Raw genomic sequence first — 114,786 nt, 5'->3', positions numbered from 1 at the left:
AGGTACGTCCGGCCCTCGGCTACCTCGGTGCGCAGGAACTCGCCCATCTTCTTGATCTGATCGGCGACCGGCTCCAGGGCTTGCGCCCATCCGGCTTCCACGAGCTCTTGCAACGGACGTGCGACCATGCGAGCACCCTAGCGAGAGACCAAGATCGCCCTACGGACAGCCCCGAGATCGACTTCAAACCGATCAATGTGTCGCACGTCACACTCGATCGAAGTAACATAGCGGGCGATATGGCGCACACCCGTATCCGACTGCCACACGAAAGCACCATTTCCGCTAGTCACCCGCCGAATTCGGCTGTCAAATCGACGACACTCCGACACAACGCGCGGACCGTTCGTTCGGTGACCTTTTGCATATAGGAAATAACATCGGAATAACGCAATCCACGTCTTTTGGTGGCCTCCTCAAGGCCGCTCAGCTAGGTTCACCGGAGTTCTGAAGACCGCAAGGGTGGATGGCATGACCCGGAGGTGGGCCGCAAACTCATGACTTCGCAGGAATCAGCCGAAACATCAGCCGAGCAGCGCTCCCTGCTCCGTCGCGCAGTTGGCGCAGCGGCAATCGGCAACTGCACGGAGTGGTACGACTTCGGCGTATATGCATATGTGGCCGCATACGTGGGCCACCAGTTCTTCCCCGGCCCGCTCGAGACCATCTCGGCCTTCGGCGTCTTCGCCATCTCCTTCCTGTTCCGGCCGCTGGGCAGCCTGTTCTTCGGCCCGCTGGGCGACCGGATCGGCCGGCAGAAGGTGCTGGCGGTGACGATCCTGCTGATGTCCGGATCGACGTTCGTCATCGGCCTGCTGCCCACCTACGAGACCATCGGCATCTTCGCGCCGATGCTCCTGCTGCTGTGCCGGTTGCTGCAAGGCTTCTCGACCGGCGGCGAATACGGCGGCGCGGCGACCTACATCGCCGAGTTCGCGCCCGACCGGCGCCGCGGCTTCTGGGGGAGCTGGCTGGAATTCGGCACGCTCGTCGGATTCGGATTCGGCGCGCTGGTGCCCACGATCCTGATCTTGAATCTGGACACCGCCTCGATGGAAAGCTGGGGCTGGCGCATTCCGTTCCTGATCGCCGGTCCGCTCGGCGGCGTCGGTCTCTACCTGCGGAGCAAGCTGGAAGACACGCCGGCGTTCAAGAAGCTCGAAGCGACGCACCAGGTGGCCAAGTCGCCGCTGAAGGACCTGATCAAGGAATGGTGGCGGCAGCTGCTGATCCTGATGGGCATCGTGGTGCTGATCAACATCGCCAACTACACGATCCTGACCTACATGGAGACGTACCTCAAGAACACGCTCCACGTGGAGGACGGCCAGGAGTACCAGGTCCTGGTCCCGCTGTTGCTGACGGTGCTGTTCATGATGGTGATCATCACGCCGGTGGGCGCGCTGTCGGACCGGGTCGGCCGCAAACCGCTGTTCCTGTCCGCGGCGATCTGCTTCATCGTGCTGCCGATCCCGGCGTTCATGCTGATCTCCCAGGGCACCGTGCTGACCACGATCCTGGGGCTGGGCCTGCTGGCGATCGGGCACGTGCAGCTGATCGGGCCGCTGGCGGCGACGCTGCCGGCGATGTTCCCGACGAAGGTCCGCTACGCGGCCTTCTGCATCGGGTACAACATCTCCACGGCGGTCTTCGGCGGGACCGCGCCGCTGGTCAACGACGCCGTCGTGACCTCGACCGGCAACACCTTGTTCCCGGCGTTCTACCTGATGGCCGCGGCCCTGGTGGCGCTGGTGCCGATCCTGCTGATGAAGGAGACGGCGAAGAAGCCGCTGATGCAGGACGCGCCTGCCCCGGCGGGCTCCTCGGCGGGCTAGTCGCCCCGAACGCGGAGAACCCCGATGTGCCGGTGGCGCATCGGGGTTCTCCGCGTTTCGGGAAGTCCTCGGCGGTCCTGCGTCAACGCCAGTGCTCCCAGCCCGCCGGGCCCTCGTACTCGCCGCCGTCCACCGTGACACCCGCGCCCTCGGCGACGACGCCGATCGCGCGCCAGCCCTCCGGCAGCGGACGCCCCGGCGGGAACGTCGCGGCCAGCGCCTGGTCCTCGCCGCCGGTGAGCACCCAGTGCCGGGCGTCCGCGCCCAGCGCCGAGGCGACCTCGATCAGCCGCTGCGGCACCTCGACCTGCTCGGTGCGGACGTCGATGGCCACCTGCGACGCCTCGGCGATGTGCCCGAGATCGGCCAGCAGCCCGTCCGAGGTGTCCACCATGGACGTCGCGCCCGCGACGGCCGCCTGCGGCCCCGCCGCGTACGGCGGCTCCGGCACGCGGTGCGCGCCGACGACCGCGACCGGCGAGCGGAAACCCCGCCCCAGGACGGCCAACCCGGCCGCCGACCAGCCCAGTCGGCCGGCCACCGCGACCACGTCCCCCGGCCGCGCGCCCGACCGCGTCACCGGCTCCCGGCCCTGCAGGTCGCCCAGCGCTGTGATCGAGATCGTCAGTGAGGTCGCCGACACCATGTCGCCGCCGACGATGCCGATGCCGACCCGCTGTGCTTCTTCCCACATGCCCGCGGACAGCTCGTCGGCCACGTTCGTCGGCAGGTCCGGGGAGCACGCCAGGCCCACGAGCAGGCCGGTCGGCACCGCGCCCATCGCGGCGATGTCCGAGAGGTTCACCGCGACGGCCTTGCGCCCCACCTGCTCCGGTGTCGACCAGTCGAAACGGAAGTGCACCCCTTCGACGAGCACGTCGGTGGCGGCCACCACCCGGCCGTCCGGGGCTGCCAGGACCGCGGCGTCGTCACCCGGCCCGATCAACGTGCCTGGTGACTGAGGCCGCCCGGCCGTAACCCGATCGATGAGACCGAACTCACCCAACTGGGAAACGGTCTGTGCGTCCTGCGATGAATCAGGACCCAACTGGGACCTTCCTTCCTTGAGCATCCGCTCGGTCCGATGGGGTAACTTTCTGCCAGTTTCCTACCCCGAGCACATCGGCCACACGAAGGGGCACGCCGTGGTTCAGGCATACATCCTCATCCAGACCGAAGTCGGCAAGGCCGCCGCGGTCGCCGGCGAGATCAAGGACTTCGCCGGCATCATCAGCGCCGAAGACGTCACCGGCCCGTACGACGTGATCGTGCGCGCCGAGGCAGAGAACGTCGACCAGCTCGGCAAGATGGTCGTGGCGAAGATCCAGAACGTCGACGGCATCACCCGCACCCTGACCTGCCCCGTGGTGCACCTGTGACGATCCGTCGCTGAAAGCGCGGGTGGGCAGCCCGCACCAGAGTGGAGCACGGCCGGGCCGGTGACCGCACCCGGCGGCGGCCGTGCTGTAGTGGACGACGTGGTTCACCAATCAGCGACCGGATTGCCCCGGCCGGTGTTGATCGTGGCGATCACGCTCGGCGCACTCCTCGCCCTGGCGGTCGCCGGCGTCGGCGCATACGGCTGGTACGGCGAACACCAGGCACAGCAGGCCCAAGCGGAAGCAGAGGCGGCCCGGCGGACCGGGCCACTTCCGCTCGCGCCCGTCCCGGCGCCGAAGGCGTCGTCGCCGGAGTGCGCGGCGGTGCTCCAAGCCCTGCCGCGCGAGCTCGCCGTGGGCGACGCGCTCGTGCCGCGCCGCGCGCTGGCGGAGCCGGCGCCGGCGGGAACCGTCGCGTGGGGAGATGCGAAGCACGACCCGCTGACGGTGCGGTGCGGCATCGACGCCCCGCAGGAGCTGACGCCGACGGCGCAGCTGCTGGACGTCTCCGGCGTCAGCTGGCTGGAGATCAACCAGGGCGGCGACACCTCGTGGCTGGCGGTCGACCGCCCCGTGTACGTCGCGCTCACCGCTCCCGAGGGCACCGGAACCGGCCCCATCCAGGACCTCTCCGAGATCCTCCGCAACACCCTCCCCAAGCAGCCGGTCTTCCCCTGACGCACCAAAAGGCCCGTGCACGTTTTGTGCTGCTCTAGCGACACAAAACGCGCACGGGCCTTGAGCTGTGGAAACCGCCGGCTCAGCGGAGGCCGGTGCCCCGGGAGATCGCCGTTTCGACGAGGGTGGTCAGCAGCGTCCGGTAGTCGACGCCCGTGTCCGCCCACATCCGCGGGTACAGCGAGATCGCCGTGAAGCCCGGCATCGTGTTGACCTCGTTGACGATCAGCTCGCCGTTCTCGGCGAGGAAGAAGTCGACCCGCGCCAGGCCCTGGCAGTCCAGCGCGCGGAAGGCCCGCACCGCCGCGGCGCGCAGCTCCTCGATCGCGTCGTCGCCGATCTTGGCCGGGATGTCGAACTCGGTGACATCGTCGAGGTACTTGGACTCGTAGTCGTACCAGTCGGATTCGCCGGTGACCCGCAGCTCGGCGGGCAGCGACGCCTCGATCCGGCCGTCCGGGAACTCCAGCACGCCGCATTCGATCTCGCGGCCCACCACCGCCGACTCGATGATCACCTTCGGGTCGGTGCGCCGCGCCTCCGCGATCGCGGCGTCCAGGTCCGCCCAGTCGGTGACCTTGGTGATGCCCAGCGACGATCCGGCCCGCGTGGGCTTGACGAACACCGGCAGCCCGAGCCGTTCGCGCTGCCGCTCGTCCAGCGTGGCCTGATCGCGGCGCAGCACCTCGAAGCGCCCCACGCCCAGGCCCTCCGCGGCGAGCAGCTTCTTGGTGTACTCCTTGTCCATCGACACGGCGCTGGAGAGCACGCCCGCCCCGACGTAGGGCACGTCGGCCATCTCCAGCAGGCCCTGGATGGTGCCGTCCTCGCCGAACGCGCCGTGCAGCACCGGGAACACCACGTCGACCGACGACAGCACCTCGCCGCCGCGGCCCGGCTCCAGCAGCACCAGCTCGCGGCGGGTGGGGTCACCGGGCAGCGCGAGCGCGGTGTTCTGCACGACCTCGGGTGCCTGCCGGTCCCGGATCTCCAGCTGCTTCGGGTCGTCGGTGCCGAGCACCCAGGCGCCCTCGCGGGTGATGCCGACCGGCAGGATCTCGAAGCGGTCCGGGTCCAGGTGCGAGAGCACGCTACCGGCGGACACGCAGGAAATGCCGTGCTCGGTGCTGCGCCCGCCGAAGACGACGGCCACCCGGGTCTTGCGCTGTGTCATGCGCCGGACCATACCTGCCGTGCCGAAGGCCCGTTTCACAAAGGTTGACCGGGTGCACAGCGGAACCGATCGCTTCCCCGCCGCGAGCGAGCTATTTCACGCGTTCCCGCACAACCGAGCCAGAATCGGCAGCGCGCGTTCCAGTTCGTCGCGCGAACACGCGGCGTAGCCGAGCGCCAACCCGAACCACTGCTGCGGACCGCAGTGGTGCCGCCGCAGCCCGTCGAGCACCAGTCCGCGCTCCGCGGCCATCGCGACCACGCGCTGCTCGGTCTCCGCGTCCGGCAGCGGAAGCACCACGTGCGCCCCGGCTCGGTCGCCGAACACCTCGACGCCTTCTGCCGCGAGCTTCTCCACCACGAACGCCCGGCGCTGCGAGAGTTCCCGCCGCAGGCGTCGCAGGTGCCGTCCGAGGTCGCCGTGGCGGGCAAGCTCCACCAGCACGCGCTGTCCCGCCGGAGCCGGGCTGGTCCCCGTGCGATCGCGGTGCTGCAGCACGCAAGCCGCGACGTCGTCGGGCGCCAGCATCCAGCCCACGCCCAGGGTCGGGGTGAGGATCTTGCTCGTCGTGCCGAGGTGCACGACGACGTCCGGGGCCATCGACGCGAGCACCGGCAGCGGCGCCACGTCGTAGCGGAGCTCGCCGTCGTAGTCGTCCTCGATGATCAGCCAGCCCTCGGCGCGCGCCCGCTCCACCAGCGCGATCCGGCGCTCCGCCGGCAACCGGCCGCCGATCGGGTACTGGTGCGCGGGCGAGCAGTAGACCGCTTGCACGCCGCGCGGAATGGCATCGACCACGATGCCCGCGTGATCGACCGGCGCCGCCACGACCCGCACGCCCACCGACCGCAGCGCGCCCACCGCCCGCTGATACCCGGGCTCCTCCACGGCGACCGCCGCGCCGCGGCGGAGCACCGAGCCGGCCAGCTCGACGACAGCCGACGTGGTGCCACCGGTGGCCAGCACGTTGTCCACCGTCAGCCCGCCGACGACCAGGCCGCGGTGGCGCAGCAGGTGTTCGGTGATGGCCTCGCGGTATTCGATCGACCCGCCGCGATGCGGCTTCGAGTCGGGCGGGGTGTCCGCCGCCGCGCGCCAGGCCCGCCGCCACGCCGCCCGGTCGACTCCGCCCGCCCACGGCACGCCGGGCGTCAGCACCACCATCGGCTCGTCCGCCTGCCGCGCGCCGCGGTCCGCGCCGGTGGTCGCTCCGGCCCGCGATCCGGGCGGGCTGGTCGTGACGTAGGTGCCCGAGCCGTGCCGCCCGGCGATCCAGCCCTCGGCGTGCAGCTGCTCGTAGGCCGCGGCGGTCACCGTGCGGCTCACTTCGAGGTGCCGCGCGAGCGCGCGCGTGGACGGCAGGCGGTCGCCGCCGCGGAGCTGGCCGAGGGTGGCGGCGTGCCGCAGCGCGTCGGCGAGCTGAACGGCGAGCGGACGGGGATCGTCGCGGCGCAGGTCGATGGCCAGCTCCAGCAGCGGGGAGCTGGCAGCGGGCACGGCATGTGGCATTTCGAAATTCTCCCTGATTGGCACTTCGATAATGCCACTTGCTGAAAGATCCTGTTCCTCGTGACCCGACAGCTCTCCACCACAGAACGGACCACCATCCGCCGCGGCAGCGACCGGGCCCGCACCGAGCGCAGCGACCTGCACGCCGCCCTGGACACCGGCCTGATCTGCCACCTCGGCCTGCTGGTCGACGGCGCTCCCCGGGTGCTGCCCACAGGCTACGGACGCAGCGGCGACACGCTCTACGTGCACGGCTCGACCGGCGCGCGCAGCCTGCGGGAGGCCGCCGAGGGAGTCGAGGTCTGCGTCACGGTGACCCACCTCGACGGGATCGTCTACGCGCGCTCGCTGTTCCACCACTCCGTGAACTTCCGCTCCGCAATGATCCACGGGCGCGCCCGGAACGTCGTCGACGACGACGAGAAGCTGCAGGCGCTGCGGGTGATCACCGAACAGCTCGCGCCCGGTTCGTGGGACCACGCGCGGCAGCCGAACAAGCGGGAGCTGGCCGCGACGGCGGTCCTCGCCGTCGACCTCGCCGAAGCCGCGGTGAAGGTCCGCAGCGGCGGCCCCAACGACGACGCCGAGGACGTCGAGGCGGGCGAGGCGTGGGCCGGGGTGCTGCCGCTGCGCATGCACTGGGGCGCACCGGAATCCGCGCCGGACCTGCCTGCTGGATTCGAGGTGCCGCGGCACGTCGGCGAGCGGCAGTACCAGCGATGAGCGTCGTGGAACTGGACGACATCGCGCCCGCCTACCCGGTGCTCCGCGAGCTGCGGCCGGATCTGGCTTCGCCGGAGGAGTTCCGGGCGCAGGCGGAGCAGCAGCGGGCGGCGGGTTACCGGCTGATCGCGTCGCTCGACGGCGCCGGCGAGGTCGCCGCCGTCGCGGGGTTCCGCGCCGGGCGGTCGTTCGCGTGGGGCCACTACCTGTACGTCGACGACCTCGTCACCCTGCCGGCAGCCCGGAAGCGGGGGCACGCGAAGGCACTGCTCGACTGGATCGACGCGGAGGCCCGCAGGCTCGGAATCCGGGAAATCCACCTGGATTCGGGCACGCAACGCCACGACGCGCACCGCCGCTACCTCGGGACCGGATTCGCGATCCCGTCCTTCCACTTCTCGAAACCCACGCCCGGAGCCTGAGCCCGCGCGGCCGGGTCGATTGTGGACACGGCGCGAAAGTCGTTGCGGCGCGGGGCGCCCGGTCCCCCGGATGCCCCGCGCGCGTCACCGCGCCTGGCGGAGGCCGGCGACCGGGTCGTGGGTGTAGAGGGTCATCCGGGCCCGGGCCGGGCGGTAGACGTGGACGCTCACCGCCGGGTCCGGCCCGTCGTTGTGCACCTGGTGCACGTAGTTCGGGCCGAAGACGCGGGACTGGCCCGCGGTCAGCGGGTGCAGCACCTCGGTGCCCCGGGGTTGGACGACGCGCTCGGTCAGGTTGCCGGCGATCACGGTGAAGGCGCCGGTGGCGCCGCCGTGGTCGTGCAGTTCGGTGTGCTGGCCGGGCAACCAGCTCAGCAGCCACGCCTCGTAGCTCTCGGTGCGCGCGAGCAGGCCCGACCAGCGCTGGTCCGGGTCGTAGCGCAGCAGGTGCGTCCACGAGCCGCGGTCGGCGGCGAGTTCCCGGGCGATGCGGACCGGGTGCGCGATGGAGAGATCGGCAGGTGCGGCAAGGGTATTCGGCGGAACGGCGAACACGGCGGATGTCCTTCGGGATCGTGATGAGCCCCGGGCCGTCGGCGCGCGTGCGTGCGCGCCCGGAAACGCCCGGGAATTACGGGAGAACGATCAACACGAAGAACACAGACAGAGCGCGCTGGCGACGCGGCGCAGGTCGATGTGACCCCGTCGATCAGTCATAGCACGCAGCAACACGGGAAGAACTGAACCAGCCGGAGGGGACCCGCGTCAACTCGAAGCCGCAAGATCTCACACCACGGTGGCGGATCCCGCCCGCCGTTGATCACTTCTGGAGTTCTAGAGGCCGTTATTCGGGAGTCCGGTAGGGCGTGTTGTGGCCTTTGAAGCGGCGCAACCGCTTAGCCCACCTAAGCAACTCGCACCGCCGCGGGTTCTCAGGCTTCTTCTCACGAGGACAGCCCCGACTGGTATTCATCATGCCGGGGATCCCACAGCGAGAAGACGCCTGAGGTTCCGCCACCGGCACCGCCACGCAAGGTGTGACTGGAAAACGCTCTACAGGGCTTGGAGGACGTCGGCGACCAGGTCGGCCGGGTCTTCGCAGCCAGCCGAGAACCGGACGAAGCCCTCCGGCACCGGGTCGCCCCACTGGGCGCGGCGGTCGACCGTGCTGTGCAGGCCGCCGAAGCTCGTCGCCGCCACCACCAGCTCACTGCGCCGGACGAACTCCTCGACCGCCCGCGCATCGGCCAGCTCGAACCGGAACACCCCGCCCCAGCGGCGCATCTGCCGCCGGGCGAGCTCGTGCGACGGGTCGCCGGGCAATCCCGGCCAGCGCAGCCCGGAAACCGCCGGGTGCTCGCGCAGCGCCTCGACGAGCGCCGCCGCGTTCTCGGCCTGCCGCGCCAGGCGCAGGTCCAGCGTGCCCATGCTGCGGTGCGCCAGCCAGGTCTCGAAGGGGCCGGGGATCGAGCCGGAGAGGGTCCGCGCCCGCACCAGCCGCTGCGCCAGTTCCTCGTCGCGGACCGACACGTGCCCCATCAGGATGTCGCTGTGCCCGGACAGGGCCTTGGTGTCGCTGGCCACCACGATGTCCGCGCCCAGCTCCAGCGGCCGCTGCCCGAGCGGCGTCGCCGTCGTGTTGTCCACCGCCAGCAGCGCGCCCACCGCGTGCGCGCGCTCCGCGAGCTCGGCGATGTCGCACACGTCCAGCCCCGGGTTCGACGGGGTTTCCAGCAGCACCAGGCGAACCCCGGCGAAGACGTCGTCGTGCCAGGGACCGGGCGTGTCGATCTCCCGGACGTCCAGCTCCAGTTCGGCGAGCTCGTCGCGGACGAACTGGCGCGTCGCGTAGTACCCGTCGCTGGGCAGGATCAGCGCATCGCCGGGGCGGAGCACCGCGCGCAGCAGCGTGCTGATCGCCGCCATGCCCGACGGCAGCAGAACGCACTGCCCGCCGTCCAGGTCGCCGATGGCCGACTCCAGCGCCCGCCAGGTGGGATTGCCCGCCCGGCCGTAGAAATCGGCGGCCTGGACGTCCTCGCCCAGGTGGAACGGCGCGGCGAAGACCGGGCCCGGCAGCAGCGGCGTCCCGCCGGCCGGCTCCGGGTGCCCGCCGCGCACGCAGCGCGTGCCGTCGCCGAGATCCGATGTGCTCACAAGTTCTCCCATCGCGAGTTCGGTGCCCCCTCGCGGTGTCGGTTCCCGGCGGAAACCGCGGACTCCTTCGAGCGGCTTCCCGCCATCGTGAGCGGTGCTGGCCGCTCCGGCGACCACAGCCCCTCACGACCCCGGGAAGCCGCCCGGGTCATTCCGGTTTGCGCTCGCGGCCGAGCAGCTCGGCGGCCGCGGGTGCGGGCGCGAGGCCCTCGTGGCACACCCGGTGCACCACGTCCGTGATCGGCATCTCGACGCCGTGCCGCGCCGCCAGCTGGCGGATCGACGAGCACGACTTCACGCCCTCGGAAACCTGCCCGTGCGCGGCCTCCTGCGCCTGCGCCAGGGTTTCGCCGCGCCCCAGCCGCTCGCCGAAGGTCCGGTTGCGCGACAGCGGCGACATGGCGGTGGCGACCAGGTCGCCCAGCCCGGCCAGGCCCGCGAACGTCATCGGGTCGGCGCCCAGCGCGGCGCCCAGCCGGGTCGTCTCGGCCAGGCCGCGGGTGATCAGCGAGGACATCGTGTTGTGCCCGAAGCCCAGCCCAGCGGCCATCCCGCAGGCCAGCGCGATCACGTTCTTGCACGCCCCGGCGATCTCGATGCCGACGAGATCCGTGTTGGTGTAGGGCCGGAAGTACGGCGTCGAGCAGGCGTGCTGCAGCGCGACGGCCCGGTCGTGGTCCGGGCAGGCCACCACGGTCGCGGTCGGCTGCTCGGCGGCGATCTCCTTGGCCAGGTTGGGCCCGGAGACGACCGCGACGTGCTCCATCGGCACGTCCGCGACCTCGCCGATCACCTCGCTCATCCGCTTCAGCGTGCTCAGCTCGACGCCCTTGGCCAGGCTCACCAGCGTCGCCTCCGGCGGCAGCAGCGGCTGCCAGCCGGCGAGGTTCTCGCGCAACGTCTGGCTGGGCACCGCGAGCACCACCGCGCCGGCGCCGTGCACCGCCTCGGCGGCGTCATCGGTGGCGCGCAACGTCGACGGCAGCCGGATGTCCGGCAGGTACGCGGCGTTGCAGCGGGTTTCGTTGATCGCCGCGGCGACCTCCGCGCGCCGCGCCCACAGGACGACGTCGTTGCCCGCGTCGGCGAGGACCTTCGCGAACGTGGTGCCCCAGGAACCCGCGCCGAGGACGGTGATCCGCTCAGGCCGCGCCATCGTCGCCCCGGGTCTTGCGGGCGCTGCTGTAGAACTCGGCGGGCGGCTGCTCGCCGCGGATCTCGCCGAGCAGTTCCCGCACCCGGGTCATCGCCAGCTGCGTGACCTCGCGCAGCGCCTGCGTGTCGTGCTCCATGCCGCGGTAGGCGGACAGGTCCAGCGGCTCGCCGAAGGCGATCTCCACGGTCTTGCGCGGGAACGGCCGGAACCGCTTCTTGTAGTGGTCGTAGATGTCGCGGGTGCCCCACCGGGCAGCCGGGATCACCGGGATGTCGTGCGCCAGCGCCAACCGCGCCACCCCGACCTTCGGCGTCATCGGCCAGCCGTCCGGGTCCTTGGTGATGGTGCCGTCGGGGTAGATCACGATCGTCTTGCCGCGCTCCAGCGCGTTGTGCGCGTCCTGCAGGCTCTTCTGCGCGTCGGCGGTGCCGCGGTAGACGGGGATCTGGTCGACACCCACCAGGACGCTCTTGAGCACCGGCACGTTCCAGAGCGTGTTCTTCGCGAGGAACCGCGGCACCCGGCCCGCCCTGTGCACGGTGACGGCGTCGAAGATCGGGTCCAGGTGCGAGACGTGGTTGAACACCAGCAGCGCCGGGCCCTCGGCGGGGATGCGCTCCAGCCCGGTCACCTTGGTGCGGGCCAGCGCGGCGGTCAACGGGTAGAAGACACCGCGGGCGAGGCCGAGCCAGAACTTGCCCATGCCCTGCGCCTTTTCGCTGGTCTGCCTCCGCTGGCGCCGGAGGCTCTTCGGTTCCGCCACGGCATCTCCTTCAACTGGTCGCAAGCGCCCCGACAAGTTACCTGCCGGGCCGGGCCGCCGGACATCCCGCACGGCGGAACCCGAATGCCGCCGGAGCAGTGCCGGTCCGGGGCCGCGCGACGGCAAGATGGCAGACGTGACCGCAGGTTTGTACCTCATAGTGCCGATCAAGCCGCTGCACCTGGCGAAGTCGCGGCTGCTCGGCGCCGCCGGGCGGGGCGCGGCGCACGCCGACCTGGTCACGGCCGTGGCCTTGGACACAGTGACGGCCGCGCGCCGGGCGGCCGGCGTCGCCGGAGTCGTCGTGGTGACCTCCGACCCGACGCTCACCGAGACATTCGCCGCCGAGGGCGTCGAGGTGCTCCCGGACACCCCGGCGGCCGGGCTGAACGCCGCGTTGCGGCACGGCGACGCCCAGTTGCGGCGGCGCGGGATCGCGACGCGGATCGGCGCGCTGCAGGCGGATCTGCCCGCCCTGCGGCCCGCCGAGCTCGCGGCCGCGATCGCCGCCGCCGGTGACGACCGCTCGTTCTGCCCGGACCGGCACGGCACCGGCACCACGCTGCTGCTGGCGGAGCGCGGCGGACCGCTCGCGCCCCTGTTCGGGCCCGGCTCGGCGGACGCGCACGCCGATTCCGGGGCGAAAACGCTCCTGGGTCAGTGGGACTCGCTGCGCTGCGACGTGGACACCGAGGCCGACCTGGCCGCCGCGGCGGCGCTCGGCCTCGGCCCGCACACCGCTCGCCGGGTGTCGTGACCACACCCTCCGAGCGGCCGCGTACGACACGGCGTTAAGGGGCTCGTACGTGAATGTTCATCCACAACCGTGAACATCACACGCACACGTCAGAAGTCGAAGAGAACCGCCCGGATGAGCGACAATGGTCGGGTGAGCACCGACAGCAGCGACCGGATCCCGAAGCAGCCAGCCAAGCGCACCTCCAGCGGCCGGACACGTCGCACGCCTCGCGCGGCCGGCCGCACCGGAAACCCGGTCGCTGCCCAGGCGCCGGCGACCGCCGACACCACCGGCAACGCTCCCGACGGTGCCCGGGTGCCCTCCGCCCCGCCCGCGGTGACCCGCGCGGCCGCGACCACCGACCTGCCCGAAGACCGGTACCTCAACCGCGAACTGTCGTGGCTCGACTTCAACGCGCGGGTGCTGGCGATCGCCGAGGACCAGTCGCAGCCGGTGCTGGAGCGCGCCAAGTTCCTCGCGATCTTCGCGTCCAACCTGGACGAGTTCTACATGGTCCGGGTCGCCGGGCTGAAGCGCCGCGAGGAGACCGGCCTCTCGGTGCGCAGCGCCGATGGGCTCACCCCGCACGAGCAGCTGGTGCGGATCTCCGCCCGCAACCAGGACCTGATGGAGAAGCTGAGCCGGGTCTTCACCGACGAGCTGCTGCCGGAACTGGCGGCGCACGGCGTCCGGATCCTGCGCTGGGCCGAGCTGGAAACCGCCGACCAGGACAGGCTGGCCCGCTACTTCGAGGACCACATCTTCCCGGTGCTCACCCCGTTGGCGGTCGACCCGGCGCACCCGTTCCCCTACATCTCGGGGCTGTCGCTGAACCTCGCGGTCACCGTCGCCGACCCGGACGCCGGGCTGCGCCGCTTCGCGCGGGTCAAGGTGCCGGACAACGTGCCGCGGCTGATCCGCGTCGAAACCGACCGGGAGAACGAGCACGCCACCTTCCTGCCGCTGGAGGAACTCATCGCGGCGCACCTCGGGAAGCTGTTCCCCGGGATGCGGGTCGCCGAGCACCACATCTTCCGCGTCACCCGCAACGCCGACCTGGAGGTCGAGGAGGACCGCGACGAGGACCTCCTGCAGGCCATGGAGCGGGAACTCGCACGCCGTCGCTTCGGGCCGCCGGTGCGGCTGGAAGTGACCGAGACGATGAGCGAGAACATGCTCGAACTCCTGCTGCGCGAGCTGGAGGTCGACCAGCACGACGTGGTGGAGGTCAAGGGACTCCTGGACCTGTCCTGCCTGTTCCAGCTGGACCGGCTGCACCGCCCGGACCTCAAGGCCTCGCCGTTCGTGCCCGCGACGCACCCGGCGTTCGCCGAGGGGCAGACGCCGAAGAGCATCTTCTCCACGCTGCGCGAGGGCGACGTGCTGGTGCACCACCCCTACGACTCGTTCTCCACGTCGGTGCAGCGGTTCATAGAGCAGGCCGCGGCGGATCCGCACGTGCTGGCCATCAAGCAGACCCTGTACCGGACCTCCGGCGACTCCCCCATCGTCAACGCGCTCATCGACGCCGCCGAGGCGGGCAAGCAGGTGGTGGCGCTGGTGGAGCTGAAGGCGCGGTTCGACGAGCAGGCCAACATCCAGTGGGCGCGAACCCTGGAGCGTGCCGGGGTGCACGTCGTCTACGGCCTGGTGGGGTTGAAGACGCACTGCAAGACGGCGCTCGTGGTGCGCCAGGAGGGTTCCACGATCCGCCGCTACTGCCACCTGGGCACCGGCAACTACAACCCGAAGACCGCGCGGATCTACGAGGATCTGGGCCTGCTGACCGCCTCGCCGGAGATCGGCGCGGACCTCACCGACCTGTTCAACGTGCTCACCGGCTACGCCCGGCACGGCCAGTACCGCCGGATCCTGGTGTCGCCGCAGGGCATCCGCAACGGCATCGTGGAGCGCGTCGAGGACGAGATCGAGCGGGCCCGCCAGGGTTTGCCGTGCGGCATCAGGATGAAGGTGAACTCGCTGGTCGACGAGCAGATCATCGACACCCTCTACCGGGCTTCGCTGGCCGGCGTGCCGGTGCGCGTCGTGGTGCGCGGGATCTGCTCGCTGAAGGCCGGCGTGGAGGGCCTCAGCGAGAACATCGAGGTGCGCTCGATCCTGGGCCGCTTCCTGGAGCATTCCCGGGTGTTCCACTTCGTCGGCATCGACGAGCACTGGCTCGGCAGCGCTGACATGATGCACCGGAACCTGGACCGGCGGATCGAGACCCAGGTGCGGGTGACCGACGTGAAGCTCACCCACCAGCTCGACGCGATGCTGGATTCGGCGCTGCACCCGGACACCCGCTGCTGGGTGCTCAATGCGAAGGGCGACTGGGAAGCGTCGCCGCGCAGCGGGGAGCAAGTCCGCGATCACCAGGTGGAAATGCTGCGCATGCACGGTGCGAAGGTGTCCTGAGGAAGATGAGCACGACCGAGAACCAGCCGGTGCCCGGCGGAATCGACGAAGCAACGTCAGCACCGGTCCGGGCGGCCGGTGCCGTGCTCTGGCGCGCGGGCGCCACCGGCACCGAGGTGGCGCTGGTGCACCGGCCCCGTTATGACGACTGGTCGCTGCCGAAGGGCAAGCTCGACCCGGGCGAGCTGCCCGCGCACGCGGCGGTCCGCGAGGTGGCCGAGGAGACCGGGTTTTCCTGCGTGCTGTCGCGATTCCTGACCCGGGTGGACTACTCGGTGCCGGTGGCCGGCGGCGGTCGGGCCCCGAAGGTCGTCGACTACTTCACCGCCCGGGCCGGCGAAGGGGCGTTCGCGCCGAACGACGAAGTGGACGAGCTGCGCTGGCTACCCACTGGCCGCGCGCGTGACCTGCTGAGCTATCCGCACGACGCCGGGGTGCTCGACGCATTCGAGAAGTCGCCCGCCCAATCCGCGACCGTGTTGCTGGTGCGGCACGCGAAAGCAGGCAAAAGGTCCGAATGGGCCGGAGACGACGACCTGCGCCCGCTCACCGAAGCCGGACAGCGGCAGCGCGACGCATTGCATTCGCTGTTGTCGTTGTTCGGCCCCGCCCGCATCTATTCCGCACCGCGACTGCGCTGCGAACAAACGGTGGCGCCGATCGCGGCGGACCTCGGAATCGGGATTGCGACCGAGCCGCTCTTTTCCGAAGAGGGCTATCTCGGCGATCCGGACGCGGCCGCCGACGCGCTCCGCGGGGTGGCCGACGGCCCCGGCACGGCGGTGGTGTGCAGCCAGGGCGGCGTGATCCCGGACCTGGTGGCGCGGCTGGCCGATTCCACCGACCTGCGGCTCGGCGAGGTGGCCAGCCGGAAGGGCAGCGTCTGGACGCTCACGTTCGCCCGGGACCGGTCTTCCGGGAACGGCAGCGCCCCGGCGCTGCGGCTGGCCGCGGCGGACTACCTCGCGGACCCGCTGGCCTGAGAACCGGTCTTACTCCTCTTGCGTGGCAGTGCCAGTGGCGGCACCCCTACGGGAGTTGCGGTCGCCGCCTGGACTCCGGGATCCCCGACTTATGCATGCCCAGTGCACAGCGCTGGGGCCTGGCCTCGCCCAGCAGCCCAGAGGGCGGGCGCAGCCTGAGAACCCGCGGCAGCGCAAGCTGCGAGGTGGGCCAAGCGGCTGCGCCGCTTCAAGAACAAAACCGAGCTGTGCAGGAGGACGGATGCGTCGGCGAACTCGGTGCCGGCGAATGATCCGCCGACGCCCCGGCTCCAACTGACGACCGCGACCGCACCAGCACCGAACCGGCTTGTCCGGCGGTGTGCTGCGCGGGCGCTGTCCGGCGCTGATCGCGCCGTGTGGACGTTGCGCGCCGTCCACGGGTGAATCTGAGCGACCGCCGGCGCCCCGGCGGTCACGGCCTTCTCAAGCGGTTTTCCGGGCATCACCTGACGTCGGGGCGATGACCGGACGACCGGGGAACGCCGTGAGCGGGCGGCTGGTGACCCCTTGCCGGGTCATCTCGCCGCCCGCTCGGTCCACTGTTGCTCGCTGCAGTAGCGAGCAGTCACTTCTTCGTGGACTTGCGCGTGGTCGTCGCCTTCTTGGTCGCCGGACGGGTCGTCTTGGCCGTCGACTTCGTGGCGGCGGCCTTCGCCGTCGTCGCCCGCTTCGCGGCGGGCTTGGCCGGGGTCGCCTTGGCGGCGGCCTTCGCCGGGGCGGCCTTGGCCGTGGTCGCCTTGGTGGCGGTCGCCTTGGTGGCGGCGGCCCGCTTCGGAGCGGCCTTGGTGGCGGTCGCCTTTGCCGTGGTGGCACGGGTCGTGGTCTTCGTCGCGGCGGCACGCGTGGTGGTGGCCTTGGCGCGAGTACCGGCCGGGGCCTTGGCGACGCCGGCGGTCTTCGTGGTGGCACCACGGGTGGTGGCCGCCTTGGCCGCGGAGACGCGCGGCAGTTTCCGCTGTCCGCCCACGACTTCCTTGAACTGGGTGCCGGCGCGGAAGGCGGGGACGTTGGTCTTCTTGACCTTCACGCTCTCACCGGTGCGCGGGTTGCGAGCAGTGCGTGCGGCGCGGGCCCGCTTCTCGAAAACCCCGAAGCCGGTGATGTTGACCTTTTCGCCCTTGTTGACGTTGCGAACGATGATGTCCACAACGCTTTCCACAGCCTGGCTGGCGGTCTTCTTGTCTCCGAGGCGTTCTGCCAGAGCCTCGATGAGTTGGGCCTTGTTCACTTCAGTCCCTCCCAGGACACAACAACGGCCCCGTTGGGCCGACTCAATGTCAACGGTAAAGCCCCGGACAAGCAAATGCCATTCGCCACGCCTCATTTTTTCGTTGGGGCGTGGGCATTCGCGTCCGGGCAACGGGGTCCGCAGAGCTCCTGGAGCAACTGTTCAGTTGTCCCCCGGCGGGCGAGTTTTTCCTTTCACTACAGGAAAAACTCGCCCCCGAAAGGCATCTCTATCAGCCCTGGCGAGCGGGCAGGGTCACCGGTTTGAAGCTCGGCCGGGCCTGCTCAAAAGTGTCGATCGTCTCGGCGTGCCGAAGGGTCAGACCGATGTCGTCGAGCCCTTCCAGCAGCCGCCAGCGCGTGTAGTCGTCGATGCCGAAGGGCACCGTGAGGTCCTTCGCATGCACCGTCCGCTGCTCCAGATCCACCGTCACGGCGGTACCGGGCTCGTTCTCCAGCAGCTTCCACAGCAGCTCCACATCGGACTGCTCGCACTGGGCGGCCAGCAGCCCCTGCTTGCCCGAATTGCCGCGGAAGATGTCCGCGAAACGGCTGGAGATGACCACCCGGAAGCCGTAGTCCTTCAACGCCCACACGGCGTGCTCGCGCGATGACCCGGTGCCGAAGTCGGGCCCGGCGACCAGCACGCTGCCGGCGCGGAAGGGCTCCTGGTTGAGGATGAAGTCCTCGTCCCCGCGCCAGGCGGCGAACAGGGCGTCCTCGAACCCGGTCCGGGAAACCCGCTTGAGGTAGACGGCCGGGATGATCTGGTCGGTGTCCACGTTGGACCGGCGCAGCGGGACGCCGACCCCGGTGTGCGTCTTGAACGGTTCCATCGTCACTGCTCCTGGTGGGATGTGGTTCAGCTCAGGTCTTCGGGGGAGGACAGGGTTCCGCGCACGGCCGTGGCCGCCGCGACCAGCGGGGAGACCAGGTGCGTGCGGCCGCCCTTGCCTTGCCTGCCCTCGAAGTTGCGGTTGGAGGTCGACGCGCTGCGCTCGCCCGGCGTCAGCTGGTCCGGGTTCATGCCCAGGCACATCGAACAACCGGCCGAACGCCATTCCGCCCCGGCCGCGGTGAAAACCTCGTGCAGCCCCTCGGACTCCGCCTGCTTCCGGACCTTCATCGAGCCCGGGACGACGAGCATCCGCACGTCCGCGGCGACCTTGCGGCCCTTGAGAACCTCGGCGGCGGCGCGCAGGTCCTCGATCCGGCCGTTGGTGCACGAACCGAGGAAGACGGTGTCCACGGACACCTCGCGCAGCGGCGTCCCGGGCGTCAAGCCCATGTACGCCAAGGCCTTCTCGGCGGCGAACCGCTCGCCCTCGTCGGCGATCTCCGCCGGGTCCGGCACCCGCTCGCCCAACGGCAGGCCCTGGCCCGGGTTGGTGCCCCAGGTGACGAACGGGGTCAGTTCGTCGGCGTCCAGCGTGACTTCTGCGTCGAATGTGGCGTCGTCGTCGGTGCGCAGTGTCTGCCAGTACTCGACGGCGGCGTCCCAGTCCGCGCCCTCGGGGGCGTGCGGCCGCCCCTTCAGGTAGGCGAAAGTCGTTTCGTCGGGCGCGATCATGCCGGCCCGCGCGCCCGCCTCGATCGACATGTTGCAGACCGTCATGCGGGCTTCCATGGACAGCTTGCGGATCGCCTCGCCGCGGTACTCCAGGACGTAGCCCTGGCCGCCGCCGGTGCCGATCTTCGCGATGACGGCGAGAATCACGTCCTTGCTGGTGACTCCCGGCCGCAGCGTGCCCTCGATGTTGATGGCCATGGTCTTGAACGGCTTCAGCGGCAGGGTCTGGGTGGCCAGCACGTGCTCGACCTCGGAAGTGCCGATGCCGAACGCCAAAGCGCCGAACGCGCCGTGCGTCGAGGTGTGGCTGTCGCCGCAGACCACGGTCGTGCCAGGCTGTGTCAGCCCGAGCTGCGGCCCGACGACGTGCACGATGCCCTGCTCGGCGTCGCCCATCGGGTGCAGCCGGATGCCGAATTCCTCGCAGTTCTTCCGCAAGGTGTCGACCTGGGTGCGCGACACCGGGTCGGCGATCGGGAGGTCGATGCCGGTGGTGGGCACGTTGTGGTCCTCGGTGGCCAGCGTCAGGTCGGGCCGCCGGACGGGCCGCCCGGCCAGCCGGAGCCCTTCGAATGCCTGCGGACTGGTGACCTCGTGCACCAGGTGGAGATCGATGTAGAGCAGGTCTGGCTCGTGCCCTTCACCACGGCGCACGATGTGCGCTTCCCAAACCTTTTCCGCGAGCGTTTTTCCCATCGCTGCTCCCAGTCGAGCCTGCCGAGACCCGGATCGGGCCTCTCCCACAGAGTGGACTTCCCAGATATCGGGAAGCTAGTATCGGTACGTGGGACAGCATAGCGGCATCGGAGTACTGGACAAGGCAGTGGCCGTCCTCCAGGCGGTAGCGGCCGAACCTTGCGGCCTGGCCGAACTGTGCAGCCGCACGGGGCTGCCAAGGGCAACGGCGCACCGCCTGGCGGTGGGTCTGGAGGTCCACCGCCTCCTGCGGAGGGGCTCGGACGGTCGCTGGCGCCCGGGAGCGGCGCTGGCGGAACTAGCGGGCGGAGCGGTGGATCCGCTCCTGGAGGCGGCGGCGACGGTCCTACCGAAGCTCAGAGACGTCACGGGCGAAAGCGTCCAGCTCTACCGGCGGGACGGAATGCAACGCCTGTGCATAGCGGCGGCGGAACCGCCGAGCGGCCTGCGGGACACGGTCCCGGTGGGAACGGCGCTGTCGATGACGGCGGGATCTGGGGCGAAGGTCCTGGCGGCCTGGTCCGACCCGGCGACCCAACGCGCGGTCCTGGCGGAAGCGGTCTACGGGGAGCGAACGCTGATGGAGGTCAGGCGGAGGGGCTGGGCCCAGAGCGTCGCGGAACGGGAGTCGGGAGTGGCGAGCGTCTCCGCGCCGGTCCGGGACACCCAGGGCAACGTCGTGGCGGCCATATCGGTTTCGGGCCCGATCGACCGAATGGGAAGGCGCCCGGGAGCCCGCTGGGCGGCGGACCTGCTGGCTGCGGCGGACGCCCTCCAGAACCGCCTGTGAACGCCGAGCGATGCGGGCTGTCGGCCCGCATCGCCAAAACCCATGCGCCCCACCAGCCGGGCGGCGCGACATCCACCGGCCTAGCGGAGAATCCCGGCAAAGGCGTCCCCGCCTCGGCGAACGCGAAGGTGCCCGCGCAGCACGGTTCCCATCCGCTGTCGGCCCCGAGCAGAACCAACAACGCCCAGCAACAACCGCTGAAAGCCACCGAAGGCCACTGAAGCCACACCCAACTACGCCCCGATGAAATAGAAAGAGGCCGACGAACCGACCCAAGCCAGCCAACCCCGAAGGCCCAAGCGAAGCGCAGGGCCAGCCACCTCCGAAGGCCCGGATAAGGGCAATCCGGCTCCTAAGGCCCAGCTGAGGCTGAGCCATCTGGCTGGTCGGCAACCCAGGCCGGGTACGCCAGAAAAGCGATGGAGCCCACAAAAAAGCAACCCCCGCACCGTGGGGGGCATGGGGGGCTCGGCCCCCCAATCGAAAAACGGAAAGGGCCCCATCTGCGCCTTCCGCAGACAGGGCCCTCCCACCCTTGTAGTCCCGACGGGATTTGAACCCGCGCTACCGCCTTGAGAGGGCGGCGTCCTAGGCCGCTAGACGACGGGACCGCGTAACGAGAAGAACTTTACAGCACCCCGGAATCGCGTCGAACACCCACCCCCCACGCGCGCGTTCCGGCGCCCCGGAGGCGTCGCTTCCGGGGCGTTGACGAGCTACTTCTGCGATTCGGCGATCAGCCGGAGCGCGAGTTCCTTGAGCTCCGGGCTCGCGGTGGCGGCGTTGCCGGAATCGAACGGCGGGTGCGGGTCGTACTCGACGGCGAGCTGGACGCCGCGGGCGATCTCGTCGCCGGCGAGGCGGGCGGCGAGGAAGAGCGCCATGTCGATGCCCGCCGAAACGCCCGCGGCGGTGATGACCTTGCCGACCTGGACGTACCGCTCCGGCACGTACTTCACGCCGAACGTGCTCTCCAGGTAGCCCGCCGAGGCCCAGTAAGTGGTCGCGCGGTCGCGGAGCAGACCGGCCGCGCCGAGGATCAGCGAGCCGGTGCAGACCGACGTGGTCCACGTGGTGCGCCGGTCCACGCGGCGGATCCAGTCGATCAGAACCGGGTTCTCCATCACGGCGACCGTGCCGCGCTCACCGGCGCCCGGGACGAGCAGCACGTCCAGCCGGTCCACCTCGGCGATCGACCGCTCGGCCACGACCGAGACCTGGCGCGTGTCGGTGCGCACCGGGCCGCGGCGCTCGGCGAGCATCGTCACGGTCGCGCCCGGCAGCCGGGACAGCAGCTCGGCGGGGCCGGTGGGGTCCAGCAGGCTGAAGCCGTCGTACAGCAGGATTCCGATCCGCGGGCCGCTGCCTTCCGCAACGGCGGCGCCGGCCGTAATGCCGAACGCGGCGACGGCAGCCATGCCGGCGAGAACTGTCCGGCGGGTCGTTGGTTGACTCCTCATGCCAGAGGAGTCTTGGCGTTTTCCGGTTCGAGCGGACGCGGCATGTCCGCCATCTTGCGAATCTTGTCCCCGGAGACCCCGTAGTGGTCGAGGAAAGCTTGGCGCAGCGTCGTCGCCGACCGGAACCCGCACCGGCGCGCGACAGCGGCCAGCGACAGCTCGCTGGCGCGCACCAGGTGCGCTGCGGCCTCGGTCCGCGCAACCCGCACCGCACGAGCAGGGGTGGTGCCCAGGTGCGTGGCGAACAGCCGGTTGAGGTGCCTGGTGGTGACCCTGGCGCGCGCGGCGAGCGCGGGCGGACTCAGGTCGCCGGCGAGGTTGGCGGTGATGTGCGCAAGCAGGTCCCGCACCAACCGGTTGCTGGGCGGCGGAGCGGCCAGGAAGGTGCTGATCTGCGCCTGATCGGCCGGACGGTGCAGGTAGGTCACGAGTTCGCGAGCAACCTCACGAGCCAAGGTGGGGCCGTGGTCGTCCTCGATCAGAGCAAGCGTGAGGTCCAAGGCACTGGTGACCCCGGCGGACGTGTAAACGTTGCCGTCCCGGATGTACAGCGGAGCGGGATCCACGGTCACGGAAGGAAACTCGGCGGCGAGGGACGCCCCGTACCCCCAGTGCGTGGTGACCCGCCGATCGTCGAGCAACCCGGCGGCGGCGAGGACGAAGGTACCGGTGCAAACGGAAGCGATCCGCCGGCTCCGCTGCGCCAACCGCCGAACCTGCCCCAACAGCTGCTGATCGGTAGCGGCGGCCCGAGTCCCGGCCCCGCCAACGACGAGCAAGGTGTCGATCGCCCCGGTCAAGGAGGCCAAGCGCCGAGCGCCCCCAACAACGATCCCGGAAGAACTACGTGCCCCGGCCCCGGAAACGGTGGCCAACTCGACGACGTAAGGAGGAGAGGCCCCATGAGAGTTGGCAACCTCCAAAGCCCCGCAAGGACAAGCCACATCAAGGATCTGAGCCCCGTCATAAGCAACAACGACAAACCGACGCCCAAGCCCCCCACCAAGCCCCACAAGAAAAAGCTACCCCAACAAAAAGGAACCCAACCCAAAACCCCAAAGCCCCGAACCCCAAAGCAACGGAAGCGCCCCAACCCCAAGAAGAACACCAAAGAGCAACAACCCCAACAAAAGAAGCCCAACAAACCCAAAGCCCAAGAAGCCAAGAAGCCAAGAAGCCAAGAAGCCAACCCAAGCCGAAGCCCAAGCGAAGCACAGGGCGAACCCAAGTCGGCCAAGCGAAGCGCAGGGCGAACCCAAGTCGGCCAAGCGAAGCGCAGGCCCAACGCCGAAGGGCCTGGATAAGGGCAATCCGGCTCCATCGGCCCAGATGAGGATGGCTGGTCGGCAACCCAGGCCGGGTACGCCCGAAAAGGCGATGGAGCCCACAAAAAGCAACCCCCGCACCGTGGGGGGTATGGGGGGCTCGGCCCCCCAATGAAAAAGCGGAAAGGGCCCCGTCTACGCAAAGCGTAGACAGAGCCCTCCCACCCTTGTAGTCCCGACGGGATTTGAACCCGCGCTACCGCCTTGAGAGGGCGGCGTCCTAGGCCGCTAGACGACGGGACCGCGTTGTTGAGTGATCACGATGTGACCAGCTCGCTGGGGTACCAGGACTCGAACCTAGACTAACTGAACCAGAATCAGTCGTGCTGCCAATTACACCATACCCCATGGTGTCGGACGGCCGACTCGGTTTTCCGACCTCCTCTGAGAGAAGTTCGGGCTCCGGGCCGCTGCCCTCCGTGTTGATAAGAATATTAGACCATCCCTTCCGACGCCCGGAAATCACCCCCCTCTTTCCAGGATCGTCGCAGGTGGAGACGGTCGCAGCGGCCCGGAGCGGGGTCAGCGGCCGACCAGCTCGGCGGTCCGGCGCGGCGGTTGCGCGGGGGCCGGGACGGCGGGCAGGTCGGCGACGAGGAATTCGGGCAGCTGGTGGAGGCCCGTGATGGTCGGCACGTTCGCGGCCGGGCCCTGGTTCCCGCCGCGGTTGAGCCAGATGCCGTGCAGGCCGGCGCGGGCGGCGCCGAGGGCGTCGATGTCGAGCTTGTCACCGACGTGGGCGACTTCTTCGGGGCGCAGGCCGAGCGCGTCGCAGGCGGCGTGGAAGATGCGCGGGTCCGGTTTGGCGACGCCGGCCTCGGCGGAGATGATCAGTTCGTCGAAGGCGTCGGCGAGGCCGACGGCGGCGATCTTCTTGCGCTGGTACGCGCTGGGCGCGTTGGTGATCACGGCGAGCCGGAGGCCGCTGGCGCGGAGCCAGTCGAGGCACGGCCAGGCGTCGTCGTAGAGGGCCCAGGCGCGCTGCATGGCGGCCATCCGCAGCGTTTCGCGGCGCGCCGCTTCGGCGGTGTCGAGCTTCTCACCGAAGGCCGCGAAGAACGCTTGGGTGCGTTCGACGCACATCACGTCGAAGTCGACCTCGTTGGTGACGTACCGCGCGTAGTGCTGGTCCGTGGTGCGCTGCCACACCGGCCAGGCGCGGTCGCTGCCGACGAGTTCCCGCAGGCTGTGCCGCGCCGCTCGCCCGCTGTCGAGCAGGGTGTCGTCGAAGTCGAGGCAGACCGCTTTGATCTGTCCGAGTTCGTGGGTGGTCGGTGTTTCAGGCGCGGATGTCACCCCGAGAGGCTAGGCGCTCACCCGCTGCGTCCGACTCGGCCAACACGGTGATCCTGTCGGCCTGTTTCCGTTGAGTCCGGTTGGCGGCGGCGGTCGTGAGTGCGAGGTGTGTTCTCGCACTCACGACCGGCCCGTCAGAGCCCGGTAGGGCGGGTTGTCGTCCTTGAAGCGGCGCAGCCGCTCAGCCTGGAAACCCGCTTCTCAGCCGAGGACCTTGCGCAGCCGTTCGAGGGAGATGTCGCGGCCGAGGAGTTCCATCGACTCGTACAGCGGCGGCGACACCGTGCGGCCGGTGATCGCCACGCGGACCGGCGCGAAGGCCTTGCGGGGCTTGATGCCGAGGCCGTCGACGACGGAGTCCTTCAGCGCCTGCTCGATGGCCGCCGTGGTCCACTCGGGCAGCGCGTCGAGGGCGTTGATGGCGGCTTCCAGGACCGGCTTGGCGTCTTCACCGAGGGCCTTCTCCGCGGAGGCGGGTTCAGGCGCGAAGTCGTCGCCGGCGAACAGGAAGGCCATCATGCCGACGGCGTCGGAGAGCACGATCAGCCGCTCCTGCACCAGCGGCGCGGCGGCGCGCACGATGGCGAGCTGCTGCTCCGTCGGCTCGGCCGGGAGCACACCGCCCTGGACGAGGTAGGGCACCACGCGGTCGACGAAGTCGTCGGGCGCGAGGGCGCGCAGGTGCGCGGAGTTGATCGCGTCGGCCTTCTTCTGGTCGAAGCGCGCCGGGTTGGCGCTGACGCGACCGATCTCGAAGGCGTCCACCATCTCGTCGAGGCTGAACACGTCGCGGTCGTCGGAGATGGACCAGCCGAGCAGCGCGAGGTAGTTCAGCAGGCCTTCCGGCAGGAAACCCCGGTCGCGATGGTGGAACAGGTTGGACTGCGGGTCGCGCTTGGAGAGCTTCTTGTTGCCTTCGCCCATGACGAACGGCAGGTGGCCGAACTCGGGGGTGAAGTCGGTGACCCCGATGCGCTGCAGCGCCTCGTAGAGCGCGATCTGGCGGGGCGTGGAGGACAGCAGGTCTTCGCCGCGCAGCACGTGCGTGATGTGCATCAGCGCGTCGTCGACCGGGTTGGTGAGGGTGTAGAGCGGGTCGCCGTTGCCGCGCACCAGCACGGGGTCCGGGACACTGCCCGCGGGGAAGGTGATCTCGCCGCGCACCAGGTCGGTGAAGGCGATGTCGCGATCGGGCATCCGCAGGCGCAGCACGGGCTTGCGCCCTTCGGCGCGGTAGCCGGCGATCTGCTCGTCGGTGAGGTCGCGGTCGAAGTTGTCGTAGCCCAGCTTGGGGTCGCGGCCCTTGGCCTTGTGGCGGGCTTCGATCTCTTCCGGGCTGGAGTAGGACTCGTAGAGCTCGCCGGCGGCCAGCAGTCGCTGGGCGACGTCGGCGTAGATGTCGCGCCGCTCGCTCTGCCGGTAGGGGCCGCAGGGGCCGCCGACCTCGGGGCCTTCGTCCCAGTCGAGGCCCAACCAGCGCAGCGCGTCGAGGATCGCCTGGTAGGACTCCTCGGAGTCCCGGTTGGCGTCGGTGTCCTCGATGCGGAACACCAGGGTGCCCTTGTTGTGCCGGGCGAACGCCCAGTTGTAGAGGGCGGTGCGGATGAGGCCGACGTGCGGTGTCCCGGTCGGCGAGGGGCAGAACCGGGCGCGAACGGGCCTGGCGTCGGCGTGTGCTGCGGCTTCTGGCGTGCTCATAACACATCCAGCGTAGTCACCCGCCGTCGGCGGTTGACGGGGGCATCCGGGCGAGGCATCCTGAACTTATTCAACACCCGTTGAAATACTGGAGGGGATCGCGATGGAGCGGACCACCTGCTGCGTGATCGGCGGCGGACCGGCGGGCATGGTGCTGGGGCTGCTGCTCGCCAGGGCCGGCGTCGAGGTGACCGTGCTGGAGAAGCACGGCGACTTCCTGCGGGACTTCCGGGGCGACACGGTGCACCCCACCACGCTGCAACTCCTCGACGACCTGGGGCTGGCCGAGCGGTTCGCCGAACTCCCGCAGCGCCGCCTGAACCAGGTGCGGCTGCCGATCGGCCCGGCCGGCGAGCTGTTCACCTTCGGCGACTTCAAGGCGCTCAAGGTGAAGTACAACTACATCGCGATGGTCCCGCAGTGGGACTTCCTGGCCATGCTGGCCGACGCGGGCAAGCAGGAACCGACGTTCACCCTGCGGATGAACACCGAGGCGACGGAGCTGATCCGGGAACGCGGCCGCGTCAACGGGGTGCGCTACCGCACCGCCGACGGCGAGACCGGCGAGCTGCGCGCCACCATCACGGTGGCCTGCGACGGCCGGAAGTCCTTCGTCCGCGGCATGCCCGAACTCGGCCTGCAGGACTTCCCGACGCCGATGGACGTCCGGTGGTTCCGGATCCCGCGGCAGACCGGCGATCCCGCGGGCGGCATCGGCCTGATCCGGGAACGCACCTTCACCGCCATGTTCGACCGCGGCGACTACTTCCAGGTCGCGTCGATCATCGGCAAGGGCACCGACCCGGAGGGCCGCAACCGGCCCGTCGAGGAGCTCGACGAGCGCCTGGTCCGCTTCTTCCCCTGGCTGGCCGGGCGGAATCTGGTGCGCAGCTGGGACGAGGTCAAGGTGCTGCACGTGACCCTGGACCGGTTGCGCAAGTGGCACGTGCCGGGCCTGCTGTGCATCGGCGACGCGGCGCACGCGATGTCACCGGTCGGCGGCATCGGGATCAACCTGGCGGTGCAGGACGCCGTCGCGGCGGCCCGCCACCTGGCCGAGCCGCTGCGCGAAGGTCGTTTGGAGCGCAGGCACGTCGCAGCGGTGCAGCGGCGGCGCTGGCCGACGACGGTGCTGATCCAGCGGCTGCAGCGGGTAATCCACGAGAACGTGATCTCCCCGGCGCTGCGCGGGGAAATCGACTTCGGCAACACCGCGCGCCTGCCGCTGCCCCTGCGGGCGGTCTCGAACGCCCCGTGGCTGCGCCGGATCCCCGCGTACGTCCTCGCCTACGGCGCGGTCCGCGAACGCCCGCCCAAGGCGGCCCTCCGCTGACGACCGGGCGTCCGCAATCCCCATTGGAGGTGCCGATGAGCGTTTTTTATCGTGGTTGGTGACCGCAGCCGCGACAGCCAACGGACCGAATCCCGAAAGCAGTCGCATGCGCCGCAGGCGCATAGCCCACCCACGCAGCTCGCACCGCCGCAGGTTCTCAACGTTCGCCTGGCGAGGACGGCCCAACCGCCGTGTATCGGGGTTGGGCACCCACAGCCCAGGCGGACGCTGAGGTTCCGCCACCCGCACCGCCACGCACAACGAGAATGAGAAACCTCAATGGGAATCGCGGACCTCGGAGGCCGTCAGCCCTGCTGGACCGGGTTGGTCAGGGTGCCCAGGCCGTCGATGGAGACCGAGACCTTCTGGCCCGCCTGCATCGGGCCCACGCCCGCCGGGGTTCCGGTGAGGATCACGTCTCCCGGCAGCAGCGTCATCACCCGCGAGATCCACGACACGAGCGCCGCGATGTCGTGGATCTGCAGCGACGTGCGCGAGTTCTGCTTGAGCTCGCCGTCCAGATCGGTGCGGATCGCCAGGTCCGACGGGTCCAACGAGGTGTCGATCCACGGGCCCAGCGGGCAGAACGTGTCGTAGCCCTTGGCCCGCGTCCACTGCCCGTCGGCCTGCTGCTGGTCGCGCGCGGTCACGTCGTTGGCGATCGTGTAGCCCAGCAGCACTTCGGTGCCCCGCGCCTCCGGCACGTCCTTGCACGGCTGCCCGACGACGGCGGCGAGCTCGCCCTCGAAGTCCACCCGCTCGGAGTTCGGCGGCAGCTTGATGGCGGCGTTGGGGCCGATCACCGAGGTCGACGGCTTCATGAAGATCACCGGGTTCTCCGGCGGTTCCGAGCCCATCTCGCGGGCGTGCTCGGCGTAGTTCTTGCCCACGCAGATGACCTTGGTGGGCAGGATCGGGGCCAGCAGCCGGACATCGGCCATCGGCCACTTGCGACCGGTGAACGTCGGGTCGCCGAACGGGTGCTGGTCGATCTCGACCGCCAGCACCTTCTCCTGCGGTGCGGCCGGATCCGGCTCCAGTGCGACGAACGACACCCCGTCGGAGTGGGCGACACGTGCCAAGCGCAAGACGAACCTCCGGAATCGAAAGTGGACTCGGGTGGATGGCACCCACGACCAACATACTTGGGCACGCACACCCTGACCTGCCGCGGTCCGTCCTCGTCGGATCGCAGTTCCAATTGAAACTGCGATCCGACGAGGACGGACCTGTCTCGCTGCTTCCCGGCTCAGCGGGTGCTGATCGTGTTGCGCCGCAGGGCCTTGTACACCAGCGCGTCGCAGAGCGCGAGCCAGCTCGCCTCGACGATGTTGCCGTGCACGCCCACCGTGGTCCACTCCTCCTCGCCGTCGCGGGATTCGACGAGCACGCGGGTGACCGCGTCGGTGCCTGGCGCGTCGATGAGGATGCGCACCTTGTAGTCGGCCAGCTCAACGGATTCCAGCCAGGGCAGGTGCGGGACCAGCGCCTTGCGCAGCGCCGCGTCGAGGGCGTTGACGGGCCCGTTCCCTTCTGTCGTGGCGATCACGCGCTCCCCCGCGACGTGCACCTTGACCGTCGCTTCGGAAACCGTCTCGCCGTCCGATCGGTGGTCGAGCACGACGCGATAGGACTCCAGCTCGAACGGCGCCTCGACCGGATCGCCGTCTGCCACGGCGGCCATTTCGCCGCGCAGCAGCAGTTCCAGCGACGCGTCGGCCGCTTCGAAGGACCAGCCGCGCGCTTCCAGTTCCTTCACCCGGCGCACCGCGCCGGTGACGGCGGCCGGCGACTCCGCGAGGTCGAGGCCGAGCTCGGCGCCCTTGAGCTCCAGGCTGGCGCGCCCGGCCATCTCGGTGACCAGCACCCGCATCCCGTTGCCCACCAGCGCCGGATCGATGTGGTTGTACAGCTCGGGGTCCACTTTGATCGCGCTCGCGTGCAGCCCCGCCTTGTGCGCGAAGGCCGACTGGCCGACGTAGGCCTGGTGCGTGTCCGGCGCGAGGTTGGCGATCTCGGCCAGCGCGTGCGAAACCCTGGTCAGCTCGCGCAGCTTTCCCACCGGCAACACCGGCATCTCCAGTTTCACGGCGAGATTGCCGATCACGGCGAACAGATCCGCGTTGCCCGCCCGCTCCCCGTAGCCGTTGGCGGTGCACTGCACGTGAGTCGCGCCGGCCTGCACGGCGGCGACGCTGTTGGCCACCGCGCAGCCGGTGTCGTCCTGGCAGTGGATGCCGACGCGGAATCCCGTGCGCGACACGACTTCGCGGACCGTCTCGGCCAGTTGCAGCGGCAGCTGCCCGCCGTTGGTGTCGCACAGCACGACGACATCCGCGCCCGCGCCGGCGGCGGCGTCCAGCACGCGCAGCGAGGTGTCGGGATCGAAGGCGTAGCCGTCGAAGAAGTGCTCGGCGTCGAGGAACACCCGGCGGCCCTCCCCGACCAGGTAGCGCACCGTGTCGGCGACCATCGCGCAGTTCTCGGCCACATCGGTGCGCAGCGCCCGCTCGATGTGCCGTCGGTCCGATTTGGCCACCAGCGTCACCACCGGGGCGCGCGACTCCAGCAGTGCCCGCACCTGCGGATCTTCGTCCACTTTGGTCCCGGCCCGCCGGGTGGAGCCGAAGGCGACGAGGGCGGCGTGCCGGAGGTCGAGTTCGCCTTCGGCGGCGCGGTGGAAGAACTCCGTGTCCTTGGGCAGCGCGCCGGGCCAGCCGCCTTCGATGAAGCCGACGCCCAGCGAATCCAGCAGCCGCGCGACGGCGAGCTTGTCGGTGACGGAGTAGGAAATGCCCTCGCGCTGCGCGCCGTCCCGCAGGGTCGTGTCGTAGACGTGGAAGTCGTCGCCCAGCGGCGTTCCGGCCGGGTTGGTGCGGGTCACTGGATTTCTCCTGTCGGCGTCGGAGATGGGGTGGAAGCGGCGGCGCAGGCAACAAAAAAGACCCCCCGCAGATGCGAGAGGTCAGCGCGCCGGGGTGCGGAATCGTCTACCCGGCGCGCTCGCCAATAATGATCACACTGCGGAAAGCCACGAACCCATGCTGCCACAACCCGGCACCGGACCACCAGACGACCACGTCGTCCCACCATCCGGGCACGCCGGCCTACTGCCCGGATTCGGCGCGGCGCTTGAGCGCCGCCAGGCGCCGATCCCACCTGGCGGCGCGGGACTCCAGCCAGCGCGCCGTCGCCGCCAGCGGCTCCGACCGGATCGCGAAGCGGACCTCCCGCCCCACCCGGTTCGACGTCACCAGGCCCGCGTTCTCCAGCACCGCCAGGTGCTTGACGACCGCCTGCCGCGACACCGGTAGCGCGGCGGCCAGCGCCGTCGCGCTGGCCTCACCGCGCTCGCCGAGCAGGTCCACGAGCTGCCGCCTGGTCGGATCGGCCAGCGCCGCCAGCACCTCGTCGACCTCACCGTGCTCCGTCACGCCTGCCGCTTCTCCACCTTCTGCTTGACCTCGTCCAGCACCTGTTCCCAGCCGCCGGTGTTGTCGTCGACCGCGCCGCGCCGCGTCTCCTCCGACGCGGCGAGTGCGGCGAACCCGCTCTCGACCACGCGCAGCCGGGTCGTTCCACTCTCCTCGGTGAGGGTGAACTCGACCAGTGTCGAGTTGCCCGCCGCGGGCTCCTCGCCGGGGAAGGCGCTCGCCCAGCGGTAGGCGAGGTAGCGGTGCGGATCCAGCTTCTCGATCAGCTGCGGGAAGGTGCCGTACTCGGTGTGCTCCGAGACCAGCCTGCTGCCCTCCCCTACCTCGACGCCGGTCGGATCCGCCTCGCCGAGCCAGAACTCGGGTTCCAGCAGTGCCGCCCACACCTGCTCCGCAGGCGCCTCGATGACGATCTCGCGTTCGATCCGGTCGGAAACCATGCCCACTCCAATCCAACGGTTGTGCAACCCCAGGGTTGCACCCCATCGCCTCATGTGCAACTCACGAGTTGCACATGAGGGCAACGAAGAGGGCGCCCCTTCCGGGACGCCCTCAACGCGATGGACGAGATCAGGACTGCGGGGCGACCTCGCGGGAGGAGACCAGCGCCGCGAGGCGGTCGCCGATCGCGAAGGTCGCGCCCGGCGCCGAGTGGTCGCGGGTGGCCAGGTCGAACGCCACCGACGCCTCGACCCGCCTGGCGGCCTCGGTCAGGCCGACGTGGTCGAGCAGCATCGCGACCGACAGCACCGCCGCGGTCGGGTCCGCCACGCCCTGCCCGGCGATGTCCGGCGCGCTGCCGTGCACCGGCTCGAACATGCTCGGGTTACGGCGGGTGGCATCGATGTTGCCGCTGGCCGCCAGGCCGATGCCACCGGTGACGGCACCCGCCAGGTCCGTGATGATGTCGCCGAAGAGGTTGTCGGTGACGATCACGTCGAACCGGGACGGGTCGGTGACCAGGTGGATCATGGTGGCGTCCACGTGCTGGTAGGCGACGGTCACGTCCGGGTACTGCAGCGAGACCTCTTCCACCACGCGCGACCACAACGATCCGGCGTGGGTGAGCACGTTGGTCTTGTGCACCAGCGTCAGGTGCCTGCGCGGCCGGGAGGCGGCGCGGGCGAACGCGTCGCGCACCACCCGCTCCACGCCGAACGCGGTGTTGATGCTGACCTCGGTCGCGATCTCGTGCGTGGTGTCCTTGCGGAGCAGACCGCCGTTGCCCGCGTACGGACCCTCGGTACCCTCGCGAACCACGACCATGTCGATCTCGCCGGGGTCGACCACCGGACTCTTCACGCCCGGGTAGAGCCGGGCCGGCCGCAGGTTCACGTGGTGGTCGAGCTCGAAGCGCAGCCGCAGCAGCAGGCCGCGCTCCAGGATGCCGCTGGGCACCGTCGGGTCGCCGACGGCGCCGAGCAGGATCGCGTCGTGCTGGCGGAGTTCACCCAGCACGGACTCGGGCAGCAGCTCCCCGGTCGCGTGCCAGCGCGCCGCTCCCAGGTCGTAACGAGTGATCTCGGTATCCGGCACCACCTCGCCGAGGACCTTGAGTGCCTCGGCAATAACCTCCGGCCCGATCCCGTCGCCGGGGATCACAGCGAGCCGCATCTACACACCTCCCGAGAACCACCCCGACCCGCGGGGCTCGAACTGTTGAGCCGAAGGCTACCGGCACGACTGCGGGCAGCGGCATGCCGGGCCCACCAATTGGATGATATGTCCCAGAACGTGGGACACCCATTGGAGTGAGATGACCATCGATCCCTGGCACGACACGGGGGCCGTCCCACATCATGGAACGGCCCCCGTGTCACTCGTTCGAGTTACTCGAAGCTGACGGTGCGCACGATGCGCGCACCGACCGCGGCGCCGATCGGCTCCAGCACGCCCGGCTCGACCGGACGGTCCACGCGCAGCAACATGATCGCGTCCGAGCGCTCCGTGGTCTGGCTGACCATCGCCGCCTCGATGTTCACGCCCACCTCGCCGAGCAGGGTGCCGACCCGGCCCATCACGCCCGGCCGGTCCGGGTACTCCAGCAGCAGCACGTTGCCCTCGGCCCGCAGGTCGAAGTGCCGGCCGTTGACCTCGACCAGCTTCTCCACCTGGTTCGACCCGGACAGCGCGCCCGAGACCACGGCGGTGCGGCCGTCCGGCAAGCCCGCGCGCACCGACACCACGCTGCGGTGGTTCGGGCTCTCCGAGGAGGTCTTGACCTCCACCTGCACGCCCAGGTCCTCGGCCAGCTGCGGCGCGTTGACGAAGGTCACCTGGTTCTCCACGGCGCCGGCGAAAACGCCGCGCAGCGCCGCCAGCTGCAGCACCGAGACATCCTCGTCGGCCAGCTCACCGCGGGCCTCGATGGTCACCGAGCTCGGCGTGCTGCCGACCAGCGCGGCCAGCACCTGGCCCAGCTTCTGGGTCAGCGACAGGTACGGGCGGACCTCCTCGCCGACCACGCCGCCCTGCACGTTGACGGCGTCCGGCACGAAGTCGCCGCGCAGCGCCAGCCGCACCGAGCGGGCGACGTCGGTGCCCGCGCGGTCCTGCGCCTCGACGGTGGACGCGCCCAGGTGCGGGGTGACGACCACGTTGGACAGCTCGAACAGCGGGCTCTCGGTGGTCGGCTCGGTCTTGAAGACGTCGATGCCCGCGCCGCCGATCTGGCCGTTGCGCAGCGCGTCGACCAGCGCGTCCTCGTCGATCAGGCCGCCGCGGGCGGCGTTGACGACCAGCAGGCCCGGCTTGGCCTTCTTCAGCTCCTCGGCGCCGATGAGGCCGAGGGTCTCGGCGGTCTTCGGCAGGTGGATGGAGATCGCGTCGGCGCGGGCCAGCAGCTCGTCGAGCGAGACCAGCTCGATGCCCAGCTGCGCGGCGCGACCCGCCGACACGTAGGGGTCGTAGGCGATCAGCTTGGTGCCGAAGGCGGCGACGCGCTGCGCGAACAGCTGGCCGATCTTGCCCAGGCCGACCACGCCGACGGTCTTGCCGTTGAGCTCCACGCCGGTGTAGGAGCTGCGCTTCCACTCGCCGGCCTTGAGGCTGGCGTCGGCCTGCGCGACGTTGCGCGCGACCGCGAGCAGCAGCGCCATCGCGTGCTCGGCGGCCGAGACGATGTTGGAGGTGGGGGCGTTGACCACCATCACGCCGCGCTCGGTGGCGGCGGGCACCTCGACGTTGTCCAGACCGACCCCGGCGCGGGCGACGACCTTGAGCTTCTTCGCCGCCGAAAGCACCTCGGCGTCGACCTTGGTGGCGGAGCGGACCAGCAGCGCATCGGCGTCGGCGACGGCGTCGAGCAACGCCGGCCGGTCGGTGCCGTCCACGTTGCGGATCTCGACCTCGTCCCCGAGGGCGTCGATCACGGACGGTGCCAGCTTCTCGGCGATCAGGACGACAGGACGGCTTGCGTTGGTCACGGGCGAACTCCATTTTTGAAGATCACGGTCGGCACGGCGATGTGCCCGGACGGGGTCGAAGTTTAACGGGAGTTTGAGAAAGCGTTCACAAGGGTGTTGCCCGGATCACCGGTCCGGAATTGCCCGCCCGTTAAACCCGATTCTTCGGCATTGTCGCAGATCAACCAGGCTGCGGACACAACGCGCAACGCCATGGGGACACGGCGTCACCCAGGTGGCGGCCACCCGCCTGCACAAGGACTCTGGTACACGTGACGGTCTCCGTCACCCGACGGAACACCGTATTGCTCCTGGCGCCAACACGAGCAAGATTCACCTTCCACCTGGAACGCATCCGCCACCGCGACACCGAACTCCACACACTCGGGAGCCACCGCAAGCGGCGCAGCCGCTTAGCCCACCCTCGCAACTCGCACCGCCGCGGGTTCACGGCGCCCACCCCTCCGGAGTTCTCCCAGCGAGGACAGCCCCGACGCCGCGTATTGGTCATACACAAGTCGGGGATCCCACAGCCGAGAAGGCTTCTGTAACTCCCGCAGGGGGGCCGCCACCTGCACCGCTACGCAAAACGAGCCGTTCACCTTCACCATCACGGCTCGTCGAATTCGCCGTCCTTGGCGCCGGCGACGAACGCGTCCCACTCCTCCGGCGTGAAGACCAGGACCGGGCCCTCCGGTTCGGCGCCGTTGCGCATGCCGATGTAGCCGTCCACGAAGGCGATCTCGACGCCCGGCTCGTCCGGGTCGTCCGTGCTGGTGATCCACTCCGCGTCGGTGAAGTCCAGCTTGTGGCGGATGTGCGCCTTGTTGTCGACGATCTCGTTGTCTGCACTCACGATGCGTACCTTATCCCTCACCCGCAGCGACCGGTTTCCCCCTTTGGCAACTGGGAAAGCCGGTCCGGGAACCTACCGGGAAGGCCGAGGCCCGGTGATCCCTCGTGGGGCTCACCGGGCCTTTTCGCATCGGCCGGACGCGCGGTCGGCGCGCCGCCGAGGATCGCGGGTCCTTACTTGTTGGTCCAGGACATCAGCGAACGCAGCTTCTTGCCGACCTCTTCGATCTGGTGGGCGTTGCCCTCGGCCTGCAGCTTGGTGAAGTTCGGGCGCCCGGCCTCGTCCTCGGCCACCCACTCCTTGGCGAAGGTGCCGTCCTGGACCTCGCTCAGGATCTTGCGCATCGACTCCTTGACGTGGGCGTCGATCACGCGCGGGCCGCGGCTGAGGTCGCCGTACTCGGCGGTGTCGCTGATCGAGTACCGCTGGCCGGCGATGCCGCCCTCCCACATCAGGTCCACGATCAGCTTGAGCTCGTGCAGGACCTCGAAGTAGGCGATCTCCGGCTGGTAGCCGGCCTCGACCAGCACCTCGAAGCCGGTCTGCACCAGGGCGCTCGCGCCACCGCAGAGGACCGCCTGCTCACCGAACAGGTCGGTCTCGGTCTCCTCCTTGAAGGTGGTCTTGATGACGCCGGCCCGCGCGCCACCGATGGCGGCGGCGTAGGACAGCGCCAGCGCCTGGGCGTTGCCGGAGGCGTCCTGCTCGACCGCGATCAGGCAGGGCACGCCCTTGCCGTCGACGAACTGGCGGCGCACCAGGTGGCCCGGGCCCTTCGGGGCGACCATGGCGACGTCGACGTCCGCCGGCGGCTGGATCAGGCCGTAGCGGATGTTGAAGCCGTGGCCGAAGAACAGCGCGTCGCCCTGCTTCAGGTTCGGCGCGATGTCGTTGGCGTAGATCTCGCGCTGCTTGGTGTCGGGCGCGAGGATCATGATCAGGTCGGCTTCCGCGGAGGCCTCGGCCGGGGTGAGCACCCGCAGGCCCTCTTCCTCCGCCTTGGCGCGCGACTTGGAACCCTCCGGGAGGCCGACCCGCACGTCGACGCCCGAGTCCCGCAGGCTCAGCGCGTGGGCGTGGCCCTGGCTGCCGTAGCCGATGACCGCGACCTTGCGACCCTGGACGATGCCCAGGTCGGCGTCCGCGTCGTAGAAGATTTCAACTGCCATGGTGATTCAGCGTTTCCTTTCGGGACTTCTTCGTACCCGCCGCCGAATGCGGTGGTCTTCTCGCCCGGGGTACCCGCCAGGACGGCTCCGCGGACGAATTCGGCGACAGGTTCTTCGGTTTTCGGCCCTGTGGCGGGGGCGCCGGATCAGCGCACTGCAGTGGCCGTGATGGAACGCGGGCCACGGCCGATCGCGATCGTTCCCGACTGCACCATCTCGCGGACGCCGTAAGGTTCCAGCATTCGCAGCAGCGCGTCGAGCTTATCGGCGGTACCGGTGGCCTCGATGGTCAGCGCCTCCGGCGAGACGTCCACCACTTTCGCGCGGAACAGCTGCACCGTCTCCAGCACCTGGCTGCGCACCGACGCGTCGGCGCGGACCTTGACCAGCAGCAGCTCCCGCTGCACCGCGGCATCGGTCTCCAGCTCCACGATCTTGATCACGTTGACCAGCTTGTTGAGCTGCTTGGTGACCTGCTCCAGCGGCTGGTCGGAGACGGCGACCACGATCGTCATCCGGGAGATCTCCGGGTGCTCGGTCGGGCCGACCGCGAGCGACTCGATGTTGAAGCTGCGCCGGGAGAACAGGCCGGACACCCGGGCGAGCACCCCGGGGACGTTCTCCACCAGCACGCTCAGCGTGTGTCGGGTCATGGGCGCAGTCCCGCCTCTCCGAGATTTGCAGTTGTGGTTGCGTCCAGCTCAATCGCTCGTTTCGAGGTTTCTTGTGGCTGGTTTACGTCACGGTCCCCTGAGGTGCGGTTGAGCAGCACCAGAGTTGACATAGGGCTGCTCATTCATCCTCCTCGAACAGCGGGCGGATGCCGCGCGCCGCCATGATCTCGTCGTTTCCGGTGCCCGCGGCGACCATCGGCCACACCTGGGCGTCCTTGCCCACCACGAAGTCGATCACGACGGGTCGGTCGTTGATCTCCATCGCCCGCTGGATGACGCTGTCGACGTCCTCTTTGGACTCGCACCGCAGGCCCGCGCAGCCGTAGGCCTCGGCCAGCAGTTTGAAGTCCGGGATGCGGTGCTTGTGGGTGCCGAGGTCACTGTGTGAGTAGCGCTCGGCGTAAAACAGGTTCTGCCACTGCCGGACCATACCGAGGTTGCCGTTGTTGATGACGGCCACCTTGATGGGGATGTCCTCGATGGCGCAGGTGGCGAGCTCCTGGTTGGTCATCTGGAAGCAGCCGTCGCCGTCGATGGCCCACACGGCCTTGTCCGGCATGCCGACCTTGGCGCCCATCGCGGCGGGCACCGCGTAGCCCATCGTGCCGAGGCCGCCGGAGTTCAGCCAGGTGCGCGGGTTCTCGTAGCCGACGAACTGCGCGGCCCACATCTGGTGCTGGCCGACGCCGGCGGCGTAGATCGCCTCCGGCCCGACCAGCTTGCCGAGGCGCTCGATGACGTACTCCGGCGACAGGCTGCCGTCGGACGGCCACTGGTAGCCCAGCGGGAAGCGCTCGCGCAGGTCGTCGAGGTCCGCCCGCCAGGCCGTCAGGTCCGCGGTGCCGTGCTGCTCGGTGGCGGCGGCGACCGCGTCGATCAGCTCGGCTATGACCTCCTTGCAGTCGCCGACGATCGGCACGTCCGCGTAGCGGTTCTTGGAGATCTCCGCCGGGTCGATGTCGGCGTGCACGACCTTGGCCTCCGGCGCGAACGACGACAGCTGGCCGGTGACCCGGTCGTCGAAGCGGGTGCCCAGCGCGATCAGCAGGTCGGCGCGCTGCATCGCGGCGACCGCGGCGACCGTGCCGTGCATGCCGGGCATGCCCATGTGCTGCGGGTGCGAGTCGGGGAACGCGCCGCGCGCCATCAGCGTGGTGACCACCGGGATGCCGGTGCGCTCGGCCAGCTGCCGCAGCTCGGCGTGCGCCTCGGCCTTGATGACCCCGCCGCCGACGTAGAGCACCGGGCGGCGCGCCTCGGTGATCAGCTTGGCGGCCTCCCGGACCTGCTTGCCGTGCGGCTTGCTGGTCGGCCGGTAGCCGGGCAGCTTCATCTCCGGCGGCCAGGAGAACGACATGGTCGCCTGCTGGACGTCCTTGGGGATGTCCACCAGCACCGGGCCGGGCCGGCCGCTGGCGGCGATGTAGAACGCCTCGGCGATGATCCGCGGCAGGTCCTCGGGGTCGGTGACCAGGAAGTTGTGCTTGGTGATCGGCAGCGTGATGCCGCAGATGTCGGCTTCCTGGAAGGCGTCGGTGCCGATCAGGCCGGTGCTCTGCTGACCGGTGATCGCGACGAGCGGGACCGAGTCCATGTTGGCGTCGGCGAGCGCGGTGACCAGGTTCGTCGCCCCGGGGCCGGACGTCGCCATGCACACGCCGACCTTGCCGGTGGCCTGCGCGTAGCCGGTGGCCGCGTGCCCGGCGCCCTGCTCGTGGCGCACCAGGATGTGCCGGACCTTCTTCGAGTCGAGGAGCGGGTCGTAGGAGGGGAGGATCGTGCCGCCCGGAATCCCGAAGACGATCTCGCAGCCGACGGCCTCCAGCGAGCGCACCAGTGCCTGAGCACCGGTCAGCTTCACTGGGGCACCGCTGGGCGGCGCGGGCTTGGGACGGCGTCCTGGCGGGGGCGCCGGGACCGGATTCTGCCGAGTATTGGCGCTGGTCATCGGGTCTGCCTCGGGGTCGGGAGTTGGACCGGACACGAAAAAACCCCCGCAGACCCCAAATAGGCCTGACGAGGGTTGGCGCGTCGACGCTGCGAACTTCCTAGGCGTCGACGCGCCGGGGAAGTACGAGAATGTCGTGCAGTCGCAGCATGGCAAGGACGTTAATCAAAGCGACCCGCGACGTCAAACCATGCGGGAAGATCTTCCCGCATGGTGGACGCCTGAGATCGCCCGACGCGGCCTCCTCATCGGGGATAAGCCCAGGTCAGCGGTGCCATCAGAGGTGGTCCGCGCCGTGAGATGTGACATGCGACGCGTGGGCCGAACGCGTCTCGGCGGTCGCGTGGGCGGCTGGTCGCCCGGGGCGTTCGGCCGCCCACTGCGCCGGGAATCGCAGGTGAGACCATCGGAGGCGTGAGCGAGACCCCGCAGGAGCCCGAGCAGCCCGACGCCAAGCAGCCCGCCCCGGAGCCGTCCGACACGCAGCCCTCCGACGCGGAGCAGGCCGCCGAGTCCACCGACGAGCGGACCGCGGAGTCCGCCGACGCGGAGCAGGCCGCCCCGGCGGAGCCCGAGGGCCCGAAGTCCTTGACGTTCCGGATCACACCGGTGGCGCTGCTGGGCGTGCTGGCGGTCATCATCTGCGCCACCCCGCTGGCCACCACCGCGGGCACCTGGGCGCTGCTGATCTACCTGATCCCGCTCGGGTTGGCGGTGTGGATCCTGCGCACCCGCACCACGTTCGACGCGCAGCAGGTGGTGGCGCGCACCATGCTCGGCCGCACCAAGTTCGGCTGGGACGACGTGGTGTCGCTGCGGCTGGACGAGAAGCGCTGGCTCAAGGCCGTGCTGCGCTCCGGCAAGGAGGTCCAGCTCCCGGCGGTGCGGGTACGCGACCTGCCTCAAGTGGCGGCGATCAGCGGTGGGCGGCTGCCCGACCCGACCACGCAGGAGTAATGTCGGCCGCACCGCAACTTCCCGCGCCCACAAGGCGCGGTCCGGGGGCGGGCTCGCAACGCCTCGCCGTCAGGCAAGTGGCGAAGCCACTTCCGGTGGTAGACCGCCGCGACGCCCGACTCGCAAGGCCGAAAGCGGCCGCAAGCGGCGAAGCCGCTTAGCCCACCTGAGCAACTTGCACCGCCGCGGGTTCTCAGAAGTCTTCTCGCGAGGACAGCCCCGACGCCGCGTATTGGTCATGCGCAAGTCGGGGATCCCGGAGCCGAGAAGGCTTCTGTAACTCCCGCAGGGGGGCCGCTACCTGCACCGCCACGCAAAACGAGTTTGGAAACCTTCAAAATGCCTCAGCTGCGCTCCCGCACCACGACACACGGACGGAATGCCGCCGGCGCCCGCTCGCTGTGGCGTGCCACCGGCATGACCGACGACGACTTCGGCAAGCCCATCGTGGCGATCGCCAACTCCTACACCCAGTTCGTGCCAGGCCACGTGCACCTGCGCGACCTCGGCGACGTGGTCGCCGCCACCATCCGCGAGGCCGGGGGCGTGCCGCGCGAGTTCCACACCATCGCGGTGGACGACGGCATCGCCATGGGCCACAGCGGCATGCTCTACTCGCTGCCCTCGCGCGAGCTGATCGCCGACTCGGTGGAGTACATGGTCAACGCGCACCAGGCCGACGCGCTGGTGTGCATCTCCAACTGCGACAAGATCACGCCCGGCATGCTCAACGCCGCGATGCGGCTGAACATCCCGGCGGTGTTCGTCTCCGGCGGGCCGATGGAGGCCGGCAAGGCCGTCGTGGTGGATGGCGTGGCGCAGGCGCCGACCGACCTGATCACGGCGATCTCGGCGTCCGCGAGCCCGGCGGTGGACGAGGAGGGGCTCTCGGAGGTCGAGCGGTCGGCCTGCCCGACGTGCGGCTCGTGCTCGGGCATGTTCACCGCGAACTCGATGAACTGCCTCACCGAGGCACTCGGCCTGGCGCTGCCCGGCAACGGGTCCACGCTGGCGACCCACGCCGCGCGCCGCGCCCTCTTCGAGGAGGCCGGTCGCACGGTGGTGCGCATCGCGAAGCGCTACTACGGCGAGGACGACGAGTCGGTGCTGCCGCGCTCGGTCGCGAACAAGAATGCGTTCGAGAACGCGATGGCGCTGGACATGGCCATGGGCGGTTCCACGAACACGGTGCTGCACACGCTGGCGGCGGCGCTCGAAGGCGAGATCGACTTCTCGCTGGACGACATCGCGGAGACCAGCCGCCGGGTGCCGTGCCTGTCGAAGGTGAGCCCGAACTCCGACTACCACATGGAGGACGTGCACCGGGCCGGTGGCATCAGCGCGATCATGGGCGAGCTCGACCGGGCGGGCCTGCTGCACCGCGACGTCTCGTCGGTGCACAGCGCGGACCTGACCGAGTGGCTGTCCAAATGGGACATCCGCGGCGAGTCGCCGTCGGCGGAGGCCATCGAGCTGTTCCACGCGGCGCCGGGCGGGGTCCGCACCACGAAGGCGTTCTCCACGGAGAACCGCTGGTCCTCTTTGGACACCGATGCCGCGAACGGCTGCATCCGCGATGTCGCGCACGCCTACACCGCCGACGGCGGCCTGGCGGTGCTCAAGGGCAACCTCGCCGAGGAAGGCGCGGTGATCAAGACCGCCGGTGTCGAGGAGGAGCTCTGGCACTTCCAGGGCCCGGCACGCGTGGTGGAGAGCCAGGAGCAGGCCGTGTCGGTGATCCTGAACAAGGAGATCCAGCCGGGCGAGGTGCTGGTGGTCCGCTACGAGGGTCCGTCCGGCGGGCCGGGCATGCAGGAGATGCTGCACCCGACGGCCTTCCTGAAGGGCTCGGGGCTGGGCAAGAAGTGCGCGCTGATCACCGACGGCCGGTTCTCCGGCGGTTCGTCGGGCCTGTCGATCGGCCACATCTCCCCGGAGGCGGCCAGCGGCGGCACGATCGGTCTGGTGGAGAACGGCGACCAGATCCTGATCGACGTCCGCGAGCGCAAGCTGGAACTGCTGGTCTCCGAGGAGGTCCTGGCCGAGCGCCGCGCCAAGATGGACGCCAGCGAGCACCCGTGGCAGCCGGTGGGCCGCGAACGCAAGGTCACGGCGGCGCTGCGCGCCTACGCCCGCCTCGCCACCTCCGCCTCCTACGGAGCGGTCCGCGACGTCAACAGGTGATCGACCTGCCGAACGCGAGGGGCACCCGTCACCGGGTGCCCCTTTCGCTTTGCCCGGAGCGGGCGTTCGGCGAGTCCACCGGCCGCTACCGCCGGGAACTCCGGGTGCACTGCTACCGGATGCTGAGGACCCGGGTCCGGTAGCTCCTCGCGAAAGACGAAGCGGGGGCGCGCACTCGTTGTGCGCGCCCCCGCTTTCCGGGTCGTTCCGAGGTCAGAGGCCGTGGAACAGGATCAGGACCGCTGCGGACGCGGCGACCGCGATGATCAGGGCGATGAACCCGAAGGCCAGCGGGCGGCGGAACCACACGCGCCCGTAGTCCAGCGCCACCCGGCCGGGGCCGGTGAACATCAGGCCGAGGCCCAGCGCGCCGAGCGTCGCCTCGAGCTCGAAACCACCGGAGGCGGCGAAGAACCCGGCGCCGAGCTTGAGGAATATCGCGTTGCCCATCACGCCGACGATGCCGGCGGCGGCCAGCGGCGTGAACAGGCCCAGCACCAGCAGCGCGCCCGCGCCGAGCTCGGTGCCGCCGGTGACCAGGGCCAGCACGGCGCTGTTCTCGAAGCCCATCTTGCCCAGCGCCGCGGCGAAGCCGTCCGGGCCGGGACCGCCGAGGATGCCGAAGAGCTTCTGCGCGCCGTGGGCGAGGAATATCCCGCCCAGCGCCAGCCGCAGGATCAGCAGACCGAGGTCGGCGCCCGCGTTCCAGCCGAAGGGCTTGCGCGGGTCGCCGATCTCGTCGTAGTAGTCGCCCGCCGAACTTCTGCGGTCGACCACGGACGTGGCTTCGCCGTCGCTGTAGCCGTCATCGTCGTCGTAGTAGTTGTACTTCTGCGCGCTGAGGCTCTGCGTGCTCCGCGCACTCGGTGCGCCTTGCGCGGCACTCGGTGCGCCCTTCGAACCCGCTCCGGGTTGTTGGGCGTGCGCGCCGTAGTTTCGATCGTCGGGGTTGCCGCCCGCACCGCCGGGGCGATCGTCGTGAATGCTCACGCCGGACGAGGCTAGGGCATGGTCACCCCAACGTGCGAGTCTTTCCGGCAAAAGCTTTCTGACAAGTGATTTGTTCGATACTGCGCACACCCGGCTGGGGGAAAATGGTTCGATGGCCGATCAGCTGTTCCGTGAGTTCGACGTTTCCGCAGGTGGCGCGCGGCCCCGGGAATGGGCGTCCACGCATTGGACGCCGGAGACCGCGGCGCCACAGGCGGTCCTGGTGTGCCCGGAGCTCGGTGCCGCGCCCGAAATTCTTCCGATGGATTCGTCGGCCCGAATGCTGGGTTGGACACCGGAGAACAATCATTCAGGCACGCTCGGTGATCAAGTGGACGACGCATTGGCCGTGCTCGACGACGCGGGTGTGAAGGATTGCACCGTCGTCGGTTGGTCGGCGGGCACGGTGGTGGCGGTCGAGCTCGCCCGGCGGTTCCCCGATCGGGTGCGCGGCCTGATGCTCCTCGCCGGGCCGCCGACGGCCGCCGCGGACGCGCTGCTCGCGGCGCTCGGCGTGCCGGAGCTCGCCCGGCGGCTGCTCGCCGCGAGCGGCTCCGCCTCGTTGCAGATCTTCGGCGGCCTGCTGACGTCGATCACGTCCCGGCTGCCGGTCACGGAACTCGCGGCGCAGCTCGTGCGGTGCAGCGGCCTGCTGCGCCCCGAGGTGGACCGCGAGGTCGCCGCGGCGGTGCTCCGGCAGCTGCTGCACCGGGACTGGCAGTGGCACCTGGCGATGGGCCTCGCGTGGAGCGCATCGGCCCGGACCCAGGTGACGGGGCTGAGCTGCCCGCTGACCGTCCTCACTGGACGGCACGACGTGCTGGCGGACTTCGCCGGCACCGTCCGGGCGGTCGCGGCGCTGCCACAGGCGAGGGTGCGGCAGCTGGCGACGTCGCACTTCATCCCGTTCGAGGCCCCCGACGTGGTGCGCGAGGAGCTGGCCCTGCTGCTGCGCCGGGTGGAAGCGGTCGAGTGCGCCCGGCTCGGCATCGACCCGCCACCGCCGCCGGTCCCGCGGATCCGCCTGCGCCTCCCGGAGCCGGGCCCGCGCCGCCGCGCCGAACGCCCAGAGCGCTGAACCTTCCGCATCCCGGAAACCGAGGTCCGTTCGCCGCAGATCGAAGGCCCGATTTCCATCGAGATCGCGGACCGAACCGCGGCGACGGGGCCGGCGAGCACCGGCTCACCCTGGGTTCACCCGTCGGCCGATAGGGTCGGGCGTCGTGGCCGCCTCGTTTCGCATGCGTCGTCTTCTGCTGGGCATGACAGCCGTGCTCGGCACGCTGCTGGCCGGCTGCGCGCAGTTCCCCGACGAGCACCCCCGGCCGTGGGGCGACCCGCCCTCGCTGGAGCCGCAGGCCGGCCCGCAGCCGTCCTTCGAGAACGAGTCCTCGCCGCCGCCCGAATCCGGCACGTCGCCGCAGCAACCGAACGCGCCGGTCGGTTGCGAGGACCCCGATCCGGCGGTGGTGGCCACCTGCCTGGATCCGGTCGGCGCGATCGCGGTGCTGCCCGGCGGCCAGGCCGCGCTCGTCGGCGAGCGCGCCACCGGGCGGGTGCTGCGCGTGCAGCGCGGCACGAAACCCGTTGAGCTGGCCCGGATTCCGGTCGATCCCAGCGGTGGCGGCGGGCTCACCGGGCTCGCCCTCTCCCCCACGTACCACGAGGACGAGCTGTTCTACGCCTACGTCACGACCCGCAGCGACAACCAGGTCGTCCGGGTCGCGGCCGGGGACCGGCCCAAGCCGGTGCTGACCGGCATCCCGAAGGGCTCGACGGGCAACGCGGGGGCGATGCTCGACGACGGCCAGGGCTCGCTGCTGATCGCCACCGGCAACGCGGGCAGCCCGGCCAACGCCGCGAATCCGCAGTCGCTGGCGGGCAAGGTGCTGCGCATCGACAGTTCCGGCAAGCCCGTGGCGGGCAACCCGAACCCCACGTCGCCGGTGGTCGCCGCCGGGCTGACCTCGCCGGGAGGGCTGTGCGGCACGCCCGCGCTGGGCATGTACTGGGTGACCGACCGCAGCGGCGGCCAGGACGCCCTGTACCGGGTGCAGCTGGGCGAGCCGCTGGGGTCGCCGGCGTGGACCTGGGCGGAGCGGCCCGGGGTGGCGGGTTGCGCCGCCGACCCGGGGCAGGTCGTGGTGGCGCTGACCGACGCCGCGGCGCTGTACACCCTGCACCCGGCGCCGGACGGCAGCTTCACCGGTCAGCCGACGAAGGTCATGGAGAAGACCTACGGGCGCTTCTCCGCCGCCGCGCTCGGCCCGGACGGCCTGGTGTGGCTGGGCACCGCGAACAAAGACGGCGGCCAACCGATCTCCAGCGACGACCGCGTCCTGCGGATCGAGTCCCCGTCCGCCGGTTCCGCGGGCAAAGACTGACCCGGCTCGCTTGGCGGGCCTACGACGTGGCCGCCGGGACGCTCGTGCTGGTGCGACCGGACGGCCACATCGGCCGGATCACCGAGACCGCGGGCGCTCGCCCATCCGGCCGGTGACGGATTCCGCCGCGCCGTGCCACCCTTCGTTGCAAGATCGTTCGGCGAAGGGTGGATCGATGTTGCGGTTGCGGGACAGGGTCGCGCTGGTCACCGGCGGTGCGGGCGGAATCGGCCGGCAGACCGCCCTCAGGCTGGCCGCGGAAGGCGCGGCGGTCGTGGTCACCGACATCCAGGACGAGGCCGGGGCCGCCGTCGCCGCCGAGATCCGCGACGACGGCGGAAGGTCGCTTTTCTTGCACCACGACGTCGCCGACGAGGCCGCGTGGGCGGCCGCGGTCCGGTCCGCCGTCGACGAGTTCGGGGGCCTGGACATCCTGGTCAACAACGCCGGGATCGCCGACCACGGCACCATCGAGGACACCACGGCGGAGAGCTACGAACGCACCATCGCGGTCACCCAGACCAGCGTGTTCCTGGGCATGCGGGCCGCGGCCGAGGCGCTGCGCGCCTCCGAGCACGCGTCGGTGATCAACATCAGTTCGATCTTCGGCGCCAGCGGCGGCTTCGGCACGAGCCCGGCCTACCACGCGGCGAAGGGCGCGGTCCGGCTGCTCACCAAGAACGCCGCGCTGCAGTGGGCCGATACGGGGATCCGGGTGAACTCGGTGCATCCCGGCTTCATCGACACCGCGATCCTGGCCGGCGCCCGCGGCACCGACCGGGAGGCGGCGATCCTCGCGGTGACGCCGCTGGGCCGCCTCGGCCGCCCGGCCGAGGTCGCGGCGGCGGTCGCCTACCTCGCCAGCGACGACGCGTCCTTCACCACGGGCTCCGAGCTCTACGTCGACGGCGGCTACCTCGCCCGCTGACCCCAACCCGCAGTTTCAATTGAGGTTTTTCCAACCTCAGTTTGCGTGGCGGTGCGGGTAGCGGAACCTCAGAGGCTCCCTGGTCTGTGGATGCCCCTCCTGATGTATGTCCAATACACGGCGGAGGGGCCGTCCTCGCCGAGGGAACCCCGAAGGGGTGGGCACCGTGAACCCGCGGCGGTGCAAGTGTCGTAGGTGGGCTATGCGCCTGCGGCGCATGCGACACCCCATCGACGTGCACCTTTGCGACCCGCGACTGCGGGCTCACCAGGATGAAAAACCCTCATTGAAACTGGGGAGATGCGAAGCGGGGAACCGGAAGTTCCGGTTCCCCGCTTCGGTTCTCGGCCGTTCCGGCGCCCGTTACTGGCCGCAGGCCGCGAGGACGAGCTCGCGGACCCGCTTGGCGTCCGCCTGGCCCTTGGTGGCCTTCATGACCGCGCCGACGATCGCGCCCGCCGCCTGCACCTTGCCGCCGCGGATCTTGTCCGCGATGTCCGGCTGCGCCGCCAGCGCCTCGTCGATCGCCGCCTGCAGCGCCGAGTCGTCGGACACGACCTCCAGGCCGCGGGCCGCCACCACGTCGTCCGGCTCGCCCTCACCGGCGAGCACCCCGTCGACGACCTGCCGGGCCAGCTTGTTGGTCAGCTTGCCCTCGGCGACCAGCGCGATCACCCGTGCCAGCTGCTTCGGCGCGATCTCCAGGTCGGCGAGCTCGACGCCGCGGGTGTTGGCCTGCTGCGCCAGGTACGAAACCCACCAGGAGCGGGCGTCGCCGGAGGGCGCGCCCGCGTCGACGGTCTGCGCCACCAGCTCCAGCGCCCCGGCGTTGACCAGGTCGCGCAGCTCCTCGTCGGACAGGCCCCAGTCCTCCTGCGCGCGCTTGCGCCGCTCCCACGGCATCTCCGGCAGGGTCTTGGACAGCTCCTCGACCCACGCCCGGGACGGCGCGATCGGCACCAGGTCGGGCTCCGGGAAGTAGCGGTAGTCCTCGGAGGTCTCCTTGCGGCGGCCCGCCGACGTGCCGCCCGTGGACTCGTCGAAGTGCCGCGTCTCCTGCAGGATCGAGCCGCCCGCGGTCAGCACCGCGGCGTGCCGCTGCATCTCGAAGCGCACCGCGCGTTCCACGCTGCGCAGCGAGTTGACGTTCTTCGTCTCGGTGCGGGTGCCGAACTCCGTCGTGCCCTTCGGCATCAGCGACACGTTCGCGTCGCAGCGCAGCGAGCCCTGGTCCATCCGCACGTCGGAGACGTCCAGCGCGCGCAGCAGGTCCCTCAGCGCCGAGACGTAGGCGCGCGCGACCTCGGGAGCCCGCTCCCCGGCACCGACGATCGGCTTGGTGACGATCTCGATCAGCGGCACGCCTGCCCGGTTGTAGTCCAGCAGCGAGTAGTCCGCGCCGTGGATCCGGCCGGTGCTGCCGCCCATGTGCGAGGACTTGCCGGTGTCCTCTTCCATGTGCGCCCGCTCGATGTCGACCCGGAAGGTCTCGCCGTCGTCCAGCAGCACGTCCAGGTAGCCGTCGTGGACGATCGGCTCGTCGTACTGCGAGGTCTGGAAGTTCTTCGGCATGTCCGGGTAGAAGTAGTTCTTCCGGGCGAACCGGCACCACTCGGCGACCTGGCAGTTCAGCGCCAGCCCGATCCGGATGGCGGCTTCCACGGCCTTGCCGTTGAGCGCCGGCAGCGCACCAGGCAGGCCCAGGCACACCGGGCACACCTGGGTGTTCGGCTCGGCGCCGAAGGCGTTGGCGCAGCCGCAGAACATCTTCGTCTTGGTGGACAGCTCCACGTGCACTTCGAGCCCGAGCACCGGGTCGAACCGCGCGAGGACCTCGTCGTAGTCCATGATCTCGGCGACGGCGGTCACTTGTCGTCCTCCCCCTTGCGCAGGGCCCGCACGGCCAGCGCGGTGCCGGTGATCAGGCCGAGCGCGGTGATGACCACGTCCGCCAGCGCGAGCTTGTCCTTCTCCTCCCGCGCTGCGCGGAAGCTCGACCGCAGCCCGAGGGCCGCCGAGAGCACCGAGGCGAGCTGGAACGCTGCTTTGATCTTCGGGTTCATCGCGCGACCTCCAGCTGCGGAACACGGTTGATCAGCGGGCCGTCCTGGGTGGCGTTGCGCGCCGCCTCGTAGGCCGCGCCGACCCGGTAGAGCCACTCGTCGGCCATCGCCGGGGCCATGATCTGCAGCCCGACCGGCAGGCCATCCTCATCGGACAGTCCACACGGGACGCTCATGGCGGCGTTGCCGGCCAGGTTGGACGGGATGGTGCACAGGTCCGCCAGGTACATCGCCATCGGGTCGTCGACCCGCTCGCCGATCTTGAAGGCGGTGGTCGGCGTCGTGGGCGACACCAGCACGTCGACCTGCTCGAACGCGGCGGTGAAGTCGCGGGTGATCAGCGTCCGCACCTTCTGCGCCTGGCCGTAGTAGGCGTCGTAGTAGCCCGAGGACAGCGCGTAGGTGCCGAGCATGATGCGCCGCTTCACCTCGGGGCCGAACCCGGCCTCGCGGGTCAGCGACATGACCTCTTCGGCGCTGCGCGCGCCGTCGTCGCCGACGCGCAGGCCGTAGCGCATCGCGTCGAAGCGGGCGAGGTTGGAGGAGCACTCGCTCGGCGCGATCAGGTAGTAGGCCGGCAGCGCGTAGGTGAAGTGCGGGCAGGAGACCTCGATGACCTCCGCGCCCAGCGCGGACAGCTGCTTGACGGCGGCGTCGAAGGCCCGCTGCACGCCCGGCTGGTAGCCGTCGCCGGAGAGCTCGCGGACCACGCCGACGCGCACGCCCTGCAGGCCGCCCGAAGCGCCCTGCTCGGCCGCGGCGACGACCTGCGGCACGGGCTGGTTGATCGAGGTGGAGTCCATCGGGTCGTGCCCGGCGATCACCTCGTGCAGCAGCGCGGCGTCCAGCACCGTGCGCGCGCACGGGCCGGGCTGGTCCAGCGACGAGGAGAACGCGACGAGGCCGTAGCGGGAAACGCCGCCGTAGGTCGGCTTGACGCCGACCGTGCCGGTCACCGCGCCGGGCTGGCGGATCGAGCCGCCGGTGTCGGTGCCGATGGCCAGCGGCGCCTCGAACGCGGCCAGCGCCGCCGACGAACCGCCGCCGGAACCGCCGGGGATGCGCTCCAGGTCCCACGGGTTGCGGGTCGGGCCGTACGCGGAGTTCTCGGTCGACGAGCCCATCGCGAACTCGTCCATGTTCGTCTTGCCGAGGATGACCACGCCCGCCTCGCGCAGCCGGCGCGTCACGGTCGCGTCGTAAGGCGGAACCCAGCCCTCCAGCATCTTGGAGCCGCAGGTGGTGGGCATGTCGGTGGTGGTCAGCACGTCCTTGAGCGCCAGCGGCACGCCGGCCAGCGGCGACGTGGTGTTCCCCGCGGCGCGCTCCTCGTCGACCCGCCGCGCGGCGGCCAGCGCCCCGTCGGCGTCGACGTGCAGGAACGCGTGCACCTCCTGGTCCACGGCGGCGATCCGGTCCAAGTGCGCCTGCGTCACCTCGACCGACGTGACCTCGCCCGCCTGCAGCTTGGCGGCGAGCTCGGATGCGGTCAGCCCGGTCAGGCTGCCGCCGGATGCGGTCGTCATCAGGCCTCCTCGGTCAGGATCCGCGGCACGCGGAACCGGTCCTCTTCGGCGGCCGGCGCCGCGGCGAGCGCCTGCTCGCGCGACAGGCCCGGCCGCACCTCGTCATCGCGGAAAACGTTGGTCACCGGCACGGCGTGGGAGGTCGGCGGGATGTCGTCCGCAGCGACCTCGCCCACCTTGGCCACCGCATCGAGGATCTGGTCGAGCTGGCCGGCGAAGGTGTCGAGCTCGGCCTCGGTGACGGCCAGCCGCGCCAGGCCGGCGAGGTGTGCGACCTCGTCGCGGGAGATCTTGGACACTGCGAAGGCTCCCTGGTCATGTCCGGTTTCACGGGTACAGCTCAGTCTATGGCGATGCCCGGACCCGCTCCTGGAGGGGGCGCGGGCGCCGCCGGGGCCGCCCGGGCCCGCGGCGGTTCCACTGCGGATCACCGGGCCGCCCGCCCGCGAAAACGCCCGTGACACGACGGAAAACCGCAGGTACTTCCACTCCGTGGACGCCGGGCGCACCGCGGGGGCGTCGCGTCTGACACAATTTCAATTGCCAGTTCCTCGCACGAGGAGCCGCTGCAGTGCGGCCTCGTGCGGTAGCGAGAGCGCGGCCGGCGAGGTGTCGCGCACGAAGCTGGAGGCGTTGAGTCCGGTGTCCTTCCTCATCCGGGTGCAGATACCGGACCGGCCCGGCAACCTCGGGTCGGTGGCGAGCGCGCTCGGCGAGATCGGTGCCGACATCCTCAGCGTCGACGTCGTCGAGCGCGGCAACGGCGTGGCGATCGACGACCTGGTCGTGGAGCTGCCGTCGGGCCGGCTGCCGGACGTGCTGATCACCGCCGCCGAGTCGGTCGACGGCGTGGAGGTCGACGCGGTCCGGCCGTACGCGGGCGTGCTGGACACGCACCGCGAGCTGGAGCTCGTCGAGGAGATCGCGGCCGAGCCGGCGAACGGGTTGCAGATCCTCGCCGAGGGCGTCCCGAAGATCATCCGATCCGGTTGGGCGGTCGTCTTCGGGCACCGCTCGGGCGGCGCGGAGCAGCTGGCGGCCAGCACCTCGGCCCCGCAGGAGGGCTACCTGGAGCTGCCGTGGCTGCCGCTGGCGCGGGCGGCGATCCTCGACGGCGACGAGCCGTGGGTGCCGGACACCTGGAAGGAACTGGGCACCGAGCTGGCGGCGACGCCGATCGGCAAGCCGGACCGCGTGCTGCTGGCGGGCCGCCCGGGCGGCCCGATGTTCCGCACCGCGGAGCTGGCCCGCCTGGCCCACCTCGCGGGCATCGTCTCGGTCGTCCTCGACAGCTGAGAAGATCCGTTTCCAGGCTCGTTCTGCATGGCGTCGCGGCGGCGGTTCCGCAGCACTCGTGAGCGCTTCGGGCTGCTATCGCGGTCCAAAACACTCACGAGCACCCGACCTGTTGAGATGGCCGGATCGGTCAGAGCTCCAGGGCGTAGCCGAGCAGGTGGACGTCCACTGCCGGGTGCCAGTCGCGGCCGGGACGGCGCTCGAAGCCCAGCCGCTCGTAGAGGCGCCGGGCGGGCTTCACGGAGTCCCGCACGCACAGCACGACGCGCTCCATCCCCTCCGCGCGCGCCCGGTCGATCACCGCCTCCACCAGCGCCTGGCCGACTCCGTTGCCCGCCGCCTCCGGCGCCACGGCCAGCATCCGGAACTCCAGCTCGCCGGGCCGCGCGAGGTCGGCGTACGAGCTGTCGTGCCGCACCAGCGTGACCGTGCCCAGCACTTCGTCGCCCTTGACGGCGACCAGCAGTTCGGCGTGCTCCGCCCGCCCGGCGGCATCGCGCAGCACCACGGTGTAGTCGATGTCGTCCGACAGATTCCCGCTCTCCGTGTAGGCCCGGGCCGAGATCTCACCGATGGCTTCGTACTCGGCCGGCCGGGCCGCGCGGATCGTCGTCATGCCGCAGATCGTGCCACCTCCGGCGGACAGATCACTCCTCCTCGGTCGGCAGCGCGACCCCGGCGGCGGCCTCCGGGCCGTCGTCGAGCAGCACCCGGAACCCGTTCTCGTCGAGCACCGGGACCTTGAGCTGCACGGCCTTGTCGTACTTCGAGCCCGGCGAGTCGCCGACCACGACGAACGCCGTCTTCTTCGACACCGATCCCGCCGCCCGGCCGCCGCGGGCCATGATCAGTTCCTTGGCCTCGTCCCGGGAGAACGTCTGCAGCGTGCCGGTGACCACGATGGACAGGCCTTCGAGGGTGCGCGGGATCGACTCGTCGCGCTCGTCGGCCATCCGCACCCCGGCGTCCCGCCACTTGCGCACCACCTCGCGGTGCCAGTCGATCTCGAACCACTCGCGCACGGCCGTGGCGATGGTCGGCCCGACGCCGTCGGCGGCCGCGAGCTCCTCCTCCGACGCCGCCTCGATCCGGTCCAGCGAGCCGAACTCGCGGGCCAGCGCCTGCCCGGCGGTCGGCCCGACGTGCCGGATCGACAGCCCCACCAGCACCCGCCACAGCGGCTTCTCCTTGGCCGTGTCCAGGTTCAAGAGCAGCTTGGCACCGTTGGCCGACAGGTTGCCTTCCTTGGTCGTGAACAGCGGCGTCTTGAGCAGCTTCGGCTCGTCGAGGTCGAAGATGTCGCCCTCGTCCTCGATCACGCCGGCCGTCAGCAGGGCGCCCGCGGCCTCGTAGCCGAGCGCGTCGATGTCCAGCACCTTCCGGCTGGCCAGGTAGAACAGCCGCTCGCGGCGCTGTCCCGGGCAGCCCTGGGCGTTCGGGCAGCGCAGGTCGACGTCGCCCTCCTTCTGCTGCGCCAGCGGCCATCCGCACTCCGGGCACACGGCGGGCATGACGAACTCGCGCTCGTCGCCGGTGCGCACGTCGACCACCGGGCCGAGCACCTCGGGGATCACGTCGCCGGCCTTGCGGATCACCACGCGGTCGCCGATCAGCACGCCCTTGCGGCGGACCTCGTCGGCGTTGTGCAGGGTCGCCATCGACACCGTGGAGCCGGCCACCTTCACCGGTTCCATCACGGCGAACGGCGTGACCCGGCCGGTGCGGCCGACGTTGACCTGGATGTCCAGCAGCCTCGTGGTGGCCTGCTCCGGCGGGTACTTGTAGGCGATCGCCCAGCGCGGCGCGCGGGAGGTGGTGCCGAGCCTGCGCTGCAGCGGCACCTCGTCGACCTTGATCACGATGCCGTCGATCTCGTGCTCCGCGGAGTCGCGGTGCTTGCCCCAGTAGTCGATGTGCGCGACCAGCTCATCCACAGTGGACAGGACGACGGTGTGCCGGGAAACCGGCAGGCCCCACGCCTTCAGCGCCGCGTAGGACTCGGACTGGAGGTTCGGCTCGAAGCCGTCCCGCCTGCCCAGGCCGTGGCAGATCAGCCGCAGCGGCCGGCTGCGGCTGACCCGCGGGTCCTTCTGCCGCAGCGACCCGGCAGCGGAGTTGCGGGGGTTGGCGAACGGCGGCTTGCCCGCCTCCACCAGGCTGGCGTTGAGCTCGGCGAACTCGTCCACCCGGAAGAACACCTCGCCGCGCACCTCGACCAGCGCGGGCACCGGGTACTCGTCGGTCCCGGTCAGCTGCTCCGGCACGTCGCCCATGGTGCGGACGTTGAGCGTCACGTCCTCGCCGGTCCGGCCGTCGCCACGGGTCAGGGCGCGCTCCAGGCGCCCGTCGCGGTAGAGCAGGTTGATCGCCAGGCCGTCGATCTTCAGCTCGCACAGGTAGTGCACGTCGGTGCCCACCTCGCGCTCCACCCGGTCGACCCAGGTCTGCAGCTCCTCGGCGCTGAACGCGTTGTCCAGGCTCAGCATCCGCTCCAGGTGCGCGACCGGGGTGAACTCGGTGGAGAAGGTGCCGCCCACCACCTGCGTCGGCGAGTCCGGCGCCTGCAGCGCCGGGTGCTCTTCCTCCATCTGCTGGAGCTGTGCGAACAGCACGTCGAACTCGCCGTCGGAGACCGTCGGCGAATCGAGCACGTAGTAGCGGAACTGGTGGCCGCGGACTTCCTCGGCCAGTTCCGCGTAGCGCTCGCGCACCTCGGCGGGCACGTCTTCGACGCCTTCCGCGGAGCTGCCGGCGGCCGGGTCGTCGGGCACGACCTCCTCGGCTCCGGCCACTGCGTCGTTCGGGGCGAGATCCACGTCCTTGCTGGTCACGCCCCGAGACTAGCGAGCGCCCCCGACAACGGCACGCACGACGCGTCGTGAGTGACGAATCCGGTAAGAACCGGACTCAGCGCTCACGACTCGGGCGGCGCGGCCGCGGTGCGGTCCAGTTCGCGGACCAGTTCGCGGAGTTCCAGCAGGCCGATCGCGCCCTCCGGTTCGAGTTCCGCGGTCTCCACCCGGCCCAGCCGGTCGGCGGCCAGCCGCTCGCCGAGGGTGGCGTCCAGCGGCAGGAACGTCAGGGCCCGACGCGCGTTCTCCTCCAGGCCGCTGAAGCCGGGGTGGTAGACGGCGACGTCGACGAGCCTCTCCGCCTCGTCGACCTGGGCGACGACGCGGACGTCGGCCAGCGGGTACTTCTCGCCCCGCAGGTTCACGGTGACCTCGGTCGGATCGGGCACCGGCGGCACCGAGTCGTGGTACTCCCACAGCGTGTCGGCCGGCGGTGCGGCGGCCATCCAGGCGTCGGTGTGGGGGCGCAGCTCCGGGTCGGCCTGGCCGCTGACGACCAGCGCGTACACGGCCTTCTCGCCGTGCTCGATGGCGAAGGTCAGGTTCGGGTGCACCTCGGCGAGCGCCTCGGCGACCAGGCTCTCGATCCGATGCGGCACGCTGTCGCCGAGCGCGGAGGCGATCTCCGGCAGCAGGTCGTCCCACCGCTGCCAGAACCGCTCGGCGGCCTGGGCGTGGACATCGGCCTCGGGAGCCTCGGCGGTGCCCGTGGCTTCGGCGTCGCGACGACGGAGGAACCTGAACATGCCCACCATTGTGCCGGGCGAGGTGCTGTCTCCGGGTCCGATCCCGCGGACTCACCTGGCCGGCGGGCCACCCAGCTCGGCGGCGACGATGCGGACGAGGTCACCGACGCCGCGTACCTGCCGGGCCTCGGCCAGCGTGCCGGCGAGCGCGTTCAGCGGATCTTCGTGGGTCGCCTGGCGCAGCGCTTCCGCGGCGCGCAGCTGGTTGCGGATCTTGCTGTTCGGGCGGGCCCAGGTGCTCTGCCAGGCCCATTCCCGGACCACCGAGCAGAGCACGCCGCGGTCGATCGCGGGCCCGCCGCTCAGCGAGGACAAGGCCTCCCGCACGACGGGGGCGTCCGCGCAATCGGCGACGCCGACGGCGTGCCGCGCCACCGCGGCGACGGCCCGCCGCAGGTCGGGGTGGGTGGCGGTGCCCAGCGCCGCGATCAGTTCGGGCGGGAAGCCGGGGATCCTGTCCAGCGGATCGGGCACGGTCACCAGGTCGTCGGGCCACGGCGCGACCGGGAAGGTCTGGAAGTCGCCGGCGAGCCAGACCGGGCTCGGCGACAGCCCGGTCAGCCGCCCCGACAACGCCAGCATCAGCGCCACCGGGTCGGCCTGGGACCAGGGCAGGTCGGCGCGGGCGGCTTCCAGTTCGTCCGGTCGGCTGCCCTCCCGGTACTCCGGAAGCACGGCCTCGAACGACGTCCGGACGTCGCCGCGAACCGCGTGGGAGAAGCGCGTGAGGGTGCTCGCGTCCCAGAACACCGACACGGCGGCCTGCCGCGCGACATTCCGCAGCACCTCCGGCCGCTGCCCCTGCCGGCCGTTGTCCTCGACCACCAGCACCCAGTCGTCGATCCGCCGGAGCGCGATCATGGGGTGTTTCTCCTGGTGGGCGAAGGCCTCCTCGCAGAAGTCATCGATGTCCAGCACCCGGCCGAGCCCGGCGACCGCACCGAAGTCCGTGGCCACCTGGTCGACGTCGGCGCCCCGGACGAAGGTCAGGCAAGCCGCCTCCTGAATGGTGCTCCGCCGAATCCACCCGGCCTGCTCGAGCTCGCTGACGCAATGACTGCCCACGCGTTCTTCCTACCAGCGCAAGGACTTCCGCACGCCCGATTCCGAAAAAGACGTCCAGGCAAGAAATCGCCACGGCGACCGCGGGCCGCATCCAGTCCACTGAGGACTATGCGAGCCGCAGCGTCGTCGATCCCCCCGAAACCGGTAGCAGTCCACAAGCACTCCCTGTTACCCTTCGAGTGCTTGCAATTTGCAACCACTCGGCTTCGGCGGACCGCACCTGCCCTCCCGGAGTTCACCGGCCGCGACAGGACTACGCGCGCCGGCACGCAGACGAGATCGGAGATCGAATCCGTGCGCAAACTCTTCTCCTACGTGGCGATCAGCCTCGACGGCTACTACGAAGGCCCGAACGGCGAGTTCGACTGGCCGAACGTCGACGCGGAGTACTTCGAGTTCGCCAACCAGAGCGACGCCTACATCGACACGCTGCTGTTCGGCCGGACGGGATACGAGCACATGGCCGCGCACTGGCCGGACGCCACCGGGCCCGACCCCGAGATCGTCGAGTTCATGAACAGCGTGCCGAAGGTCGTGGTCTCCGCCACCCTCGAGAAGGCGGAGTGGAACAACACGACCCTCGTCGGTAGCGACGACCTCGCCGAAACCGTCAAGGCGCTGAAACAGCAGCCGGGCAAGGAGATCGCGCTCTTCGGCAGCGTGCAGCTGACGGCGAGCCTGCTCGAACTCGGCCTGATCGACGAGCTGCGCGTGCTCGTCAACCCGCTCATCCTGGGCGAAGGCCGCTCCCTGTTCTCGACGCTGAACAGGCGCATCCACCTCGAACTGTGGCGGACCACGACGTTCCGCTCCGGCAACGTCCTGCTGACGTACCGCCCCGCCTGAACCGCGCGAACTCGCACCACCGGCACATGGCACGGGTCGCCGTCGTCCACTGAGGACTAGGCGGACGGCGGCATCTCGGCCACCTGAATCATGTCGTTCCTCCGTCCGCGGACGAAGCGTCCCCGCCCCGGCGGCCGCGGCACCGACGCCACGCCCGGCAGCAGCTCCCCGTCCCGCGGATCGCCGCCGAGCACCACCGTCGCGCAACCGGCCGCACGCAGCTTGCCGAGGAATCGCGTGGTCAGGGCGTCGCCGATGTTGACGGAGTTCCGGCTGACGATCAGGTGCACCCCGACTTCGCCGCCGCGCACCAGGTGGTCCGCGTAGCGCTGCAGCGGGTCGGGACGGCCCGATCGCGGGTCCGACGAGATCAGCCCGCAGTCCTCGATGATCAGGAAGACCTCGCGCGGCCGCTCGGCTCCGCTGCGGGGCCGGGACAGGCGTTGCTCGATCCGGAACGCCGTCTCCGCGAGGATGCGCTCGAACTCCCCGCGCACCGCGGCGTAACCGAACTGCGGGCCGTCCGCCTCGCCGAGCAGGCCGCGCTTGGGATCCAGCACGATGATGTCGCACTCGTCCGCCGCGTGCAGCCGCTTGATCTCGGCGATCACCAACCGCACCAGGTTCGTCTTGCCGGAGCCCCGCTCCCCCAAGCACAACAGGTGCGGATGCTCCTCGAGATCGAGCTCGGCCATTCTGCCGATACCCACTGCTCGGCCCAGCAAGATATGCGGGTTCTCGCGGTCCTCGACCTGCGAATAGGTGATGCGCGGCGACGCGAGCAGGACCTGGTCCTGCACGGACTCGCCCGGCCAGGCGCTCGCGATGCGTCGCGACAGAGCGCGGGTGTTCTCGTACTGCGGGTCCAGTTGGTCATCTGCGTCCAGCTGCGGCAAGGCGGCGCGGAACTCCCTCCCGTTCACGGTCCCGCGCCCGCTGTCCGCACCACCGAGTTCCAGCCGAACCTGGTGCTGGAATCCCCAGCCCAGGTCCTCATCGCCCTCGCAATCCCCGGAGATGATCACGTGGATACCGTGATCCGAGCCGTCCTGCAGCAACGTGCGAACGTTCGGGACCAGCTCGGCGAACGCGTCCGCCAATTGATGCCACTGCTCGATCACGAGGAATGACCGCACGTGAGCGCCTTCTCGCCGCGCCTTCCGCTCACTGAGCAGATCGACCAGGAAGTCCACGACCGCAGCGGCGATTTCCCCGTCTCCGATCGCCGCAACCCCGACGACATGTGGCAGCTCGGACAGCACGGCTTCGCAGGAGTACCCGCCACCCGCGCCTATGAAGTAGAACTGCGCCTCCTCGGGGGTGTGCGTCAGGGCTACGGCGAGTATGACGGCACGGGTGAGATCGGCCTTCCCGCTGAACGGGCGGCCCTGGATCGCGATGCTGCCGAACGGCACCACCAGCGGCTCCGCTTCGCCGGTCTCGGGGGAGTCCACCAGCCCGATGGGAACTTCGGTGGCGCGCTCAAACGCCACCGCGGACAAGCCTCGTTCGCCCTGCACCAACGTGCCCAGCACATCGCCGAGCGCGATCGGAGCTGCAAGCGGTGCGCGCAGTTCGGCGGGCCGCACCGGCACTGCTCGGTTGACCCGGGCGATCAGCTCGGCCCAGGACCTCATGCCGGGCGCCCAGGCGCGGAACTTGATCGGCGGCCTGGCCTCAGCCTTGAAGAACCCCTGTCCAGGTTCGTCCTCGTCCAGCTCGGCGGCCGCCGGGATTCCCAACAGCTCCAGCGAATCACGCTCGGCAGCGGTTCGATGCACGATCCAGAACCGGCAGAGTTCCGCTATCTCCAGGAACCGGGTGTCCGCGATGCTGGATGCCATCACGATCACGTGCACGCCCACATCCGGTCCGAGTTCCATGACTTCGCGCAGTTGCGGCACCAACTCGGGTACGCGCACCAGCGCCTCGGTGAAGTCTTGGATGGCGACGACGAGTCGGGGCGTAGTCCCGCGGCCAGCCCAAGCAGGACTTCGACGACGAGTTATCTCACGGTGGATGTCCCTGAGGCGGTTGGCCAGTTCGCTCTTCTCCGCGTACGACACGGCCATGTGCGCGACCACGTGCGGCATCTCGGAAAGCCCCTGGACGACAGGGCTCGAAATCGGCGATGCCTGCAGGAGTACGACGTTCAGGTCGGCTGGCGAGTGGGCCAGCATCAGCAGGAACAGCAGCGACCCCAAGGTCTGGACGGCCCCGGACCCCGGTGGCCCGACGATCATCCCGTGCGGCCCCACACCTCCGAAAGCAGCGGATCTCAGGTCGAGGTGGACGGTCCTGCCGAACTCGTCCACACCGATCGGAACTCGCAGCCAATCGGGATGGTTCGCATCGCGCCAAGCCTTCGGCGGGTCGAACGGCGGGCCGACGCCCAGGATCCGTTCCGGATTGAACTTTCGGTCGTGGTGGCGGTGCTGCTTCTGCTGCGCGATGCCTTCGATCATCGACACCATCTCCTGGTGCCGCGGCTCAGCCCCGGTCGACGAGTTCGGGACGGCAACTTGGAAGGTCCCGGCGGCAGTGGTCGCCTCCACTGGCCGATCCGGCCCCGCGCTTGCCGCCAGGTCGACCTTGCCGCGCAGGTTGGGCAGCATGTCGCCGGAGATCCGCGACCACGAACGCGTGGCCACGACGACGTGCACGCCGAAGCTGGCGCCCGTGTCCGCGATCTTCTCCGCCTGCCTGACCAGTGCCGGGTTCTCGGCGGCGAAGGCTTCCCAGCGATCTATCACCAGGATCACGTCCTGCTGCGGGCCGTCTGCTCGCAGATCGCGATTGCGCCGCGCGGCGCGGAATTCGCTCAGCGAATCGAACGAGTGCTGCCTGAACGTCGCGCGTCGCGCGGAGATGCTCCGCTCGATCTCGTCCAACAACTGCCGGACCTTGGTGCTTTCATCAGGCCCGAGAACCCAACTGACGTGCGGAAGCTTCCCGAAAGCCCCGAACCTGCTCTCGGAGTCGATGATGATGATCTCGACTTCCTCGGGTTCCGAGTCGGCTGCCAGACTCAGCAGCAGGGTTCGCAGGAACTGGCTCTTGCCTGACTGCGTTGGGCCGACAACCGCGAGATGGCTGTCGGGTTCGGCCAGGCTCAGCATGAACGGCTCCTGGGCCGCATCGGCACCGAGGGTGCCCACCACGACGTTCAGTGTGCTGCCCGCCGGAGGCATGGTCGGGATGGCCTTCACGAGCAGGGGCCCAAGGGCTGCCGGTACGGACTTCGCCGGGAAGGGAAGGGGAAATTCCGCAACAGGCGCCGAGGCGGTCCGGGCGATGAAGAAGTCGCCGGCCATCCGGGTCTCGCGGGACGGGGTCTGCCGCTGCCCTTCGAGCTCGCGGAACACGTAGTTGTAGAGCTCGTCACCGGTGATCAGGCCGTCGCCGTCGATGTCGGCGGCGCCGGTGCGGATGCCCTTCAGCACCGCGCGGGTAAACAGCGACGAGGGCACCGGGTCGCTGGAGGTGAGCTCGTCGCCCTCGTAGGCGTACTCGACCGCGCTGGTCGCGGTCATGATGTAGGTGCCCCGGCCGACCAGCTGGCGCAGGTCGATCCCCTCGGCCGACTTGGGCACCAGGCCGTGCGAGAAGGCTCCGCTGTAGCAGCAGTCCAGCAGCACCACCTTCGTCCCGGCCTGGGAAGCGCTCAGCTGGTGCTGGACGAACACCGAACCGACCGCGGAGGACTCGATCCGGTCCAGCTCGGTGTTGCAGGCGGCGAACAGCAGCTGGCCATGGTCGTTCTTGATCCCGTGGCACGACAGGTAGAGCAGCACCAGGTCGTCCGGCCCGGCTTCCTGGAACGCTTCCTCGATGCCGCGCTCGATCTGGCGCTTGGACTCGTTGCGCAGCACCTCGACCTGGTCGAAGGCACCCTGCGACAGCAGGACCTGTTGCAGCTCCTCGGCTTCCCCCGCAGGCGCGCGAAGCCTGCGCAGCCCCGGGTCGCCGTACATCGAGGTCGCGATCAGCAACGCGGTCCGGCGGCCCACCACGCCGCCTACCGCTGGTCCGAGGCGCCGCCGTCGGGGTCCTCGTCGAGGAGCTTCGCCGCGATGGCTTCGACCAGCAGGTGCTGGTCCTTCGCGGTCAGGCCGTCGAATTCGACCTTCTCGCCGTCCCTTTCGATGCTCACCCGGCGGGCCTTGGCCTGGTCGAAGCGCGCGACCAGCACCTTCGCGCACGCCGCCGCCGTGGCCGCGGAGAAGATGCCGCTCAGCACGAGTTGCCCGATTTCCAGCGCCGCCCCGGATTTCGCGCCATCCGGGCCCCGGCCGCGCACCCGGTCCACCCGGACCGCGCCCAGCTCACGCAGCTCGGCGAGCAGCCGTTGCGTCAGGTTCTCCAGGCGCTCCGGGGTGTCCTCGGACAGGTCGAAACCGACCAGCCAGCGGGCCATTTCGCCAACCTCCGCAGCTAGGCATCTCGATCTTCCTCACGGTAGCCGATCGATCACGCTGCGGAGGACGGTTCGCTACTGCTCGGCTTCGTCGGCGAAGAGCTTCGCGAGATCCCGGGTGAGGCTGATCGCCCGGCGGGACCAGGCCGGTGTCGCGCCCGCGAGGCCGCAGGTCGGCGTCGGGACGCTGCGCTCGGCCAGCGCCTTGCGGCCGAAGCCGAGGCGGGAGGCCAGGCCGAGGGCCGGCTGGGCGATCTGGCGCAGCCGCGCTTCGCCCGCCGGTTGGGTGCTCGGGACCAGGCCGAGGAACAGGGTCGTGCCCTCTTCCCACGCCTCGCCGAGCTCATCGGCGAAGGAACCGGTCACGTCGCCGAGCTTCGTCGCGTCCAGCGCGATCGCCCCGGCCCCGGCACGGCGCAGCAACGCCACCGGCGGGCGGGCGGCGCAGCAGTGCACGACCACGGGCGATTCCGTTGCGGCCGCGAGCTTCTCGATCACCTCGGCCAGCAAGCGCTGCGCGTCAGGCTCCGGGACGGCGGGCACCTTGCCGTAGCCGGAGGGCGTGGGCAGCGCCCCGGCCAGCACCGCGGGCAGGGCGGGCTCGTCGAGCTGCACGACGACCCGGGAGCCGGTGCGGGCGGCGACCTGCTCGGCATGCGCGATCAGGCCCTCGGTCAGCGACTCCGCGAAGTCGCGCAGCGCGCCCTGGTCGGTCAGCACCCGGTGCCCGCGGTGCAGCTCGATCCCGGCCGACAGCGTCCACGGGCCCGCAGCCTGCACCTTCACCGCGCGCGGCGCGCCCGCTTCGGACGCCGCCTGCTCGACGGCGTCCAGGTCCCAGCGCAGCAGGTCGACGGCGCGGCGCTGGTCCCGGCCGGGCCGGGCGGCGACCCGGTAGCCGGAGGGCACCACTTCGACGGCGAGGTCGACCAGCAGGCCGGCGGTGCGGCCGAGGATGTCGGCGCCGACCCCACGCCCCGGCAACTCTGGGAAGGGCATCAGGCCCGGCAGTTCGCCGACGACCGTGCGTGCCACCTCGACCGGATCGGACCCGGGCATCGAGCCGATGGCGGTGGCGATCCCGGGGCCCCAAGCTGCGTCACTCACCCCGCCATTATCGACGGCCCGCCGGCACCTGGCCGACCGGCCACCGCGCCGGGTCAGCCGGTGAAGTGGTCGCGGAGGACGCGCTTGAGGAGCTTGCCCGAGCTGTTGCGCGGCAGGTCGTCGACGAAGCGGATCTCCTTCGGCACCTTGAAACCGGCCAGGCCGCCGCGTGCGTGTTCCAGCAGCTCCGCCTCCGACACGTCGGCCTTGGTGACCACCACGGCCGCGATGCGCTCGATCCACTTCGGGTCGGGCACCGCGATCACCGCCACCTCGGCCACCGCCGGGTGGGTGTACAGCGCGTCCTCCACCTCGCGGGAGGCGACCAGCACTCCGCCGGTGTTGATGACGTCCTTGATCCGGTCGACGACGAAGCAGTAGCCCGCCGAGTCTCGCCGGACGAGGTCGCCGGAGTGGAACCAGCCGCCGCGGAACGCCTCGGCGGTCTCCTCGGGCTTGTTCCAGTACCCGGTGCACAGCTGCGGCGAGCGGTAGACGATCTCGCCCAGCTCCCCCGGTGCGACCTCGTCGCCCTGCTCGTCGACGACCTTCGCTTCCACGAAGAGCACCGGCCGACCGGCGGAATCCGGCCGCTCGTCGTGTTCCTCGGGCCGCAGCACCGTCGCGAGTGGAGCGATCTCGGATTGCCCGAAGCAGTTGTAGAAACCGAGCTCCGGCAGCCGTTCGCGCAGCCGCTGCAGCACTGGCCCGGGCATGATCGAGGCGCCGTAGTAGGCCTTGCGCAGGGTCGTCAGGTCGCGGGTGGCGAAGTCGGCGTGGTTGGCCAGCGCCACCCAAACCGTTGGTGCGGCGAAGAACGCGCTGATCCCCTCGTCCTCGATGCGCCGCAGCACGTCGCCCGGATCGGGCGTCTCCACCAACCGGCTGGTGGATCCGATCATCAGCTGCGGCAACAGGAACACGTGCATCTGCGCCGAGTGGTACAGCGGCATCACGTGCAGCGGCCGGTCGTCCTCGCGGAAGTCCAGCGCCACCACGCAGGACACGTACTCGTGCAGCAGCGCGCGATGCGTCATCATCGCGCCCTTGGGCTGCGAGGTCGTGCCCGAGGTGTAGAGCAGCTGGACCAGCGCGTCGTCGGTGACGGCGACGTCCAGCTCCGGCACCGGGCCGTCGATGCACTGCGCCAGCAGCGAATCCGGGCTGTCCCGCAGCGGGATCACGCGCAGGACCGACGCCTGCGCGCGGATTTCGCCGAGCCGGTCCGCGAGGGCCGGGTCCACCAGCGCGGTGCTGCTGCCGGACTGCTCCAGCAGGTAGGCGAGTTCGCCCGAGGTCAGGTTGTAGTTGATCGGCACGTGCACCAGCCCGGCCCTGGCGCAGGCGAGGAATCCGATCAGGTAGGCGTCGGAGTTCTTGCCGTAGGCCGCGATCCGGTCGCCTTGGCGCGCCCCGGCGGCCAGCAGCGCGGCGGCGGCGCGGGTGACGGCGGCGTCGAGCTCGGCGTAGGTCCAGGCCCGCTCCTGCCCGGCGCTGTCGACGAATCGCAACGCCTCGCGCTCCGGGACTCGCGCGGCGCTGCGCCGCAAGACGTCTGCGACCGTGCTGGCACGAAGATCGAGCACAGGGCCTCCCTGTTCGCGGCGTGATGCCAGACACTAACCGCGAAACCGGCCCCGCACTAGACCGTCAGCGACGCCACAACTCGCGCAGCGCGGCGTTGACGGCAGCGGGTCGCTGGCTGTGCGGCCAGTGCGACGCGCCCGGCACCTGGAGGCGATCGGCGCCGATGCGCTCCGCCGTCACGCGCGCGCACTCCATGATCGGTTCCCCGCCGTGCTCGCGGTACGCCTGCGGGGCCTCGTCCCAGCCGCCGTTGACGACCAGCGCGGGCCAGGCCGCCGCGGCGAGCGGCTCGACCGGGATTTCCGCGCCCCAGGACGGGATCTCGTGCAGCGCGCTGCGCGTCGCCCGCACGAGCTCCGGAGTCACCGGCGGCGCCTCGAAGCCCACGGATTCGAAGTTGAGCCGAACCAGGTCCTCATCGGACAGATCGGGCGGCACCGACTCGAGGGCGTCCCGATTGCGCTCCAGCGCCGCGGCCACCAGCGGAGCATCGGCGGCGATCTGGAAGCAGGCCGGCTCGATGAGCGTCAGGGAGCGCACCGACTCCGGATTCCGCGCGGCGGCCAGCATCGCGACCACGGCACCCGAGGAGTGCCCGACCAGGTGCGCGCCGCCGTCGAGCAGTCCCGCGATGTCGTCGGCGTCCTGGGCGTAGTCGCTGCGCTCGACGTCCGGGCTGCGCCCGTAACCCCGCCGATCCGGCAGCACCAGGCGGAATTCCTCGGCCAGCGGGAGCTGGGCGCCGAACCCGAATGCCTCGTGCACGGCCCAGGTGCCGGAGCCGTGCACGAAAACCGCGCGAGCACCGTCGCCCAGCTCCGTCACGTGCAGTGCAGTCATGCGCACATTCTGTCGCAGCGCGACTGCGACGGACAAGATCAGGAGCCCAGCGCGGCGACGGCCGCTTCCAGCGCGGCGTCGCGGAACTCGTCCACCGGGCCGTCGGTGGTCGCGCAGTCCTGCAGGCCACCGATCGCGACGGTCGCCCGGGCGATCCGGGCCGGCGACGCGCCGGGACCGACCAGCAGGGCGTAGGTCCGTTCGCGCCAGGCGAGCATCTGCCGCATCAGGTCGAGCTGCGCCAGCGCCGAAACGTCCCGCAGGACCATCTCGAACACCTGCCGGTACCGCAGGACCACGTCGAAGTAGTCGGCGAGGAACTGCCGCGCGTCGACGTCGGCGGCCGCCTCGCGGTCGGCCAGCAGGTCCTCGACCTCGTCGACGAACGGCTGGACGATGCCGCGCACCAGGTCCGCCTTGGACGGGAAGTGGTAGTACAGCGCGGCTTTGGTGATGCCGAGCCGCTCGGCGACCTCCCGCAGGCTGGTCTTCTCGAACCCCTGGCGGGCGAACAGCTCCGCGGCGACCACGCGGATCTCGGCGCGGGTGTCGACCCGTGTCCTCGGCATCGGCGTCCTCCTCACCGCGAATCCTACAACTTGCCGCCCGGTAATTTACTTGCCGACCGGTAAGTAAGCGCGCTAGCTTGGGGCGCATGGACATCCTGATCTCCGGCGCCGGCATCGCCGGCCCGGCACTCGCGTTCTGGCTGCACAAGTACGGTTTCAACCCGACCGTGGTGGAACGGGCACCCGCGATCCGCCACGGCGGCTACGCCATCGACGTCCGCGGAGCGGCGGTCGAGGTCGCCGAGCGGATGGGCATCCTGGCGGACCTGCAGGCGGCCCGCACCGGGAATCGCGGCATGACCATCGCCGACAGCGCGCGCCGGCCGCTGGTCGAGGTGCGAATGGAAGAGCTGATGGGCGACGACGGCGACGTCGAACTCATGCGCGGCACGCTCAGCCGGATCCTCTACGAACGCACCGACGACACCGAGTACCTGCTGGGCGACTCCATCACCGCCATCGAGCAGCGCGCCGACGCGGTCCGCGTGACGTTCGAGCGCCACCCGCCGCGCGAATTCGACCTCGTGGTCGGCGCCGACGGGATGCACTCCACCGTCCGGCAGCTGGCGTTCGGCCCGGAAGCCGGCTTCCGCCGCTACCTCGGCTACCACATCTCGATCTTCAGCGTCGACAACTTCCTGGGCCTGGACCGCTGGACCGAGGTCTACAACACGCCGGGCAGGCTGGCTGGGCTGTACCGGGCGCGCACCGACGACGGCGCGAAGGCGATCCTCGGCTTCGCATCGCCGGAACTGCGCTTCGACCCCCGCGACCCGCAAACCCAGATCACGTTGCTGGACAAGGCCTTCACCGGCGGCTGGGAGGTGCCCAGGCTGCTCGAAGAGGCCCGCCGGGCACCGGACTTCTACTTCGACTCGATCTCCCAGATCCGCCTCGACGACTGGGCACGAGGCCGGGTGGTGCTGCTCGGCGACGCGGGCTACTGCCCGTCGCCGCTGTCCGGCCAGGGCTCCAGCCTCGCGCTGGTCGGCGCCTACGTGCTGGCCGGCGAACTGCTCGCCGCCGACGGCGACCACCGGATCGCGTTCCGCCGCTACGAGGCGGAAATGCGCGACTTCGTGACGCAGAACCAGAACACGGCGACGGAAGGCGCGAAGGCGCTGATCCCGAAGACGGCCACCGGCCTGTGGCTGCGCAACCAGATGTTCCGCCTGATGAGCCACTTCCCGCAGCTGAACGGCCTGTCCAAGGGAATCCGGAACGCCGCCAACGCGATCGACCTCCGCGACTACGCACCGACCTCGTGAACAGCGACATCTACCGAAGCGCCCGTGGACGAGAAGCCGTTGCGCGGTGGTGCACCGAACGGCTCGACGCATGGCCGGTACCGCACCAACGCCTGACGATCATCGCCAACGGCGTCGCCACCCACGCGGTCGTGGCCGGCGCGGGTCCGCGAACCGTGGTGTTCGTGCCCGGGACGAACTTCAACGCGGCCGGCTGCCTGCCGCTGGCCACCGCCCTGGCCCCGCAGTCCCGGGTGGTGCTGCCGGACGTTCCCGGCCAGCCCGGCCTCAGCAGCCCGATGCGAGTCCCCGCAGGAGAACGCCTGGCCTGGTACGGACGATGGCTGACCGACGTGATCGCCCAGACCGCCGAAGGCCCGGCCGTGCTCGTCGGCCACTCCCTGGGCGCGGCGATCGCGCTGTCCAGCAGCTCGCCCCTGGTCGTCCGGCAGGTTCTCGTGTCGCCCGGCGGCCTGGTGCGGGCGCGAACCGGGCCCGGCATCCTCGTTCCGGCCACGTCGTGGCTCCTCCGCCGCAGCCCGGCGGCCAGCGCGCGCCTCCTCGAAACCATGCACGCGCCGGAAAACCGCCCGCGCCGGGAACTGGTCGACTGGATGACGCTGATCGCCCGCCACGTCCGGTCGAGCTTGGATCCCGGCCGCGCCGTGGTGGCGGATCGTCGCGTGGACCGCGTGGTCGTCTCCGGGGCGCACGACAGGTACTTCCCGGCTCGCGCACTGGCTCCCGCGGTCCAGCGCTCACTTGGGCTGGAGCTCGGCGTGATCCCGTCCGCCGGGCACCTGAGCGTCGACGAACAGCCGGGCCACATCGCCGCGCTCGCCACCTCGTGAGCGAACGTCCCGGTTCTCACCGGGACGTTCCGCGTCAGCGGGTGGCGGAGATGATGGCGCTGCCGAGGACGAGGTCGCCCGCCGCGTCCGGGCGGTACAGGACGATCGCCTGCCCCGGCGCCACGCCGCGCAGCGGCTGGCGGAGCTGGACGCGGATGCCGTCCTCGTCGGCCTCGGCCACCGCCTCGGCCGTGCCGCCGTGGGCGCGCACCTGGATCACGCACTCCGTGGGCCCGTCCAGCGGCCGCTCGGACGGCCAGATCGGCCGCTTCGCGTCGATCTCGGTGACCGACAGCTGGTCCGCCGAGCCCACCTTGACGGTGCCCGACACCGGCTCCAGGGAAAGCACGTAGCGCGGCCGGCCGTCCGCGGCCGGCGCGTCGATGCCGAGCCCCTTGCGCTGGCCCACCGTGAACCCGTGCACCCCGGTGTGCTCGCCGAGCACCGCGCCGGTCTCGGCGTCGACCAGCTTGCCCGGCGCCTGGCCGAGCTTGTTCTCCAGGAACTTCTTGGTGTCGCCGTCCGGGATGAAGCAGATGTCGTGGCTGTCCGGCTTCTTGGCCACCGCCAGGTCCTGCTCCGCGGCCTCCACCCGCACCTCGGACTTCAGCGAGTCGCCGAGCGGGAACATCGAGTGCCGCAGCTGCTCGGCGGTCAGCGAGGCCAGCACGTAGGACTGGTCCTTGCCGTCGTCCCGGCTGCGCCGCAGCTCCGGCGCGCCGTCCACGATGGACAGCCGGGCGTAGTGGCCGGTGCAGACCGCGTCGAAGCCCAGCGCCATCGCCTTGTCCAGCAACGCCTCGAACTTGATCTTCTCGTTGCAGGTCAGGCACGGGTTCGGGGTGCGGCCCGCGGCGTACTCGCCGACGAAGGTCTCGATGACCTCCTCGGTGAACCGCTCCGCGAAGTCCCACACGTAGAACGGGATGCCCAGCAGGTCCGCGGCGCGGCGCGCGTCCCGGGAGTCCTCGATGGTGCAGCACCCGCGGGCGCCGGTGCGCAGCGTGCCGGGCTTCGCCGACAGCGCAAGGTGCACGCCGACCACGTCGTGGCCCGCGGCGACCGCCCGGGCGGCGGCGACGGCGGAATCCACGCCGCCGCTCATGGCTGCCAGTACTCGCACGCCTCACACCTCCGTGGCGGTGCTCGTCGGCCCCGCCGAAGATCGGCGCAACCCGGCCAGACCGGCGCTACGCGCTCGTTGCACCACCGGCCCGATGGCCTCGGTGAGTGCCTGTACATCGGCCGCGGTCGAGGTGTGCCCCAGCGAGAAGCGCAGCGACCCGCGCGCGGCCTTCGGGTCCGCCCCCATCGCCAGCAGCACGTGGCTGGGCTCCGAGACCCCCGCGGTGCAGGCGGAGCCGGTGGAGCACTCGATCCCCTTGGCGTCCAGCAACATCAGCAGGCTGTCGCCTTCGCAGCCGGGGAACGTGAAGTGCGCGTTGCCGGGCAGCCGCGACGGCCCGCCGCCCACGACGTCGTGCCCCGGATCGCCGTTGAGCACCACGTCCGGCACCACGGCGCGCACTCCGGCGACCAGCTCGTCGCGCAGCTTGATCAGCTGCGGCGCATGCGATTCGCGCGCGTCGACCGCCTCGCGCACGGCCGACGCCAAGCCCAGCACGCCGGGCGTGTCCAGGGTGCCGGACCGCACCTCGCGCTCCTGGCCGCCGCCGTGCAGCACCGGGGTGCACTTGACGTCCCGCGACAGCAGCAGCACGCCGACGCCGTACGGTCCGCCGACCTTGTGCCCGGTCATGGTCAGCGCCGCCACACCGGAGGCGGTGAAGTCCACCGGCAGCGTCTCGACGGCCTGCACGGCATCGGTGTGCAGCGGCACCCCGTATCGATCGGCGATCGCGGCCAGCTGCGCGATCTCGTTGACGGTGCCGACCTCGTTGTTGGCCCACATGACGGTGGCCACGGCCACGTCGTCCGGGTTCTCGGCGAGGGCCGCCTCGAACGCCTCCGGGCGCACCCGGCCGTGCGAGTCGGCCGCCAGCCAGGTCACCTCGGCGCCCTCGTGCTCGGCCAGCCATTCGACGGCGTCCAGCACCGCGTGGTGCTCAACGGTCGAGGCCAGCACGCGCCGCCGGGCCGGGTCCGCGGCCCGCCGCGCCCAGAAGATCCCCTTGACCGCCAGGTTGTCGCTCTCGGTGCCGCCCGCGGTGAACAGCACCTCCGACGGCCGCGCGCCCAGCGCGTCGGCGATGTCCTCGCGCGACTCCTCCACCGCACGGCGCGCCCGGCGACCCGAGGTGTGCAGGGACGAGGCGTTGCCGATCCTGGTCAACGCCTCGCTCATCGCTGCGACCGCCCCAGGCCGCATCGGTGTCGTGGCTGCGTGGTCGAGGTAAGTCATCGCGCTGTCCAGGGTAATGCAGGGCGAACCCGAGCCCACCTCGCGGTCCGGCGGAAGGCGCAGGTCAGGACGTTTGGTCGCGGGCCGAACGGACGAGCAGCAGGGCCCCCAGCACGGCGCCCACCACCAGCACCAGATCCAGCGGCACGACGCCCCAGGTCGGCGCGGTCGCGGTGGCCAGCGCACCGACCACGACACCACCGAGGCCCACCAGCGAAGCCTGCCCCAGCATGTCGGAGATCTGCAGCGCGGCCGAGTTGAACCCGCGCTCGCCCTCCGGAGACAGCGCGAGCACCCGCACGGCGGTGCTGGCCACCGCGATGCCCATGCCCCCACCGGCGACGAACCAGAAGGCGAACAGCAGCCAGTGCGGCCCCCACGCAGGCAAGGTCAGCGCCAGCCCGGCGATCCCGAAGCCGACCAGCAGGAATCCGGTCGCGACCACGTACTCCCGGCGCAGGTGGCGCTGCCTGCTCTGCCACAGGGCGCCGACGGTCCAGCCGATCGAACCGACGGTCAGCGGCATACCCGCGGTGGTCGGCGAATAGTGGTGCACCGCCGACAGCGCCAGCGGCACGAACGCCTGCGCGGTGAAGAACAACCCGGCGAGGAACCCGCGCGCGAGCACCATCACCGGAAGCCCGGGCCGCGCGAGGAGCGTGCCCTTGGGGAGCAGCAGGCGGATCGACGGCGCTATCACCACGATCCCGGCCAGGCCAACGAACAACGACGGCAGCGAGGGGTTCTGCGCGGCGAAGTTCAACGCCACCACCCCGGTCGCGGCACCCACCGCCGCGAGCGGCAGCCCGCGCCGCTGCGGCGACGGTTCGCCCGAGCGGGCGCCGAAGCGCCGCACCGTCGGGATCAGCATCAGCGTGCCGATGCACACCAGCGGAGCGAGGCCGAGGAACACCCAGCGCCAGCTCGCTTGTTCGGTGAGCAATCCCGCGATCAACGGCCCCACCAGCGCGGGCACCACCCACGCCGACGACAGCGCGCCGAACGCCGCGGGCCGGTCCTCCTCGGGGAAGACCCTGCCGATCATCACGTAGAGCGCGACGATCTGCACCCCGCCGCCGAGGCCCTGCAGCACCCGCGCGACGAGCAGGACCAGGATGTTCGGCGCAGCGGCGGCGACGACCAGCCCGACCGCGAACGTCGGCAGGGCGAGCAGCAGCGGAAGCGCGGGCCCGCGCTGGTCCGACAGCCTCCCGCCGATCACCGTGCCGATGGCGGCGGCCGCCAGGAAGACGGTGAACGGCCAGGAATACCAGTGCTGCGCATCGAGCTCGGCGACGATCGTGGGCAACGCGGTGCCCAACCCCATGGCCTCGAATGCGACGAGGGTGATGACCAGAATCAGTCCGGCGGTGAAGGTCCGTCGTTGGGGATTCCACAGGGCGCTCGGGGACTTCTCGACAGTGGCCACCCGACCAGCCTGCAACCTGCACCCCGGTCGAGGTCCAGCTCTTGTCGCCAAACCGGCGATTTCCACACTCGTTCTGCGTAAACGAATCCAGGCCCGTGCGTGCTTTCGGGTGTCATGACGCCCGAAAGCACGCACGGGGCGGTCAGGCGGCGATGCGCTGGGCGACGCGGTGCTCCGCGGGCGTCTGGTGGCCCGGCGCGGAACCGGTGGCCGCGGCGATCGCGTCCTGCGCCTGCCTGGCCAGTTCGCGGCGGTCGGTGCCGACCAGCTCGGGCAGCACCACCAGCTCCACGACCAGGTCCCGCATCCTCGCCACCGCGAGGACCGAATCGACCAGCGTGGCATCGCCCAGGAACGCCGCAGCGCTGGTCGGTTCCCCGGCGACGGTCCGGAACCGCAGCGCAACCGGCTGCATCCGCACGCCCGCGTCGATGGCGGCCTGGAAGACGGCGGGCCGGAACCGCCCGGACGCCCGCCCGCACCAGGTCGTCCCTTCCGGGAAGGCACCGATCACGGCCCCGGCGCGCAACTCGTCGGCGATGGTCCGAACCGCGCCGGGCAACGCCGAGAGCCGGTCGCGATCGATGTACACGGTGCCCATCCGACCGGCGAGCGGCCCCAGGAACGGCCACGACCGGACCTCGACCTTGGCCAGCATCCGCATCGGGCGAAGCGCCTGGAGCGCGACGACGTCCAGCCAGGAGACGTGGTTGCTGACGACCAGCGCACCGCCCGGCGGGATCCGGTCCCCGAACACGAGGTCGATCCCCAAGGTGCGCAACAACATCCGGAACCACAACGCCAGCGCCCGATCGCGCCACGCCGCCCGCAACACCGACAGCGCCAGCACGAGGAAGCACCCGACCAGCAGCAGCCCGGCGGTCCCGCCCAGCCGCAGCATCACCCGGGGCAGCCCGACTTCCGCCTGCTTGTCCCGCGGCGGAAGGCAACCCGGCCCGCACGGCGAGGTGGGCATCCACTGGCTCATGCCGATTCGCCCAGGAAGAACCGCATGTAGCGCTGGTCGGCGCGCTTGAGGTCCAGGAGCACGAAGTAGTCGGCCACCCCGAAGTCCGGATCGTGCGCCGGGCGGCCGCACACCTGGGCGCCCAGCCGCAGGTAACCCTTGAGCAGCGGCGGCAGCGGCGCGCGCCCGGTGACCTCGAAGGGCTCCCAAGGCCGGTAGGGGTGCACGCGCTGTTCCTCTGGCGCGTAGTGCTTCGCCGACACGGCGTTCCAGACGTGCGAGGCCTGAACGCCCCCGTCGTCCAACGCCACCGACGCGCAGCCGGCGAGCATCGTGTGGCCGTGCAACAGCATGTACCGCGCGATCCCCGTCCACACGAGGCTGACGACGGCGCCGTTGCGGTGGTCAGGGTGCACGCACGACCGGCCGGTCTCCACCAGCGAGGGGCGCAGCTCGTCGAGCGCGGAGAGGTCGAATTCGGTTTCCGAATACAGCATTCCGGCTGCCTTCGCCCGACCCGGCGGCAGCATCCGGTAGGTTCCGACCACCGTGCCGGAACGGTCGTCCCGGACGATCAGGTGGTCGCAGTGCTCGTCGAAGGAATCCCGGTCGACGCCGAACTCGCGACCGGTGACCGTGGCCCCCATCTCCTCGGCGAACACCTGGTAGCGCAGGCGTTGCGCGGCGTGCACTTCATCGGAGTCTCTGGCGACCAGCAGCGAGTAGTGGGCGTCGGCCGCCGCACTCGGTGCGGCGCTGGCCAGCAGCTGCGTCTCGGACATGCCGCAGGTGTATCTCCGCGCGGCGAACACCCAACACACCAGTCGATGACACGGAGCAGGAACTTTCGGTGAATCCCCGGTGCAGCGCCCGGCCATTGCCCCGAACGGTCCCCTGAAACCCCGCCCGAACAGCAGATATCCGACGGCGTCACCCGAGGAGCCGAACCCGGCGCGGGGTTCGGCTCCTCGGGACGGGCTCAGGCGCCGACGAGCGGAACGACACGCTCGATGATCGACGACGGACTGGGCTGGGTGGCCATCTCCTCGCTCACCTCGCGCGCCGCCGCGCGGAACGCGGGCTCGGTGAGCAACCGCTCGGCCATGGCCCGGACCGTGGCGGCGTCCACAGTGGCCGGATCGTGGGAGAGCCCCACGCCCCGGGCCACCACGCGCTCCGCGGACATCGGGTTGTCCGCGAAAGCGGGCAGGACGAGCTGCGGAACGCCGTAATGCAGCGGCGCGGCCGTGGTGCCGGAGCCGCCGTGGTGCACCATCAGCGAAGCGGTCGGCAGGAACGTCGACAACGGCAGGAAGCCGGCGGAGCGCACGTTCTCGGGCAGCGTCCCGAGATCGGCGAGATCCGCCTTGCCCGCGGCCAGCACCACCTCCACGTCCATCCCGCCGAGCGCCTCGATCACGGCCGAGAGGTTGCTGGTGCCGCTCATGATCGGCACCACGGTGCCGAGGGTGACGCCGACCCGCGGCCGCTCCGGCCGCCGCAACGCCCACTCGGGAACCACGACCCCGCCGTTGAACGGCACGAACCGCATCGACCACCACGGGATGCCGTCCAGCGGATCCGGCTCGTCCGCGACGAGCCCGCCCATGCTGGGCGCGCGCGGATCGATCCGCGCGATCACCCGCGGCGGACCGCCGGGAATGCCGAGTTTGTCCCGCAGGGCAAGGGTGACGTCGTCATCATCGTAGAGGTTGCGCCCGTTGCGGAACTTCTCATCGCGCGACGACCAGGAAATCCGGTTGCCGACCTCCAGCACCGGCACCCCGAGCGCGGCCGCGGCCAACCGCCCGGCGACGTGATCGGTGGTGTGCACGACGAGGTCCGCACCGAACGCCCGCCCCGCGTCGATGGTGCCTTCTGTCATGGTCAGGGTGAACAGCCCGAACGGATTGCCCGCCTGGGACACCTTCTCGTAGGCCTCGGACAAACCCGTGGCAGCGGCCACCCGCTCGATCTCGGGCGAATCGCCCTCCGACGTGATCCCGCGCAGCAGCGCATCCCACACGTCGTGCTCCGGGAAGACGTCCACTACGGGAAGCCCGGCCCGCGCACCGACATCGGGCATTTCGGCAGTGGTGGCGACCAGCACTTCGTGCCCGGCGATCCGAGCAGCCCAGATCAACGGGACGATCGGCAGCATAAGCCCATAACCGGGCCCGACGGAGAACAGTATTCGCACGTCCGCCGAGCATGCCACTCCCCACCAACCCCCGCACCCGATTTTCGAACCCCCGAAAGCAGGGGAACTTTCCTGTCACAGCACGCCCGGATGCGAGCAAGGGAACCTTTCTGCCACAAGCGCGGCCGAATACGAGCAGGGGAACCTTCCTGTCACAAGTGCGAGCAAGGGAACTTTCCTGTCACCCGCAGACCGCTTGAATGCGGAGCAGGGGAACCTTCCTGCCATTCCCCGAGCGTCCGGGCGCGAGCATGGGAACCTTCCTGTCACCTACCGCCGGACCGGCGCAACGGCGCCGACGATTAGATTCCGGGGTATGCAGCGAACGACGGACCGCGTCGACCTCTACACCGACGGCGCATGCAGCGGAAATCCCGGCCCTGGCGGCTGGGGCGTCGTGCTGCGGTACGGCGACCACGAGCGGGAGCTCTACGGCAAGGACGCGGCGACGACGAACAACAAGATGGAGCTGATGGCGGTCATCGAAGGCCTGGCCGCGCTGACCCGGCCGATGCCCGCCGTGCGCGTCTTCACGGACAGCACGTACGTGCTCAAGGGCATCACGCAGTGGATGCACGGCTGGAAGCGCAACGGCTGGCTCACGTCGGCCAAGCAGCCGGTCAAGAACGCGGATCTGTGGCAGCGCCTGGACGCGGAATGCGCGCGCCACGGCGACGTGCAGTGGGAATGGGTCAAGGGGCACAACGGCCACCCGGAGAACGAACGCGCCGACCGGCTCGCCTGCCAGGGCCGCGACGAGGCTCGCGCGGGCTGACACGCAGGAGGCGGGCCGCACCTGGGTGCGACCCGCCTCCTGCGTCAGATCAGCTCGGGGCTCAGCCCTTGCGCTTGGTGATCTCCTCGGTGAGCTGCGGGGCGACCTTGAACAGGTCGCCGACGACGCCGAAGTCGGCGATCTCGAAGATCGGGGCTTCGGGGTCCTTGTTCACCGCGACGATCGTCTTCGACGTCTGCATGCCGGCCCGGTGCTGGATCGCGCCCGAAATGCCGAGGGCGATGTACAGCTGCGGCGACACGGTCTTACCGGTCTGCCCGACCTGGAACTGGTGCGGGTAGTAACCGGAGTCCACCGCCGCACGCGAGGCGCCCACCGCGGCACCCAGGGAGTCGGCGAGCTTCTCCACGACCTCGAAGGACTCGGCGGAACCGACACCCCGACCACCGGAGACCACGATGCTGGCCTCGGTGAGCTCGGGGCGGTCGCCGGCCTCGGCGGGCTGCCGGCCGGTGATCTTCGCGCCCGAGGCGGCCGGAACCTCCACGGACTCGACCGCCGCCGCACCGGCGGCCTGCTCGGGCTCGATCGCGCCCGGCAGCACGGTGATCACCGGCGTGCCCTTGGTGACCTTCGCCTTGGCGTCGTAGGTGCCACCGAACAGCGAGTGCGACGCCACGCCCTCGCCGTCGAGGTCCACGACCTCCGACAGCAGACCGGAACCGATGCGGATCGCCAGCCGACCGGCGATCTCCTTGCCGTCGATCGACGCCGGTACCAGCACCGCCGCCGGGGACGCGCTGCCCACCAACGCGGCGAGCACGTCGACCTGCGGGGTCACCAGGTACTGCGCGGCCTCCGCGGACTCCGCCGCGTACACCTTCGCCGCACCGTAGGCGGCCAGCGCATCGGTGAGCTTCCCAGCGGTGCCCGGCTCGCCGACCACCACCGCCGACGGCTCGCCCAGCCGGCGCGCCGCGGTCAGCAGCTCGTGCGTGACCTTCTTGACCTCGCCGTCCACGTGATCGACGAGGACCAGAACCTCAGCCATGAATCAATGCCTCCTCGAAAATCCGTGAACGACTTCAGAGCAGCTTCTCGCCGGCCAGGAACTCGGCCACGGCGACGCCGCCCTCGCCCTCGTCGGTGACCTTCACGCCACCGGACTTCGGCGGCTTCGGCGCGGACTCCACCACGGCCGATCCGGCGTTGGCCAGGCCCACCTCGGCGGCGTCGATCCCGGCATCCGCCAGCGACAACACGCTGACCGGCTTCTTCTTCGCGGCCATGATGCCCTTGAACGACGGGTACCGCGGCTCGTTGATCTTCTCGGTCACCGACACCACCGCAGGCAGCGCGGCTTCGACGTTCAGGATGCCCGCGTCGGTCTCCCGCTCGATCTTCACGCTCGAACCGTCGGTCTCGACCTTGCGCGCGAAGGTCAGCTGCGGCCAGCCCAGCACCTCGGCCAACATCGCCGGCACCGCACCCGTGCGGCCGTCCGTGGCCTCGTTACCGGCGATCACCAGATCCACACCCTCGACGGTGCCGATCGCCTTCGCCAGCGCACGCGCGGTCGACGGCGCGTCCGTGCCGTGCAACGCCTCGTCCGAGAGGTGCACCGCCTTGTCCGCACCCATCGACAACGCCTTGCGAATCGCATCCGTGGCGCGATCCGGGCCCATGCAGACGACGGTCACTTCGCCGCCCTGAGCCTCCTTGATCAACAGCGCTTCCTCGACGGCGCGCTCGTTGATCTCATCCAACACCGCATCGGCCGACTCGCGATCCAGGGTGTGATCCGCCGCAGACAACTTCCGCTCGGAATACGTGTCGGGCACCTGCTTGACCAGGACGACGATGTTCATGGGCCCTCTTCGACCTCCTGCGGACAGACGACGCTCGCTGGTCCTCCAGCGGCTTTGCTTGTGGACCCGGCGCTGTTAGGTCCGGGTAGGTTGACCTTGCCACGTCCCTGTTCGAAAAGCACAGTGACGCCAACCACCCAGAATGTTACTAGCCGGTAGCACCGGTGCAACCAGGCCCCTGACGTGACGGTACTCACCTCGCCGCGCCCCGAACCGCCGGGTCTCGGTGACGGTATTTCTGCCGGGGCACGCACGCAGACCGGCTACCAGTTAGTAGCCTGGCCCGCATGAGGCAACGCGTCGCCATCGTGACCGACTCGACGGCTTCCATACCGCACGACGTCGCCGAACAGCTGGGCATCTCCATCGTCCAACTGGAGCTCAAGGTCGGCGACGAGTACAACGACGAGCGCCGGGTGCCGCACCCGACGCTGGCCCAGGCGATGCGCGACGGAATCCCGGTGGCGACCGGCGAACCGCCACCGCCCGCCTTCTTCTGGAACTACACGGACGCCGCGGCCTCCGGCGCCGAGGCGATCATCTCCATCCACATCTCCGAAGGCCTGTCCCAGACCTGCCAGTCGGCCCGCATCGCCGCGGCGGAGATCGGCATCCCGGTCTACGTGGTCGACTCCCGGCTGGTCGGGCTCGGCCTCGGTTTCCCGGTGATGGCCGCGGCCGAAGCCGCCGTCTCCGGCGCGACCCCGCAGGGCGTGATGGGCGTGCTGGACCGGCGCCTGCGCACCACCACGCAGCTGCTCTACGTGGACACCCTGGAATACCTGCAGCGCGGCGGCCGGATCGGGCGCGCGCAGGCGTGGCTCGGCCAGGCCCTGTCGATCAAGCCGGTGCTCGTCCTCAAGGAAGGCGTCATCGACCAGCTGACGAAGGGCATCGGGCCGGACCGGGCGCTCAAGAAAGCGGTCTCGAACGCGGTCCAGCGAGCCGGCAGCGGACCGGTCGACGTCGGGGTCGAGCACTTCCAGTTCGCCGACCGGGCCCAGCGCGTGCTGGACGACCTGCGGTCCCAGCTGCCCCAGATCCGCCGCGTCACCCTGGAGGAGACGAGCGCGGTCCTGGGCGCCCACGCGGGGCCTGGTGCATTGGGCGTGACCGTCTCCCCCGCTACCTGAGCGGCACGGCAGCGCTCCGCCGCGTTCGCCGCCGAGCACGCGGCGAACGCAGATCTTGCTCATTCCCAACGGTTTTCCGGCCGCGGCCACGCGCGAGGAGCCGGAATCGTGATCTCCCAGCGAGTTCCACCCCGTCGAGTGATGCGAACGACAGTTCGAGCGCGAATACTCGATGTTGGGCGGCCTGAGGCGCCATTCTCCCGAAACTCAGGTTCTGCAGGGCACACGCTTCGCCGAACACGGCTTCGCGAAGCACACGGCCTGCGGGCACACCGCTAGACAGGCATGCGCCCTTTGCCGCACATGACCTTGCGGGGGACGGCTTTTCGGGGATCACGGCAGTTCGAGCACGCAAAATCACGCGAGCTCGAACGGCTGGCGCTGCGGACGCACCGGACCAGGCCGACCGGCCGCGGTGCCCGCCCGACGCACCAGTTCGCACCCGGAGGGAACAGCCATGCACGTCACGACCGTGTTCAAGAAGTTGTCCGGCTCGTCGACAGTCGCGACGAGCGCCGGTTCAGCGCTCCAACTTGTCCATCGCGCGGTGGATGCGCTTCACCGACACCGGCTGCGACGTGCCGAGCGTCTGCGCGAAGAGGCTCACCCGCAGCTCCTCGATCAGCCACCCGATCTGCCGCAGGGATTCGCCCGGGGCGCGCCCCGGCGGAAGGCCCTCGATCATGTCCCGGTAGCGCTGCTCGACCTCGTCCACCTGCTGCATCCAGTCCCGGTCGCGCTGCGGGTGGTGCTGCAGCTTGTCCAGCCGCTGCTCGATCCCGCGCAGGTAGCGCGTCAGATCGGACAGCCGCGCGAAACCGGTCCCGGTCACGAACCCGGGGTAGAGCAGCCCGTCCAGCTGGTCCTGGATGTCGGCGAGCGCGGCCGGGTTCAGGTTCCGGGACTGGTCGGCCAGCAGCGTCTCCACCCGTTGCGCCGCCATCAGCACTTGCTCCACTTTGGACACGGCGTCGACGGTGACCTCGCCCAGCCGTGCCCGGACCTTGGCCTGCAGGGAATCGTAGGCCGCCTGGTCCCATACCGGGCCGCCGCAATCCGCCATCAGCTTGTCGACGGCGCAGCTCACGCAGTCGTCGAGCACGGCGGCGAGGTCACCGTACCGGCTGCTGCCCAGCACGAGCCGGGCGGTGCTGGTCATCCCGCGCTGGATGGACTTCACCGGCGACGGGAGGTTCAGCAGGAGCATTCGCCGGGTGCCGTCCCACAGCGCCTGCCGCTGCTCCTCCTCGGTATCGAACATCCGCACCGCGACGCTGTCCTGCTCGTCCACCAGCGCCGGGTACGCCTTCACGGCGTGGCCCGAGCGCTGCTGCTCGAACGTGCGAGGCAACGAGCCGAAGCTCCAGGAGCGCAGGCCGCCTTGCTCGACGTCGTCGGCGGCGGCGGAGATCTCGGCGCGGAGCTTGGGTTTCAGCCGCTGCTTGAGCGACTCCAGGTCCTTGGACTCGGAGAGCTTGCGGCCCTTGCCGTCGACCACGCGGAAGGTCATCTTCAGGTGCTCCGGCACCCGCTCGAGATCCCATTCGGAGCGCAATACGGCGACGCCGGTCATGCTCTGGAGCTGTCGTTGCAGGGCGTCCAGCAGCGGGCCGTCCGGCGAGGCCATCCGGGACAGCGCCGCCTTGGCGAAGTCCGGGGCCGGCACGAAGTTCCGGCGCACGTTCTTCGGCAACGACTTCAGCAGGGCCGTCACGACTTCCTCGCGCAGGCCCGGGATCTGCCAGTCGAAACCATCCGGTTCGATCTGGTTGAGCACCGCCAGCGGGATGTGCACGGTCACGCCGTCCGCGTCGGCACCCGGCTCGAACTGGTACGACAGCGGCAACCGATGCCCGCCCTGCGTCCAGAAGTCGGGGTAGTCCTGGTCGCTGACCGCCGCCGATTCCTGGTTGATCAACATCGACTTCTCGAAGTTGAGAAGGTCCGGCTGCTCCCGGCCGGCCTTCTTCCACCACGCGTCGAAGTGCCTGCCGGAGGCGACGTCGGCGCCGATGCGCTGGTCGTAGAACTCGAACAGCGTCTCGTCGTCGACCAGGATGTCGCGCCGCCGGGCCCGTTCCTCGAGGTCCTCGACCTCGTCGAGCATCGCCCGGTTCTCGTGGAAGAACGCGTGCCGGGTGTCCCAGTCGCCCTCCACGAGCGCGTGCCGGATGAACAGCTCCCGGCTCAGCTCCGGGTCGATGCGCCCGTAGTTGACCTTGCGGCCGACCACCAGCGGAACGCCGTAGAGGGTGACGCGCTCGACGGCGACCACCGCGGCGCGGTCCTTCTCCCAGTGCGGTTCGCTGTAGCTGCGCTTGACCAGGTGCTGCGCGAGCTGCTCGACCCAGTCCGGTTCGATGCGGGCGGCGATGCGCGCCCAGAGGCGGGAGGTCTCCACCAGCTCCGCCGCCATCACCCAGCGCGGCGGCTTCTTGAACAGCGACGAGCCGGGGAACACGGCGAACCTGGCGTTGCGCGCGCCCTGGTACTCGTTCGATCCGCGCCCGGACTGCCCCGGCTTCTTCTCGGTCTTCTTCTCGACGTCCTTGAGGCCGATGTGCGACAGCAGGCCGGCCAGCACCGACTGGTGGATCCGCGATGCCTCGGCCTGCTCGTCGCCGAGCGTCATGCCCATCGACTTGACCATCTGCCGCAGCTGGCCGTAGAGGTCCTGCCACTCGCGGACGCGCAGGTAGTTGAGGAAGTCGGTCCGGCACAGCTTCCGGAACTGGTTGGAGGACAGCTCCTTCTGCTGGGTGCGCAGGTACCGCCACATGTTGAGGTAGGTGACGAAGTCGGACTCGGCGTCCTTGTCGACGAAGCGCGCGTGCTTCTGGTCGGCGGCCTGCTGCTTGTCCGCGGGCCGCTCGCGGGGGTCCTGGATGGACAGTGCGGCGGCGATGACCAGCACGTCGCGCACGCAGCCGTTGCGCTCCGCTTCGAGCACCATCCGCGCGATGCGCGGGTCGATCGGCAGCTGGGCGAGCTTGCGGCCGACGGGGGTCAGCCGCTTCTGCAGCTCGGTCTTCGATCGGTCCAGGGCGCCCAGCTCGTGGAGCAGGTTGACGCCGTCGGTGATCTGGCGGCGGTCCGGCGGCTCCAGGAACGGGAACGACTCGATCTCGCCCAGACCCAGCGAGGTCATCTGCAGGATGACCGAGGCCAGGTGGGTGCGCAGGATCTCCGGGTCGGTGAACTCCGGGCGGGACTCGAAGTCCTCTTCGGAGTACAGCCGGACGCAGATGCCCTCGGAAACCCGGCCGCAGCGGCCCTTGCGCTGGTTCGCCGAGGCCTGCGAGATCGGTTCGATGGGCAGCCGCTGCACCTTCGTCCGGAAGCTGTACCGGGAGATGCGCGCGGTGCCGGGGTCGATGACGTACTTGATGCCCGGCACGGTCAGCGAGGTCTCGGCCACGTTGGTGGACAGCACGATCCGCCGACCGGAGTGCGGCTGGAACACGCGGTGCTGCTCGGCTGCCGTCAACCGCGCGTACAGCGGCAGCACCTCGGTGTTGCGCAGGTTCTGCTGCTTCAGCGCGTCAGTGGCGTCCCGGATCTCCCGTTCACCGCTGAGGAAGACCAGGATGTCGCCGGGCCCTTCCGCGCAGAGCTCGTCCACCGCGTCGCAGATGGCCTGCGTCTGGTCGCGGACGACGTCCTCGTTCTCGTCGGAGTCGTCCAGCAGTGGGCGGTATCGGACCTCGACGGGATAGGTGCGCCCGGAGACCTCGATCACCGGCGCGTCGTCGAAGTGCCGCGAGAAGCGCTCCGGGTCGATGGTGGCCGAGGTGATGATCACCTTCAGGTCGGGGCGGCGCGGCAGCAGCTGCTTGAGGTAGCCGAGGATGAAGTCGATGTTCAGGCTGCGCTCGTGCGCCTCGTCGATGATCAGCGTGTCGTAGCGCCGCAGCAGCCGGTCGTGCTGGATCTCGGCCAGCAGGATGCCGTCGGTCATCAGCTTGACCAGGGTGTCGGTGCCGGCCCGCTCGGTGAAGCGCACCTGGTAGCCGATGGCGTCGCCGAGTTCGGTGTCGAGTTCCTCGGCGACGCGTTCGGCGACGGTGCGGGCGGCCAGCCGCCGGGGCTGGGTGTGCCCGATCAGGCCCTGGACGCCGCGGCCCAGCTCCATGCACATCTTCGGCAGCTGCGTCGTCTTACCGGAACCGGTCTCACCTGCGACGATGACGACCTGGTTGTCGCGGATGGCCGCGAGCAGGTCGTCCCGGCGCTGGCTGACCGGCAGTGCCTCCGGATAGCTGATCTCGGGCACGTTCGCGCGGCGCTGCTCGATCCGCCGCTCCGCGGCCTCGATGTCGCCGGTGATCTCCGCAGTCGCGGCCGCCAGCGCCTGCGGGTCGCGGATCTTGCGGGCTCCCTCGATACGACGGCGCAGCCGACGCTGGTCGTGCAGCATCAGCTCGGACAACCGTTCGCGCAGATCGACGAGCGGAGATTCAACAGACGACGTACCCATACTTCGTCCAAGCATAGAGAAGGCGCCGCACGGGCTGCCTCTGGTTTTCGGCACGCTCACAGCGCGGCCGCCCGGAATGGGAAATCGAGTGGCCCAGGGCACTCATGTGCGCTCGGCGCGGCACAGGTACGCCATCGCGGTGTCGCCGACCCTGGTCAACACCACGGAGGCTTCCCGCGAACCCTTGAGCTTGAGGCGGCGGCGCAGCGCATCCGGATCCACGTCGACGCCGCGGACCAGGATTTCCAGCCTGCCCACCTCGTGCCTGCGCAGCAGGGCGCGCAACGACTTCTCGTGGTAGCGGCAGTACTCGAAGACCCGGAAGGCGCGGACGCCCGGGGGCGGCTCGTCGCCGGTCAGGTAGGCGATGTGCGGGTCGAGCTGGGCGAGCCCGTGCCGCGCGGCGTAGTGCCGGACGAGCCCGGCGCGCACCACGGCTCCGTCCGGGTCCACGATCCACTGCCGGACCTCGACGGCCGGGCAGTCGTCCGGCTCTGCGTCGGTGATCGTCCAACCGGTGCCGTCTGGCCGCAGCACCGTCGCCCGGCGCCGAACCTGCGGGTCCGCCAGCCCGCCGAACCACAGCGCGGCTTCCCGAACCTGCCCGGCCAGCGACACCACCTCGGCCTCGGCGGTGTCCGGGACCGCCGCGAAGTCCAGCCCCGGGGCGCACTTCACCACGAGATCGCGCCCTGCGTAGACGTCGAGCAGGTCGTCCAGCGGTGGGACGAGATCCGCTGGGTTCCAGCGACGCCGACCGGCGTCGTCCCGGCGCGCCGGGTCCGCGACCACGGCCGTGCCGCGGGTCACCGGGCGCAGTGCGTCGGCTTCCACGAGCGCCACCGACCGCCCGGCAACCGCGAGGTTGTGCTGGGCCATGGACAACCGGACTCGATCGAGGTCGGAGCCCACGCAACGGCGGGCGACGGCGGCCAGGGCGGCCAGATCCGCGCCGATGGAGCAGGTCACATCGTGCACGTCGCGCCCGGCCAACCGTTGCGCGCGATGCCGCGCCACCACGCTCGCCGTCGCCTGCTGCAGCGCCGGATCGGTGAACAACCAGCCGACGGGGTCGTCCAATTTGGACTCGGCCTTGCGCCGCAGCACGGCCGTCTCCAGCGCGGCCGCCGCGAACCGCGCACCGACGAGCTTGCGAGCGGCGGCGACGTCGTTGAGCCGCGTCGAATTGGTCAGCGCGAGCCCGGAAAGCTCGGCGACGGCGTCCCGCCCGGCCGCCGAGCGCAGGAACGCGACATCCTCGAGGTCGAAGCCGTACCCCACCAGAACTCCTCAACGCCGTTGCCGGAACCGCGCTCCGGCAACGGAAGCGCAGGGCGGACTGGTGGGGCGGGCTGTCACGATTCGTTCCGTCCGGGCCTAGTTACCGGTGAACTTCGCCTTGCCGGGCCCGTTCTCGATGAACGAGCGCATGCCGATCTTCTGGTCCTCGGTGGCGAAGGTGCCCGCGAACAGGTGGGTCTCCAGCTTCAGCCCGTTGTCCAGGTCGACGTCCAGTCCGCCGTCGATCGCCGCCTTCGCCGCGGCCAGCGCGCGGGCCGCACCGCCGGTGAACTGCTCGGCCCAGCGGCGCGCCGCCGCGTACACCTCATCGGGCGCGACGACCTCGTCGATCATGCCCAGCGAAAGCGCTTCCTGGGCGTCGACGAAACGTCCGGTGTAGATGATGTCCTTGGCCTTGCTGGGCCCGATCAGGCGGGCGAGCCGCTGCGTGCCGCCGGCGCCGGGGATGACGCCCAGCAGGATCTCGGGCTGGCCGACCTTGACGTTCTCCCCGGCGATGCGCCGGTCGCAGCTCAGCGCCAGCTCGAAGCCGCCGCCGAGGGCGTAACCGGTGAGGGCTGCCACGGTCGGCTTCGGGATGGCGGCGACCTGGCGCATCGCGTCCGACAGGCCGCGCTCCTCCTTGCGCGCCATGTCGGTGTAGGACATCTCGGCCATTTCCTTGATGTCCGCGCCCGCCGCGAAGACCTTCTCGCCGCCGTAGACGATCACGGCGCGAACGTCGGAGCGCTCGGCGGCCTCGATCGCCGTTTCCCGCAGCTCGACCTCGATCTGCCGGTTCAAGGCGTTCATCGGCGGCCGATCCAACCGGATCGTCCCGATCGCGCCGTCCACCTCAAGCCTGACGAACTCGCCCACGCAGCAACCTCCTCGTCGAACCGCCACCTCGCCGGGCAGGCTATCGCGCACCGCCCCACCGCTGCTGTGTCACGGATCTCAACGGCCGCTCGGCCCGGAACGTTCTTCGGTCCCGTGGCGGAGCCTCCGGTCCTGAGTTCAGCCGCGCCGCCGGGCGAAGTAACGGGCGCCGCTGCGCTGCAGCTCCAGGTCCTGGTCGAAGGTCTTCGACAGGTTGTCCTCGGTGAGCACGTCTTCCAGCAGGCCCTGCGCGACGATGCCGCCCTCGCGCAGCAGCATGCCGTGCGTGAAGCCCGGCGGGATCTCTTCGACGTGGTGGGTGACCAGCACGGATGCGGGCGCGTCCGGGTCCATGGCCAGCGCGGACAGCCGCGCCACCAGGTCCTCCCGGCCGCCCAGGTCCAGCCCCGCGGCCGGTTCGTCGAGCAGCAGCAGCTCGGGGTCGGTCATCAGAGCACGCGCGATGGTGGTGCGCTTGCGCTCCCCTTCGGACAACGTCGCGAACTCGCGGTCGGCGAGGTGCGCCACGCCGAGCAGGTCGAGCAGCTCGGCCGCCCGGTCGGTGTCCATCGCGTCGTATTCCTCGCGCCACCGGCCGACGACCGAATATCCGGCGCTGACCACGACGTCGCGGACCAGCTCGTCACCGGGGATGCGGGCCGCCAGCGCGGCCGAGCACAGGCCGATGCGGGGACGGAGGTCGAACACGTTGGTCTTGCCGAGCCGTTCGCCGAGCACGTCGACGCTGCCCTCGCTCGGGTGCATCTCGGTGCTGGCCATCTTCAGCAGCGTCGTCTTGCCCGCCCCGTTGGGGCCCAGCACCACCCAGCGCTCGTCGAGCTCAACCGACCAGTTCACGTCGGCCACCAGCGTCGTCGTGCCCCGCCGAACACCGACGCCATCCATCCGGATGACCAGGTCGTCCACGTCTACCTCCCAGCCGTGACTGACCGCGGCGCCGCGGGCGACGCGCAGGCGGTTCATCTCCGTCCGGACCGCCGCAGATTCCGGCCGGTCCCTCCGGAGCCCCATTGTTCCGTCTGCTCCGTCAGCAGTTGCGGCCGGGCGCATCCTGTGCTCGCCCGCCCGGCTGATCCCGGCCGCACGAGCGCACGCCGGGTGCCCAGATACCGGGACGACCGCGAGCGTGCTGGCACGATCCCCACGACCGTGCCACGATCGCAGGCGTGTCCGATTCGTTTCTCACCCGCGATCGCGTGACCGACCTCTTCCTGGTCGTCACCTCCGCCTGTCGCTGAAGCGGTTCTGCTACCGCCCTTCCAGGCTCATCGCGCGGCCCGACGAATCAATCCACCGAATCACGCCCCCATCTCGGGGTGTGCGTGTCGTGCCGTGCTCATTTGCAAGACACGAACTTGGAGACACGCATGAGCGCTGTGCGACAGCACCCGTCCAACGGCAACCCGACCACCCCCGTTTCCGAATACACCCCGACCGAACCGGTTCCCGCGCCCGGCGCGGTCGAAATGCACCCCGGCCTCGACCTGCCGCTGCTGCACGATCTGATCCGCCCCGACCACCTGCTGTGGAGCCCGCGCGAACTGCGCGACCTCACCAGCCTGGTCACGTCCGAGCTGACCGGCCCGCTGCTCGACATCGTCCGGGTCGACGACCAGCAACGCTGGTGGGCCAAGCTCGGCCTGACCGGAGGCGTCGAGCTGTGGCTGCTGTCGTGGGCGCCGGAGCAAGGCACGAAGCCGCACGACCACGGTGGCGCGTCCGGCTCGTTCTCCGTACTGTTCGGCGCGCTCCGGGAGGACTACCGGTATCCCGCGGGCCCGGTGCGCACCGTGCACCACGACGTCGGTTCGGGCGTCGGCTTCGGCAGCGGGCGCGCCCACCAGGTCCGCAACGTCAGCTCGGTGAACTCGGCGAGCGTGCACGCGTACTCGCCGCCGCTGCTGCCGGTCCGCTACTACTCGGATCTCGCCGAAGTTCCGCCGGTTCCGCCGCAGCGGATCCACGCACCGCAACCGTCCGCACCGCAGCCGAAGGAGCTCGGATGAGCGAGATCCCGTTCCAGCGCCAGGCCAGCATCGCGACCGGCCCGTACGGCATCGACCACCTGCTGGCCGAGTCGCGCGCGAAGCTCACCCGCGTCTCCCCGCGGGAGGCGTTCGCGTTGCAGCAGGACGGCGGCCTGATCATCGACATCCGGCCCCAGTCCGACCGCCTCACCGAAGGCGAGATCCCGGGCTCGCTGACGGTGGAGCGGATCGTGCTGGAGTGGCGGCTGGACCCGGCCGGCGGCCACCGGCTGGACGGCCTGCACCCCGACCGCCCGGTAGTCCTGGTGTGCAACGAGGGCTACGCCTCCAGCCTCGCGGCCGCCCAGGCGAAGGGTCTTGGCCTGACGAAGGCCACGGACCTGGCGGGCGGTTTCCGGGCCTGGAAGGCGGCCGGCCTCCCCGTCACCACCAACGCCTGACACCCCGACCAACTGCGAGCAAGGGAACCTTCCTGCCACCTGTGGCAGGAAGGTTCCCTTGCTCACGCCGCGACCTGCCCAGCCCGAAGGCGCCCCCGCTGACAGGAAAGTTCCCATCCTTCGCGCCGCCTCATGCTCGGTGACAGGAAAGTTCCCATCCTCACGGCCAGGCTCTGCCATCCGTGACAGGAAAGTTCCCATGCTCACACCGCGCCTGCGGTCGGTGACAGGAAAGTTCCCATGCTCACACCGCGCCTGCGGTCGGTGACAGGAAAGTTCCCATGCTTGCGGCGGGTGTCGGCACCGTCGGTGGTCGGGGGCCTGGTCGAAAGCGGGTATCGGCCGCCGCCCGGTCCCGTACGCTTTCGTCCTTGTGCGAGCTCAGAGTCTTTTGTTCCGCCCTTGGGTCATAGCCGGCGTGGCGGGTGCGGTCGCCGTGGTGGCCGTGGAGCTGATCGCCGGCAGCGGACCGGCCGGGGCGGCCATCGGTTGGCTCGGCGCCTTGGTCGGGGTGATCTTGCTGCCGATGGCGACGCAGCTGGGTTTGCTCTTGGGTTCGGTGGTTTTCGGGCTGCGGGTCCGGCAGGTGATCTTCGGCGCGATGCGGGAGGTCGCGTCGTGGCGGCTCGGCCACGTGACCTTCACGATCCGGTCCCTGCCCATCACGCTGCGGGCTCAGATCGGCCCGTGGCGTTCCCCGGTGATCTTGCGCTGCTGGCTGGCCGGCCTGCTGTCGGCGCTGGTGGGTGTCGCGGCCGTCGTGATGGGCTGGCTGCTCGCCGACGGTCCGTTCTGGCGCGGCTTCGTGCTCGCCGCAACGCCGTTGATGCTCTACAAGTTGTGGCCGATGCGGGTTCCGCTGACCACGTCGACCGGCTGGTTGCTCTTCTCGCTGCCTCGCCTGAAGGATCCCGAACGCGCCGACTTCCTGTCGGCGCCGCTGGCCGCTCGGGTGTACGAGGCCCTGCGCAAGGGAGACATCGATCGCGCGCAGGAGCAGGCCGATGAACTCGCCGCGCGGTATCCGGGACTGAGCGGAACCGTCACGTGCCAGATCTCCGTGCTGGAGTCGCGCGGCGATTACGCGACGGGCGTCATGCTGATGCTGAAGCTGCTGGCGAACAGCGACGAAATCCCGCCGCGCAAGATGCCCTACCTGTTGGCGGGCCTGGCGGGGCTCGGGTTCAAGGCGGTGGAAGCCGGCCAGCTGCCCGCGGAAACCCTGCTGCCGACCGCCAAGAAGGCGCTCGAAGACTCGATCAAGCTCGGCTACCCGGAGTTCGAGCTGAGCGGCGCCAATGGACTCCTCGCGCTGATCGAGGGCGATGCGGACCGCGCCGTCCGCCTCGCCACGACCGGCGCCGAGTTCAACCACTCCCCGCTCTCCCGCGCCGACGACCTCGCCACGCTCGCCCGCGCGCACATGGCGTGCCACGACAACGCCGCCGCGCGCGCGGCGTTGGCCAAGGCCGAGGAGCTGGCCCCGTGGTCGCCCCGGGTCTCCGAGACCCGCCAGCGGCTTTCGGTGGCGTGATCCCGTCCAGAACGGCGCTGGATCACTCCACCGCGAGCACCAGTTTCCCGGTGGTGCGGCCGGTTTCGCCGACAGCGTGGGCCTTGGCCGCGTCCGCCAGCGGGAACACTTCGGCGATTTCCGGGCGCAGCCGGCCCGACTCGACGAGTTCGGCGATGGCGCGCATGCCCTCCTGATCGGCCTCGACCAGCAACAGCTCCACCCGCACGCCGCGGCGCTCCGCCTCGGCAGCGTCTTCTTCCCGCCCGAACGGCAGGATCGACACGAGTACACCGCCGCGCCGGAGCGTGCGCAGCGAGCGGGTGCGGGTGTCGCCCGCGAGCGGGTCCAGCACGACGTCGACATCGCTGACGACGTCCGCGAAATCGACATTCTGGTAGTCGATCAGCTCGTCGGCGCCGAGGCCGCGCAGGAACTCGTGCTTGCCCGCGCTGGCCGTCCCGATCACGTGCGCCCCGCGCGCCTTGGCGATCTGCACGGCGAAGTGCCCGACCCCGCCCGCGGCCGCGTGGATCAGGACGCGCTGCCCCGGCTGCAGGCGGGCCGTGTCCACCAGGGCCTGCCAGGCCGTCAACGCGGCGAGCGGGATGGCACCCGCCTGCACGTGGTCCACATTGGACGGCTTGGGGACGAAGGCCCGGGCCGGGCCGGTCACGTACTCGGCGTGGGAGCCGACGCCGTGCGGGTAGGGCAGCATCCCGAAGACCTCGTCACCCGCCTTGTGCAGGGTGACGCCGACCCCGACGGCCTCGACGACACCGGAGACGTCCCAGCCGAGGACGAGCGGCGGTTCGCCGAGGAACACCTTGTGGGCCCGGTGCTTCCAGTCGGTCGGGTTGAGCCCGGCAGCGCGCACCCGGATCAGCACCTCGCTCGGGCCCGGAACCGGTCGGTCGAGCCGCACCTCCCGGAGCACCTCGGGTCCGCCGAGGACGTCCTGGCTGATGGCGCGCATCTTGCTGGCTTCACTCATGCCTGCCAGCCTGCCGCCCGGCCGAGCCCGGCGAAATGGCTTGATTGCCAACATTCGATAGGATCGTGCCATGCATCGGGTCGTGGTCCTGGCGCTCGACGGCGTGTACCCGTTCGAGCTGGGCATCCCCAAGCGGATCTTCGGCAGCGCCGGCCGCCGGTACGAGGTGCTGACCTGCACCGCCGACGGCGGCCCGGTGCGCAGCGACGCCGACTTCACGATCTCGGTCGAGCACGGCCCGGAGGCGCTGAGCACCGCCGACACCGTCGTGATCCCGCCGTACGACCTCACGGAGGTGACCACCGAGCTGCCGCAGCCGGTGGCCGATGCGCTGGCGCTCATCCGCCCCGGCACCCGAATCGTGTCGATCTGCACCGGCGCGTTCGTGCTGGCCGCGGCCGGGCTGCTCGACGGCCGTCCGGCGACCACGCACTGGTGCCTGGTCGAGCCGTTCCGGCGGATGTTCCCGAACGTGCTCCTCGACCCGGACGTGCTCTTCGTCGACGACGGCGACGTGCTGACCTCCGCGGGCGCAGCCTCCGGCGTCGACGTGTGCCTGCACATCGTGCGCTCCGACCACGGCAGCGAGGTGGCCAACCAGGTGGCGCGGAGGTGCGTCGTGCCGCCATGGCGGGATGGCGGCCAGGCGCAGTACATCGAGCAGCCGGTCCCCGAACCGTCCGAGCTGGGCACCGCGCCGACCCGGGATTGGGCGGCCGCGAACCTGCACCTACCGCTGACGCTGGCCGATCTCGCCGAGCACGCCCGGATGAGCGGCCGCACGTTCGCCCGCCGGTTCCGCAACGAGGTGGGGCTCAGCCCCGGCCGGTGGCTCATCCAGCAGCGCATCGCCAGGGCCCGCCACCTGCTCGAATCCACCGACCTGCCGATCGAGGAGATCGCCGCTCAGGTCGGTTTCGCCACGGCCGCGTCCCTGCGCCAGCACCTGCACACCGCGATCGGCGTCGCCCCGCTGGCCTACCGCCGCACCTTCCGCGCCGGCGCCTGAAACCGGCCGGATCAGCGCGGTTCGGCGAGTCGCTCGACGGCTTTCCGGGCGGCCGCCCGGAGATCCGCCGGCTCCGCGTCGCCGAGCATCATGCGGCGCAGCTGCGGCACGGCCAGCGGCCAGCCCACCATGCCGATCGAGAGCAGTCCGAGCATTCCCGCATCGAATTCGCCGGTGGCCGTTCCGCTTTCCTGGGCTCGGCGGACGCTGGCCACCTTCTCGCGGTAGTGCGCCCAACGTTCGGAGCCGGTGACGACGCCGGAATCGCCGCGCTCCAGGGATTCCCACAGCAGCAGGCGCAGCACGTGGGGATTCGCGAGGTGGTAGGCGGCGAGCCGGTCGGCGTAGCCGGGCAGATCGTCGCCCTCGATCGGGACTTCGGCGGCCAGTTCGTCCATCGTTCGTTGCAGCACCGCCGAGAACAGCGCGTCCTTGCCGCCGAAGTAGGCGTAGATCAGCTGCTTGTTGGCCCGCGCCCGCTTGGCGATCCGGTCGACGCGGGCACCGGCGATGCCGTGGGCGGCGAATTCGGTGACCGCCGCCTCAAAGATCCGGGCTCTGGTGGATTCCGCGTTGCGGGACACAATTCGAACAGTACTCCCGCAGCCGACCGGCTGGTTGCGAACGAACCGGAACCGCTATTCGCCGGTGGTTCCGTCGATGCGTTCACGCAGCGGATCGGCGTGCCCGTTGTGCCGCGCGTATTCCTCGATCATGTGCGCCAGGACGTAGCGGAGCGAGAAGACCTCGCGCGGTATTCACCAGTGGCATCGAGGGATTCGGCGGCGGACACGATCTCCCGGGATCGCGCGCACTCCCGGTGCCAGATCGCGAACGCTTCGTCGGGATCGGCGGCGTCCACGTCGAAATCGGCGAACTCGTCGGCCCCCGGCGGAGTCCAGGGACTATTGCTGTTCTCGCCGCGGAACGCGTTCCGGAACCAGCTGCGTTCGACCTCGGCCATGTGCCGGACCAGCCCGAGCAGTGAGAGACCCGAGGGCGCAACCGCCCGTTCCTTGAGCTGCTCCGCGGTCAGCCCCGCGCACTTCACGGCCAGGGTTTCGCGCTGGAACTGGAGGACGCCGGTCAAGGTCGCCCGCTCGTCACCCGCCCGCGGCGGCTCGATCCGCCGTTGATCGTCCACGTGGTCATCATGCGCCGCAGCGACGCGCTGTCGGTCACAGTCCGTCCAGCAGGTTCTCCACGATGCTCATCAGCACCTGGCGGTCGTCTTGGACCCGGGCCAGCACGCGCAGCCCGTAGTACGTGCTGAGCACTTGGCGCGCCAGGGTTTCCGCATCGCGCGTCGGGTCGATCTCGCCGGAGCGCTGTCCTCGCGCGAGGGTTTCGCGCAGCGCTTCCTCGACCGCCGCGAAGGTCCGCCGCACCTCGGCTCGGACGTCCGGATCCGAGCTCGCGCGCTCGATGGCCGCGTTGATCGCGAAGCAGCCCGGCCGGTCGGCGCCGGAGAGGTCGGCGTCGATCGCGTCGGCCAGCAGTTCCCGCACCCCGTCCTTGACCGGTCCCGGGCCTTGCAGCACCGCGACCTGTTCCGCGGTGGCGGTCTCGTAGTACTTGCGCAACGACTTCAGGTACAGCTGGCGCTTGTCGCCGAACGCGTTGTAGAGGCTCGACGGCCCCAGTTCGGTGCGGTCGCTCAGGTCCCGGGTCGACGTCGCCTCGTACCCGTTGCGCCAGAACGTGTCCATCGCGGCGTCGAGAACGCGGGCGTCGTCGAACTTCCTCGGCCGGGCCATGTCCCCACCGTAGCAGTTTTGAAGCGATTGCAACGAAACCTCGGTCACATTTTGAATCGACTGCTTCAAAACGTTGCTAGCGTCGGCCCGGCAGTGATCACCGACTCGTTGGAGGACCGTCCATGCCCCTTGCCGTCTACATCCTCGGCCTGGGCATCTTCACCCAGGGAACCTCGGAGTTCATGCTCTCGGGACTGCTGCCCGGCATGGCCGCAGATCTCGGCGTGTCCATCCCGGACGCGGGCCTGCTGATCTCCGCGTTCGCCGTCGGCATGGTCGTCGGCGCCCCGCTGCTGGCCATCGCCACCATCCGCTGGCCGCGCCGGAAAGCGCTGGTAGCGCTGCAAGGCGTCTTCATCGCCGCGCACCTCGTCGGGGCGCTGGCGCCCGGCTACGGGGTGCTGATGGCCACCCGCATCGTGAGCGCCCTGTCCTACGCGGGGTTCTGGGCAGTCGCCGTGGCCGCCGGCGTCAGCCTCGTGCCGCCCGGCGCCAGGAGCCGGGCCGTCGCGATCATCGCGGGCGGCCTGACCCTCGCCACCATCGTCGGGGTTCCGGCGGGCACCGTGCTCAGCCAGCTCGCCGGCTGGCGAGCGGTGTTCTGGGCCGTCGCCGCCCTCACGGCGGTGAGCCTGGTGTGCTCGCTGTTCACCATCCACGACAACGCGGCCTCGCCCGCGCAGCCCAGCAGCGCCGCAGCCGAACTGCGCGCGATGGCCCGGCCCCAGCTGTGGCTGTCGTACGCGATCACGACCTTCGCCTTCGGCGCGGTCATCGTCACCTTCAGCTACCTCGCCCCGGTGCTGACCGATGTGACCGGGCTACCCGAGGCGTGGGTACCCGCCGAGCTGGCCTTGTTCGGGCTGGGCGGCCTGATCGGCATGACGATCGGCGGGCGCACCGCGCAGGCGCGCCCGGTCGGCACGCTCCTCGTCGGCCTCGGCACGCTGGTGATCGCCTCCGCGCTCCTCGCCGTCACGGCGGGCAACGCGATCATCACCACGGTCCTCGTCTTCGTCCTGGGCGTCGGCGGGTTCGTCACCAACCCGGCCCTGCAGTCGCGGGCCTTCACCCTCGCGCCCGGGGCTCCGACGCTCGTGGGAGCCGTCAATACCTCGGCGTTCAACATCGGCAACACGCTCGCGCCGATGCTGGGCGGCATGGCCATCAGCGCCGGGTTCGGCTTCGCCTCGGTGGCCTGGGTGGGCGCCGCGATCGGCGCGACGGGCCTGCTCGCCGCGGCGTGGGCCGGCTACCTGCAGCGCCGGCCCCAGCACGCGCCGCGCACGGAGGCCCCGGTGCCCGCCTGACCGGGGTCAGCCGGCGAGGACGACCTTGCCCAGCTCGGCCGGGCCGGACAGCAGCGGGTGCCGGGGCAGGACCCGGACGGTGTAGCCGGCCGGGCCCGCGTGCGGCAGGGTCACCGCCGCCGCGTAGCGCCCGGCCTCCGCCGGTTGCATCGACGCGGTGACGAAGTCGTGCAGCACGTCGGAGTCGTCCACCCGCCCCACGACGACTTCGACATCCACATCGGACGGATCGAGCCCGGCCAGGTCGACCCGCGCCCGCACCGTGACCTGCCCGCCGAGCAGCGGCGTGCCGCCGTCGTCGACGGACATCTCGGTGTCGCTGATCCGCACCCAGGTCCAGGCCGCCTGCAGCCGGGCGCGGTAGTCCGCGATCTCCCGCGCCCCGCGGTAGTCGTCCGCCGACACGGCCCGCACCGACCGGGCGGCCGGGGTGTAGTGGTTGTCGACGTACTCGCGGATCATCCGGGACGCCTGCACGCGCGGGCCCAGCGTCGCCAGGGTGTGCCGCACCATCGACATCCACTTGCCCGGCACCCCGTCGGTGTTGCGCTCGTAGAACATCGGGGCCACGTGGTCGGAGATCAGCTCGTACAGGGCGGCGGACTCCAGGTCGTCGCGCCGGTTCGGGTCGCTGACGCCGTCGGCGTTCGGGATCGCCCAGCCGTTGTGGCCGTCGAACATCTCGTCCCACCAGCCGTCCCGCACCGACAGGTTCAGGCCACCGTTGAGCGCCGCCTTCATCCCCGAGGTGCCGCACGCCTCCAGCGGCCGCACGGGGTTGTTCAGCCACACGTCGCAGCCCGACACCAGGTACTTGGCCAGCGACATGTCGTAGTCCGGCAGGAACACGATGCGGTGCCGCACGTCGGCCTGGTCGGCGAAGCGCACGATCCGCTGAATCATCGCCTTCCCGCCCTCGTCCGCCGGGTGCGACTTGCCCGCGACGACGATCTGCACCGGGCGGTCCGCGTCGAGCAGCAGCTCCCGCAGCCGCTCGGTGTCGCGCAGCATCAGCGTGGCCCGCTTGTAGGTCGGCACCCGGCGGGCGAAGCCGATGGTCAGCACGTCCGGGTCGAAAACCGTGTCGCACCAACCGAGTTCCAGGTCCGAGGCGCCGCGCCGCAGCCACGCGGTGCGCAGCCGCCTGCGCACCTCGTCGACCAGCCGCTGGCGCAGCGAGCAGCGCAGCTCCCACAGCAGCGAGTCGCTGACCGGCTCGATGCCGCGCAACCCGGCACCGCTGTCCATTTCGGACTCGCCGATCAGCTTGCCGAGTTCCCGCGCCGACCAGGTCGGGCCGTGCACCCCGTTGGTGACCGAGCGGATCGGGACCTCCGCGACGCCGAAGCCCGGCCACAGGTTGCGGAACATCTCGCGGATGACCTCGCCGTGCAGCTCGGAGACGCCGTTGGCGCGCTGCGCGAGCCGCAGCCCCATGTGGGCCATGTTGAACATGCCCGGGTTGTCCTCGGCGCCCAGCGCGAGCACCCGATCCGTGGGCACGCCGGGCACCAGGGCCTGCTCCGAGCCGTCGCCGAAGTAGTGCCGGACCAGATCCACCGGGAAGCGGTCGATCCCGGCCGGGACCGGGGTGTGGGTGGTGAACACCGTCCCGGCCCGCACCGCGGCCACCGCCTGGTCGAACTGCAGCCCCGGGTCCTCCTGCAGCTCGCGGGCCCGCTCCAGGCCCAGGAACCCGGCGTGGCCCTCGTTGGTGTGGAACACCTCGGGCTGCGGGTGGCCGGTCAGCTCGCAGTAGGCGCGGACCGCGCGCATGCCGCCGATGCCGGCCAGGATCTCCTGGCGGATCCGGTGCGCCGCGTCGCCGCCGTAGAGCCGGTCGGTGGTCTTGCGCAGGTCGTCGTCGTTCTCCGGCAGGTCGCTGTCCAGCAGCAGCAGCGGCACCCGGCCGACCTGCGCCTTCCAGATCCGCGCGTGCAGGGTGCGCCCGGCGGGCATCGCGACCCGCACCTGGACCGGCTTCCCGGACGGCTCGGTCAGCATCTCCAGCGGCAGCCCGCGCGGATCCAGCACCGGGTAGTGCTCGACCTGCCAGCCCTCCGCCGACAGCGACTGCCGGAAGTACCCGGACCGGTACAGCAACCCGACGCCGATCATCGGCACGCCGAGGTCGGAGGCCGACTTCAGGTGGTCGCCCGCCAGCACCCCGAGGCCGCCGGAGTAGTTCGGCAGCGCCTCGGTGAGGCCGAACTCCATCGAGAAGTAGGCGATCGAGGTAGGCAGCCCGGCATCCTCGTCCTGCCGCTGCTGGTACCAGCGGGGCACCGCCAGGTAGCGGCGCAGGTCGTCGTCGACGGCCCGGGTGCGCGCCAGGAAGTCCTGGTCGCCGGCCAGCTGCCGCAGCCGCTCGGCGGGCACCTCGGCGAGCAGCCGCAGCGGGTCCGCCCCCACCGCCGACCACACCTGCGGATCGACCGCGGCGAACAGGTCCTGGGTCGGCGGGTGCCAGGCCCAGCGGAGGTTGGTCGCCAGCGTGCCGAGCGCACTCAGCTGCTCGGGCAGGTGGGCTCGCACGGTGAAGCGGTGGACTGCTCTCACAGCAGCGGACAATATCTCGGCGCGCCGCGGCGCGTCCGCGGACGTGCCAGCGCCGCCCGAACCCGCGACCGGTGGGAAGCTTGACGTCGTGCGTGCGATTGGACTGGTGGCGCTGGTGATCTTGGTGATCGCCGGCGGCTGCACGGCTGCACCGCCCGAACCGGCCCGTGTGGTCGATCACACGGTCGATCCGGCGTTCGTGCACGGCACCGACCAAGGCGACGCCGACCGGGTCGCGGCCACGGTGGTCACCGACGTGCAGCGCTTCTGGGCCGCGCAGTACCCGGCGGTGTTCGGCAAGCCGTGGCGGGACCTGGACGGCGGGTTCTTCTCGGTCGACACCAACAGCACTGGTGTCCCGCCACCGTGTGCGACCGATGTGAAGGACATCGAAGGCAACGCGTACTACTGCGCCACCGTCGATGCGATCGCCTGGGATCGCGCAGCGCTGCTCCCGGTGCTGCGGGAGCACTACGGCGACGCGTCGGTCGTGGTGGTTCTCGCGCACGAGATCGGCCACGCGGTGCAGCAGCGCGCCGGGATGGACGTCGACGACGCCTCGGTGCGCCTAGAAGCGATGGCCGACTGCTACTCGGGTTCGTTCGTCCGCTGGGTCGTCGACGGCCACGCCGAGCACCTGCGCATCGACCCGGAGCAGCTGGACCGGGCGATGCGCGCGATCGTCGTCTTCCGCGACCCGGTGAACACGAGCACCACCGCGGCGCACGGCACCGCCTTCGACCGCGTTTCGGCTTTCCAGAGCGGCTTTCGCGACGGCGCGCGGCGCTGCGCCGACGTGACGGAAACGTCGCTGGCCGCGCCGGTTCCGGACGATGCGAACAAACCGCTGGACGAAGCACTGCGCGCCGACCGGATTTCCGGCTACTTCGGTGATCTCGTCACCCAGCGCGGCGGACGCTGGACCGCGCCGGACGTCCGCTCGACGCCTGCCTGCCCCGGAACGACCGGCCCCGCCACGTTCTGCGCGCAGCCGCCCGCGATCGTCATCGATCGCGCGGCGATCACCGAACCGCACCGCAGGATCGGCGGCCAAGCAGCCACGACGCTGCTCGCTTCCCGCTTCGCGCTCGCCGCGCTCACCGAACTCGGCCGCCCCACCACCGGAGCCGCCGCGAGCACGCAGATCACGTGCCTCACCGGCGCGTACACCGCCGTGCAGCCGGGGCTGTCGCAAGGCGACCTCGACGAGGCCGTAACGATCGTGCTCGAATCCGACGACGTCGCCCGCGACGCGCAAGGCACCAACACGCTGACCGGATTCGCCCGGCTCGAAGCCTTCCGCACCGGCGCGCTCGGCGGCGCGACGGCCTGCTGATCAGGGCCGGGCGTCGTAGTCGGCGCGCGCCCGGATGATCCCGGGCCGGTGGCGCTCCGCCCTGCCCACCAGGCCGACCAGCGTCTCGTGCAGCTCGGGCGCCATCGACGTGAGCTCGTACTCGACCTTCGGCGGCACCGTCGGAGGGACGGTCCGCACGAGCAGGCCGTCGCGCTCCAGCTTCCGCCGCCCGAGAGCACGGGAACCTTCCTGTCACCGCCGACGACCGGGCGTGAGCATGGGAACCTTCCTGTCACCCCGCCCCTCGCGATCCGACGAGATCGCACGTGAGGTCGATCAGGTAACCGATAGGCTGCTCCGGCACCGGGTGGCACTGCCGCCGGCCCGGCGCAGGAGGACTTCGGCCAGCAGGATGGGGCGCGTCAGTGGTACCGGTATCGACAAGAAGCCGACGGCGGAAGCGGATCCTCGCCACCGCGGTCTCCGCGCTCGCGTGCGCGGCCCTGATCGGCGGGTGCTCGCGGCCGATCAGCGGCACCCCCACGACGCTCGGCGGCTACTCGACCACCGAGGTCGCCGGTCTGCCCGCCACCAACGGCCCGAGCGGACCGAAGGAAGACGCGCCGAGTTCGTCCTTGCCGGTCGAGGGCACCGACAACGGCGCGATGGACAAGCTCGCGCGCGACGCGGTCGCCGACATCGACGAGTTCTGGACCAAGACGTTCCCGAAGGCCTTCCCCGGCAAGCGCTTCGAGCCGGTCAAGCGGCTGGTGTCCTACGACTCGGGCGGTCCCGGCCTCCAGCTGTGCGGGCAGAACACCGCGGGCGTGGTCAACGCCTTCTACTGCCCGCCGGAGGACTCCATCGCGTGGGACCGGGGCACCCTGCTCCCCGAGCTGAACAACAGCTTCGGGCCGATGGCAGTGGTGACGGTGCTCGCGCACGAGATCGGGCACGCCGTGCAGCACCGCGCGAGCACGGCGACCTCGAACGACCAGGTGATCGTGCTGGAGCAGCAGGCGGACTGCTTCACCGGCGCGTACTTCCGGCACGTCGCCGAGGGTTCCTCGAAGTACTTCCAGGTTTCCACCGGGCAGGGCCTCAACGAGGTCATGGGCGTGCTGAACTTCATCCGCGACGCGCCGGGCGATGCCGACTTCCGCGACGGCAACGCGCACGGCTCCGCGTTCGACCGCGTCACGGCGTTCCAGTTCGGGTTCAGCGAGGGCCCGCAGCGCTGCGCCAAGATGGACTTCAACGACGTCCAGCGGCGCACGACGCTCTTCCAGGCGTGGAAGCCCATCCAGAAGGAGAACGCCAACCTCCCGGTGGACCAGCAGAGCCTCGACGCGGTGGAGAAGAGCCTGCGCACGGTGTTCCGCGACACCGGCGCCGAGCCGCCCAAGATCGTCGCGGGGCTGAAGCCGTGCGGCAGCCAGGAGGCCACGTCACCTGCGTCGTACTGCCCCAGCACGAACACGATCTCGCTTGACATGGCGGCGTTGCAGAAGATCGGCCAACCGCCGAGCAAGAACGCGGACTCCACCGGCTACGGCGATTTCGCCGCATACGCCCAGGTCGCGTCCAGGTATGCGCTGTCGGTGCAGAAGGCCACGGGGCTGCCGCTGGACGACGAGGCCGCCGGCCTGCGCACCGCCTGCATGGTCGGTTCGTGGAGCGGGCTGCTGGTCGAGGACCCGTTCGGGCAGCGAAACCCGGTCGGCAGCCTGCGGATCGCGCCGGACGACATCGATGAGGGCGTGTCCGCGCTGCTCGGCGAGGACAGCCTGATCGCGGCGAACGTCAACGGCGATCAGGTACCCGTCGGGTTCGCCCGGGTGGAGGCCTTCCGGGTCGGCGTCCAGGAAGGATTCGCCCCGTGCAGCACCAAGTACGGCGCGTGAGCTGACGGAAGCGGCGGTGTCGTCCCGGATCGGGGCGGCACCGCTTTTTCCTTGCGCACAACCCGAACCGGCCGCGCACGTCCCACGGGTATGACGGAACGGATTCTCGATTGGGAAGGCCTGTTGAACGCGCGGGATCTCGGCGGCCTCCGCGCCGGCGAGGACCGGGCAACCCGCTGGGGAGCGGTAGTCCGCTCGGAAGACCCGGCGGCCCTGACCGCGGCCGGGTGGTCGGCGCTTCAACAGCACGGCATCCGCACGATCATCGACCTGACCGGGGACGACGAGCAGGATCCGGACGCCGCACCGCGTCCGCCCGAGCTGACGACGGTGCACCTGCCGCTGGACGATTACTCCGATACCGAGTTCTGGGACCGGTGGGGCGGCGGAATCTCCTGCACGCCGCTGTACTACCGGGCGTTCCTGGACCGGTTCCCGCAGCGCACCGCGGAGGTGTGCGGAGCGATCGCCCGCGCAGAGCCGGGCGGCGTGCTGGTGCATTGCGGCGGCGGGCGGGACCGCACCGGCCTGATCGTGCTCGTGCTGCTCGCCCTGGTCGGCGCCGAGCCAGCGGATATCGCAGATGACTACGCCCTCAGCCACGTCCGCCGCGCCGAGCTGTGCGCCAGGGTCGGCCTGGGCGACGACACGCCGAAGATCGAAGAAATCATCGGCGAGCACGGCACGACGGCAGGCAGCCTCATCGACGAGGCCGTGACCTCGCGGGACATGGCGGCATACCTGCGTTCCGGCGGCCTTCCCGACGCGGACGTGACCGCCTTGCGCGACAGGCTCCTCGCCTAGGGAGCGAAGACCGGGCGCCGATTTCGCACGAAATCGGCGCCCGGGAACGCTCAGAACAGGGCGCTGGCCAGCGCCCGGCGAGCCGCGACGACCCGGTCGTCGCCCTCGGGGAAGACCTCGAACATCTCGATCAGGTGCCGGCGGATCCGGTCCCGGTCGTCGCCGGAGGTGCGCTTGATCGCGCGGACCAGCCGGTCGAACCCCTCGGCCACCCGGCCGATGGCGACCTCCGCGTCGGCGGCGGCGAGCTGCGCGTCGATGTCGTCGGGGGCCGCGTCGGCCCGCTCGATCGCGGCCGGGTCGGCCTGTTCGGCACGGGCGATGAAGCGGACCTGCGTCAGCGCGGCCTTGGCCTGCTCGTTGTTCGGCTCGCTGTCGAGGATCTTCTGGTAGGCGTCTTCGGCGGCGGCGTAGTCGCCGCGCTCCAGCGCGTCCTCGGCGGCGGTGAACCGCAGGTCCTCGGGCTCCTCCTCGGCGTCGGGCTCGACGCCCTCCTCTGCCGCGCGGATGCCGGGCAGCTGGTCGCGCAGGGCGTTCAGCAGCGAGTCGATCCACTGCCGGATCTGCGGTTCCGGCTGGGCCCCGGCGAAGGCGTCCACGGGCTGACCGCCGGCGATGGCGATCACCGTGGGCACCGACTGCACCTGGAAGAGCTGCGCGATGCGCGGGTTCGCGTCGACGTCGACCTTGGCCAGGACCCAGGCGCCGTTGCTCTCCTGGGCGAGCCGCTCCAGCACCGGCGACAGCTGCTTGCACGGTCCGCACCACGTCGCCCACAGGTCGACGACCACGGGCACCTGCAGCGACCGCTCGACGACCTCGGCCTGGAAGGTGGCCTCGGTGACTTCGATGACCGCAGCGCCGGCCGGCGCTGCGGGGGCATCGCCGTTGGCGGGTGCCTGGCTGGCCGCCCGGGCGGTGGCGTCGGCCCGGTTCTTCAGGGCCGACAGGTCGACTGCGCCCGCCATCGCGGCGGACATCGCTGCTGCTTGCTGGCGTGGATCCGGCCTCGTCACGCCTCCATCCTGACACGTCCTGCCGGTCGCGTGGTCGCTGGGCGGCAGATCTTCCGCGGCCCGCGAAACCGCACGTCCAGAACCGACACGCCGATAGCGCCCGAGATCAAACCGAAGTAGTGAGGAAATGTCGCTCGAACAGGTGGCAAAGCGGGTTCACCCCTAAGGCTCGGCGGCTTTGATCACCGAAGCGGAAACGGAGCCCGCGAGTGACGGTTGTTTTCTCACGGGTCTGCGGGGCCCCATATGGGGGACCCTCAGCCAGTAGTTCAACGAGAGGTACGAATCAGTGCGTATTACTACCCGTGTTGCCGGCGTCGCCGGTGCCGCCACCCTCGGTGTCCTGACCCTCGGCACCGCCGCGTTCGCGGACAGCGCCGAGAACGACGGCATCAACGCGGTCGACGACAACAACATCAGCATCGCTCCGGTGCAGGCGTGCGGCAACAACGTCGGTGCCGCCATCGGTGTTGTCGTGCCGGTCCTGTCTCCGCAGGCCAACAACTGCGTCAACGCGCCGATCGTGGACCACCCCAAGGGCTGACGCATTCAAAGCGCCGGACCGGGGGCGGCTGCACGCCGCCCCCGGTCTTTTGCTGCGCCTACTCCCCGCGCAAGTGCTCCTCGACCCGCCGCACCTTCGAGTGCAGCTGGTCACTGTGCCCCGGCCGGATGTCCGCCTTGAGCACGAGGCTGGTGCGCGGCGCGTTCGCCGAAGCGGCCTCGGTGGCCCGCTTCACGACGTCCATCACCTCGTCCCACTCGCCTTCGATCGTGGTGAACATCGAGGTCGTCTCGTGCGGCAGCCCGGACTCCCGCACCACCTTCACCGCGGCGGCGACCGCCTCGCTGACACTGTCGCTGTCCCCGGCCCCGCTCGGCGCGACGCTGAACGCAACTAGCACGTCTGCTCCTCCATTCCAGACCGGCGGCGTGGTCCACCGGTCACCACGATCATGCTCGGGCAGCGGCGCGGTCCTCCTGATTTCGCCCGACCTGCACCACAGCCACCAACTCGTCGGTAACCGCTGCTAGCGTCGAACACCATGAGCACCCGTAGTCCACTGCCCTTCGACCCAATCGCTCGCGCGGCCGAGATCTGGGCCGACCGGGTAGGCCCGTCGACGACGATGGCCGCGGTGACGAGCGTGATGCGGGTCCAGCAGATCCTGCAATCGGCGGTCGACGGCGCACTGCGACCGCACAACCTGACGTTCGCCCGGTACGAGGCGCTCGTGCTGCTGAGCTTCTCGCGGCGCGGCAGCCTCCCGATGCGCGTCATGGGCGACCGGCTGCAACTGCACCCGACCAGCGTCACCAACATCGTCGACCGGCTGGAGCAGGACGGCCTGGTCCGGCGGGTGCCGCACCCCACGGACCGGCGCACCACCCTGGTGGAGATCACCGAGGACGGCCGGGACCTGATGAAGAAGGCGACCGAGTCGGTCACGGAGATCGACTTCGGGCTGCGCGGCATCACCGAGCGGCAGACCCAGCAGCTCACCGAGCTGCTGGGCAAGGTGCGGCACGCCGCCGGGGACTTCTAAGTCAGTTCAGCTCGCGCAGCGCGTAGCGGACGCGGCCCCAGAACGTCGGCTCGTCGGAGTCCGATTCGGCCAGCAGCCCGCGCCGGTTCGCCCAGCGCTCGAACCACACCGACGCCAGCGGCGGGATCGACGCCACCAGCGCCAGCACCAGCACCCCGAACCGCCAGCGCAGCGGGCTGAACACGACGAGACAGGTCACCACGTAGGCGGTGAAGACCAGCCCGTGGACCCAGCCCATGACCGTCACGCCCAGCGGCTGCTGAAAGCCGTACTTGAACGCCATCGCCACCAGCAGTCCGACCCACGAGAACGCCTCGGCGATCGCAACCACCCGGAACCACCCGGCATACGTACGCGGCACGTCAAACCCACTTCCGTTCCAACGGCACTCCTCTGCGAGTGTGCCGGGTGTCGCCGATCACACCGATCCCGGTCCGCTACGAACGGTCTGGTCGTCGACCCAGGCCAGGTAGGCGGGGTTGCCGCCGACGATCGGGGTGGCGATGATCTCCGGCACGTCGTAGCCGTGGTTCGCCCTGAGGTGCTCGACGAGTTCCGGGAGCCGCCCGGCCGAGGTCTTGATCTGCAGCTGCCACTCGGCATCGTCCTGGGCGGCGCCCTCCCACACGTAGAAGCTGCGGATCGGCACGACCTGAACGCACGCCCCCAGCCGCGCCTCGACGATGCCGCGGGCCAGCTCGGCGGCCGCCTGCTCGGAGTCGGTGGTGGTCACGACCTGCACATGATCAGCCATCCGCCCAGCGTAGCCAGCGGCTGGTGACAGGAAGGTTCCCATGCTCCACCGGCCGGGAGCATGGGAACCTTCCTGTCATCCCTGCGTCAGCGGCGGGCTCCGCGGAGGAGGTTCGCTTCGGTGCTCAGGTAGTTGTTCCGGTAGTCGAAGCGCGGGGTGTCTGAGAAGAGCAGCCAGTAGTACTTCATCTGCTCGGACCACCAGTAGCCCGGACAGGTGTCCTCCTGCGACGGCGGCTTCGCCGTGACGTCGGCGAGGGCGGCGAAGCCGTACTTCGCCTTCGACGTCTTCACCATGTGATCGAAGTGGACGTTCGCGCGTTCGCGGAAGATCTCGTCGCCGGTTTCCAGCCAGAGCACGAGCGCCGAGTCCGCGAACTCGGGGCGCAACGCGTTGCTCCGGTCGCTCGCCGACATCGTCGAGCAGTCCACAGAGGTCGGGATCACCCCGAACTCGTCCTGCACGGTGTTGAACGCGTCGTGGTAGGCGCGACCCTCTGCGACGCGGCCGGATTCGCCGAGCAGACCGGCGTAGAACGCGGCGAGCACGCTCTGCTCGTGGCTGAGGACTTCTCCCGTGAACGCGTCGACTTGCGGGAACCACAGCATGTTCTGGTGGCGTTCGGCCTGGTGGGCGAGGATCGCGTCGGTGAGCGCGTCGTACCACTGCCGGAGTTCTTCGTCGCCGAACAGCGCGTAGCCGTCCCACAGGTACTCGTAGTAGGAGTCGCCCGGCGGGCCGACGGTGGCCTGGCGGTTCCGCCACTCGCCGGATTCGGCGTGGATGTCGTGCGGCAGCAGGCCGAGTTCGGTGCGCTTGTCGTAGACGACCCGCATGGCCTGCTTGGCGAGGTCGAAGTAGCGCCGGTCGCCGGTCCACTCCGAGAGGATCCCGAACTCGGCGATGTAGGTGCCGACCTCGACGATGTTGGTCTCCGGCCGGCTGACCGCCCCGGTCGCCAGGTTCACGTAGCGGTAGGGCAGGCCGGTCGGGGATTCGGTGAAGGCCGGGAGCAGCCGGTCCGCCACGTCGACGGCCAGCTCGAGCAGCCGCTGCTCACCGGTGCAGTGGTACGCGGCGGCGAGCCCGCCGACCATCCGGATGTTGGTCTCGAACACCTGAAACGGCGCATCGACGTCGAAGCGCAGGTTCCCCTTGATCCACTGCACGGCGCGCTCGACTTCCGAGTCGGCTTCCATCAGCCACAACGTGTCGATCGCCTCGACGAGGCTCAGCCCGATGGAGTGGCCCTCGACGAAGAAGTCCTCCCGGCCGCCGGAGATCGGCTTGATGTGGTCGGCGCCCATGGCCCGCTCGACGTAGTGCTGCCATGCCCACAGGAATTCGCGGCGGACGGCCTCGGCAACCGGCTTCCAGTTCCGCCGGGCCGGCGCCCCCGACGCCACCGCCGGCGACGCGGCGAGCAGCCCGCCGGCAACGGCCGCGCCACCGAACAAACGCAGCGCGGATCTCCTGGGGATGCTTCGGGGCATCGCCGCCTCCTCACTGGACAACCTTGTCAAGCCGGGCCGGTTCACCGTCGTCGGAGACGCCGCGGAGGTCAATGCGGATCGCCGTTCTTGTCCGTTTTCGACACCGTGGGGCGGCGTTCGGCCGCGCCGAATACCGCCGCCCGACGACTTGACCCGCGCGGCCGCGACAACGACCCGCCGGCCCCGGGTTCCGGCGCGAGCATGGGAACCTTCCTGTCACCCCGGGCCGGAAAACCGCAGGATGGGAACCTTCCTGTCACCGATCGGCCGGGTCGGCGGGTCGCGCGGGCCGGGATCGGCGGGCGCGAGCATGGGAACCTTCCTGTCATCCCACCCCCGGAACGCCGGGGATGGGGTTGGGCCGATCAGCGGATGTCGCGGGGCCAGGTGTAGTCAGATCCGGGCGGTTGCATTGACAGGCGACGAGGGGCTGCGATCCAATGCCGCCCATCATGACAACGTTGTCTGAGTCCGGGAACGTCCGGCGCGCCACGATGAACGACGTGGCGCGGCTGGCGGGCGTGAGCATCAAGACCGTTTCGCGGGTCGTCAACGCCGAGAGCGGCGTCCACCCGGCGACCGCGGAGCGGGTGCTGGCCGCCATCGACCAGCTCGGGTTCCGCCGCAACCTCAGCGCCCGCAACCTCCGCCGCGGCACCGGAACCGGCACGCTGGGCCTGGTCCTGGAAGACCTGGCCAACCCGTTCTACTCGGTGCTGACCCGCGCGGTCGAGGAAGTCGCGCGGATGCAGGGCAAGCAGGTGCTGACCGGTTCGTCCGATGAGGACCCGGCGCGGGAACGCGAGCTGGTGCTGGAGTTCTGCGCGCGCCGCGTCGACGGGCTGATCGTGGTTCCCGCCGGTCACCAGCACGGGTACATCGCGCACGAGATCAACGCCGGGACGCCGGTGGTGTTCGTGGACCGGCCGCCGGGCAACCTCGACGCCGACACCGTGCTGATCGACAACGCCGGCGGCACCGCGCTCGCCGCCCGCCACCTGGCCGAGCACGGGCACCGCGACATCGCTTTCCTCGGCGACGCACCGGAGATCCACACGGCCGCCGAGCGACTGCGCGGCTTCCGGGAAGGCTGCGCGCAGGCCGGTGTCCCGTTCTCCCCCGACCTGGTCCTGATGGGGCCGCACACCGACGAGTCGGTGGCGCAGGCGCTGCGCGCCACGCTGCAGCGCGCGACCGCGCTGGTGACCGGCAACAACCGGATCACCGTGCAGGCACTGCGCGCGCTGGCCGGTCGACCACGTCGGCCGGCGCTCGTCGGCTTCGACGACTTCGAGCTCGCCGACCTCCTCGACCCGCCGATCAGCGTGATCACCCACGACACCTGGGCGCTGGGCCGGTCGGCGGCAGAACTGCTGTTCGCACGGCTGGACGGCGACCGCACGCCGCCACGTCGCCTGGTCGTTCCCACTCGGCTGCTCGCCAGAGGTTCCGGAGAGGTATCACGTTGAGCTCTGTCCACAATGATCAGTCCGGCCCGGCGGTTCCGATCGCCCTGCCGGCCAACCAGCCCCGGCAGTTCTACCGGGGCGGTGCGTCGATCGCCGCGCTGCGCGGCTCGGACGACCGCGAATTCGGCCCGGAGGACTGGGTCGCGTCCACCACGACGCGGTTCGGCCAGGACGAGTCGGGCCTGTCCCGCCTGCCGGACGGGCGTTTGCTGCGCGACGCGGTGACCGCCGAACCCGAGCGATGGCTGGGCGCCGAGCACGTGGCCGCCTTCGGCGACAGCACCGCGCTGCTGGTCAAGCTCCTGGACGCGGGGCAGCGGCTGCCGGTGCACTGCCATCCCTCGGACGCCTTCGCCCAGCGGCACCTCGGTTCCCGGTTCGGCAAGACCGAGGCGTGGATCGTGGTCGGCACGTCCGGCGCGAACCCGGTGGTGTACCTGGGTTTCCGCGAAGACGTCGCGCCGGAGACGGTCGCCCGGTGGGTGGCCACGCAGGATTCGTCGGCGATGCTCGGTTCGCTCAACGAGATCCCCGTCCGGCCCGGCGACACCGTGCACGTCCCGGCGGGCACCCCGCACGCCATCGGTGCGGGCGTGTTCATCGTCGAACTGCAGCAGCCGACGGACTTCTCGATCACGTTGGAATGGCAGGGTTTCCTGGCCGATGCCGAAGGCGCGTTCCTGGGCATGGACCGGCAGACCGCGCTCGAAACGGTCAATCGCGACGGTTTCGGCGATGCGGTGCTGGACTCGCTGATCAAGCGCACCGCGGACCGGTCCGAGCCCCGCGTCCCGCTGCTGGCCGACGACGCTGCGCCCTTCTTCCGCGCCGAGCGCCTGCACGGCGGCGTCGAACTCGAGCCGTCGTTCGGCGTGCTCATCGCGCTGGACGGCAGCGGGAATCTGCGCACGGACGGCGGCACCGAACTGCCGCTGCACCGCGGCAGCACCGCCGTGATCCCGCATTCCGCCGGGGCTGCACAGCTCGACGGGGACGTCACCGTGGTGCACTGCCGCCCGCCGACTGCTGGGAGCCCGAGATGACCGAACCGCTCCTGGAAGCCCGCAACCTGGTCAAGCGCTACGGCAGCGTGGAAGCGCTGCGCGGCGCGTCGTTCACCGTGCACCCGGGTGAGGTCGTCGCGCTCATCGGCGACAACGGCGCCGGCAAGTCGACGCTGGTGAAATGCCTTTCGGGCGTCGAGCAGCCGGATTCGGGGCAGATCCTGGTCGGCGGCAAGCCGGTGACGCTCGACTCCCCCACCGTCGCCCGGTCGCACGGCATCGAGACCGCCTACCAGGACCTCGCGGTGGCGCCGGATCTCGACCCGGCCGCGAACCTGTTCCTGGGGCGGGAGATCCGGCGGCCCGGGCTGCTCGGCCGGCTCGGCATGCTGGACAAGGCGAAGATGCGCGAGCAGGCCGCCGAGCAGTTCGCGAAGTTCGGGGTGTCGCTGCCAGACCTGTCGGTGCCGATCGGCTCGCTGTCCGGCGGGCAGCGGCAAAGCGTCGCGGTCGCGCGCTCGGTCACCTGGGCGGACAAGCTCGTGTTCATGGACGAGCCCACCGCCGCTCTGGGCGTCGTGCAGCGTGAACGCGTGCTGGAGGTGATCCGGCGGGTTCGCGACACCGGCATCTCGGTGGTGCTGATCAGCCACAACATGCCGGAGGTGCTGTCGGTCGCGGATCGGGTCGAGGTGTTGCGCCTCGGCAGCCGGGTGGCGCGGTTCAGCGCCGCCGAGGCGACCCTGGAGGACCTGGTCGGCGCCATGACCGGCGCACTGTCGCAGGAGGACGCGAGCTGATGGCCACCCAGCAGGAAACACCCGAGTCCACTGTGGAAGAGAAGGCGCCGGCCCCGGCCAAGGGAATCGGCGCGCGGCTGGCTTCCTCGAACACGCTGTGGACCGGCCTGGTGCTCGTCGTCCTGTGCGTGCTGTTCAGCGTGCTCCGCCCGGACGCCTTCCCCACCCTGTTCAACACCCAGAACCTGCTGGTGCAGGCGGCGCCGCTGCTGATGCTCGCGGTCGGCATGACCTTCGTGATCATCACCTCCGGCATCGACCTGTCGGTGGGATCGGTGCTGGTGTTCTCCGGCGTCGTGTCCGCGATGACCATGGAATGGCTCAGCGGCGGCGACGCGACGAACGCCGGCTGGGGCGTGATCGCGATCGGTCTGCTGGTCGCGCTCGTCGGCGGCGCGCTGTGGGGCCTGCTGAACGGGTTGCTCGTCGCCGTCGCCCGGGTCCCGGCGCTGATCGTCACGCTCGGCTCGTTCGGCGCGGCACTCGGTGCCGCGCAGCTGCTCACCAACGGTGTCGACGTGCGGACGGTGCCCAACGCGCTGCGCAAGACCCTCGGCACCGGGACGTCGTTCGTGGTGGTCCCGAACCTGGTGATCCTCGCGGCGGTGATCACGCTGCTGGCGCTGTGGCTGCTGCACACCACGGCCTTCGGCCGCTACACCTACGCGATCGGCTCGAACGCCGAAGCCGCCCGCCGCAGCGGCATCAAGGTCACCCGGCACCTGGTCACCGTCTACGCCCTCACCGGGGTGCTGGCCGGGCTGGCCGGGTTCATGTCACTGGCCTACTTCGGCACCACCACGATCAGCGGCCACAGCAACGACAACCTGAACGCGATCGCGGCCGTGGTGCTGGGCGGGACCAGCCTGTTCGGCGGCATCGGCACGGTGCTCGGCAGCGTCATCGGCGTGTTCATCCCCGCGGTGCTCGACGCCGGATTCGTGATGACCGGGGTGCGGCCGTTCTGGCAACCGATCGCGGTCGGCGCGGTCCTGGTCGCCGCGGTCTGGCTGGACCAGCGCAGGCGGCGGGCGCGCAACAACCGCTGACACTCGATCTTCGGCACAACGGCGTGTGGAGGTAAATCGCTGATGAGAACGCACAAAACCGCGCTGGCGCTGGGTGCGGCGCTGCTGCTGGCCGGCTGCGGGTCCGGCCAGATCGGTGACACCGGCAACGGGCAGACCGATCCCAACAACAAGAACCTGGCCCTGATCACCGGGATGCGCGGCGAACCGTTCTACGTGTCCATGGAATGCGCGGCGCAGCAGGAGGCGAGCGCGCAGGGCTACCAGCTCAACGCGCAGGCCCCGGAGAAGTTCGAGCAGGCCGAGCAGTCGCAGATCCTGGGCGGCATCGTCAGCACCAAGCCCGGCGCGGTGATCATCGCGCCCACCGACGACAAGGCGCTGGCCGCGCCGTTGCAGCAGGCCAAGAGCAACGGCATCCAGGTCGTCGAGGTCGACACCGCGCTGGAGGACCGGTCCATCTCGGTCACCTCGCTGTCGTCGGACAACTACGCGGGCGGCCAGCTGGCCGCGCAAACGCTGGCGCAGCTGGTCGGCGACAAGCCGGGGTCGGTGCTGGCGCTGAACACGAAGGCGGGCACCTCGACCACCGACGCGCGGGCCAAGGGCTTCGAGGAGGAGATCGCCAAGCACCCGAACCTGAAGCTGCTGCCCACCCAGTACACCGAGAACGAGGCGGCGACCGCCGCGCAGATCGTGTCGGCGACGCTGGCCGCGAACCCAGACCTCGTCGGCGTGTTCGGCACCAACCTCAACACCGGCGAAGGCGCCGCCACCGCGCTGTTCAACGCCAGCAAGTCCGGGCAGGTGCAGCTGGTCGGGTTCGACGCCAGTCCGAAGCAGGTCGACGACCTGCGCAACGGCCGGGTCCAGGCGCTCATCGCGCAGAACCCCGGCAAGATCGGGCAGGAAGGCGTCAAGCGCGCCATCGCGGCGATCAAGGGCCAGCCGGTCGAACGGGAGACCAAGACCGAGATGATCGCCATCACCAAGGACAACATCGACCAGCAGGCGCAGTACTTCTACAAGGCCCACTGCTGATCGCCCGTGCCGGGGCCGGCGTCATCGCACCGGCCCCGGCCGCCGGCGCCGGGGCTACCTTGAGTGCATGGGCAAATACGGCGAACTCTTCCCCGGCCGGAAGCTCCAGCACGAAGGCGACCAGACCGGCATCTCGCGAGGGCACGACCCCGACGGGCCGCTGGACCTGGAAAGCGGTGTGGTGTTCCTCGCGCCGCCCGAACGGTCCGCGGCCGACGAGCAGGACGACACCGCTGGTCCGGAAGCCGGCTGAGCGCCATCGCACTCGACCGGGGCATCACAGGCTGGTAGCGGATCGCCGCAATCACGCGCAGCGTCCACTTCGCTCAGTTAATGTGCCACGGGCAGGTGATCAGGGCCGTGATCGCCCGCAATGTCGATCACGATCCGTGCTTGATCGTCATGCGCCGTGCCCGCACGTCAGGGGAGGAAGGGACGCCGTGCAGCCGTTTGGGAGCCCCGGTCTCGATCAGGCCGAAGCCGTCGAGGACGGCACCGCCCTGATCGGAAACCTCACCCCCGCCGGAGCCAACGGCCCCATCTCCCCGGAGCAGCGCAAAGCGCTCGCGCAGCGCATCGGCGCCGACTGGAACCGGATCAGCTCGGCCGTCGCCGAGCTGTTCGCCACCGGCGTCCCCGAGAACGACCCCCGCACCCAGCAGGTGATCCACGAGCACTACCGCTGGCTCTGCCACTTCTGGACCCCGGACCGGTCCTCCTACCTGCGGCTGGCGGAGATGTACGTGAACCAGCCGAAGTTCCGCCGCCGCATCGAGCGCCGCAAGCCGAAGGGCATGGCCGACTACATGCGCGACGCGATGATCACCTACGCCTGGGCGAAGCTGCGCTGACCGGCCGCCGGGCGGCGCGGTGACAGGAAAGTTCCCATGCACACACCCCGGCTCGGGGTGACAGGAAGGTTCCCTTGCTCGTTCCCGCACGGCCGGGAGTGACAGGAAGGTTCCCATCCTCGCGCCCCGCCGCGGAGGTCAGCGGCCTGCGGTGACAGGAAGGTTCCCTTGCTCTCACCTCGCCCGGCCGCGGCGGCGGCTGTCAGAGGCATCCCGTTGAATGGCGGTCATGCCGAGGTGGGTGCTGCACATGGACATGGATGCGTTCTTCGCGTCCGTGGAGCAGCTGACCCGCCCCACCGTCGGCGGGCGCCCGGTGCTCGTCGGCGGGCTCGGCCCGCGCGGCACCGTCGCCGGCGCCAGCTACGAGGCCCGGGAGTACGGCGCGCGGTCGGCAATGTCGATGGCGGAGGCGCGCCGCCGCTGTCCCGTCGCGGTGGTGCTCCCGCCCCGGTTCCGCGTCTACCAGGCGGTGAGCAAGCGGGTGCTCGGCATCGTCCGGGAGGTTTCGGACGTCGTCGAGCAGGTCTCAGTCGACGAGGCGTTCCTGGAGCCCACCGAGCTCGCCGGGGCCACCACGGCGCAGGTCGAGGACTTCTCCACGCGGCTGCGCGCGCGGGTGCACCGCGAGGTCGGGGTGACGGCGTCGATCGGCGCCGGCGCCGGCAAGCAGCTCGCCAAGATCGCCTCGGGCCTGGCCAAGCCGGACGGCATGCTCGTGGTGCCGCCGGAGCAGCAGCTGGAACTGCTGTCGGGGCTGCCGGTGCGCAAGATGTGGGGCATCGGGCCGGTGACGGAGTCGAAGCTGCACCGCATCGGCGTCCAGACGATCGGCGAGCTCGCCGCGCTGCGCCCCAACGACGTGACGTCGCTGCTCGGGCAGGCGCACGGCACCGAGCTGCACCGCCTCGCGCACGGCATCGACGAGCACCCGGTGGCCGAGCGCGCCGAGGCGAAGCAGGTCAGCGCCGAGACGACGTTCGACTTCGACATCACCGACCAGGCGAAGCTGCAGGCCGAGGTGGCAGGGATGGCCGAGTCGGCGCACCGCCGGTTGGTGTCCTCGGGGCGCGCCGCGCGCACCGTGACGATCAAGGTCCGGGACTCCGACTTCACCACGATCAGCCGCGCGGAGACGTTCGCGTCGGCGACCAGCGATCTCGGAGCGCTCGCCGCTGCGGCGCGGCGGTTGCTGCCCGTTGCTGTCCCGCCGGGCACGCCGGTCCGGCTGGTCGGCGTCTCCTACTCGGGATTGGCGACCTCGGAGCAGGAGCCGTTGTTCGGCAACCCAGCCGACCAGCAGGAATCTCCGGCGCCCGCCGCCCAGCCCGTCCCCGAACCGAGCCCGGCGCCGGCGACCCGGCACTGGCGGGCGGGCGACGACGTGCGGCACAGCGAGTTCGGGCACGGCTGGGTTCAGGGCGCCGGGCACGGTCGCGTCACCGTCCGGTTCGAGACCGCCACCAGCGGCCGCGGGGTGGCCCGCACCTTCGCCATCGACGCGCCGGAGCTGACCTCGTCGGACCCGATCGACAGCCTCGGCTGGTAGCCGTCAGGCCTGCGGCGGCGGGAGTTCCCGCTTGTACCGGCCGATCCACTTCTGCGGGGCGACCGTCTGCACCGCGTCTTCCAGCTCCTTCGGCAGCCTGCTGAACGGCGGCAGGTGGAACCGGTAGCGCTCGCCGGGCAGCCCCGGCATCGACGGCTGCTCCTCCACCCGCCAGCGGTCCAGCTCCGGGTGCCGCGACGCGAAGCCCGGATCCGCGGGGTAGATCTCCAGCGCGTGGCGGCGCTCCGGCGCGACCGGGCGGCGGTGCTGGATCCATGGCAGCGTGCCGACCCCGACGGCCTTGATCTCGTCCCACGTGACGCCGAACACCTCGCCGCGGGTGCGGGCGTAGAAGCCGCTGCGGTCGAGCAGGAAGCCGCGGCTGTTGAGCATGCCCCGGGATGCGGTGAGGAACCAGAGGAAGATCACGCCGAAGACGAGCTGCCAGATCCACAAGCCGACGCTGTTGCCGTTGTTGACCAGTGCCGCGGCGACGAGCACGGTGAGCAGACCGCTGATGCCGCCACCGATGAGCAGCGCCTTGAAGCTGCTGGCGCTGACGTCGACGTCGTGCGCGTCCGCGCTCAGCAGGGTCGGGCGGTGTCCGCCGCCGGGCTGCACACGGGTGGCGGGCTCGGCAGCTCCGGCGGGGTTCGAGGTGTAACGGGCGGTGTTGCGGGGGCCTGCCGGGACGGTCGCCCTCTCCTGCTCGACCCGATCAGCCCGTTGCCATCCCCCTGGAAGCCACTTCATGCCGTCCAGGGTAGCCACGCCGGAGCCGGTCGATCACCGACGGTGCGGGATCTCCGGGTCGATTTCAGGGTTGGTAGTGGTCAGGCTTTCGGGGTGCGGAGGATCAGGGCGTCGCCCTGCCCGCCACCACCGCACAACGCCGCCGCACCAACACCGCCACCACGACGCCTGAGCTCCAACGCCAAGTGCAACACCAACCGCGCACCCGACATCCCGATCGGATGCCCCAACGCGATCGCACCACCGTTGACGTTCACCCGCTCCTCATCAACACCCAACGCACGCATCGACGCGATCCCCACCGCCGCGAACGCCTCATTGATCTCCACCAGATCCAGATCCGCGACCTCGACCCGCTCCCGCGCACACGCGGCCCGGATCGCATTCGACGGCTGCTCATGCAAACTCGCATCCGGCCCCGCGACCACACCATGCGCACCGACCTCGGCAAGCCACGACAACCCCAGCTCCTCAGCCCTGGCCTTGCTCATCACCACGACCGCCGCCGCACCATCGGAAATCTGCGACGCCGACCCCGCCGTGATCGTCCCATCCGATGCGAACGCCGGACGCAGCCTCGCCAGCCCCTCCACCGTGGTGTCCGCGCGAATGCCCTCATCGGCGTCCACGACCAGCGGGGCGCCCTTGCGCCGCGGCACCTCCACCGGCGCGATCTCCTCCGCGAACACACCCCGCTGGGCGGCAGCCGCCGCACGCCGATGAGACCGCGCCGCGAACGCGTCCTGCTCCTCGCGGGTCAACCCATACCGCGCGTTGTGCTTCTCCGTCGACAACCCCATCGCGACCTGATCGAACGCACAGAACAAACCATCATGCGACATGTGATCCAACATCGACACATCACCGAACTTGAAACCCTCACGCGACCCCGTCAGCAAATGCGGCGCCTGCGTCATCGACTCCTGACCACCCGCGACCACCACATCGAACTCACCCGCCCGGATCAACTGATCCGCCAACGCGATCGCATCCAGCCCCGACAAACACACCTTGTTGATCGTCAACGCCGGCACATCCATCGGAATGCCCGCCGCCACCGCAGCCTGCCGCGCCGGAATCTGCCCCGCACCCGCCGTCAGCACCTGACCCATGATCGTGTACTCGACCTGATCAGGCCGCACCCCAGCCCGCTCCAACGCAGCCCGAATCGCGAACCCACCCAACTCCGCACCCGAAAACCCCTTCAGCGAGCCCAGCAACCGCCCCATCGGAGTACGAGCCCCCGCCACGATCACAGAAC

Annotated in this window: 103 protein-coding genes, 3 tRNA genes and 2 pseudogenes (1 of these 108 only partly in view); 40 read left to right on the top strand and 68 right to left on the bottom strand. The window is 70.4% G+C overall.

The genetic code is table 11. The annotated features are described in order from the left end of the window. Positions 1–128: the beginning of a uracil-DNA glycosylase gene (locus tag BLW84_RS07085; RefSeq protein WP_093262645.1), read on the bottom strand. The gene continues 547 nt to the left of window position 1, outside the view; the window shows 128 of its 675 coding nt (coding positions 1–128); its start codon is at positions 126–128; the stop codon falls past the left edge of the window. Between the two features lie 489 nt (positions 129–617). Here BLW84_RS07085 and BLW84_RS07080 point away from each other — a divergent pair, with 489 nt between their 5' ends. Further along, positions 618–1,835, top strand: a complete 1,218-nt coding sequence (locus tag BLW84_RS07080; protein ID WP_245760995.1) for an MFS transporter — start codon at positions 618–620, stop codon at positions 1,833–1,835. Between the two features lie 82 nt (positions 1,836–1,917). Here the strand turns inward: BLW84_RS07080 and BLW84_RS07075 are convergent, their stop codons facing one another. Continuing rightward, the gene (locus BLW84_RS07075; RefSeq protein WP_093262641.1) at positions 1,918–2,883 is read right to left on the bottom strand and encodes a thiamine-phosphate kinase; all 966 of its coding nucleotides are present in this window, start codon (positions 2,881–2,883) and stop codon (positions 1,918–1,920) included. A gap of 97 nt (positions 2,884–2,980) precedes the next feature. Between BLW84_RS07075 and BLW84_RS07070 the strand changes: the two genes are divergently transcribed. Next, entirely contained in the window at positions 2,981–3,214 is a 234-nt protein-coding gene (locus tag BLW84_RS07070) for an Lrp/AsnC ligand binding domain-containing protein (RefSeq protein WP_093262639.1), read from the top strand. Positions 3,215–3,313: 99 nt separating this feature from the next. Beyond that, entirely contained in the window at positions 3,314–3,892 is a 579-nt protein-coding gene (locus BLW84_RS07065) for a DUF3515 domain-containing protein (RefSeq protein WP_245760994.1), read from the top strand. An 82-nt stretch (positions 3,893–3,974) separates the two neighbouring features. On the opposite strand, the gene BLW84_RS07060 is transcribed toward BLW84_RS07065, so the two are convergent. Both BLW84_RS07060 and pdxR read right to left on the bottom strand, forming a co-directional pair. Then, positions 3,975–5,066 carry a D-alanine--D-alanine ligase family protein gene (locus BLW84_RS07060; protein ID WP_093262629.1) on the bottom strand — a complete coding sequence of 364 codons (1,092 nt, stop codon included), beginning with the start codon at positions 5,064–5,066 and terminating at the stop codon, positions 3,975–3,977. Between the two features lie 96 nt (positions 5,067–5,162). After that, positions 5,163–6,575 (bottom strand): MocR-like pyridoxine biosynthesis transcription factor PdxR, encoded by a 1,413-nt coding sequence (gene pdxR, locus BLW84_RS07055; protein ID WP_093262627.1) that lies wholly within the window; start codon positions 6,573–6,575, stop codon positions 5,163–5,165. A 60-nt stretch (positions 6,576–6,635) separates the two neighbouring features. Between pdxR and BLW84_RS07050 the strand changes: the two genes are divergently transcribed. Continuing rightward, complete coding sequence (locus BLW84_RS07050) at positions 6,636–7,298, top strand: pyridoxamine 5'-phosphate oxidase family protein (protein WP_218157222.1); 663 nt, start codon at positions 6,636–6,638, stop codon at positions 7,296–7,298. After that, positions 7,295–7,720, top strand: coding sequence for a GNAT family N-acetyltransferase (locus BLW84_RS07045; RefSeq protein WP_093262625.1), 426 nt, complete (start codon positions 7,295–7,297; stop codon positions 7,718–7,720). Before BLW84_RS07050 ends, BLW84_RS07045 begins: the two co-directional genes overlap by 4 nt. Positions 7,721–7,804: 84 nt before the next feature. Here BLW84_RS07045 and BLW84_RS07040 read toward each other — a convergent pair whose 3' ends face one another. The 4 genes from BLW84_RS07040 to BLW84_RS07025 all read right to left on the bottom strand — a co-directional run bounded on the left by BLW84_RS07040 (position 7,805) and on the right by BLW84_RS07025 (position 11,796). Then, a complete protein-coding gene (locus BLW84_RS07040; RefSeq protein WP_093262623.1) occupies positions 7,805–8,275 on the bottom strand; it encodes a cysteine dioxygenase in 471 nt (156 codons plus the stop codon). Positions 8,276–8,773: 498 nt separating this feature from the next. Beyond that, positions 8,774–9,889: a cystathionine gamma-lyase gene (locus BLW84_RS07035; protein WP_093263067.1), complete on the bottom strand. Its 1,116-nt coding sequence runs from the start codon at positions 9,887–9,889 to the stop codon at positions 8,774–8,776. Positions 9,890–10,025: 136 nt separating this feature from the next. Continuing rightward, a complete protein-coding gene (locus BLW84_RS07030) occupies positions 10,026–11,033 on the bottom strand; it encodes an NAD(P)H-dependent glycerol-3-phosphate dehydrogenase (RefSeq protein WP_093262622.1) in 1,008 nt (335 codons plus the stop codon). Continuing rightward, positions 11,020–11,796, bottom strand: coding sequence for a lysophospholipid acyltransferase family protein (locus BLW84_RS07025; protein ID WP_093262621.1), 777 nt, complete (start codon positions 11,794–11,796; stop codon positions 11,020–11,022). The genes BLW84_RS07030 and BLW84_RS07025 overlap by 14 nt, the downstream gene beginning before the upstream one ends. Positions 11,797–11,932: 136 nt before the next feature. Here BLW84_RS07025 and cofC point away from each other — a divergent pair, with 136 nt between their 5' ends. The 3 genes from cofC to BLW84_RS07010 all read left to right on the top strand — a co-directional run bounded on the left by cofC (position 11,933) and on the right by BLW84_RS07010 (position 15,936). After that, complete coding sequence (gene cofC / locus BLW84_RS07020; protein ID WP_093263064.1) at positions 11,933–12,553, top strand: 2-phospho-L-lactate guanylyltransferase; 621 nt, start codon at positions 11,933–11,935, stop codon at positions 12,551–12,553. A 114-nt stretch (positions 12,554–12,667) separates the two neighbouring features. Beyond that, a complete protein-coding gene (locus tag BLW84_RS07015) occupies positions 12,668–14,953 on the top strand; it encodes an RNA degradosome polyphosphate kinase (RefSeq protein ID WP_093262620.1) in 2,286 nt (761 codons plus the stop codon). A gap of 5 nt (positions 14,954–14,958) precedes the next feature. Further along, a complete protein-coding gene (locus tag BLW84_RS07010) occupies positions 14,959–15,936 on the top strand; it encodes an NUDIX hydrolase (RefSeq protein WP_093262619.1) in 978 nt (325 codons plus the stop codon). Positions 15,937–16,522: 586 nt separating this feature from the next. On the opposite strand, the gene BLW84_RS07005 is transcribed toward BLW84_RS07010, so the two are convergent. The 3 genes from BLW84_RS07005 to leuC all read right to left on the bottom strand — a co-directional run bounded on the left by BLW84_RS07005 (position 16,523) and on the right by leuC (position 19,450). Further along, entirely contained in the window at positions 16,523–17,185 is a 663-nt protein-coding gene (locus tag BLW84_RS07005) for an HU family DNA-binding protein (protein ID WP_093262618.1), read from the bottom strand. Between the two features lie 232 nt (positions 17,186–17,417). Next, positions 17,418–18,020: a 3-isopropylmalate dehydratase small subunit gene (gene leuD / locus BLW84_RS07000; RefSeq protein ID WP_093262617.1), complete on the bottom strand. Its 603-nt coding sequence runs from the start codon at positions 18,018–18,020 to the stop codon at positions 17,418–17,420. Between the two features lie 26 nt (positions 18,021–18,046). After that, positions 18,047–19,450 (bottom strand): 3-isopropylmalate dehydratase large subunit, encoded by a 1,404-nt coding sequence (gene leuC, locus BLW84_RS06995; RefSeq protein WP_093262616.1) that lies wholly within the window; start codon positions 19,448–19,450, stop codon positions 18,047–18,049. An 88-nt stretch (positions 19,451–19,538) separates the two neighbouring features. On the opposite strand from leuC, the gene BLW84_RS06990 reads away from it, so the two are divergent. Together BLW84_RS06990 and BLW84_RS46035 are read left to right on the top strand one after the other, a co-directional pair. Further along, on the top strand, positions 19,539–20,240 hold the full coding sequence (locus BLW84_RS06990; RefSeq protein WP_177226328.1) for an IclR family transcriptional regulator: 702 nt from the start codon (positions 19,539–19,541) through the stop codon (positions 20,238–20,240). Further along, positions 20,237–20,461 (top strand): hypothetical protein, encoded by a 225-nt coding sequence (locus tag BLW84_RS46035; protein WP_143060879.1) that lies wholly within the window; start codon positions 20,237–20,239, stop codon positions 20,459–20,461. Before BLW84_RS06990 ends, BLW84_RS46035 begins: the two co-directional genes overlap by 4 nt. A 317-nt stretch (positions 20,462–20,778) precedes the next feature. Here the strand turns inward: BLW84_RS46035 and BLW84_RS06985 are convergent. The 7 genes from BLW84_RS06985 to gltX form a co-directional block, all read right to left on the bottom strand. Then, positions 20,779–20,851 (bottom strand) — tRNA-Glu (locus tag BLW84_RS06985). 105 nt (positions 20,852–20,956) lie between these two features. Continuing rightward, positions 20,957–21,658 carry a DJ-1/PfpI family protein gene (locus BLW84_RS06980; RefSeq protein WP_245760992.1) on the bottom strand — a complete coding sequence of 234 codons (702 nt, stop codon included), beginning with the start codon at positions 21,656–21,658 and terminating at the stop codon, positions 20,957–20,959. Between the two features lie 38 nt (positions 21,659–21,696). Beyond that, the gene (locus BLW84_RS06975) at positions 21,697–22,713 is read right to left on the bottom strand and encodes a GlxA family transcriptional regulator (RefSeq protein ID WP_093262604.1); all 1,017 of its coding nucleotides are present in this window, start codon (positions 22,711–22,713) and stop codon (positions 21,697–21,699) included. A 482-nt stretch (positions 22,714–23,195) separates the two neighbouring features. After that, positions 23,196–23,268: transfer RNA gene (locus BLW84_RS06970), tRNA-Glu, on the bottom strand. A 33-nt stretch (positions 23,269–23,301) separates the two neighbouring features. After that, positions 23,302–23,373: transfer RNA gene (locus BLW84_RS06965), tRNA-Gln, on the bottom strand. 174 nt (positions 23,374–23,547) lie between these two features. Continuing rightward, a complete protein-coding gene (locus tag BLW84_RS06960; protein ID WP_093262602.1) occupies positions 23,548–24,321 on the bottom strand; it encodes an HAD family hydrolase in 774 nt (257 codons plus the stop codon). Between the two features lie 201 nt (positions 24,322–24,522). Further along, the gene (gltX, locus tag BLW84_RS06955; RefSeq protein WP_093262596.1) at positions 24,523–26,019 is read right to left on the bottom strand and encodes a glutamate--tRNA ligase; all 1,497 of its coding nucleotides are present in this window, start codon (positions 26,017–26,019) and stop codon (positions 24,523–24,525) included. A gap of 103 nt (positions 26,020–26,122) precedes the next feature. Between gltX and BLW84_RS06950 the strand changes: the two genes are divergently transcribed. Beyond that, on the top strand, positions 26,123–27,352 hold the full coding sequence (locus BLW84_RS06950; RefSeq protein WP_093262595.1) for an FAD-dependent oxidoreductase: 1,230 nt from the start codon (positions 26,123–26,125) through the stop codon (positions 27,350–27,352). Between the two features lie 305 nt (positions 27,353–27,657). On the opposite strand, the gene BLW84_RS06945 is transcribed toward BLW84_RS06950, so the two are convergent. The 10 genes from BLW84_RS06945 to BLW84_RS06900 form a co-directional block, all read right to left on the bottom strand. Continuing rightward, a complete protein-coding gene (locus BLW84_RS06945) occupies positions 27,658–28,440 on the bottom strand; it encodes a fumarylacetoacetate hydrolase family protein (RefSeq protein ID WP_093262592.1) in 783 nt (260 codons plus the stop codon). 161 nt (positions 28,441–28,601) lie between these two features. Next, positions 28,602–30,236, bottom strand: a complete 1,635-nt coding sequence (gene cimA / locus BLW84_RS06940; RefSeq protein ID WP_093262591.1) for a citramalate synthase — start codon at positions 30,234–30,236, stop codon at positions 28,602–28,604. Positions 30,237–30,459: 223 nt separating this feature from the next. After that, a complete protein-coding gene (locus BLW84_RS06935) occupies positions 30,460–30,786 on the bottom strand; it encodes an ArsR/SmtB family transcription factor (protein WP_093262590.1) in 327 nt (108 codons plus the stop codon). Continuing rightward, the gene (locus BLW84_RS06930) at positions 30,783–31,226 is read right to left on the bottom strand and encodes an SRPBCC domain-containing protein (protein ID WP_093262589.1); all 444 of its coding nucleotides are present in this window, start codon (positions 31,224–31,226) and stop codon (positions 30,783–30,785) included. Before BLW84_RS06930 ends, BLW84_RS06935 begins: the two co-directional genes overlap by 4 nt. Positions 31,227–31,356: 130 nt before the next feature. After that, a complete protein-coding gene (locus BLW84_RS06925) occupies positions 31,357–32,400 on the bottom strand; it encodes a 3-isopropylmalate dehydrogenase (RefSeq protein WP_093262588.1) in 1,044 nt (347 codons plus the stop codon). Between the two features lie 215 nt (positions 32,401–32,615). Next, the gene (serA, locus tag BLW84_RS06920; RefSeq protein WP_093262587.1) at positions 32,616–34,211 is read right to left on the bottom strand and encodes a phosphoglycerate dehydrogenase; all 1,596 of its coding nucleotides are present in this window, start codon (positions 34,209–34,211) and stop codon (positions 32,616–32,618) included. Positions 34,212–34,800: 589 nt separating this feature from the next. Continuing rightward, positions 34,801–35,046: a DUF397 domain-containing protein gene (locus tag BLW84_RS06915; RefSeq protein WP_093262585.1), complete on the bottom strand. Its 246-nt coding sequence runs from the start codon at positions 35,044–35,046 to the stop codon at positions 34,801–34,803. A gap of 173 nt (positions 35,047–35,219) precedes the next feature. Beyond that, complete coding sequence (gene ilvC, locus BLW84_RS06910) at positions 35,220–36,215, bottom strand: ketol-acid reductoisomerase (protein WP_093262583.1); 996 nt, start codon at positions 36,213–36,215, stop codon at positions 35,220–35,222. Positions 36,216–36,361: 146 nt separating this feature from the next. Further along, complete coding sequence (gene ilvN / locus BLW84_RS06905; RefSeq protein ID WP_093262582.1) at positions 36,362–36,868, bottom strand: acetolactate synthase small subunit; 507 nt, start codon at positions 36,866–36,868, stop codon at positions 36,362–36,364. A gap of 139 nt (positions 36,869–37,007) precedes the next feature. Continuing rightward, a complete protein-coding gene (locus BLW84_RS06900) occupies positions 37,008–38,837 on the bottom strand; it encodes an acetolactate synthase large subunit (RefSeq protein WP_093262581.1) in 1,830 nt (609 codons plus the stop codon). A 414-nt stretch (positions 38,838–39,251) separates the two neighbouring features. Here BLW84_RS06900 and BLW84_RS06895 point away from each other — a divergent pair, with 414 nt between their 5' ends. Both BLW84_RS06895 and ilvD read left to right on the top strand, forming a co-directional pair. Continuing rightward, the gene (locus tag BLW84_RS06895; protein WP_245760991.1) at positions 39,252–39,794 is read left to right on the top strand and encodes a PH domain-containing protein; all 543 of its coding nucleotides are present in this window, start codon (positions 39,252–39,254) and stop codon (positions 39,792–39,794) included. A gap of 339 nt (positions 39,795–40,133) precedes the next feature. Then, on the top strand, positions 40,134–41,978 hold the full coding sequence (gene ilvD, locus BLW84_RS06890; RefSeq protein WP_093262580.1) for a dihydroxy-acid dehydratase: 1,845 nt from the start codon (positions 40,134–40,136) through the stop codon (positions 41,976–41,978). 213 nt (positions 41,979–42,191) lie between these two features. Here ilvD and BLW84_RS06885 read toward each other — a convergent pair whose 3' ends face one another. Continuing rightward, a complete protein-coding gene (locus BLW84_RS06885) occupies positions 42,192–42,968 on the bottom strand; it encodes a DoxX family protein (RefSeq protein WP_093262579.1) in 777 nt (258 codons plus the stop codon). 112 nt (positions 42,969–43,080) lie between these two features. Between BLW84_RS06885 and BLW84_RS06880 the strand changes: the two genes are divergently transcribed. The 3 genes from BLW84_RS06880 (at position 43,081) to BLW84_RS06870 (ending at position 46,280) form a co-directional block, all read left to right on the top strand. After that, entirely contained in the window at positions 43,081–44,046 is a 966-nt protein-coding gene (locus BLW84_RS06880) for an alpha/beta fold hydrolase (RefSeq protein ID WP_093262578.1), read from the top strand. Between the two features lie 184 nt (positions 44,047–44,230). Next, the gene (locus BLW84_RS06875) at positions 44,231–45,352 is read left to right on the top strand and encodes a PQQ-dependent sugar dehydrogenase (protein ID WP_177226327.1); all 1,122 of its coding nucleotides are present in this window, start codon (positions 44,231–44,233) and stop codon (positions 45,350–45,352) included. A gap of 175 nt (positions 45,353–45,527) precedes the next feature. Next, positions 45,528–46,280: an SDR family NAD(P)-dependent oxidoreductase gene (locus tag BLW84_RS06870; protein WP_093262577.1), complete on the top strand. Its 753-nt coding sequence runs from the start codon at positions 45,528–45,530 to the stop codon at positions 46,278–46,280. Positions 46,281–46,643: 363 nt separating this feature from the next. Here BLW84_RS06870 and gatB read toward each other — a convergent pair whose 3' ends face one another. From gatB to gatC, 4 genes are read right to left on the bottom strand one after another with little or no spacing between them, the layout of a single operon-like run. Beyond that, positions 46,644–48,149, bottom strand: a complete 1,506-nt coding sequence (gene gatB / locus BLW84_RS06865) for an Asp-tRNA(Asn)/Glu-tRNA(Gln) amidotransferase subunit GatB (RefSeq protein ID WP_093262576.1) — start codon at positions 48,147–48,149, stop codon at positions 46,644–46,646. Beyond that, positions 48,146–48,343 carry a hypothetical protein gene (locus BLW84_RS06860; RefSeq protein WP_093262575.1) on the bottom strand — a complete coding sequence of 66 codons (198 nt, stop codon included), beginning with the start codon at positions 48,341–48,343 and terminating at the stop codon, positions 48,146–48,148. The genes gatB and BLW84_RS06860 overlap by 4 nt, the downstream gene beginning before the upstream one ends. Next, on the bottom strand, positions 48,340–49,869 hold the full coding sequence (gene gatA, locus BLW84_RS06855) for an Asp-tRNA(Asn)/Glu-tRNA(Gln) amidotransferase subunit GatA (protein ID WP_093262574.1): 1,530 nt from the start codon (positions 49,867–49,869) through the stop codon (positions 48,340–48,342). The genes BLW84_RS06860 and gatA overlap by 4 nt, the downstream gene beginning before the upstream one ends. After that, positions 49,869–50,168, bottom strand: a complete 300-nt coding sequence (gatC, locus tag BLW84_RS06850; RefSeq protein ID WP_093262568.1) for an Asp-tRNA(Asn)/Glu-tRNA(Gln) amidotransferase subunit GatC — start codon at positions 50,166–50,168, stop codon at positions 49,869–49,871. The genes gatA and gatC overlap by 1 nt, the downstream gene beginning before the upstream one ends. Before the next feature lie 343 nt (positions 50,169–50,511). On the opposite strand from gatC, the gene BLW84_RS06845 reads away from it, so the two are divergent. Continuing rightward, positions 50,512–51,165: an ACT domain-containing protein gene (locus BLW84_RS06845; RefSeq protein WP_177226348.1), complete on the top strand. Its 654-nt coding sequence runs from the start codon at positions 50,512–50,514 to the stop codon at positions 51,163–51,165. Positions 51,166–51,295: 130 nt separating this feature from the next. Here BLW84_RS06845 and BLW84_RS06840 read toward each other — a convergent pair whose 3' ends face one another. The 4 genes from BLW84_RS06840 to BLW84_RS06825 form a co-directional block, all read right to left on the bottom strand. Continuing rightward, positions 51,296–51,781: a GNAT family N-acetyltransferase gene (locus tag BLW84_RS06840; protein ID WP_093262566.1), complete on the bottom strand. Its 486-nt coding sequence runs from the start codon at positions 51,779–51,781 to the stop codon at positions 51,296–51,298. Between the two features lie 31 nt (positions 51,782–51,812). After that, on the bottom strand, positions 51,813–53,996 hold the full coding sequence (ligA, locus tag BLW84_RS06835; RefSeq protein ID WP_425441685.1) for an NAD-dependent DNA ligase LigA: 2,184 nt from the start codon (positions 53,994–53,996) through the stop codon (positions 51,813–51,815). Positions 53,997–54,079: 83 nt separating this feature from the next. Next, entirely contained in the window at positions 54,080–54,763 is a 684-nt protein-coding gene (locus BLW84_RS06830) for a hypothetical protein (protein WP_093263052.1), read from the bottom strand. A 51-nt stretch (positions 54,764–54,814) separates the two neighbouring features. Beyond that, on the bottom strand, positions 54,815–55,828 hold the full coding sequence (locus BLW84_RS06825; protein WP_093262565.1) for a DUF6461 domain-containing protein: 1,014 nt from the start codon (positions 55,826–55,828) through the stop codon (positions 54,815–54,817). 294 nt (positions 55,829–56,122) lie between these two features. On the opposite strand from BLW84_RS06825, the gene BLW84_RS47275 reads away from it, so the two are divergent. Beyond that, positions 56,123–56,674 (top strand): dihydrofolate reductase family protein, encoded by a 552-nt coding sequence (locus BLW84_RS47275; RefSeq protein WP_177226326.1) that lies wholly within the window; start codon positions 56,123–56,125, stop codon positions 56,672–56,674. A gap of 56 nt (positions 56,675–56,730) precedes the next feature. On the opposite strand, the gene BLW84_RS06815 is transcribed toward BLW84_RS47275, so the two are convergent. The 6 genes from BLW84_RS06815 to BLW84_RS06790 all read right to left on the bottom strand — a co-directional run bounded on the left by BLW84_RS06815 (position 56,731) and on the right by BLW84_RS06790 (position 65,194). Continuing rightward, positions 56,731–60,684 (bottom strand): caspase, EACC1-associated type, encoded by a 3,954-nt coding sequence (locus BLW84_RS06815; RefSeq protein ID WP_143060878.1) that lies wholly within the window; start codon positions 60,682–60,684, stop codon positions 56,731–56,733. A gap of 8 nt (positions 60,685–60,692) precedes the next feature. Next, on the bottom strand, positions 60,693–61,091 hold the full coding sequence (locus tag BLW84_RS06810; RefSeq protein ID WP_093262561.1) for an effector-associated constant component EACC1: 399 nt from the start codon (positions 61,089–61,091) through the stop codon (positions 60,693–60,695). A gap of 75 nt (positions 61,092–61,166) precedes the next feature. Next, positions 61,167–62,198 carry a methionine synthase gene (locus BLW84_RS06805; RefSeq protein WP_093262560.1) on the bottom strand — a complete coding sequence of 344 codons (1,032 nt, stop codon included), beginning with the start codon at positions 62,196–62,198 and terminating at the stop codon, positions 61,167–61,169. Between the two features lie 53 nt (positions 62,199–62,251). Then, positions 62,252–63,784 carry a fatty acyl-CoA synthetase gene (locus BLW84_RS06800; protein ID WP_093262559.1) on the bottom strand — a complete coding sequence of 511 codons (1,533 nt, stop codon included), beginning with the start codon at positions 63,782–63,784 and terminating at the stop codon, positions 62,252–62,254. Positions 63,785–63,848: 64 nt separating this feature from the next. Beyond that, positions 63,849–64,625: an alpha/beta fold hydrolase gene (locus tag BLW84_RS06795; RefSeq protein ID WP_093263046.1), complete on the bottom strand. Its 777-nt coding sequence runs from the start codon at positions 64,623–64,625 to the stop codon at positions 63,849–63,851. Positions 64,626–64,663: 38 nt separating this feature from the next. Further along, a complete protein-coding gene (locus tag BLW84_RS06790; protein WP_093262558.1) occupies positions 64,664–65,194 on the bottom strand; it encodes a TetR/AcrR family transcriptional regulator in 531 nt (176 codons plus the stop codon). 86 nt (positions 65,195–65,280) lie between these two features. On the opposite strand from BLW84_RS06790, the gene BLW84_RS06785 reads away from it, so the two are divergent. Together BLW84_RS06785 and BLW84_RS06780 are read left to right on the top strand one after the other, a co-directional pair. Then, positions 65,281–66,462, top strand: coding sequence for an FAD-dependent monooxygenase (locus BLW84_RS06785; protein ID WP_093262553.1), 1,182 nt, complete (start codon positions 65,281–65,283; stop codon positions 66,460–66,462). Then, on the top strand, positions 66,459–67,292 hold the full coding sequence (locus BLW84_RS06780; RefSeq protein WP_245760990.1) for an alpha/beta fold hydrolase: 834 nt from the start codon (positions 66,459–66,461) through the stop codon (positions 67,290–67,292). The genes BLW84_RS06785 and BLW84_RS06780 overlap by 4 nt, the downstream gene beginning before the upstream one ends. Positions 67,293–67,326: 34 nt before the next feature. Here BLW84_RS06780 and mnmA read toward each other — a convergent pair whose 3' ends face one another. The 6 genes from mnmA to BLW84_RS06750 all read right to left on the bottom strand — a co-directional run bounded on the left by mnmA (position 67,327) and on the right by BLW84_RS06750 (position 74,250). Then, on the bottom strand, positions 67,327–68,415 hold the full coding sequence (gene mnmA, locus BLW84_RS06775) for a tRNA 2-thiouridine(34) synthase MnmA (RefSeq protein WP_093262552.1): 1,089 nt from the start codon (positions 68,413–68,415) through the stop codon (positions 67,327–67,329). A gap of 3 nt (positions 68,416–68,418) precedes the next feature. After that, positions 68,419–69,654 (bottom strand): cysteine desulfurase family protein, encoded by a 1,236-nt coding sequence (locus tag BLW84_RS06770; RefSeq protein ID WP_093262551.1) that lies wholly within the window; start codon positions 69,652–69,654, stop codon positions 68,419–68,421. A gap of 64 nt (positions 69,655–69,718) precedes the next feature. Beyond that, positions 69,719–71,083, bottom strand: a complete 1,365-nt coding sequence (locus BLW84_RS06765; protein WP_093262550.1) for an MFS transporter — start codon at positions 71,081–71,083, stop codon at positions 69,719–69,721. Positions 71,084–71,225: 142 nt separating this feature from the next. Continuing rightward, complete coding sequence (locus BLW84_RS06760) at positions 71,226–72,071, bottom strand: lysophospholipid acyltransferase family protein (protein WP_177226325.1); 846 nt, start codon at positions 72,069–72,071, stop codon at positions 71,226–71,228. Beyond that, positions 72,068–72,832 carry a GNAT family N-acetyltransferase gene (locus BLW84_RS06755; RefSeq protein ID WP_093262540.1) on the bottom strand — a complete coding sequence of 255 codons (765 nt, stop codon included), beginning with the start codon at positions 72,830–72,832 and terminating at the stop codon, positions 72,068–72,070. The genes BLW84_RS06760 and BLW84_RS06755 overlap by 4 nt, the downstream gene beginning before the upstream one ends. 197 nt (positions 72,833–73,029) lie before the next feature. Then, positions 73,030–74,250 carry a glycosyltransferase gene (locus BLW84_RS06750; protein WP_177226324.1) on the bottom strand — a complete coding sequence of 407 codons (1,221 nt, stop codon included), beginning with the start codon at positions 74,248–74,250 and terminating at the stop codon, positions 73,030–73,032. A 316-nt stretch (positions 74,251–74,566) separates the two neighbouring features. Here BLW84_RS06750 and rnhA point away from each other — a divergent pair, with 316 nt between their 5' ends. Further along, positions 74,567–75,025, top strand: coding sequence for a ribonuclease HI (gene rnhA / locus BLW84_RS06740; protein ID WP_093262533.1), 459 nt, complete (start codon positions 74,567–74,569; stop codon positions 75,023–75,025). Positions 75,026–75,086: 61 nt separating this feature from the next. Here the strand turns inward: rnhA and BLW84_RS06735 are convergent, their stop codons facing one another. Together BLW84_RS06735 and BLW84_RS06730 are read right to left on the bottom strand one after the other, a co-directional pair. Next, the gene (locus BLW84_RS06735; protein WP_093262532.1) at positions 75,087–76,037 is read right to left on the bottom strand and encodes an electron transfer flavoprotein subunit alpha/FixB family protein; all 951 of its coding nucleotides are present in this window, start codon (positions 76,035–76,037) and stop codon (positions 75,087–75,089) included. A 34-nt stretch (positions 76,038–76,071) separates the two neighbouring features. Then, the gene (locus tag BLW84_RS06730) at positions 76,072–76,854 is read right to left on the bottom strand and encodes an electron transfer flavoprotein subunit beta/FixA family protein (protein ID WP_093262531.1); all 783 of its coding nucleotides are present in this window, start codon (positions 76,852–76,854) and stop codon (positions 76,072–76,074) included. Between the two features lie 287 nt (positions 76,855–77,141). Here BLW84_RS06730 and BLW84_RS06725 point away from each other — a divergent pair, with 287 nt between their 5' ends. Beyond that, entirely contained in the window at positions 77,142–77,987 is an 846-nt protein-coding gene (locus tag BLW84_RS06725) for a DegV family protein (protein WP_093262523.1), read from the top strand. 520 nt (positions 77,988–78,507) lie between these two features. Here BLW84_RS06725 and hrpA read toward each other — a convergent pair. The 4 genes from hrpA to BLW84_RS06705 form a co-directional block, all read right to left on the bottom strand. Further along, positions 78,508–82,464 carry an ATP-dependent RNA helicase HrpA gene (gene hrpA / locus BLW84_RS06720; RefSeq protein ID WP_093262516.1) on the bottom strand — a complete coding sequence of 1,319 codons (3,957 nt, stop codon included), beginning with the start codon at positions 82,462–82,464 and terminating at the stop codon, positions 78,508–78,510. A 102-nt stretch (positions 82,465–82,566) separates the two neighbouring features. Continuing rightward, positions 82,567–83,745: a THUMP-like domain-containing protein gene (locus BLW84_RS06715; protein WP_093262504.1), complete on the bottom strand. Its 1,179-nt coding sequence runs from the start codon at positions 83,743–83,745 to the stop codon at positions 82,567–82,569. Between the two features lie 96 nt (positions 83,746–83,841). After that, a complete protein-coding gene (locus tag BLW84_RS06710) occupies positions 83,842–84,624 on the bottom strand; it encodes an enoyl-CoA hydratase/isomerase family protein (RefSeq protein ID WP_093262503.1) in 783 nt (260 codons plus the stop codon). Positions 84,625–84,762: 138 nt separating this feature from the next. After that, positions 84,763–85,530: an ABC transporter ATP-binding protein gene (locus tag BLW84_RS06705; protein WP_218157229.1), complete on the bottom strand. Its 768-nt coding sequence runs from the start codon at positions 85,528–85,530 to the stop codon at positions 84,763–84,765. A gap of 581 nt (positions 85,531–86,111) precedes the next feature. Between BLW84_RS06705 and BLW84_RS06700 the strand changes: the two genes are divergently transcribed. The 3 genes from BLW84_RS06700 (at position 86,112) to BLW84_RS06690 (ending at position 88,607) form a co-directional block, all read left to right on the top strand. Further along, complete coding sequence (locus BLW84_RS06700) at positions 86,112–86,651, top strand: cysteine dioxygenase (protein ID WP_245761007.1); 540 nt, start codon at positions 86,112–86,114, stop codon at positions 86,649–86,651. Beyond that, positions 86,648–87,073 (top strand): rhodanese-like domain-containing protein, encoded by a 426-nt coding sequence (locus tag BLW84_RS06695; protein WP_093262497.1) that lies wholly within the window; start codon positions 86,648–86,650, stop codon positions 87,071–87,073. Before BLW84_RS06700 ends, BLW84_RS06695 begins: the two co-directional genes overlap by 4 nt. A gap of 418 nt (positions 87,074–87,491) precedes the next feature. Beyond that, a complete protein-coding gene (locus BLW84_RS06690) occupies positions 87,492–88,607 on the top strand; it encodes a hypothetical protein (protein ID WP_245760989.1) in 1,116 nt (371 codons plus the stop codon). 22 nt (positions 88,608–88,629) lie between these two features. Here BLW84_RS06690 and BLW84_RS06685 read toward each other — a convergent pair whose 3' ends face one another. After that, positions 88,630–89,562 (bottom strand): NADP-dependent oxidoreductase, encoded by a 933-nt coding sequence (locus tag BLW84_RS06685; protein WP_218157228.1) that lies wholly within the window; start codon positions 89,560–89,562, stop codon positions 88,630–88,632. A gap of 88 nt (positions 89,563–89,650) precedes the next feature. Between BLW84_RS06685 and BLW84_RS06680 the strand changes: the two genes are divergently transcribed. Continuing rightward, complete coding sequence (locus BLW84_RS06680; protein WP_093262491.1) at positions 89,651–90,589, top strand: GlxA family transcriptional regulator; 939 nt, start codon at positions 89,651–89,653, stop codon at positions 90,587–90,589. A gap of 11 nt (positions 90,590–90,600) precedes the next feature. Here the strand turns inward: BLW84_RS06680 and BLW84_RS06675 are convergent, their stop codons facing one another. From BLW84_RS06675 to BLW84_RS06665, 3 genes and pseudogenes are all read right to left on the bottom strand, one after another. Then, positions 90,601–91,173 carry a TetR/AcrR family transcriptional regulator gene (locus tag BLW84_RS06675; RefSeq protein WP_093262490.1) on the bottom strand — a complete coding sequence of 191 codons (573 nt, stop codon included), beginning with the start codon at positions 91,171–91,173 and terminating at the stop codon, positions 90,601–90,603. Between the two features lie 54 nt (positions 91,174–91,227). Beyond that, positions 91,228–91,733 (bottom strand): annotated as a pseudogene (locus BLW84_RS06670) (DinB family protein). A gap of 34 nt (positions 91,734–91,767) precedes the next feature. Next, a complete protein-coding gene (locus tag BLW84_RS06665) occupies positions 91,768–92,346 on the bottom strand; it encodes a TetR/AcrR family transcriptional regulator (protein WP_093262488.1) in 579 nt (192 codons plus the stop codon). 122 nt (positions 92,347–92,468) lie between these two features. Between BLW84_RS06665 and BLW84_RS06660 the strand changes: the two genes are divergently transcribed. Next, positions 92,469–93,656, top strand: coding sequence for a Cmx/CmrA family chloramphenicol efflux MFS transporter (locus tag BLW84_RS06660; RefSeq protein ID WP_093262486.1), 1,188 nt, complete (start codon positions 92,469–92,471; stop codon positions 93,654–93,656). A 6-nt stretch (positions 93,657–93,662) separates the two neighbouring features. Here the strand turns inward: BLW84_RS06660 and glgP are convergent, their stop codons facing one another. Beyond that, the gene (gene glgP / locus BLW84_RS06655; RefSeq protein ID WP_093262484.1) at positions 93,663–96,215 is read right to left on the bottom strand and encodes an alpha-glucan family phosphorylase; all 2,553 of its coding nucleotides are present in this window, start codon (positions 96,213–96,215) and stop codon (positions 93,663–93,665) included. Between glgP and BLW84_RS06650 the strand changes: the two genes are divergently transcribed. Next, a complete protein-coding gene (locus BLW84_RS06650; protein ID WP_143060876.1) occupies positions 96,193–97,551 on the top strand; it encodes a neutral zinc metallopeptidase in 1,359 nt (452 codons plus the stop codon). The genes glgP and BLW84_RS06650 overlap by 23 nt on opposite strands. Here BLW84_RS06650 and BLW84_RS06645 read toward each other — a convergent pair. Continuing rightward, positions 97,552–97,737, bottom strand: a pseudogene (locus BLW84_RS06645) (winged helix-turn-helix transcriptional regulator); the annotation flags it as partial. A 200-nt stretch (positions 97,738–97,937) separates the two neighbouring features. Here BLW84_RS06645 and BLW84_RS06640 point away from each other — a divergent pair. Further along, the gene (locus tag BLW84_RS06640; RefSeq protein ID WP_093262480.1) at positions 97,938–99,416 is read left to right on the top strand and encodes a neutral zinc metallopeptidase; all 1,479 of its coding nucleotides are present in this window, start codon (positions 97,938–97,940) and stop codon (positions 99,414–99,416) included. Positions 99,417–99,506: 90 nt separating this feature from the next. Then, positions 99,507–100,220: a tyrosine-protein phosphatase gene (locus tag BLW84_RS06635; RefSeq protein ID WP_093262478.1), complete on the top strand. Its 714-nt coding sequence runs from the start codon at positions 99,507–99,509 to the stop codon at positions 100,218–100,220. A gap of 50 nt (positions 100,221–100,270) precedes the next feature. On the opposite strand, the gene trxA is transcribed toward BLW84_RS06635, so the two are convergent. Beyond that, a complete protein-coding gene (gene trxA / locus BLW84_RS06630; RefSeq protein ID WP_218157227.1) occupies positions 100,271–101,200 on the bottom strand; it encodes a thioredoxin in 930 nt (309 codons plus the stop codon). 325 nt (positions 101,201–101,525) lie between these two features. On the opposite strand from trxA, the gene BLW84_RS06625 reads away from it, so the two are divergent. Then, positions 101,526–101,780, top strand: a complete 255-nt coding sequence (locus BLW84_RS06625; protein ID WP_093262476.1) for a hypothetical protein — start codon at positions 101,526–101,528, stop codon at positions 101,778–101,780. A gap of 58 nt (positions 101,781–101,838) precedes the next feature. Here BLW84_RS06625 and BLW84_RS06620 read toward each other — a convergent pair whose 3' ends face one another. Next, on the bottom strand, positions 101,839–102,141 hold the full coding sequence (locus tag BLW84_RS06620) for an MTH1187 family thiamine-binding protein (protein ID WP_093262475.1): 303 nt from the start codon (positions 102,139–102,141) through the stop codon (positions 101,839–101,841). A 141-nt stretch (positions 102,142–102,282) separates the two neighbouring features. On the opposite strand from BLW84_RS06620, the gene BLW84_RS06615 reads away from it, so the two are divergent. Further along, entirely contained in the window at positions 102,283–102,783 is a 501-nt protein-coding gene (locus BLW84_RS06615; protein ID WP_093262473.1) for a MarR family winged helix-turn-helix transcriptional regulator, read from the top strand. 1 nt (position 102,784) lies between these two features. Here the strand turns inward: BLW84_RS06615 and BLW84_RS06610 are convergent, their stop codons facing one another. The 3 genes from BLW84_RS06610 to BLW84_RS06600 form a co-directional block, all read right to left on the bottom strand. After that, positions 102,785–103,144: a DUF3817 domain-containing protein gene (locus BLW84_RS06610; protein ID WP_281247368.1), complete on the bottom strand. Its 360-nt coding sequence runs from the start codon at positions 103,142–103,144 to the stop codon at positions 102,785–102,787. Between the two features lie 57 nt (positions 103,145–103,201). Continuing rightward, positions 103,202–103,537 carry a divalent-cation tolerance protein CutA gene (gene cutA, locus BLW84_RS06605; RefSeq protein WP_093263031.1) on the bottom strand — a complete coding sequence of 112 codons (336 nt, stop codon included), beginning with the start codon at positions 103,535–103,537 and terminating at the stop codon, positions 103,202–103,204. 86 nt (positions 103,538–103,623) lie between these two features. After that, positions 103,624–105,030: a glycoside hydrolase family 47 protein gene (locus BLW84_RS06600; RefSeq protein ID WP_093262470.1), complete on the bottom strand. Its 1,407-nt coding sequence runs from the start codon at positions 105,028–105,030 to the stop codon at positions 103,624–103,626. 494 nt (positions 105,031–105,524) lie between these two features. Between BLW84_RS06600 and BLW84_RS06595 the strand changes: the two genes are divergently transcribed. The 8 genes from BLW84_RS06595 to BLW84_RS06560 all read left to right on the top strand — a co-directional run bounded on the left by BLW84_RS06595 (position 105,525) and on the right by BLW84_RS06560 (position 112,772). Continuing rightward, a complete protein-coding gene (locus BLW84_RS06595) occupies positions 105,525–106,499 on the top strand; it encodes a LacI family DNA-binding transcriptional regulator (protein WP_093262468.1) in 975 nt (324 codons plus the stop codon). Beyond that, the gene (locus BLW84_RS06590) at positions 106,496–107,542 is read left to right on the top strand and encodes a class I mannose-6-phosphate isomerase (RefSeq protein WP_093262466.1); all 1,047 of its coding nucleotides are present in this window, start codon (positions 106,496–106,498) and stop codon (positions 107,540–107,542) included. The genes BLW84_RS06595 and BLW84_RS06590 overlap by 4 nt, the downstream gene beginning before the upstream one ends. Then, positions 107,539–108,303 (top strand): ATP-binding cassette domain-containing protein, encoded by a 765-nt coding sequence (locus BLW84_RS06585; protein WP_093262464.1) that lies wholly within the window; start codon positions 107,539–107,541, stop codon positions 108,301–108,303. The genes BLW84_RS06590 and BLW84_RS06585 overlap by 4 nt, the downstream gene beginning before the upstream one ends. Then, positions 108,303–109,352 carry an ABC transporter permease gene (locus BLW84_RS06580; protein WP_093262462.1) on the top strand — a complete coding sequence of 350 codons (1,050 nt, stop codon included), beginning with the start codon at positions 108,303–108,305 and terminating at the stop codon, positions 109,350–109,352. The genes BLW84_RS06585 and BLW84_RS06580 overlap by 1 nt, the downstream gene beginning before the upstream one ends. A gap of 42 nt (positions 109,353–109,394) precedes the next feature. Continuing rightward, on the top strand, positions 109,395–110,372 hold the full coding sequence (locus BLW84_RS06575) for an ABC transporter substrate-binding protein (RefSeq protein WP_093262460.1): 978 nt from the start codon (positions 109,395–109,397) through the stop codon (positions 110,370–110,372). A 67-nt stretch (positions 110,373–110,439) separates the two neighbouring features. After that, the gene (locus BLW84_RS06570) at positions 110,440–110,625 is read left to right on the top strand and encodes a hypothetical protein (protein ID WP_093262459.1); all 186 of its coding nucleotides are present in this window, start codon (positions 110,440–110,442) and stop codon (positions 110,623–110,625) included. 187 nt (positions 110,626–110,812) lie between these two features. Then, positions 110,813–111,223: a TipAS antibiotic-recognition domain-containing protein gene (locus tag BLW84_RS06565; protein WP_093262457.1), complete on the top strand. Its 411-nt coding sequence runs from the start codon at positions 110,813–110,815 to the stop codon at positions 111,221–111,223. A 229-nt stretch (positions 111,224–111,452) separates the two neighbouring features. Continuing rightward, on the top strand, positions 111,453–112,772 hold the full coding sequence (locus BLW84_RS06560; protein ID WP_218157220.1) for a DNA polymerase IV: 1,320 nt from the start codon (positions 111,453–111,455) through the stop codon (positions 112,770–112,772). A gap of 3 nt (positions 112,773–112,775) precedes the next feature. Here BLW84_RS06560 and BLW84_RS06555 read toward each other — a convergent pair whose 3' ends face one another. Then, positions 112,776–113,525: a hypothetical protein gene (locus tag BLW84_RS06555; protein WP_093263026.1), complete on the bottom strand. Its 750-nt coding sequence runs from the start codon at positions 113,523–113,525 to the stop codon at positions 112,776–112,778. Between the two features lie 80 nt (positions 113,526–113,605). Then, positions 113,606–114,786, bottom strand: a 1,181-nt coding sequence (locus BLW84_RS06550; RefSeq protein WP_245760988.1) for an acetyl-CoA C-acetyltransferase, incomplete at its 5' end; no start/stop codon positions are given.

The sequence above is a fragment of the Saccharopolyspora shandongensis genome (genome assembly GCF_900106995.1).
Classification (GTDB): Bacteria; Actinomycetota; Actinomycetes; order Mycobacteriales; family Pseudonocardiaceae; genus Saccharopolyspora; species Saccharopolyspora shandongensis.
This window is presented reverse-complemented; position numbering and strand designations above follow the sequence as displayed.

What these genes read in the sequence shown, in the direction of transcription:
- BLW84_RS06860 (WP_093262575.1), bottom strand. Translation starts at nt 48,343, where the DNA reads ATGAACCCGAAGATCAAAGCAGCGTTCCAGCTCGCCTCGGTGCTCTCG.
- BLW84_RS06900 (WP_093262581.1), bottom strand. Translation starts at nt 38,837, where the DNA reads ATGACCAGCGCCAATACTCGGCAGAATCCGGTCCCGGCGCCCCCGCCA.
- BLW84_RS06875 (WP_177226327.1), top strand. Translation starts at nt 44,231, where the DNA reads ATGACAGCCGTGCTCGGCACGCTGCTGGCCGGCTGCGCGCAGTTCCCC.
- BLW84_RS06790 (WP_093262558.1), bottom strand. Translation starts at nt 65,194, where the DNA reads ATGCCGAGGACACGGGTCGACACCCGCGCCGAGATCCGCGTGGTCGCC.
- BLW84_RS06880 (WP_093262578.1), top strand. Translation starts at nt 43,081, where the DNA reads ATGGCCGATCAGCTGTTCCGTGAGTTCGACGTTTCCGCAGGTGGCGCG.
- BLW84_RS06770 (WP_093262551.1), bottom strand. Translation starts at nt 69,654, where the DNA reads ATGACTTACCTCGACCACGCAGCCACGACACCGATGCGGCCTGGGGCG.
- BLW84_RS06755 (WP_093262540.1), bottom strand. Translation starts at nt 72,832, where the DNA reads ATGTCCGAGACGCAGCTGCTGGCCAGCGCCGCACCGAGTGCGGCGGCC.
- BLW84_RS07015 (WP_093262620.1), top strand. Translation starts at nt 12,668, where the DNA reads ATGAGCGACAATGGTCGGGTGAGCACCGACAGCAGCGACCGGATCCCG.
- BLW84_RS06980 (WP_245760992.1), bottom strand. Translation starts at nt 21,658, where the DNA reads ATGGCTGCCGTCGCCGCGTTCGGCATTACGGCCGGCGCCGCCGTTGCG.
- BLW84_RS06725 (WP_093262523.1), top strand. Translation starts at nt 77,142, where the DNA reads ATGAGGCAACGCGTCGCCATCGTGACCGACTCGACGGCTTCCATACCG.
- BLW84_RS07030 (WP_093262622.1), bottom strand. Translation starts at nt 11,033, where the DNA reads ATGGCGCGGCCTGAGCGGATCACCGTCCTCGGCGCGGGTTCCTGGGGC.
- ilvD (WP_093262580.1), top strand. Translation starts at nt 40,134, where the DNA reads ATGCCTCAGCTGCGCTCCCGCACCACGACACACGGACGGAATGCCGCC.
- gltX (WP_093262596.1), bottom strand. Translation starts at nt 26,019, where the DNA reads ATGAGCACGCCAGAAGCCGCAGCACACGCCGACGCCAGGCCCGTTCGC.
- BLW84_RS06930 (WP_093262589.1), bottom strand. Translation starts at nt 31,226, where the DNA reads ATGGTTTCCGACCGGATCGAACGCGAGATCGTCATCGAGGCGCCTGCG.
- BLW84_RS06705 (WP_218157229.1), bottom strand. Translation starts at nt 85,530, where the DNA reads ATGGATGGCGTCGGTGTTCGGCGGGGCACGACGACGCTGGTGGCCGAC.
- BLW84_RS06785 (WP_093262553.1), top strand. Translation starts at nt 65,281, where the DNA reads ATGGACATCCTGATCTCCGGCGCCGGCATCGCCGGCCCGGCACTCGCG.
- hrpA (WP_093262516.1), bottom strand. Translation starts at nt 82,464, where the DNA reads ATGGGTACGTCGTCTGTTGAATCTCCGCTCGTCGATCTGCGCGAACGG.
- BLW84_RS06735 (WP_093262532.1), bottom strand. Translation starts at nt 76,037, where the DNA reads ATGGCTGAGGTTCTGGTCCTCGTCGATCACGTGGACGGCGAGGTCAAG.
- BLW84_RS07010 (WP_093262619.1), top strand. Translation starts at nt 14,959, where the DNA reads ATGAGCACGACCGAGAACCAGCCGGTGCCCGGCGGAATCGACGAAGCA.
- cutA (WP_093263031.1), bottom strand. Translation starts at nt 103,537, where the DNA reads ATGGCTGATCATGTGCAGGTCGTGACCACCACCGACTCCGAGCAGGCG.
- BLW84_RS06810 (WP_093262561.1), bottom strand. Translation starts at nt 61,091, where the DNA reads ATGGCCCGCTGGCTGGTCGGTTTCGACCTGTCCGAGGACACCCCGGAG.
- BLW84_RS06575 (WP_093262460.1), top strand. Translation starts at nt 109,395, where the DNA reads ATGAGAACGCACAAAACCGCGCTGGCGCTGGGTGCGGCGCTGCTGCTG.
- trxA (WP_218157227.1), bottom strand. Translation starts at nt 101,200, where the DNA reads ATGTCCGCCGCGATGGCGGGCGCAGTCGACCTGTCGGCCCTGAAGAAC.
- BLW84_RS06600 (WP_093262470.1), bottom strand. Translation starts at nt 105,030, where the DNA reads ATGCCCCGAAGCATCCCCAGGAGATCCGCGCTGCGTTTGTTCGGTGGC.
- BLW84_RS07060 (WP_093262629.1), bottom strand. Translation starts at nt 5,066, where the DNA reads ATGACACAGCGCAAGACCCGGGTGGCCGTCGTCTTCGGCGGGCGCAGC.
- BLW84_RS06695 (WP_093262497.1), top strand. Translation starts at nt 86,648, where the DNA reads ATGAGCGAGATCCCGTTCCAGCGCCAGGCCAGCATCGCGACCGGCCCG.
- BLW84_RS07035 (WP_093263067.1), bottom strand. Translation starts at nt 9,889, where the DNA reads ATGGGAGAACTTGTGAGCACATCGGATCTCGGCGACGGCACGCGCTGC.
- BLW84_RS06560 (WP_218157220.1), top strand. Translation starts at nt 111,453, where the DNA reads ATGCCGAGGTGGGTGCTGCACATGGACATGGATGCGTTCTTCGCGTCC.
- BLW84_RS06555 (WP_093263026.1), bottom strand. Translation starts at nt 113,525, where the DNA reads ATGAAGTGGCTTCCAGGGGGATGGCAACGGGCTGATCGGGTCGAGCAG.
- gatA (WP_093262574.1), bottom strand. Translation starts at nt 49,869, where the DNA reads ATGACGACCGCATCCGGCGGCAGCCTGACCGGGCTGACCGCATCCGAG.
- BLW84_RS06660 (WP_093262486.1), top strand. Translation starts at nt 92,469, where the DNA reads ATGCCCCTTGCCGTCTACATCCTCGGCCTGGGCATCTTCACCCAGGGA.
- BLW84_RS06950 (WP_093262595.1), top strand. Translation starts at nt 26,123, where the DNA reads ATGGAGCGGACCACCTGCTGCGTGATCGGCGGCGGACCGGCGGGCATG.
- BLW84_RS06840 (WP_093262566.1), bottom strand. Translation starts at nt 51,781, where the DNA reads ATGACGACGATCCGCGCGGCCCGGCCGGCCGAGTACGAAGCCATCGGT.
- BLW84_RS06685 (WP_218157228.1), bottom strand. Translation starts at nt 89,562, where the DNA reads ATGCGCGCCATCAGCCAGGACGTCCTCGGCGGACCCGAGGTGCTCCGG.
- BLW84_RS06635 (WP_093262478.1), top strand. Translation starts at nt 99,507, where the DNA reads ATGACGGAACGGATTCTCGATTGGGAAGGCCTGTTGAACGCGCGGGAT.
- ilvC (WP_093262583.1), bottom strand. Translation starts at nt 36,215, where the DNA reads ATGGCAGTTGAAATCTTCTACGACGCGGACGCCGACCTGGGCATCGTC.
- BLW84_RS06680 (WP_093262491.1), top strand. Translation starts at nt 89,651, where the DNA reads ATGCATCGGGTCGTGGTCCTGGCGCTCGACGGCGTGTACCCGTTCGAG.
- BLW84_RS06665 (WP_093262488.1), bottom strand. Translation starts at nt 92,346, where the DNA reads ATGGCCCGGCCGAGGAAGTTCGACGACGCCCGCGTTCTCGACGCCGCG.
- rnhA (WP_093262533.1), top strand. Translation starts at nt 74,567, where the DNA reads ATGCAGCGAACGACGGACCGCGTCGACCTCTACACCGACGGCGCATGC.
- BLW84_RS06700 (WP_245761007.1), top strand. Translation starts at nt 86,112, where the DNA reads ATGCACCCCGGCCTCGACCTGCCGCTGCTGCACGATCTGATCCGCCCC.
- pdxR (WP_093262627.1), bottom strand. Translation starts at nt 6,575, where the DNA reads ATGCCACATGCCGTGCCCGCTGCCAGCTCCCCGCTGCTGGAGCTGGCC.
- BLW84_RS06615 (WP_093262473.1), top strand. Translation starts at nt 102,283, where the DNA reads ATGAGCACCCGTAGTCCACTGCCCTTCGACCCAATCGCTCGCGCGGCC.
- BLW84_RS06830 (WP_093263052.1), bottom strand. Translation starts at nt 54,763, where the DNA reads ATGTTCAGGTTCCTCCGTCGTCGCGACGCCGAAGCCACGGGCACCGCC.
- BLW84_RS06795 (WP_093263046.1), bottom strand. Translation starts at nt 64,625, where the DNA reads ATGACTGCACTGCACGTGACGGAGCTGGGCGACGGTGCTCGCGCGGTT.
- BLW84_RS07045 (WP_093262625.1), top strand. Translation starts at nt 7,295, where the DNA reads ATGAGCGTCGTGGAACTGGACGACATCGCGCCCGCCTACCCGGTGCTC.
- BLW84_RS06925 (WP_093262588.1), bottom strand. Translation starts at nt 32,400, where the DNA reads ATGCGGCTCGCTGTGATCCCCGGCGACGGGATCGGGCCGGAGGTTATT.
- BLW84_RS06570 (WP_093262459.1), top strand. Translation starts at nt 110,440, where the DNA reads ATGGGCAAATACGGCGAACTCTTCCCCGGCCGGAAGCTCCAGCACGAA.
- BLW84_RS06870 (WP_093262577.1), top strand. Translation starts at nt 45,528, where the DNA reads ATGTTGCGGTTGCGGGACAGGGTCGCGCTGGTCACCGGCGGTGCGGGC.
- BLW84_RS06595 (WP_093262468.1), top strand. Translation starts at nt 105,525, where the DNA reads ATGAACGACGTGGCGCGGCTGGCGGGCGTGAGCATCAAGACCGTTTCG.
- BLW84_RS06730 (WP_093262531.1), bottom strand. Translation starts at nt 76,854, where the DNA reads ATGAACATCGTCGTCCTGGTCAAGCAGGTGCCCGACACGTATTCCGAG.
- BLW84_RS06585 (WP_093262464.1), top strand. Translation starts at nt 107,539, where the DNA reads ATGACCGAACCGCTCCTGGAAGCCCGCAACCTGGTCAAGCGCTACGGC.
- leuD (WP_093262617.1), bottom strand. Translation starts at nt 18,020, where the DNA reads ATGGAACCGTTCAAGACGCACACCGGGGTCGGCGTCCCGCTGCGCCGG.
- BLW84_RS06760 (WP_177226325.1), bottom strand. Translation starts at nt 72,071, where the DNA reads ATGAGCCAGTGGATGCCCACCTCGCCGTGCGGGCCGGGTTGCCTTCCG.
- ilvN (WP_093262582.1), bottom strand. Translation starts at nt 36,868, where the DNA reads ATGACCCGACACACGCTGAGCGTGCTGGTGGAGAACGTCCCCGGGGTG.
- BLW84_RS06580 (WP_093262462.1), top strand. Translation starts at nt 108,303, where the DNA reads ATGGCCACCCAGCAGGAAACACCCGAGTCCACTGTGGAAGAGAAGGCG.
- leuC (WP_093262616.1), bottom strand. Translation starts at nt 19,450, where the DNA reads ATGGGAAAAACGCTCGCGGAAAAGGTTTGGGAAGCGCACATCGTGCGC.